Consider the following 114,535-nt stretch of genomic DNA (forward strand, 5'->3'; position numbering starts at 1 on the left):
GCGACGCAGAATATGTCCCCGATTATTGGCGGCCAGCCGGACCGACGCGCCGCCGCACGGTGCGAAGCGCTATGCTGTCGAGCCCAGATTACGAACAGCAAGGAGATGACGAAGCATGGACAGAACGGTGACGGTGGCGGGCGTGATCGGCACGGGATTGATGGGTGTTGGCATTGCGACGCAATGCGCGCTGCACGGACTGCGCACGATCGTGCATGACGTCGATCCCGCACGGCTCGAGAGTGTGACCGCCAAGGCCCAGGCCGTGCTCGACGAACTGATCGACGCTGGCCGCATCGACGCAGCGGCGAGCGCGGCCGCGCTCACGCGTATCGAAACGAGTGCTGCGCTCGAAGCGATGACTGAAGCCCAGTTCGTCTTCGAGGCCGTGCCCGAAGTGCTCGAACTCAAGCACCGGCTCTACGCGCAACTCGGCGCCGTGCTGGCACCCGACGCGATTCTCGCGAGCAACACGAGCGGCTTCGAGCCCGATCTGCTAGCGGGACCGCTGGCTGCGCCCGAGCGCTTCGTGATCGCGCACTTCTGGAATCCGCCGCACATGATCCCGCTCGTCGAAGTCGTGCCGGGGAGCGCCACGACGGCCGACGTCACCGCGCGAACCGACGCGCTCATGCGCGCGATCGGCATGGAGCCGGTGGTGCTCGCCAAGGCGATTCCGGGCTTCGTGGGCAACCGGCTGCAATTCGCGGTGCTGCGCGAGGCGCTCAACATCGTGCGTTCGGGCGCGGCGAGCCCCGAGGTGGTGGACCGCGTGATGAAGGCGTCGCTCGGCCGCCGCTGGGGTATTGTCGGCCCGTTCGAAAGTGCGGACATGGGCGGCCTCGACACCTTCGTCGACATCTCCTCGCATCTGATGCCGGAACTCGCGAAGGATGAAGACGTGATCGATCTGTTGCGCGCGCAAGTCCACGCGGGGCGCGTAGGCGTGCGTAGCGGCGCGGGCTTTTACGACTGGGACGAAGCGCATTTCGCGCGCGTGAAGGCCGCGCGCAAAAAACTCATTGCGGGCGGGTGAGCGGCAGCGGGTGCCGGCACGACCTTGCGCATCATGTTGTGATCGAAACCCGATGTGCTCGTGAAATGATTCTCTGGCGCGATCGCACCGGTCAGCGCCGCGAAATAATCGCGATACCTGGCGAACACCTGATTCGACGCCCGGCGAAAATTCGGTTTGCCCGGGCTCACTACTACGTCAAACGTCGATACCAAGCGCAACGATCCGCCGGTACAGCGTCGCACGCGCCATACCGATCTGTGCGGCGGCTTTCGTCACTTGACCGCCTGCCGCACGCAACGCATCGGTCAGAAAGCGGCGTTCGAAATCGCGCATTGCTTCGTCATACTGATGATGCTGCACCACGCCCGCGCTCTCTTGCGTATCGCGCCGATCGCCGCCCTCCTCGCCCCGGCGCGGCCCGCGCCCATCGCCGATGAAGCGCGCGAGCGAGCGCGCATCGATGCGCTCGCTATCCGATAGCAGCACCGCGCGCTCGAGCATATTGCGCAATTCGCGCACGTTGCCCGGCCAGCTATAGGCACACAGCACCGCAAGCGCATCTTTGTCGAGTTCGAGGTGCCCCGCGCCGCTTTCCACCGCAAGCTTGTCGAGAATCGAATAGGCCATCGCCTCGATGTCCGCGAGGCGTTCGCGCAGCGGCGGCACGCGAATCATCAGCACGTTGAGCCGATAGTAGAGGTCCGCGCGAAACCGGCCCTGTGCCACGAGCGCGGGCAGATCCGCCGACGTCGCCGCGATGATGCGCACGTCGGTGCGCACGATGCGATTCGAGCCGAGCGGCTCGAACTCCTGCTCCTGCAACACCCGCAGCAATTTGCCCTGCAGCGCGAGCGGCATGTCGCCGATCTCGTCGAGAAAGAGCGTGCCGCCCTGCGCCAGTTCAAACTTGCCGATACGCCCCTTGCGCTCCGCGCCGGTATAGGCACCTGCTTCCGCGCCGAAGAATTCGAGTTCCAGCAGCGTGTCGGGAATCGCCGCGACGTTCACCGTGACGAGCGGGCCGTCCGCGCGCCCGGACGCGCCGTGTATGGCATGCGCGAGCAGTTCCTTGCCGGTGCCCGTTTCGCCGAGCAGCAGCACCGGCGACGCGAGACGCGCGGCCCGGCGCGCCTGACGCTTCACTTCGAGGCTTGCGGCGCTCGTGCCGATCAGGCTTGAAAAGCTGTACTTCGCGCGGCGCACCTGCGCGAGCGACTGGCGCGTGCTGATCAGTTCGGCACGCAGCCGCGCGTACTGGCTGAAAAGCGGCGACAGCCCCTTGAGTTCGTTGAACAGCACAAAGCCCACCGCGCCGATCGTTTCGCCGTTGTCGTCCTTGATCGGCAAACGCGTCACGACGATCGGATCGCGATCGGTTTCGAGAATGTCGAGCAGGATAGGCTCGCCGCCCTTCACGACGTCGCGCATCATGCTGTTGGGAATGACGCTTTCGCAATCGAGACCGATCACCGCCGCCGGATCGTCGAACCCGAAGCGCGCCGCGTAATGCCGGTTGATCCACACCACGCGCGCGTTGCGATCGACGATCACGGTGCCTTCGCTGAACTTGTCCAGCGACTGAAAGAGCGATTGCATCGCCAGCTTGCGCACGTGGTCGTAGTCGGCCAGCAGCGCGGTCGTTTCGATTTCCATTCGGTTCTATTCGTCGTTCGAGGCGAGGACTTGGTCTGCCACGGCCTGTGGATTCTCATTTTCGGGACGCATTATCTCAGAAATGAGATGGCCCCATGTCCTTTGATATTTCGGGACTTTACGCGTGGACATGCGAGCGGCGGCCTGCTTCTTCGCCAAAGCCGTCTCAGTCTTGAGACGCGTTGCCGCCACAACCAGCCCGGCACGCACCCCGCACGCCCCCTTCCCTTTACCGCACCGTCTCGCGCAAGGCGCGCCGGCCGCTGGCACATATCCTGCTCTATTGCGCGGTCGCGCCGGCTTCGGCGCGCGCAAACAACAAACAGACCTGCACGAATAAACCCACTGGAGACAAGATGTCCTTTGTAATTGTGATCGCCGCTTTGGCGTTCCTGATGTTCGTGGCCTACCGCGGCTACAGCGTCATTCTCTTTGCGCCCATCGCCGCACTAGGCGCCGTGCTGCTGATCGACCCTTCCGCCGTCGCACCCGTTTTTTCCGGCATCTTCATGGAAAAGATGGTCGGCTTCGTCAAGCTCTACTTCCCCGTGTTCCTGCTCGGCGCGGTATTCGGCAAGGTCATCGAACTATCCGGCTTTTCCGAGGCGATCGTTGCCGCCGCGATCCGCTACATTGGCCGCTCGCGCGCCAACGCCGTGATCGTCGCGGTGTGCGCGCTGCTCACGTATGGCGGCGTGTCGCTCTTCGTCGTGGTATTCGCGGTGTATCCGTTCGCCGCCGAACTCTATCGCCAGAGCAACATTCCCAAGCGCCTCATGCCCGGCGCGATTGCGCTCGGTGCGTTCACGTTCACGATGGATTCGCTGCCCGGCACGCCGCAAATCCAGAACATCATCCCCACCACGTTCTTCAAGACCACCGCGTGGGCCGCGCCCTGGCTCGGCGTGATCGGCTCGATCTTCATCATCGTGGTCGGTCTCACGTACCTCGAATGGCGCCGCCGCAGCGCGATGGCGAAGGGGGAAGGCTATGGCACGTCGCTCGTGAACGAACCCGAGCGCGTCGAGACCGGCAATCTGCCGCATCCGGCACTCGCCATTGCGCCGCTCGTGCTCGTTGGCGTCGCGAACTTCCTGCTGACGAAGTGGATTCCGCAGTGGTACGGCGAAAGCTTCACCGTCGCGCCCGACGTGCTGCCCGGCATGCATGCGCCCGTGACCGTCGCCGTGAAGAGCGTCGTGGCGATCTGGGCCGTGCAGGGCGCACTGCTGCTCGGCATTCTGCTCGTCATCGTCACGGCGTTCGGCCGCGTGAAGGAACGTTTCGCAACCGGCACGAAAACGGCGGTGAGCGGCGCGCTGCTCGCCACGCTCAACACGGCGTCCGAGTATGGCTTCGGCGGCGTGATCTCGGCGCTGCCCGGCTTCCTCGTGGTCGGCAATGCACTCAAGGCCATTCCGAATCCGCTCGTGAACGCCGCTGTTTCGGTTTCGGCGCTCGCGGGTATCACGGGGTCGGCTTCGGGCGGCATGAGCATCGCACTCGCCGCCATGTCGGACACCTTCATCAAGACCGCGCAGGCCATGCACATTCCGATGGAAGTGCTCCACCGCGTGGTGGCGATGGCGAGCGGCGGCATGGATACGCTGCCGCACAACGGCGCGGTCATCACGCTGCTCGCGGTCACGGGCCTCACGCACCGCGAGTCGTATCGCGACATTTTCGCGGTGACCATCATCAAGACGCTCGCGGTCTTCTTCGTCATCGCCGTGTTCTACCTGACCGGCATCGTCTAACCGGCATTCATTCCAGGCACTGACTCATGCATCTCCCCAACACGCTCTCCCTCTCCGGGAAAACCGCCGTCGTCACCGGTTCGACCAGCGGCATCGGTCTCGGCATTGCGACGGCGCTGGCCCGCGCCGGCGCCAATATCGTCCTGAACGGTTTCGGCGATCCAGCGCCCGCACTCGCGCAAATCGAAGCGGCCGGCGCGCGCGCCGCGCATCACAACGCGGACATGAGCCGTCCCGCCGAGATCGAAGCCCTCGTGGCTTTTGCGGCAAGCACGTTCGGCGGTCTCGACATTCTCGTCAACAACGCTGGCATTCAGTACGTCGAAACGATCGAGAATTTTCCGCCCGAGCGCTGGGATCAGATTATCGCGATCAATCTGAGCGCGACGTTTCACGCAACGCGCGCGGCGCTTCCCATCATGCGCGCGGCGGGCTGGGGGCGCGTGATCAATATCGCGTCGGTGCATGGGCTCGTGGGCTCGGTCGGCAAGTCTGCCTATGTCGCGGCCAAACACGGCGTGATCGGCCTCACCAAGGTCGCCGCGCTGGAGACCGCGCGCAGCGGCGTCACGGTCAATGCAATCTGTCCGGGCTGGGTGCTTACGCCGCTCGTGCAAAAGCAGATCGACGATCTGGCCCAGCGCGAGGCAATTTCAGTCGAAGACGCCACGCTGAAACTGCTCGGCGAAAAGCAACCGTCGGCAAGCTTTGCGACGGTCGAGCAGATTGGCGGCGTGGCGGCGTTTCTGTGCTCGGAAGCGGCGCGCGAGATGCGCGGCGCGGAGTTGAAGGTAGACGGAGGATGGCTCGCGCAGTAATGGCGGCTGCGGCGCGCGAGCGATGTGTGTTGGCATGTTGGCGCGTTGCCAAATACAACGCGTCAATCGCGTGCCATCCGCCGCAGCTTCAACGCGTGCAGCCGGTGGCTGAGCCCTTTGAATACACTGCTTTCATGCGGGTCGCCAAAGTGGAACAGCACCGTGCACCGGACGCTGGAGGGCGCGCAAGCCTGATTCGCATGCAGCGAGCGCAAGCCCCAGAAAAAATAAAGATTCCCCGGCTTCAGCGTGACGACCTTCGCCGAAAGCCACTTCTGAACACGCGGTAGGCGCCAGATCCTTGCGAGCAGTTTTTCCACTATCGCCTTCTCGACGATATTGACGATCGCAAACCGCCGCGCATTGCGTAGATTCGGAAACATCACAAGATGGCCTGCCAGTTCGCCCGGGTCGTTGGGAATCAGAACCGGCAGCAAGATCGACACGGCATACGAGTCGTAGTGGAAATTGTTCGAGTGACGGATTCCCTGCTCTCCCGAAAGCACGCGCATCACCGGATAAATCCGGTCGCTGGGCGGCAGTGTCCCCATCTTGCGCACATACAACTGGCGCAATAACGCGTGCAGCCCCGAGTCTTCGAAAAGCGGGGCAAGGCAGGTACCGCTGATCCATTGCGCCCCGTTGAAGCCGAAGTAGCGGGTGCCGTGCTGCTCGACGAGTTCGGCTACCCCGCTGCAGAGCTTCGTGAGAATTGCCGCTGGCACGCTGTCGTAAAGCACGCCCACTCCGTCGTCGTCCATCGACTCGGCGAGCGCCTGTGCACTTTCCACTCCCACCCGCGCGACTTCATCGAGCGGCCGTTCTTCGTTCAGCACGTTCATTGCGATCCCTCGCGCAGCCTGATTGTCGAATACAGGCACACGGTCAATGCAGACCGTAGACTGAGGGAAAAACCTTTCGTGTTCCGTACGTCTTCGTACAGAACACCTGAACGCGTCGATTTATATGCCGCCTGACTATTTTGATTCGAACGTTTCGCAACGAGTCGATACGATGCTAGCGCATCCATTCGTTAGTTATCGCTTCGCTCCTGCTCGCCAGCCGCGCCTTCTTCGACCAGCGGCCAGACCAGATTTTCGAACAACTCTGGCGCGATCGGCTTGGCGTACAAATAGCCCTGCGCGTAATCGCAGCCCATCGACTTGAGAAAATCGCGTTGCTCGACGGTCTCCACGCCTTCGGCGATAACCTTAATGCCGAGCTTGTGCGCAAGCACCACCATCGCCTCGCAAAGCACTTGATTGTTTTCGTCGACGCTCAGGTTCTGGACAAACGAGCGATCGATTTTCAGGTAGTCGATGTCGAAGCGTTTGAGATACGCGAGCGAAGAATAACCGGTGCCGAAGTCGTCGATTGAAATGCCAATGCCCGCGAGACGGAAATCCAGCAGCCTCTCGTCGATATTCGATTCAGCCTGTAGCAGCAGCCCCTCGGTGATTTCCACCACCACGCTTTGCCCCGGCATGCCCTCGCGATTGAGATAGTCGTGCCACCGCGCGCCAACCGTGCTGTCCTGGCGCACCTGCACCGGCGACATGTTGACGCTGATCTGGAACGACGGATCGTATTGCTCACGCCACAGCCGCGCCTGCTGCACGGCCTGCCTGAACACCCAGTCCCCAATCGGAATAATCAGTCCCGTATCTTCGGCGAGCGGAATGAATTCCAGCGGGTTGATCATGCCCCGCTCCGGATGCAGCCAGCGTATCAGCGCCTCCGCTTTGCGGACCTGGCCCGTTGCCAGGTCGACAACCGGCTGATAAACCAGCCGAAGCTGATCGCGAGGCAGCGCTGCACGCAGGTCGCTGGTCAGGCGCAAGCGCGTTTGCGCCTCCAGTTGCATGTCGGGCGTGAAGTAGCTAAAGCGATTGCGTCCGGCATTCTTCGCCGCATACATGGCCTGGTCGGCGTTCTTGAACAGCGCGTCGAGTTCGATGCTGTCGTCGGGGAAGACAGTCACGCCGATACTCGCCGAAATATAGACCTCGTCCGCACCGAGTTTGAATGGCTCGGTCAGTCTGCGATTGATATTGCGCACGGTCTGCTCGACCGCTTCCATGTCTTCGAGATCGGGCAGGATCACCGTGAACTCGTCGCCGCCCAGTCGCGCGACGGTGTCCAGATTGCGCACGCATGCGCTAATACGGCGCCCCGCCTCGATCAGCAGCACGTCGCCGCGGTCGTGCCCCAGCGAGTCGTTGACCTCCTTGAACCGGTCGAGGTCGATCAGCATCAGCGCCACTCGCTTTTCCGTCCGGCTCGCGAGCGCCGCCTCCTCGGTGAGACGATCGTGGAACAACTGCCGGTTCGGAAGACCCGTCAGCGCGTCGAAATTGGCCTGTTTCCAGATGGTGGCCTCGAACGCCATCCGGTCGGAGAGATCGCGACCCACTGCGAGCACGGAAGTGACATGACCGGACCGGTCGATTTCCGGCGTGATGCGAATGTGCGTGCATTGCTCCTGCCCATCTTTTCCCGCCCAGCGTAGTTCGAACTGCGCGCTCTTTCCCGTCGCGATGACCTCGCCAATCTTCCTTTCGTAGACCAGCGCATTGGGCCCGCCAGGAAGCTCCGAAGGCCGCTTGCCGAGCACACTGGCGAGATCGCATCCCGCCGACGTGCAGAAGGCCGGATTCGCGAACGTGCGGCGAAGCTCGCGGTCATATCGCGTGATCGTATCGGGCGAGTTCTCGATCAAGGTGCGCGATTCGCGTTCGCGGGCGACGAGTTCCGCCGTCCGGTCGACGACAGTCTGTTCGAGCGTTGCATTGATTTCGTTGATCTTGTGAATCTTCTGCCTGATCGCCGTACGCATGCGCTCAAAACGGTGCGCGAGCCGCGCCAGCTCGTCCGGCCCGCCAATCGAGCCGTCCCCTTCGTTGCCGTCCTCCTCGACCGCGCCGGCATCTTCGCCGGTATCGTGCATTCGGCCCACCAGATCCTGGAGCGGCGCCGAAATGCTGTACGAAATAAAGTAGGCAAGGAAAATGGAAAGCAGGAACCCCGAAATGCCGACCACCACGATCTGGTTGCGTACGGCCTGTGCCTCCGCGGTCAGACTCTGTTCGGCGATCGTGCTGACCACGAACCAGCTCGTGCCGGGAATGCGCGCGTAGGCGGCAACATAATGCCCGCCGCGTTTCGCGGCGAAATTGACGAACCGGCTCGACTCACCCGACACGCGGTGGCGGGCGATATCCTCGATCAGGCCAGGCTCGGGCGTCGCACCCGGGTTGGGCAACGACGCATTATTTGGGACTACGATGATTTTGTTGTCGCTCGCGTCGAATACGTAAATCTCGGTTCCGCTGCCTGTAGCGACGTCGTTGAAAATCGTCGAAAAGTATTCAGGGCGAACGACCAGAACCAGACTGCCGATCTTCGTGTTGTCGCTCTTGTTGTAAATGGCGCGCACCATCCCCAGGTTCTGCTGACCGACCCCATCGTCGTAGCTGCCCCAGTAAGTGCGTTCACGCGATTCTTGCGCGATGCCGACGAGCGCCGTCACCCCCGAAGTCAACTGCGCAAATGCCTGCGTATCCAGAATCTGGTCTTTCTGGTCGAGCAGATATTTCTGATTGATGAAATCGACCGACCCGTAGTGCTCGAGCAGCAAACGGGTCATGTCCTCGCGCGCCTCGCTCTGCTCGCGGGCGTTGCCGCTTGCCGCTCTCGCCAGCGCCCCCTGGACCCGGTCAGAGAGTACGAGCAGATTGCTTTCCGTTTCGATCTGCTGCATGCGCAGCTCGACGTTTCTCGATACCTGCCTCACCACCTCTTTCGAAAAAATCTCCGCATTTTCCTTGATCGCCGCGATCGACTTCACATAGGAAATGCAGCCCGAAATGATAATGGGCAGCAGCGCCAGCAGAATGAAGGCGCCAATCAGTCGATATCGAATCTCGACGCGTCGAAGCAAATCCTGGCAAAGGTAGTCGAAGGCGCGTCGCAGCAGCGCGGAGATTGCATTCATTTGTAGTGCATCTTCGCTTCAGTCTTGACCGAGATGTCCAGGCGCTCCGCAGCCTGCCTGGGCGTGATTTTCCTGAGCAGCACATCCTGCATCAATCGATGCACCAGCTCAATCGTATTGGAAGGAAGCGACGAATAATAGGGGCTTGCCGTGACCGGATAGTGGCTGACCGCGTTCGTGTAGTCGACGATTTCCACGTCGCTCACCACGCTTCCCATGCCTTGCTGAAACGGCGAGACGTTATGGCGTTTCCTCTGAAGAATGGGAAATCCCTTGCCGGTGATGAATTCCAGAAAGCGCATGGCCGCCGCCTTATTGGGCGTCTCGCAAACAGCAAAGCCCGTTTCGCTGCCGAACACCGGCACGACGCGTTCGCCGCGCGCGTTCCATGGCGGCACGAACACGCCTACCGAGAAGTCGTTTCCATGCAGCATGAGGCCCGCGGCCCAGCTACCCTGAAACGCCATCGCCACCTTCCCCTCCTTGAAGAGGCGAATGCCCTCGTCGTAGCCCGTCGTCATGAACGATGGCTGCGCGTACCCACGCTCGGGTATCAGCGCGATCCTGGCGAAAATATCGGCGACCTCCGGCGTATCGAGGTTCAGTGTGCCGTCCGCCATTTTCTCTTTCCAGTGCGGCTCGTGCGCGACCACATTATTGGCGAAACCGGAAGCGAACGGCCCGTTGCCGAGCATGTTCGGAAAGCCGCCGCTCCACATCACCGGAATCATTCCCGCCTGCTTGAGCTTGGCGCATACCGCGAGGAATTCGTCGAAATTCGTCGGCAGCGTATCGATGCCGGCCTGCGCGAACATGGCCCGGTTGTAATAGATCATCGTCGTCGCCACGCCGCCCGAAATGCCGAATCCCTTGCCGCCGCGACTGGTCCAGTCGGCCTTGAGCGGATCCAGCATGTTCTTCCATGCGGCGCTCTGGCGGACATCCGCGAGCACGCCCTGGTCGGCCAGCTCGGCGGCATAGGCGTTTGGATTGATGCTGACGAGGTCCGGCAGCGTGCCGGCCGCAACGCGCGGTTTGACGTTCTCCTCGATCGAGTTGCCGACCATGAACTGAACGTTCACGTGCACATCAGGATTGAGCTTGCCGAATTCGGCGGCGATCTCGAGCATCTCCTGCGGCCAGTCCGGCGCCCAGATCAACGCGGTGATGGTGGTCGGCGCCGGCGCGGCCTTGCTGCTCCCGGCATGGTTCTGCTGGTCGCAACCCAGCAGCAACAGCATGCCGATCAGACCGGATAGCAGCCAGGCAAACTTGATTCCGTGCACGTAACGCTCGCTTTCAGTTCGGGAGTAGCAGTCCAGGCACACCGCAGGGGAGCCAGATTGCATATCGGCCGAAACCGGGCATCACTTGAGGGGTCCTGCGCGCGAGCCTGCCGCGCCGCAACCGGCGAGCTTTCGCGCACGTACGTTCATGTCCGTTCGCAAACGTTAGCGCAGTGCAATGCGCTAACGCGATGCAATGCGATCGGGTATTTTTGCGTAGACGCTAAACGCGCGCGCGTTTAGCGCATCGTGGTGCGACGAGTTCGATGGCTCGCCGACCTCCACCGCTCACGTGTCAATCGAGCGACGGGCTGCACTCGCAATCGAGCGCCGCGACCCGCGCGGGCCGCTCCATTGCCGCAAGCCGCTGCAACGTCACGAGTCCGAACACCGCGAGCACGCAGCCGAGCACCAGATCGGCGCGTACGCCCGCGCGGTCCACGATCGTGCCGCCCACCGAAGAACCCAGCGCAATCGCCACCTGAATCACGCTCACGAACATCGCCGAGCCCGCTTCGGCCTGATCGGCCGTGCCGCGCTGAATCCACACGGAGAAGCACAGCGGAATCGCGCCGAACGCCACGCCCCACATGAGCATCGCCGCGATCTCGCCGATGCGTACGTGGTCGAGGAGAATCATCGCCGAGAGCGCGCACAACAGCAGCGCCGTCATTGTCGCCACGGCGGACTTGAGGCGCGTCGCGACGAACGCCGAAGTCAGCGCGTTCGAGAAAAAGCCAATCACGCCGAATGCGAGCAGCAGCAGCGTGATCGCGCTCATCGAGAAGTCCTGCTGAAGCAGCGGTGCGATGAACGTGTACGTCGAGAAATGCGCGCCGAACACGAGCGCAACCATCAGCATGCTCAGGCGCACATGCGGACGGCGCAGTAGCGTGGCGAAATCGCGCAGCCGCAATGCGGCGGCGGAAGGCAGCGACGGCACGAGCAACGCCTGCGCGACGAGCGCAAGCGCGACAAGGCCGCCCGTCACGAAAAACGACATGCGCCACGACGCGAGCCCGGCGATAAACGTGCCGAGCGGCACACCGATCACCGTCGCGAAAGTCACACCGGTCAGAATGATGGCCGTTGCGCGCGCAGCGTCGCTCGTGTGCACGAGGCGGCCCGCCGCTGCGGTCGCGAGCGTCCAGAAACCGCCGAGCGCCGCGCCGAGCATGGCGCGGCCCACCAGCATGAGCGCGAAATTCGTCGAAAGCGCGGAGACGATATTCGATGCGAGCAGCATGGCCGTGAGCAAGAGAAACACCTGCCGCCGGTCCATGCGTCCTGCAAACATCATCAGGCCGGGCGCGAAGATCGCCGCCATGACGCCCGGCGTGGTCACCATGAGCCCGGCGGTACCCGGCGTCACGCCGAGGTCGCGTGCGATCTCGGTGAGCAATCCGACTGGCAGGAACTCGGACGTCACGAACGCGAATGCGCTGATCGCCACGGCAAAAACGGACAACCACTGACGCAGTGTCGTTTCTTCGAGTGGCGCGGGCGCGAGATTGGGAGAACGGTCGTTCATGTTTCGATGACTGTTTTGTGTGCGGCGAATAATAAAAGCCATTGTTCGGCAATTTCGCACCAAAAAATGGGGAAAATCGCCGTTTAAATGGCCAATCGGGAATGACGTTTAAATTAACATCAAAAAAAGAATCGCGTGCGACGCCGCAATTAGCCGGGGTCGACAAAAGGGTTATGAACCGGATGTGACGTGCGCCGCCCCGCGCAAGCCGGCGGGGCAGAGATTATGTCATTTGAGCGCTGGAAAAATGAACGATATTTTAGCGGGGACAAATAAGCATCGAATCGATGCATATGCTTGCCGCTGCATAGCGGGGCTGAGTGCGCCAATTGCCCTGTCCGTACGGATGCCTTAGCAATTGGAATAGACTTCGAACTTCGTAAAAGGGTAATGGCGCGCCAGCGCGCGCGGTGCGGCTTCGATCAGCAACATCGAAACGAAGCTGTCGCAGATCAGTCCGCCCAGCGTGAATTTGCAGCGAGAATCACGCGGGCCGTTCCACCGCCGGGACATGCTCGCCCGGCGACTTCTCGCGCTTGACTGCATACATCGCGAGATCGGCACGGCGCAAGACCCCATCGACGTCCAGGTCGTCCGCCGCGACCGTCGTGAAACCGACGCTCGCCCCGACGCTCACCAGCAGCCCCGGCGCAAGCTCGAACGGCCGCTCGATCGCTTCCGTCACGAGGCTGGCCCATTCGCGCGGCGCCCGGTCCACGTGAGGATCGACGATCACGAATTCGTCGCCGCCCATGCGGGCCACCCACGCGCCCGCGCTGGCAAGCATGCGCAAGCGGCTCGCGACCTGCACGAGCAGCATGTCGCCGGCCTTGTGGCCATGCGCGTCGTTGACCGACTTGAAGCCGTCGAGATCGACGAAAAATACCGTCATGCCCGCCTTGATGGGCGAAGCGCTCGCCGGCCCGGCGGCGCTGAACAGGCCGTCGCGGTTCAGGAGCCCCGTGAGGGCGTCATGGCGCGCGCGATGGCTGTTTTCCCGTTCGGCCTTCATCGTCGAGATGAGCATGGCGTTCAGGTGGCGCGCCGCGATGCTCATGGCAAATACGTAGAAGGGAATTTGCAGGAGCGTGAGCAGCAGAACGGGCTCGCCGCCCAGCAGCGCGCCAATGCAGCACGGACCGAGCGAGAGGCAGATCATGACCGCCACCAGCCGTGGCGCTGCGAAGTTGCGAAAGCAGATGCCGCCCACCATGGCCGCGGCAGAAAGGAACGCGAGCGTGGCGGATACCCAGTCCCGGCTCATGGCGCTGACGAGCGCGCCATAGCCGACCGTCGCGCCCCACAGCGGGGCCAACAGAATATAGAAGTCCGTGGGCGTGCTCTTGCCCTCCGCGGCGCGGCGGCGCGAAAGCGTGAGCGTGGCGAGGCGCACCGCGCAAACCACGATTTCGGCAATGAGCCACAGCTTGAACGGCAGCGTGCCGTGCCGGCGAGCCAGCAACCACGCTACGGCCACGGTATTGGACACGCCGCCGAAGAAAATCGGCAGGGTGCCGAACAGGGTGCCGACCAGGGCGACGCGTATTTCGTGCGGCGTGTCCTGTCCAGGTTCAGTCAACCAGCGGGCCAGCTTGCCGCGCGGCAAAGAGTAGATTTCGTTGCGGGAGCTCACTTGCGTCACCGTCGGTCGTACCGTGCGCGAGACGTTTCGCCTCTCGCGCCCTGTCAAGTCCGGGTCGTACGGCCGTGCGAAAACAACAGGCGCCGACACCCTACCGCGATAACGGCAAGCTGTAAGGAAAACTTTAGGAATCCGGCGGGGAAGTCATTGGTTGAGCTAGCAACCAATGGACGATTCTTGTACGCGCCTTATGCGTTTTACATCAGACGAAGCACGATTCGTTGAAGAAGCGCTTGCAGGTCGCGTCGCGTGTCGATCACGAGGTGAATAAAAACGGTGTCGTCGCGAACCTGACAAATAATCCGGTTCTTGCCCGAAAGGACCTGTCGAAAAGTGTCGTCGACAAAGCCTTCAAGTTCGGCAGGCAAGTGGCCGCTCTCAGGGAACTGGCGGATCTGCGCAATGCTGTCCTGGAGTTGAGCCGACGTCTGACGCCACGTCTCCCATCCGAATGCGCGGACGATATAGCTTCTCAGCTCATCGATACCGATCCGCGCGGTCGGCAGAACGCGGTAATTCAGCAGCGGGGCCTGCATTAGCGAAGCGTTTTCTGGCGGTCGAGTTCGTTGAGCTCTGCGAAGAATTCGTCGCCATCTACGTGTTCCGCGCGCTCGATCTGCTTTTGGCCGATGGCCAGAATCTTCAGCAATGCGAGCGTCTGCTGAGTCGATTCATAGGTTCGCACGTCCTGAACAACGAGTTTCGCTTCGCCGTTCTGCGTGATGATGAGCGGCTCCCCTGAGTCGGTCAGGTCCTTGACGATTTGCGCAGCTTCGCTCTTCAGATAGCTGATGGGTTTCACGTGATCAGCGAGATGCATAGGGTACTCCTGTCGCCAGTCGAACAGGACTAAATATAGACCATTATCGGTCCGATCGCAACGCACAGCTTTTTTAGGGCCGGGTTAGACCGCGCAGCTCCGCCCCATCGAGCACGTACCGCGCAAAAAGAAAGTCCCGAATGCCGGTCACCGCGTCGCCGACAAAATCGAGCGCGACAAAATACGCCGGCCCGCCAGCCGGATCGTTTCGGTCGAACACCACCATCACGGGCCGCCCATCCATGCGTGCCGCCTCGAAGCGCCACTGTTCGGCAAGCGCATAACGGTGCAGGTATTTGCCAACCTTGTCGCGCCCTTTCACGCGCAGCCGGTTCACGAGGTCGAGTTGCACGTCGCCCGCCAGCATCGTGCGCAGCGTGTCGAAGTCCCGCGCGTTGAAGCACGCCACATACCGCACGAGCCGGCTGCGGTCTGGCTCGGCGAGCGCCGTCGGCCCGACGCCCTGCGGCTCGACAGCGGCGAGTCCCTCGCCATCTCGCGCCAGAGCGGTCACGTTCGCTTGCCTGCGAAGCAACGCCTCCACCATGGCAAGCCCCAGCCCCCGGCTTCCTCCGGTAATCAGCACGGTTTGATTCTGAATCGTCTCCATCCTGCCCTCCTGCTCCGGACGATGCCGGCGCACTCTGCGGCCGGCATGCTAAAGACGGATGGGCAAACGAAAACGGATCGGTCCGCTCAAAAAATAGCTGAGCGTCCGCTAACGGGCGACGATGATGGTCATCTCGGATTCGTACGTGATCTTCACGTGGCTATGGTGCTTGAGGGTCTGCATCACCTCGATCAGGTCCGGGCGGCTCACCCGAACGGAGCGCGCCGTGCCCGACTTGTCCACGACGGTCAGAAGATTGAGCTTGCGGTCGACGCCGGTGACTTGCGCCACGCCGGTGAAGACCCGGAGCACCTGGAAGTTTTCGTTGTCGGCGCCGGAGGAATGCTGGGTAATCTTCGCCGTGTGAGTCAGGCGCGTGACTGCCGCGCTCCCGGCAGGCGTCAGTCCGGTGACGTAGGGCTCAAGATAATGGGTTGTAAATTTGTCGCCGACCTTGACGACATTGAGCACGTCGGGATGGTCTTTCACGCTGAAGCTCAGGTCGTCGTGGCCCGGCACGGTCACGACGATGAGCGCATTCTTCTGGTCGATCAAACTGATCGTGCCGTTTTCCGTGTCGACGAATGCGCCGGTTGGAACGGCTTCCGAGGCGGCTGAGGCCTCGGTGTCGGCCGCGTGGCACAGGGCTACCGGGCCCGCGAAGAAGCCAACGGCCGCGACGCTGAGCGCAAGGCGGCGAGCGAACGACAGGCACGTATTCGATCGATAGAGCATGGTAGTCCCCTTGAAACGATCAGGTGCCACGCTTGTTGCGCCGGTCAGGGACCATGGCGTGTGCTCTGGGAGCCTAGCACTGCGGGATGCCCCGACCATCGGACTTTAGTCCTATACGGTCGATACGACTTGACGTGGCCTGGCGCGCCTTAGCGCTCAAAAGCCGCCGGGCAGCGTGCCTGAGCCTGTCCCGGCACCGGCGAGCGGAACGAGAACAAACCGCCGGCTTGCGGCTGCTTCTCGCGCTCGGCTGCCGTGAGCCCCTTCCACGCGGTCGAAACGTAAACGGTTCGCAGATCGTCCCCGCCGAATGCGAGCTTCGTGATGTTCGCGCAGGGAAACGCGACCTGACCGACCCGTTCGCCCTCGGGCGAATAGCGGTCGATGCACCAGCCGCCGAACAGCGCGACCCACACGTAGCCCTCGGCGTCCACCGCCATGCCGTCCGGGTGGCCGTCGCCGGAAATCGCGGTGAAGACGCGCTTGCGCGACAGCGTGCCGTCAGTGGCGACATCGAACGCATACACGACGCGGCGCATCGTGTCGTTGTGATAGAGCGTGCGGCCGTCCGGGCTCATGGCCGGGCCGTTGGTGATCACGTAGCCGCTGTCCTGTGTGCTCAACTGCCCGCCTTCGTCCACGCGATACAGCGTGCCGCTCGGCGTTTCCTCGGCGTCGTCCATCGAGCCGAACCACAGGCGTCCGCTCGCATCGGCGAAACCGTCATTGAGACGATTGCCAGGCAAATGCGGTTCGACATCCAGCAGCTTGTCGAACTCTCCGCTCACCGCATCGAAGCGATACAGCCCGTCGGGCATGCCACATACGAAAACCCGGTCCCCTAGCGGCGCGATAAAACCGACCTGGTCGGGCGCGTACCACGTCGTGCGCTCCCCGGTCGTGACCACGAGGCGATGAATCTGCCGGCCCTTGATATCGACGAAATAGATCGCGTTTTCCGCGGCCTGCCATAGCGGCCCTTCGGCAAGCTCCGCACCGATCGGCCAAACGCACACAGGAGCGGGCATCGTCATTCTCCGTACCATCCCGCGTCGACGAAGTAGTCGCGGCCCGAGCAGCGCGAGGCATCGTCGGAAGCGAGGAACAGCGCCATGCGGGCGACATGCTCGGGCTCGATGCGCAGTTGCAGACATTGCCCCGCCACGACCTTCGCCTCGCTCTCCGGCGTTTGCCAGAGGTTCATCTGCCGCGGCGTCTTCACCGCGCCCGGAATGATGCAGTTCACGCGAATGCCCGCGCCGCCCAGATCGCGTGCCAAGCCGCGCGTGAGGCCTTCAATGCCGGCCTTCGCGGTCAGGTAGATCGGCAGGTTCGGCAAGGCGACGTGCCACGACACCGAACCGAAGTTCAGGATCACGCCGCGCCCCGCCTGCCGCATGCCCCTGGCGGCGGCCTGCGCGCAGAAGAACTGGTGGCGCAGGTTCACGGCGATACGCTGGTCCCAGTAGCTCGCGGTCAGCTCGCCGATGTCATGGCGGTCGTCGTTGCCCGCGTTGTTCACCAGCACGTCGATCGGGCCCGCGGCCTCCACGATGGAAGCGAATACGCTTTCGATCGCCTCGACGTTGCACAGGTCGCAGTACCTGAACAACGGCGGATGCTTCGCATGACGAAGCGTCTCTTGAAGCGCGAGCGAATCGTGCTCGGCCACGTCGAGGAAAAACACGCGCGCGCCCTGCTGCGCGAATGCTTCGACGACCGCAGCGCCAATACCGCTGCCACCGCCGGTGATAACGACGGTTTTATCCGCCAGACTCGGATAGATTGCGTACGACATCAGAAATTCCAGTGTTGACTTGTCAGACCCCAAACAGGGCGGCGAGCCTTGCATGGCTCGCCGCCTGGCCTCTTCTTACGATACGACTTCGACCGCGCTCAGCATGCGCCAGTCACGCGGGAGCGTTCGCACCGCGCTGCCCGCAACCGTGACCGTTCCGCGCAGATGGATGTCGCGGCTCGAACTGCCGACCATCAGATCGAAGTCGCCCGGCTCGACGACGCGCTCGCCTCGCGCGTCGGTGAAATTGAGCATGTCGACGGGCAGTTTCACGCACACGCGCGCCGACGAACCTGCCGCGAGCGGCACGCGGGCAAACGCCTTCAATTCGCGCACGGGCCGGGCGACCGACGCGTGCTGGTCGCGCACGTAAATCTGCACGATCTCCGTGCCGTCGCGCTCGCCGATGTTTTCGACCGTGAAGCTGAGTTCGACGGTGCCGTCTTCGAGCGGGACTTCGCGTTGCGCCACCGCGAGATCGCCGTAACGGAACTGCGTATAGCCAAGACCGGAACCAAACGGATAGCGGCTTCCAAAGTGGTAGGCGACGGGCGTGCCCGCGCTCTTGAGGCGATGGTTATACACATACGGCACGGCCCCTGCGCTCTTCGGCACCGAAAGCGGCAGGCGGCCGCTGAAATTCGCGCGACCCACGAGCAGATCGGCAAGCGCCTCGGCCCCGCGCTCGCCTGGCGCGAACGCCATGATCTGCGCGGCGATGCGATCTTCGAGACCGCCCAGGTTGTACGGGCGGCCGCCCGTCATCACGACGACGGTGGGCGTACCGCTCTCGACCACGGCCGTGAGCAATTGCAGTTGCACGCCCGGCAGTTCCAGGCTGTCCGTATCGGAGCCCTCGCCCACCGTGCCGGACTGGAACAGCCCCGCCAGATCACCGACGAATACGACAGCCACGCCCGCTTTGCGTGCGGCTTCGACCGCCCCCTCAATACCTTCGGTATCCTTACTGATCAATTCGTCGCGGTTGGCGTCATTGGTCAAGTCGAGCGACACGTCGCCCGGGAAAACCGGTGCACCCGCACGACGCTCCTTGATGATGTCGCAACCCTTGGCATGCAACACGCGCGCCTCGCCCAGCAGCGCGCGCAGCGCGCCCAGTGGCGTGGCGATCGAAGCGACCGACTGTTCGCCCGAGTTGATGAGGTGCACCGGGAAGCTATAGCCTGCGAGCAGCGCGAGCGGGTCGTCGGCCGTCGGGCCGATCACCGCAATCTTTTCCGTGCCATTGGCGTTCAAGGGCAGCACACCGCCTTCGTTGCGCAGCAGAACAGCCGATTCGAGCGCGACCTGATACGCCGCATCGGCCGCCGCCGTGCCCTTTACGTCCACGCGCTCGGGGTCCACGTACGGATTCTCGAACAGGCCGAGGCGGAACTTCGTGCCCAGCACACGCGAAACGGCGGTGTCGATCGTCGCTTCGGTAATCTCGCCGCGCTCAAGCGCTTCTTTCAGATGGACCGCGCACTCGTGGCCCGGCAACTCGACGTCGAGGCCCGAATTGAACGCAAGTGCCGCTGCCGACGCGCTGTCGTGCGCGACCGCATGATGGCTGTAGAGCAGGTCCACGGCAGCATAATCCGCGACGACGAGACCTTCGAAGCCCCACTTCTCGCGCAGCGTGTCGTGCAGCAGCGTACGGTCGCCATGGCAAGGCACGCCGTCGATATCGTGGTAAGCAGGCATGATCGAGCCCGCGTGCGCGAGCTTGACCGCCATTTCGAACGGCAGGAGAAACACGTCGTTCAATTCACGCGGGCCCACATGCACGGGCGCATGATTACGCGCGCCTTCGCTCGCCGAATGGCCGACGAAGTGCTTGAGCGTGGCGAGCACGTCGCGCCGCTCGCCTTGCAGACCGTTCACATAGTGGCACGCCAGCACGCCAACCAGATACGGGTCTTCGCCGAGCGTTTCCTCGGTGCGGCCCCAGCGCGGATCGCGCGACACGTCGAGCACGGGCGCGAGGCCCTGGTGGCAGCCGATCGAGCGCGCCTGCGCGCCAATGATGCGCCCCACTTCCCCCACGAGGTTCGGGTTCCACGTCGCGGCGTAGTTCAGCGGCGAGGGAAAAAGCGTGGCGTCCTTGATCATCAGGCCCACGAGGCATTCCTCGTGCGACATGACGGGAATGCCCAGGCGCGTGTCTTCGACCATCTTGCGCTGCAACTCGTTGAGCGCGCGCACGCCTTCCTTCGGATCGACCGTGTGCGTGCCGAGCGGGCGCGTGATCTGGCCAAGACCGTGCTGCAGAATCTGGTCCACCGTGAGGCTGTTGGCGCTTTGCGCGAAATCGATACTCCGCGCCTTGTGCTCGCCGTCGGCGGAGAGCTTGAGCCACGCGGCGTGAAGCTGGGCGATTTTTTCGTCGAGCGTCATGCGCGCGAGCAGATCGGCCACACGCTGTTCGGTCGGCGCGTCGGCGCGGCGATAAAGCGGAACCTCAGTGGTGTGTTCAAGCGACATCGATTCACTCCCTGGTATTGCACGAGCCGGATTCTTTACAGGCTGTTTAGTTGTGCTTTTGAAATAGGCGTTACGCAAGCGCGCGGCGTGAGCCGCGCTCGGCTCAGGTCAGACGTCGCAGCGCCATATCGTGATCGTCGAATACGTGGCACGCCTCAGGTGGCAGCGCAAGGTTGACCAGTTCGTCGTGCTTCAACGCGCTGTCACCGGGCACCTTGGCGATCACGGTTGCCGCGGCCGGGCCCGTCTGTGCCGCGTGGATATAGCTGTGCTCGCCCATGTGCTCGACGAGCTTCACGCGGCTCGCCAGGATCTGTTCAGCGCGCGGATCGACGGCTACGCGCAGATGCTCCGGACGCACGCCGAGCGTCACCTTCATGCCAGCGCGCGCACGCGATCCGTCCACACGCGCGCGCACGCGCTCGCCGCTTTCGAGGTCGATGTCCACGCCGCCATCGTCGCCGCCCACCACTGTGCCCGCGAAGAAGTTCATCTTCGGCGAGCCGATGAAGCCCGCGACAAACCGGCTCTTCGGATGGTGATACAGATCGAGCGGCGCGCCCACCTGCGCGACGCTGCCGTGCCGCTCCATATGCGCGCCGGCCTGCATGAGCACGATGCGATCGGCCAGCGCCATCGCTTCGACCTGATCGTGCGTCACATACACAGCGCTCGCCTCGCTGAACTCGCGATGCAGACGCGCGATTTCAGTGCGCGTCTGCACGCGCAGCGCGGCATCGAGATTCGACAGCGGCTCGTCGAACAGGAACACGCCAGGCTCGCGCACGATTGCGCGCCCGATCGCCACGCGCTGGCGCTGGCCGCCGGACAGCGCTGCGGGGCGGCGTTCGAGATAGGTCTCGAGTTGCAGTGCGGCAGCGGCGCTGCGCACCTTCTTGTCGATCACGGCCTTGTCGACTTTCGCCTGACGCAGACCGAATGCCATGTTCTCGTACACGCTCATGTGCGGATAGAGCGCGTAGTTCTGGAACACCATCGCAACCTTGCGTTTCGCGGGCTCGACCTCGTTCATCCGTTGGCCGTCGATGCGCAGTTCGCCATCGGTGATCGATTCGAGACCGGCGATCATGCGCAGCAGCGTGGACTTGCCGCAGCCCGAAGGCCCGAGGAACACGCAGAACTCGTTCTTGCCCACTTCGAGATTGGCGTCACGGATCACCGCGTTGCCGCTCGCGTAGGCCTTCTGTACGTTATTGAGGGAAATGCTTGCCATATCGATTTATGCGAAGTTCGGTTTGCGAATCAGATCAACCCGGATCAGCCCTTGAGCGAGCCGGCCATCATCCCCTTGATCACGCGCTCCTGACCGAACGCGTAGGCGACGATCAGCGGCAGCGACGTGAGCACGAGAACAGACAGCATCGAGGGTATGTTCGACGCGTATTGCCCCATGAAGTCCCAGATCGCGAGCGGCAGCGTGCGGTGCTCGGACGTCGACGTGAGCATGTACGCGAAGATGAACTCGTTCCAGAGACCAATGCCGTTGAAGATCGCCACCGTGGCGAGCCCAGGCCCCGAAAGCGGGAAGAAAATGCGCCAGAAAATGCGGAATGGACTGCAGCCGTCGAGTTGCGCGGCTTCTTCGAGCTCGCGCGGAATCTGGCGCATGAACTCGGTCAGGATGAAGATCGACACCGGCAGGCTGAGCGCCACGTAGGGGCCGAGCAGCGCGAACGGCGTGTCGTAAAGACCGAGGTTGCGCGTGAGCAGGTAGATCGGCACCAGCGTGGCATGCAGCGGCACGATCATGCCGGCGACCACGAGACCGAAGAGCGCCTTGTTCAGCGAGAAGCGCATGCGCGCGAATACATAGGCCGCCATTGCGCTGATGATGACGATCAGCGCCACCGAAACGCCCACCGTGAACACGCTGTTACGGAAATACGTGAAAAACGGCCCTTTGAGCACCGCTGCGTAATTGCCCCAATACAGGTGGCCCGGCGGCGCCCACACGTTCGTCGAAAAGGTTTCTTCCTGACTCTTGAAGCTCGACACGACCATGAAGAGGAACGGGATCGTCGTGACGGCCAGCCAGATCAAAGCGAGGAGCGGAATCCCCACGCGCGGGAAGCGAAATGTCTTCTTCATGGTTCAGACCTCGGTTGCATAACGACGGGTGAGATACATCGACACCGCCGCCACCGCGATAACGATAAGGAACATCGCCGAGCCGATGGTGCTGCCGTAGCCGAGCTGGAACGAACTGAACACCGTGCGATACATGTAGGTTGCCATCACCTCGGACGAGCCTTCGGGGCCGCCGCCCGTCATGACGAAGACGAGATCGAAGTAACGCAGCGAGCCGAGCACGGACAGAATCACCGCCGTGCGCACCGTGCCTTGCAGGTGCGGCAGCTTGATACGCCAGAAAATGGTCCACTCGGAAGCGCCGTCGAGCAGCGCGGCTTCGTTGACCTCGGCCGGCATCGACGAAAGGCCCGCGAGGAACAGAATCATGTAGAAAGGCGCGTTCTGCCAGATGATCACGGCGATCGTCGCGCCCAGCGAAAAATGCGGGTCGCCCAGCCAGTCCTTCGCGAGGCCATCCAGCCCGAACGCCTGCAGCGCGACGTTCAGGGGTCCGAAATTCGGATCGTAGATCTGCTTGAACAGCACGCCGATCGCCACGCTCGACATGAGCAGCGGCAGGAAATAGAGCACCTTGAGCACGCGCGAGCCACGGCCGGCTTTTTCCAGCAGCACGGCGAGCGCGAGCGCGACAGGAAGCTGAATGACGATCGAGGCGAGCGCGAGAATCACATTGTTCTTGAGCGATTGCCAGAACACCGTGTCGTGGGCGAGCCGCGCCCAGTTCGCGAGCCCGGTATAACGGGCGGTATTGCCGAGACCGTTCCAGTCGAGCAGCGACAGCCGCAGGCTGGAAACGAGCGGATAAAGCAGGAACACGGCCAGCAGCAGCAGCGACGGCGCCAGAAACACGACCGTGACGAGCGTTTGCGACGAGAGCTTCAGCCGGCGTTCAGGTGTAGCGGAAAGTGCGATATTCACGAGCTTTTCTGCCGGCCGGCGCCTCGCGGCGCCAGCCGGACTTTTCTTGAGTGCTGGAGATCAACCGCCCTTCTTCGAAGCGGCTTCCATTTGCTGCGCGGCCGCCTCAGGCGTGACCGACAGACCGAACAGCGCCTGCGTCGTGTCCTTGTGCAGCTCGCCCAGCGCCGGCGGCAGAGCCTGGTCGTACCAGAGCTGCACGCTCGGAGCCGCGGCAAGCAGTTGCTGCAGGCGCTGCGTGAACGGATCGTCGATCTTCACGTTGTTGACCGGCGGAAGCTTGTGGTCGTCCGAGGCGCGTGCCTGCATCGCCTGGTCGTCGGTCAGCGCCTGGATCAGCTTGAAGGCGGCTTCCGGCGTCTTGCACTCGGTCGAGATGCTCAGGAAGCCATCGCCCACCGTGCCGATCAGGTCGCGCGGGTCGCCCTTGCCACCCGGCACGCTCGGGAACGGGAAGAAGTCGAGATCCTTCGAGAAGCCCGGATTTTCGTTCGCGATCGTCGAAGCTTCCCAGGCGCCCATCAGTTCCATCGCAGCCTTGCCCGAGTACAGCAGGCGGCGCGATGCCCCCGAGTCATAGTCGAGACCGTTGATGCCCGGCGCGAACGCGCCAGCCTTCACGAGTTCCTGAATGCGCTTGCCGGCTTCGACGAACGCCGGATCTTCGAAGCCCTTGCCCTTGCCTGCGATCGCGTCCTTCACGACCTGCGGACCGCCGATACGGTCGACGAGGTACATGTAGTACATCGAGCCCGTCCACTTGTTCTTGTTCGCGAGCGAGAACGCGGCCACGTTGTGCTGCTTGAGCACGTCCACGACGTGCATCAGCTCATCCCACGTCTTGGGCGGCGCGATGCCGTACTTCTTGAACACTTCCTTGTTATAGAAGATGACCGCGGCCGCGGCATTTTCGGCAGCGACACCGTAGGTCTTGCCGCCGAACGTCGTCACGTCCCACGACGACTGCATGAAGCGGCTGCGATAGGCCGGATCCTTGTTCAGGTACGGCGTGAGGTCGACGATCTGGCCGGATTTCACGTATTCGTGCAGGCCGCCGCCGCCCCAGTTCTCGAACACGCACGGCGGCTGGTTCGCACCGAATGCGACCTTCAGCTTCGTCTTGTAGGCCTCGTTCAGCACATGCGAATTCTCGACCTTATAGCCTGGGTCCGACTTTTCGAACCGGTCCGACGCGTCGCGGATAATCTTGCTCGAAGACGCATTGGTCTGCTGATCCCATGAGGTGATCGTTTTGGTTTCCGCTGCAACAGCGTTCGAAACGACTGCAGACAGTGAAAACAGCAGTGCCGTGGCGCCGACAATCGCCCGCGCCTTGGAGAAACCTGGGTACGCCATGTTTGTGTCCCCTCTTATGGAATTTTGAGAGCTACCTGAGTTATCTGCACGATTAACGTTAGCCTTAACGTTAATGGATGTTAAGCCGAGACGTGAACTACGGCTATGCGGGATTTTCCTGGTGCGCCCCCATCGGAGCTTGCGCCCCGCGCAAGGTTGGTGCGCTCGGCAGCGCTTGAATTTACGCGCATCTGATAGAATAGCCAGCACACAAACGGTATCGCTAACGTACCTGGCGAGTCTTCGCAGACATGACCTCTCGTAAGCCCACACCACGCATGGCAAGGCAAACTCCCACGCTTGAGCACGTCGCCAAGCTGGCCGGGGTGTCGCAGATGACCGCGTCGCGCGCGCTCAACGGACGCCCTGGCGTGTCGCGCGAAACGCGCGACGAAGTGCTGAGAATCGCATCGGATATCGGCTACGTCGTGAACCGCACCGCGCAGAAGCTCTCGGGCGGGCGCAACGGCATCATCGGCATCATCACGCCCACGCTCGACACGCAGTTCTCCAGCGAACTGGTGCTCGGCGCGGGCCGCGCGGCACGCGGCGCGGGCATGGAAATGCTCGTGTACACCGTGTTCGACGAAGACCGCCATACGCATCACGACCTGCTCGGTTTGATTCAACAGTTCTCGGACGGCATTCTCGCCATCCTGCCGCGCGAATCGCTCTGCCTCGAAGCACTCGCCACGGCCAAAGTGCCGGTGGTGGTGGTCGATCAGCGCGGCACGCTTACGGGTTTTCCTTCGGTATCGGTCGACAATTACGGCGGCGCCTGTCTCGCGGTCGAACATCTCGCGGAACTCGGCCACAAGCGCATTGCGTTTCTCGCCGGCGACGAAAGGATCGAAGGCGTGCGCGACCGCCAACGCGGCTATCGCGACACGCTCGCCAAGCTTGGCCTGCCGCGCGACGACGCGCTGGTCGCCGCGGGCGATCTCTCGCAAATGATGGCTTTCGACGTCACGTTCGATCTGCTCAACCTCGCCGATCCGCCCACCGCGATCTTCACGGCCAACGACCAGAGCGCGTTCGGCGTGATCGCCGCGGTCAGGGAAGCGGGCCTGCGCGTGCCCGACGACATTTCCGTGATCGGGTTCGACGACATTCCCATGTCCGAGCAGTTTCATCCCGCCCTCACTACGATTCGCCAGCCGTTCCAGCAAATGGCGCGCTCGGCGGTCAACACGCTGCTCGCGCAGATCGCCGGCATCGACGCCGCTTCGCAGCGCATCACGCTGCCCGCGGAGCTGGTGGTGCGCGACTCGACCGGACCGGTCAAGACGCGGCACCGCCGCTCGCGTCACCAGATCGTTTCGACGTAAGTCGAGGCCCGCACCTTCGCATCGGAGGTCACGAGCGCGCCGCCGTGCGTGCGCGCGGTCGCAACGATCAGCCTCTGATGCGAGGTGAGCGCGGGCGACAAGGTCGCCGCACGGAACGCAATTTCGGAATCGACCGGAATCAGGCGCACGCCATCCAGCTTCAAAAACGTGGACAGCCAGCTGCGCGCGTCCATGGAAAGCCCGAGGCTGCCGGCCTTCACGAACTCTGCGATTTCGAGCGCGCTGATTGCCGAGATAAGAATCTCGCCGCCGTCGAGTTCCCGGTCGATCGCATCGTGCGCGGCCTGGCTCAACGCTTTCTGCCTGCCCAGCCAGCACACGAGCGCAAGCGTGTCGAGCGTGATCATTACTCTTCCTGCTCGGCGGCGACCGGTGCAAGCGCGTGCTTGAGATTGAAATGCGTGATCGACGCACGCAGCAACTCGAGCGGATTCTCGGTCTTGCTGCGATACGGCCGGATTTCAATGGTGGGTTGTCCCCGGTCCGTCACGACGACGGTTTCGCCCAGCGTTTCGACCTGGCGAAACAGCTCGCAGGCCCGGGACTTGAAAATGGCTTTGGATACTCGCTTTTCCATGACGCTCTCCACCCATCAATATTCAATCGGATTGTTATTGCATCGGGTCGTTGCGCGCTCAACCGAATCTCTGCGCTTCACGGCCCAATGACTCTTTATCGGCCTGACACTTCGGTTTGCTGCCTGAAATACACCCCGGCGCCTCCCGCGCAAACGGACTGCGGGTTTTTACCGGTAACATCTTTCGCCCGAATACGCCCCGGCGGCCCTTGCGCTTTCATATAATCGATATGTCTGGTGAATGCCCGTCAGGCAACCCGGATTGTGACCGGGTGATCCGCGAGGCACGGCAACAGGGTGTGTTGCTTGCCGTTACGGATGCTGCCGCAGGGAAGCGGAGCGTTGGGGGAGATGATTGCCATTGCCGCAGACCGTCGATTAAGCAGAAACATAATAAACGTTACCCTTAACGTTAATTGATGTTAAATGTACCGTTCGAGCGTCGCCATGCGTGGTTTACCTGGGCTCGGCGAAATGTCGCAGAATGCGCGTAAACCCCGCCAGAACCCGGCCCAGCAAGGAGGAAGCGCTTGCTGGGCTGAAAACAGGGTACTGCAAAAAAGTACCGTTCCGGCTAACGTTAAATGAGCGGTAAGAAAATTCGTAACGCCCATTCGCGACACTCGTAATCGTCCCTGCCCCTACATCGTCACATCGCTAGTCCGGATAATCCGGGGGCAGCGGCTTCGACGAAGGCTCCGCGTCGAAATGGACGATGAACGCATGCAGCGGCGCGCGCCGTTTCTCCTGACGGTTGCGTTGCGGCTCGCGTTCCCTGTCCGTCACGTCAGGCGTTTCACGAGGCATTCCACCCGGCGACGCAGCCTGCCCGGACTGCGCAATTGCCACGGACTCGAAATCGTCCTTCGACCCTTTGTTCGCCATCGCACTCTTCCCTTTCGCAAACCGGCATGTCAAACGACGGCTTGAACGCTCTCTCCCACTTGAGGACGTTCGAACGCCACCGCCGCCCCCTTCGCGTCGAACAGGGTGACAGCGGACGAAGCCACCTTGATGCCCACGCGGGCGCCCGGCTCGTACTGCGCGTCCTTCTTGTCGAGCTTGAGCGCGATGGCGTTCGCCATGCCGTCGAGGCGCGCGTGCAGGATCGACACGTCGCCCAGATGTTCGACCAGCTCCACGCGGGCGGCGATGCCTTCGTCGGCCAGGCCGATGCTCAGATGTTCGGCGCGCACGCCCAGCGTCAATTCACCGTTGAGCGCACGATCCGGACGTCCCGACAGCGCGATGCGGTGGCTCGCACCCGCGAGCGCGAGCACGGTTTGCACGCCGTTTTGCGACACGACCGTAGCGCCGAGCATGTTCATCTGCGGCGAGCCGATAAAGCCGCCGACAAAGCGGTTCGCGGGGCGGTCGTAGAGATCGAGCGGCGCGCCGGTCTGTTCGATGTTCCCCTTGTTGAACACCACGATCTGCTCGCCGAGCGTCATCGCTTCGACCTGATCGTGCGTCACGTAAATCATCGTCGTACCGAGCTCGCGGTGCAGTTTCGCGAGTTCGATGCGCATTTGCACACGCAGCGCCGCATCGAGATTCGACAGCGGTTCGTCGAACAGAAACACACGCGGCTTGCGCACAATCGCGCGGCCAATCGCAACGCGCTGCCGCTGGCCGCCCGAGAGCGCCTTGGGTTTGCGATCGAGCAGGTGCGTGATCTGCAGGATTTCGGCGGCACGGCCCACCACCTCGCGCACTTCGCGCTTCGACTTGCCCGAGAGCTTGAGCGAAAAGCCCATGTTCTCCGCAACCGTCATGTGCGGATAGAGCGCATAGCTCTGGAACACCATCGATACGCCGCGGTCCACCGGCTGCAGATCGTTCACGCGCACGCCGTCGATCAGAATGTCGCCGCCGCTCACTTCCTCGAGCCCGGCGATCATGCGCAGCATGGTCGACTTCCCGCAGCCCGACGGACCGACGAATACCGTGAACTGGCCGTCCGGAATATGAAGATCGATGCCCTGAATGATCTGCGGACCTTCGCCATACGTCTTCACGACGTTGCGCAATACGAGTTCGCCCATTGTTACGTCCTCCTTAGTGCTCTTGCTTGCAGTCCCGCGCGAAATTGGCTGATTGCCGGACTCGCGCGGGTTACGTTGCTCTCTGCGTGCCCGCGTTAGCGCGCTGCCTCGGCGGCGGCATGTTCCGCGATGACCTCGCTATACCAGTGCGCGCTGTCCTTCAGCGTGCGCTTCTGGGTCTCGTAGTCGACGTACACCATGCCGAAACGCTTGTCGTAGCCCGACGCCCATTCGAAGTTGTCCAGCATGCTCCACGCGAAATAGCCGGCAATGTCCACGCCCTTTTGTGCCGCTTCGGAAAGTGCGGCCAGGTGCAGATCGAGGAACTCGATGCGGTCGGTGTCCTGCACGCGGCCGCTTTCGAGCACGTCTTTCGCGGCACAGCCGTTCTCGGTGATAAAGATCGGCGGCAGCTTGTACTCGGCATTGAGATTCGTGAGTAGTTCGGTCAGACCTTCCGGGTAGACTTCCCAATCCATGTCCGTGAAGCCGTGGACGCCCGGCGGACGCTTTTCGCCCGAAGCGCTCGCGAAAATGCGCGTGTAGTAGTTGATGCCGAGGAAGTCGAGCGGCGTGCCGATGATGTCGAAATCGCCTTCGCGAATCACTTCTTGCGGACCATTCGCGCCATACCATTGCAACGCTTCGGCCGGATATTCGCCCTTGAAGATCGGGTCCATGTACCAGCGCACGAACTTCGCATATTCGAGCGATGCGGCGGCCAGATCTTCAGGCGCGTCGGTCGCGCCGTGTGCCGGCGACTGGTTGAGCACGATGCCAAGCGGCGCCTTCACGCCATCGGCGCGCATGGCCTGAACGGCCAGACCGTGCGAAAGCAGCAGATGATGCGCCACGTGCGCCGCTTTCTTCAGGTCGGCGTTGCCCGGTGCGAAGTAGCCCGTTGCGTTGCCGAGCCACGCGGTACACCAGGGCTCGTTGTGCGTGGCGATCGACGCGACGCGGTCGCCCAGCACGCTGCCGATCTTGCGTGCGTAGTCGGCGAAACGATAGGCCGTATCGCGGCTTTCCCAGCCGTTTTGCTCAGTTTGCAGCGCTTGCGGCAAGTCCCAGTGATAGAGCGTAGCGAACGGCTGAATGCCGCGCTTAAGCAAGCCGTCAACCAGACGCTCGTAAAAAGCGAGGCCCTTTTCGTTGTACGCGCCACGGCCATCCGGCTGCACACGCGGCCATGCAATCGAAAAACGGTAGGCATTGACGCCCATTTGTGCCATCAGATCGAGATCTTGCTCGAAGCGATGGTAGTGATCGCAGGCCACATCGCCGCTCTCGCCTTTTACGACCTTGCCGGGCACACGGCAGAACGTGTCCCAGATCGACTCGCCACGACCGTCCTCACGTGCTGCGCCTTCGATCTGATACGAGCTGGTGGCCACGCCCCAGACGAAGTCTTCCTTGAATCGAAACGTCGACATAACTATAGGTATCCTGATTAGTCGTGTCCGCTTTTGCGCGAACGGGCATGAAATGAATGAAGTGAGACTCAGGCCTTGACCGCGCCGGTCGTCAAACCGTCGATCAAGCGTCGCGAAGTGAATGCGAACAACACCAGCAACGGCACCACCGCGACCGCGGAACCCGCCATCACCGCACCCCAGTCCGAATTGGTCGGGCTTTGCAAAATGCGCAGCGCGAGGGGCAGCGTGTACATCGAAGGCGAACGCAGCACCACGAGCGCCGAAAGGAAATTGTTCCAGGCCTGAATGAAGCTGATGAGCCCGAGCGTGCCCAGTGCGGGTCCCAACAGCGGCAGCACGATGCTCCAGTAAATGCGGAACTCGCCGCAGCCGTCGATGCGCGCCGCCTCGATCAGATCGGACGGAATGGCCGACGAGATGTACTGACGCATGAGGAACACGCCGAGCGCGGCGGCCGCGCCTGGCACATACAGTGCGCGCGGCTGATTGATCCAGCCGAGCAGGTTCATCGTCATGAAGGTCGGAATCATGCTGAGGAACGGCGGCACCAGCATGGCCGTGAGCGCCACGGCAAAGAGCGTCTTCTTGAAGCGGAACTCGTACATCGCGAACGCGTAACCGGCCATCGAGGTGACGAGCAGCGTCAGCACGGTCTGAATCGTGGCCGTGTAGAAGCTCCAGCCCAGATTGCGCCAGAACGGAATGTGACGCATGAGCGACGCCATGTTGTCGAGAAACGCGTTGCCGAACCAGAGCGGCGGCGGCATCGAGAAGATCTCGGAGCTCGTGTGCGTGGCGAAGACGAACATGAACCAGAACGGCGAGAACATCAGCACCGCGCCCGCAAGCACGACGGCATAACCCGTATAACGTGCCTTGTTTTTGGACAGTTTCATCGCTGCGTCTCCTCTTTCATGCCGCTGCGGTGGAAAATGCGCGTGTTGAGCCACATCAGCGCGGAAATCGTGATAAAGAGCAGCCACGCAATCGAACTGGCCGTACCGAAGTCGCCGTCGTGGAATGCCGTGCGATACATATAGACTGCCGTCGTCAAGCCGGACTGACTCGTCCCCATACCTTCGTTCGGGAGCAGGATGAAAGGCTCTTCGAACAGTTGCAGCCCGCCGATAATCGAAAGCGTGACCGCGAAGAAGATCATCGGCTTGAGAAGCGGAATCGTGATGCGCGTGAACTGTTGCCAGCCGTTTGCGCCATCAATACGCGCCGCTTCGTAAATGTCCTTCGGAATGGTCTGCAGCGCAGACAGATAAAGCACCGTATTCCAGCCTACGTAGCGCCAGAAGACGACAACAGAAACCGCTGGTTTCACGTTGGCCGGGTTGTACAGCCACTCGATCGGTTTCGAAGGCACGATCCAGTGCAGCCCGGGAATCTTGCCGATTTCGGCGATGGCGAGATTGATCATGCCGAAGTCGGTCGAATACAGCGACGAGAAGATCAGCGCAATCGCCACGCTCGACGTGATGAAGGGCAGAAAATACAGCCCGACCACGAAATTACGCCAGCGCCGGAACGCGGTCTGCAGAAAGAACGCGAGCGGCAGCGCAATGAGGTGCTGCGGCACGCCCGACATGACCGCCATCGAAGCCGTGTTGTAGAGCGATTTCCAGTACCACGGGTCAGTCAGCGTGAACGTGAAGTTCGACAGGCCCACCCACTTCATGCTCGCCAGTCCCGCTGTCGCGTCCCAGCTCTGGAACGAGAGATACAGCGAAAACAACAGCGGAAAAGCCAGGAACACCGCGAACAGCACAAAAAAAGGCGCGAGAAACAGGTATGGCGCGATCTTGACCGGATCGATCCGCCGTTTTCCGCGAGCGTGGGCGAGCGGCGCAAGCGCATCGCGCATGAGGCCTTCGCGGGAGACCTGTTCAGTTGTGGGCAGAGGAGAGTTCATCAATAGTTCCGTCCATTCGGGCGTGGCCGGCCAGGGTGACCGGCCACGCTGTTGCAGCGGGCTTCAGCGCGCGGCGGAGCATGCCGCGCCGTTTCATCAAAACCGCTTAACGGCGGATGCGATGCGTGATTTCAGCCTGTGCTTCCTGCAGCGCCGTGTGGATGTCCTCGTTGCTGTCGACCACCTTGTCGAGCGCCGAGTGGACCGCCTCTTCTGCGACCTGGTCATACTTGCTGCGCTGGATCGCCGGAATATGCGAGGCCGCATCACGCCAGATCAAGCGAGCCTTCTCGTTGCCGAGGAAGCTCACAGGCTGCGCGAAGAAGTCGTCGTGCTGCGCGGAAAGCAGCGCCGGGAAGGCGTCGATCGAGCGGAACGATGCGAGCTGCGTGTCCGGGCGCGTCGTCAGGAACTTGATGAATTCCCACGACAACTGCTTTTGCGTGGCCTTCACCGGAATCGACCAGAACGTGCCGCCGAACGATGCATACGCGCCGTCAGGCAGATTGGTCGCGCGCCAGAGACCCTTCGTGTCCGGTGCGATCCACGACGAGAGGTGGCCGCCGAGCCATGCACCCATCATTTGGGTGGCGACCGTGCCGCGCTTGAAGCTCTCGGCCCATTCGTTCGACCACGGCGTGATCTTCGCGTCGAGGCCGAGATCGCGCGCCTTCTTCGCCAGCTCGAATGCCTTCACGAAGCGCGGCGACGTCACGACCGGATTGCCGGCCTTGTCGAAGTACACACCGTCGCCTTCCTTCAGGTCGGCGCGAATATAGATGTCTTCGATATCGCGCGACGAGGCCATCAGGTAAGCGCCCGTCGCCTTCTTGATCTTCTGGCCGGCCGCGAGGTACGAGTCCCACGACTTGGTCAGGTCGGCTTCGGTCACGCCCGCCTTGTCGAGAATGTCTTTGCGATAAAACAGCGTGCCCGGACCGATATCGCCCGGCATACCGACAATCTGGCCGTCCTGCGTGGTGGCCTGCGCGAACGTGTAGTTGATGAACTGGTTCTTGTACTGACCTGCGCTATAAGGCGGCTTGGCGAGATCTTCGAGACCGCCGCCCGCGGCGAAGCGGCCGATGAAGCCGACTTCCACCGCCATCACGTCGGGCAGGTCCGAACTCGTTGCGAGCGCGGTGGTCATGGCGTTATGGTGATCGGCGATCGCGAGCGAGGACACCTTGATGTCGACGTCCGGGTGCAGCTTCTTCCAGGCGGGAATCGCGTCCTTAATTTCCTGGTCCAGCTTCGGAAACACTGCGACCGTCAGCGTGGTGTTGGCGTGCGCAGCCACTGTAGCCAGGCTGAGCAAAACTGCAGCGGCAGTGCCTGAAAAACGGAATTTCATTACTTGTCTCCTGGTGAAACGTTTGTGAGTGACGTCCAAATGCTCCCCTGCTGCTACGAACTACTTCCCCTGTTGTATTGCTTCGTATTGCTTATCGATATGTTTGCTGCGCGCTATGGTTTGAAAGCGCTTTCAGCGAAAAGCAAAAAAAACGTCCCAACGCGCTGAACGCATTACGTGGGCGCCTCTCCCTTGCTCAGCGACGGCCCGATTCGACGTGTGGTTTCGCGCGTCACCAGCGTGAGCGGAATGGGGCTCAGCGAAACAGGCTGCTTGCGGATCATCTGCACGATGCCTTGCGCGGCGAGGCGGCCGATTTCATAGGTAGGCTGGCGCACCGTCGTCAACGGCGGCGTCATATACGACGAGGTCGGCAGATCGTCGAAACCGACCAGCGACACGTCCTCGGGCACGCGCACCCCGCGGCGGAACATTGCAAGACGCGCGCCGTACGCGGTCTGGTCGTTCGCACAGAACACCGCGGTCAGCGTCGGGCGGCGCGCGAGCAGCCGCTCCATCGCCGCGACGCCGCCTGTTTCGAGGTAATCGCCCTGCTCGACCAGATCGGCGTCGAAGCCGATGCCCGCTTCCTTCAGTGCAATGCAGTAGCCATCGAGACGCTCGATCGCGTCTTCGTGACTGCTTGGACCGGCAATGAACGCGATCTCGCGGTGGCCCTGCTCGATCAGATGGCGCGTGGCGTCGCGTGCGCCCTGCAGGTTGTCGATCGGCAGGCCTGCCAATGCGGTGCCGTTTTGCACCGAGCGCCCCAGAACGAGCATGGGTGCGTAGCGCGAGTAATCGGCAAGCGTAGGTTCGTCGAGTTGGGCATGCAGCAAAATGATGCCGTCCACGCGGCGCGCGATGAACTCTTCGAGGCGCGCTTTTTCGTCGACGACATTCCAGCGGCTACTCACGAAAATCGGCGTGAAGCCAGGCTCTGAAAGCGCCTCTTCGATACCGCGCAGCCACTCCGCGTAAAACGGGCTCGACACGGCCTGGGTCAGTACGCCGATGGTTTCGGTCCGGCCGCTCGCAAGACTGCGCGCCAGCACGTTGGGCCGATAATTGAAGCGCGCGATCGCCTCTTCCACCGCACGCTGCTTTTCGGGAAGAACACGCGCGGTGCCGTTCAGGATGCGCGACACCGTGCTCGGAGACACACCGGCCGCGCGCGCAATTTCTTCCAGCGTCACGTTCGGCCCTGAGTTCGGACCATTCGGGACACTGGGCGCGCCGGGTGCTTCGTTGGTGCCATCGGTCATGAGTTCCGCCTGAACATTTCCTTGAAAGCGCTTTCAAAAATGGAAAAAACGCTTTCAGATACGAATTCGAAGTGCCCGAATGAACACTGCGTGAATACTGCGTAAAACCCGCAGAAAAAGCAGCCGGTGCGACCAGGGTGGAGGAGAGATCGCACCGGCCTCTCTATGAAAGAGAATTAAGCAGTACCTAACACAAAGAGATCACAACAACTACAGGTCAAACAAAGTCAGATCAGAACATGTGCATGATGCCCGCGAACACACCGGTCTGGCTGTGACCGTAGTTCGGGTTGTCGTTCGACGACGTGCCCGTCGTCGCGTCGAAGTTGTTGTTGCCGTACGAACCGTTGCCGAGGTTGATGTTCGACGTCGAGCTGTTGTGCACGTAACCGGCTTCCGCGTACAGGAACGTACGCTTCGAGAGGTTGTACGTCGTGCCGAGCGTGAACAGCGTGGCGTTGCCGTTGCCGTTGTTCGCGTTCGCATGGAACACGGCGGCGGTGATCGCCGAAGCGTCGTTCACCTGCCAGCCGGCGCCGATCCATTCGTGGTCCACCGTCGTCGGTGCGCGCACGCCAGCCGGCTGCGACGCGTCGGTCACACCCATGCTTGCGTTGGTGGCGCTCGGTGCGCTCAAGTGCTGGTAACCCGCATAAATCTTCACCGGACCGATCACGTACGTGCCGCCGGCGAGAATCGAGCGTGACGCCGAATACACGTTGTTGAACGAACCGTCTGCGCCGCGCACTTCGTCATAGATCACGCGGAAATCGCCGCTACCCCACGTATAGATGCCTTCGATCGCGTTCGTACGGCCCTGACCCGTCGGCACGCCCGCCGCGTTGACCGGCGCAGAGTTCCAGCTCGTGTTGTTGGTCAGCGAATACTGGCCCTTGAACACGAGACCGCCGAACAGCGTAGGCGAATCGTATTCCGCGCCGTTGGTCGTGCTCGTCCAGTTACGGCCGCGCACCAGCGTCGAGATAGCGTAACGCTGCATCAACTGCGGGTCCGCGCCCCAGCTGTCCTGCGCGAGTTCGCCGGCGCCGAGGTTACCCATCTTGAACAGACCGAAGCGGTCGTTGGTGAAGCCAACCGTAGCGTGACGGCCAAACAGGTTGCCCGCCGAAGCGCCCGTCATCGTGTTGAGCTGGCCTTCCAACTGGAACACCGCCTTCGTGCCGCCGCCGAGATCTTCCGAACCCAGCAAGCCGAACCAGGAGCAACCCCAGTCGCCGCTCTGTGCCGAGAACTTGCTACCGCCCGGCAGACCGGTTTCGTACTGCACACCGTTGTCGATACGGCCATACAGCGTGACGCTGCTTTGCGCGTGCGCCATCGTCGTCGCAGCTGCCATCACCGACAAAGCAATAAGCTTCTTTTTCATTAGCTATCCTATATATATTTTGGCGTCTCCAAACCGCGCAGGTCGCGTGCGCTCTACACGTTACCTACCAGGCTGCCTCACTGAAATGTCCCGAATCACATTTCGAGGCGATTATAGGGACGCCCCTGCTCCGTGTATCTAACGAGCGGGCTAGGGAAAACTCTGTTACCGATAACAGTTGCACGCCGCCGGAACCCGGAGTAGGCCCCTGCTTTGTGACCATCGCGTTATGGTCACGAGCTTCGCAAATCCGTTTGCGGTCGTGAGGGAAAATATGCGCGGCGTGAGAAATGTGCCGAACACCCGTGCTACTTCGGCCAAAGTACGCTTGACAGCGCTTTCAAACGCCGCGCTCCGATGTTGTGAAGTTGCAACGAGGACACAAAAAATTTTTGCCCGTTGCGTCTGCAGCTTCCCAGAGCGGCTGATAGCGCTGTCACCAGCAGGCGCGGGCAATAGCGACTATGATCAAGGTATACCCTGCCGGGCAACGAGTTGAGATTCTCCGGCAAGCACACTCAGCGCGGGACAGTCAATCAATCCCGCGGGCTTGCCGGCATCAGACCATCGCGCCACGCAAAACCTTGCGCCTCGACTCCCCGCTGTTCCCCGCCACGTCGCGCGCGACGTCCCGTCCGAACGCAATGCACCAGCACGCACCAGCGCACTCTTCGCCGGGCGACGGCGCTGCCGTTCCACGCCCGGCCGGCAATCCGCTCGACGCGCCATTGCGGTGACCACTACGCCGCGCAGGTCGCGCGGTGACTTGCCTCTGACTTCCGCGGCCCTGCTTTGAAGAGGACCGGAAGACTTGCTGCCGGAATTGACCGGCGCTTCTGCCACACTGCAAGGAGGTATCGTGAAAGCCATCATCACTTCCACGTTCGCATTACTGATAGCCAGCGCGATGGTGCCGGGCGCGCAGGCTCAAACCGGCTCCGGGGCAAGCGACTCGCAACTCGCCCATGACGTGCGCGTCAGTTTTGCGCGCAACGGCGTCAGCACGTCTCATGTATTCGTGTTTGCGCGGGGCGGCACGGTCACGCTGCTCGGATTTGTCCCTGAGCACGAACAGGTCGCGCTGGCCGAACGCACTGCGGCCGCCGTCCCAGGTGTGCAATCGGTGGACAGTTGGCTTGCGCGTGGGCGCTGAAGGAGTGAGGTCGAATGAAATGCCGCGCGCGGACGGTGCCCGTATCGTCCGCGCGCGGTTCTTTATTTATTGATCGTGTCGCTTGAGAAACCGTTTGATCCAGCCGCCGCGCCCGTAGTCGGTCTGCTGCAAAAATACGGCAATCACAATGATCAAGCCTTTGAGCACGAGCTGGGTATTGCTGTCGATATCGTTGAGCAACAGAATATTGCCCAGGAAGCCGAATATGAGCACGCCCGCCACCGTGCCCGAGATACGCCCAACGCCGCCGGCAAGGCTCGTCCCGCCGATCACCACGGCGGCAATCGCATCGAGTTCCCAGCCGGTCCCGGCATCGGCCTTGCCCTGGCGGTACTGCGCCGCATAGAGCACGCCGACCAGCGCCGAGAGCATGCCGGAAATGGCATAGGCCATCATCTTGTAGCGCTTCACGTCGAGCCCTGAAACCACGGCGCATTTCTCGTTGCCGCCTATCGCGTAGAGATATTTTCCGAATACCGTGCGGTTCATCACGAAGCTGAAAACAAGCGCGATTACGAGAAAGAAAAGCGCGGGAACGGGAATCAGATTAAAGAGCAGCGCGCGCAGATTCTCGATATCGGCGGTAGCGTTCGTGCCGCTGTAAATCGAATAGACGGCGGTGTCCTGCCCGGCGATCAGCCGCGCAGCGCCGAGTACGCCGACCATTGCCGCGAGCGTGACGATGAACGGCTGCATGCGCCCGCGCGTGATGATCCATCCGTTGATGCTGCCCACCGTGAAGCCCGCGAGCGGCACGATCCAGAGCACGCCTGCGAGCGGCATGCGGTGCGCCGCGTGCAATGCGATATACAGGCAGGCCAGCGCCGCGCACAGCAGCGCAACGCCGCCGCGCACCGCTCGCGCGGCCACCGCATTCGTGCCGAACGACCGAAGCGGCCTGCGCCACGCACCCAGCACGATGAATACAATCGAGAAGACCGCAATCGCGTTGAGCACGAGCGACGCATAGGTCGCGCGGCCCCATCCCTCGGTGGTGAGCAGCATGGCGGTCAGCACGCTGCCCAACCCCATAATCGCCCCGACGGAAAGATCGATCCCCGCGGTGATGATCACGAGCGTCATGCCGATCGACATCACGCCGACGTTGGCGACTTCGCGAAACACGTCGGAGATATTGGCGCTGGAGAGAAATATGTTGCTGCCATCCGTCGAATGAGGCGAGGTGATCGCCCCCACCACGAGCAGCAGGATCAGCCCGAGGTAATACTTCAGGTGCGTCATGAGCGTATTGAGTTGACGCCTGCGCGTTGGCGCATCCGGCTCGGCGACATGGTCCTGCACATGCAGCATGGTCAGTCTCCAGTCAGTGTCGATTCAAGGCGAAGCGAGATTGATCAGCAGGTCGCCGGAAAAATCGCTGCGCGGCACGATCTGTTTGGCGCGCCCTTCGCACAGCACGAGAATGCGGTCGCACAGCAAGGTCAATTCGTCGATTTCGGAGCTTGCGATCAGCACGGTCACGCCCGAGCGCGCCGCATCGAGTATCTGGCGGTAGATCTCCGCCTTGGCGGCGACGTCCACGCCACGTGTGGGTTCGTCGAGCAGCAGGATGCGCGGTTTCGTCATCAGCCATTTGCCGATGATGAGCTTTTGCTGATTGCCGCCCGACAGACTATTGGCGCTCTGCGCGAGGCTACGATGCTTGACCCGCGAGGCGCGCGCCTGTTCGGCGGCCCAGCCGCACAATTTGCGCCGCCTGTAGAACGGAAAGCCTGGCACGCGCGGCAACGAAGGCAACAGAAAATTCGCTTCCAGCGACTGATCGAGCACGAGACCATCCTTCTTGCGGTCTTCGGTCACGAAAGCGAGGCCGGATTCGGCCGCTTCGTTCGGATACCTGAATGCATGACTGCGCCCGGCGACAGTAATGTCGCCCTCCTGCCGGTAGGCCGAGATCCCGTAGATGGCTTCGAGCACTTCAGTCTTGCCCGCGCCGAGCAGCCCCGATAGACCGAACACTTCGCCCTCCCGCACCGAGAACGACACGTCGCGCACCATCGCGCGCGCCGGCCCCCAGAGCGAGAGATTGCGCACCTCCACACTCGTGCTGCGGGCGCGCGGCGCCTCGTCCGCGCCGCGTTCGGGCGGCGCGAAGTCCTTGCCGATCATCATCGAGACGAGCGCGTTCGAGGACTCCACCTGCGCGACCGGCAGCGTCGAGATGCGCCGGCCGTCGCGCAACACGGTCACGCGATCGGCCACGGCAAAGACTTCGCCCAGCCGGTGACTGATCAGCACGATGCCCATGCCGCGTTCGCGCAGTTGCCGCGTGAGCGTGAGAAGCGCGTGGGTCTCCGCGTCGGAGAGCGCCGAGGTCGGCTCGTCCATGATCAGCACCCGCGCTTCGGCCACCAGCGACTTGGCGATTTCCACCAGTTGCTTTTCGCCCACCCGCAGGGCGCCGACCAGCGTGTCGGGACTCGCGCGAAAACCCAATTGGCCGAGTACGCTGCGCGCAGCCGTACGCATGGCGCGCCGGTCCGGAAAGCCCCAGCGTGTGCGCGGTTCCTTGCCAAGGAATATGTTATCGACCGCGGAAAGCGTATCGACGAGGTTCAGTTCCTGATGAATGACCGCGATCCCGGCGTCGATGGCGTCATTCACGCTCGCAAGGCGCGTGGGCACGCCCCGCACGCGTATCGTGCCGCTATCCGGCGTATAGAGCCCGCCCAGCATCTTCATGAGGCTCGATTTGCCCGCGCCGTTCTCGCCCACGAGCGCATGCACCTCGCCCGCCACGACATCGAAGTCGACGCTCGATAACACGGCGCTGCCATTGAACGAAATCGACAGGCCCGCCGCCTCGATGAGCGGCGCGGTAGCGGTAGCATTCATTCAGGAGTGGCTAGCAATATATGCCTTGGCGTTGTCGGCAAAAATGCCCTGGGTCGGCAACGTGACCTTCTTCGGGATCTTTTCGCCGTGAAGCAGTTTGATCGCCTGGCGTATGCCTTCGGCGCCGGGCGTGGGGTACATGAACGTACCGGCAAGCAAGCCTTGGGACACCCAGGTGGCGCCCTCCTGCGGCAAGCCGTCGATGCCCACGAACTTTATGCTCTTGTCGCGCCCTGCGTCCTTGGCCGCAAGATAGGCGCCGTAGGCCATAGGATCGTTGTGCCCATAGACGACATCGATTTTCGGATTCACGCGCAACACCGTCTTCATGTACTCGTAGGCCTTGTCCTGCTTCCAGTCGCAGTCCACGCGTTCGCCCACGAGCTTGATGCCCGACTCCTTGCCGACCACGCTCGCCGCGCCGTCGTGGCGGTCGTGCGCCGGCTGCGCGCCGAAGCCGCCCCACACTTCCACGAGATTGCCCTGTGCGTGCCCCGGTCCACCCATCAGCTTGACGATGAATGCGCCGGCTTCGCGGCCGATCTGCACGTTGTCGCCGCCAATGAACTGCGTATACGATTCGCCGTTCACCTCGCGGTCGAGCACGAACACGGGAATGCCTGCCTTATAGGCCTTTTCCACCACGCCGGTGAGCCCCGCCGACTCCTTGGGCGAAATGAAGATCGCATCCATCTTCTGGGCAATGAAATTCTCCATGTCGGCATTCTGCTTGTCGGTGCGGTCACCGGCGTCGGCAATGATCAGATCGACCTCGGGATGCTTTGCGGCCTCGGCTTTCATGTCCTTGTTGAATTGCACGCGCCAGGGCTCGACCGTGGTCACCTGCGAGAAGCCGAAGCGGTACTTCTTCTGCTGCCCGAACGCCGGCGCGCTGAGCGTGCCGAGAAGACCCGCTGCACCGGCGAGCGGCACGGCGACCAGACCCGCAATCAGAATGCGTCGTTGACTGTCCATTGCCCTGTCTCCTTTCTTGTGTGAACCGGGCGGCGCGTGCGGCCGGCCTCGGGTGCTGAAAAAAATAAAACGTTATAGCGGCGGCGCAGCGGACGCGCGCGCCGCTTCGCCCCATTCGTCATACCGGACCGGCCCCGTGCTGTCGCGCACGCGCAAGTCGGCACGCATGCGCAAGTGCACGATCTCCGAGGTCTCGCCCTGCAACTGCTTGTGCAGGAGATGCCAGATGCCGCGTGCAATCGCCTCGGCGGGCTGATGAATCGAACTGATGCCGGGACGCAGCACCGACATCCACGGCGCGTCGTCGAAAGAAAGCAGCGAGATGTCGTCGGGCAGTTGCAAACCCGCGTCGCGGATCGCTCGCAGCGCGCCGAGCGTCGCGACGTTCGCGCCGGTGAAAAGCGCCGTGGGGCGCTCACGCGCGGCGAGCACGCCGAGCGTCGTCGCGTGGCTTTCGGTGTCGCTCATGCCGCACACCACGACATTAGCGTATTGCGCGAGCCCCGCGCGTTGCATCGCGTCCTGGTAGCCCTGGGCCCGCTCGCGGCTGTTCACGAGGTCGAGCGCATTGACGATGAACGTAATACGGCGGTGCCCGAGCGCGATGAGGTGTGCGGTGCCGTCCATCGCCGCGCGGTGGCTGTCCGTCGTGACGGTGTTGGCGGGAAAGCTGTTGTCCACGCGATCGGCCATGACGAGCGGCACGTCGCATTCGCGCAGTTCGCTGATCGCGTGCTCGTAACCGTGGCACGGAATGATGATCATGCCCGCCACCTGGCGCGAGAGAACGAAGCGGATGCGCTCCGCTTCGCGTTCCGGGTCCTCCTGGGCGTGCGCGAGGATGAGCCGGTAGCCGGATTCGAGTGCGTGGTCTTCAAGCGCACAGACCAGTTCGATAAAGAACGAATTGGTCAGGTCGGGCACGACAAAGCCTATGGACGTGGAGCGGCAACTGCGCAGTTCGGCGGCCAGGCTGTTGCGCCGGTAGCCGAGCTTGCGCGCCGCTTCCCAGACCTGCCGCTGCCGCGCTTCACTCACGTTCGCGGCGCCCGCAAGCACCTTCGACGCCGTGCCCAGCGAAACCCCCGCCGCGTTCGCGACGTCCTTGAGCGTACTGGCACTTTTCTTGCGGTCGTCCATGCTGGTCTGCCCGCCCGAGGTTATCCGCCTGGTGTTATCCGTCCGAACTGAAACGTTTCATAGAGTAGGAAATGGATTTTCAGGCTTCAAGGGAGGGTTTTTCCGGGGCGTCGCAGAAGGAGAGAAAACTAGCGGTAGTTCACGAAGTTGATGATGTCGTTGAGGAACCACGGAAGAATCAGCTGCGTGTCGGGATCGCTGACACCCACGGTGAGCCGCGGCGGCTTCGAGGCAGGTGCACCGGACTTCGCGCCATCGGGCGAGTGCAGCATGTAGGTGGACGTGTCGGCAGCGGGCGGCGGCGATGAAGCACAACCGGCAACAAGCAAGGCGAGCAACGCTGCGCAGCACAAGCACTTCATGATAGGCAGTCTCCAGCCACGTGATCTTGAGAAGCCCAAGCGTACCATTGGCCCCGCCGTTTTCACGCGGATATGTGCACACAACTTGCCCGCCTGGTAGCAAATCAATAATCGCATTTTGGTCAGAACACGCATGACTATCGCATGCCATTCTTTTGCTTTATGCAAAAGTCAATAAATCAAATGCGGCTTCGGCCAGCGGTCTCCCGGTTCGTTTCAACTTCAATTGACACGTATCAACGGGAACGAAGCGCTTCATGCCCCACCCATCTACGCTATTGATTCATCGCGAGATATTCTCTGCCGGCTTATCCACGCCTCTATGAGAAGAGTTCCATGAAAATCAATCGCATCGCATTTATTCCTGTCGCTATTCTGATCGCCGGAACGGCACTTCCCGTTCTTGCGCAGCAAACCGTCGTGTATCCGTCGAAAGGTCAAAGCGCCCAGCAGCAAAGTTCCGATGAAGGTGCTTGCTATGCGTGGGCAAAACAGAGAACGGGCATTGACCCGGCGGTAGTGGCAAACGCCGCGCCGCAAGCGCAAGCGCAGAACGGCCAACGCGTCAGGGGCGCCGCCGAAGGCGCGGCCGTGGGCGCAGCCGCCGGAGCGATCGGAGGCAACGCCGGCCACGGCGCGGCGATTGGCGCTGTCGCCGGCACGGTTGCGGGGGGCGTAGCGCACCGCCGCCAGGAGCGTGCCGCAGAGGCGCAGAACGCACAGACGGAAGCGGCGCAACAGCAGGCGCTCGCAAGCTATCACCAGGCGTGGAATGCTTGCATGCAAGGCCGGGGCTACTCGGTACGCTAAGCGCTGACGATATCGAAGGGAGAGGGATGGAAGGGCCAGGATGCACGAAACGATCAGCGCAACGTGACCCTTGCAAAAGCGAAAGACGCGCTTAGCGGAAGCCGTATATGAGGACCTTCTTCCCTTCGAATTGTTCTTGCACACCTTGATCGCAATTCGGCGGGCACGTTGTGCCGTCGGCGGTGGGAGCGGCCGACGGCGAGTACGCATGGTAGACAACGGATTCGATCAGCGTGCCGTCGTCGGAGACCACGATCTGCAGATCAGTCTCGACGCCGGCCGGCACTGGGCCGCCGCTGGTATAAGTCAGCTTCATGTAGCCCGTGCAATCGGAATTCACCGTGTAGGTGCCGCCCTGGTAAGGATTGAATGCAGTCTGCCCCCCTTTCGGCAAGCCATTGATCATTCCGTAGTCGGTGCGTGTGAATTTACCTGAGCCGTCGAACGTCACGATGGCGACGTCATCGAGCGTTGACGGTGAGGAAAACGGGTGCAGCTTGTTGTTGCTATCGAGCAAGCCAAGAATTTCCCCGTGGCCGTGAAATCCGTAAGCTCCCCTTAACGTTGCGTCCGAACAAAGGCCGCCGGCTTGCGCGGCACTACTGAGCGAGAGAAGCGCAAAGGCTGTTGCCGACAACATTCTTGAATGCTTGATCTTCATGTTCATCTCCTTGTCACCGTATCAGGCGCCTGAATTCACAACGCGCCGCGGGCCGAAGCAGTCTCCGCGGAGGTGCGGCTTGTGCCGTTGAGCGCTCCGCTTCCTAAGCCTATGGAACCGCGCACGCTCGCGCCTCCATCATTTGATGGAGAGAGTGAGTCAGTGGGAGATTTCGTGTGCAGACAAACTTGTTGAGAAAGGTGCTGGCAGCGGCTTACGGCTTCACCGAGTAATGCACGAGTTCGATTGCGTTGGTCGAGGGTGCGCCCCTTCCGGCCAGACGGCCTTGAAACTCTTCACGCACCACGCGCTTGACGCTCGGCGCATACCAGAGTGTTTCCTCCATCGGGCCGCCGCCCACACCGTACTGCGGTTGCCATACGCCGCTCATCGTGATCTTGATCGCGGAGAAAGCACCTGCCTTTGTCCGAACCGTTTCCACGCCGTTCACTTCACATTGCGCCCGGCGCTGCACTCTCATGCCTGAAGGAGCGGTCGCCATGCAATCCGCCTCGTAGCGCTCGCCCGCTCGCAGCGGAAAATGCAATGCAATCCCGCAGGCGCGTGCGTCGGCGCCATTGGGGATCACATTGGCTTCGGAGGTGAGTTCGAGTCGGGCGCCGCCCGGACCGATCAGCAGCGACGCGCTGCCGTCGGCATGAACGGACGTCACGGTTTGCGTGAAGGTTCGGCTCTTGCCGGACAGCGGGTCGGACCGCTCGAAGGTCCAGTTGTCCCCCACCTTGTAGTGCGGCGCGTCCTGAGGCAGCGCGATGGACGCGGCGTCGAGCGCGAAACTGGACGGGGCGCCTGGCCCCGCCGCCAGTGCACTCACGACGCCGATCGCTGCGACGCGGCGCATGAGTGGCCTCATTGGCCCTGCTTCTGCAGATATTGCTGCACATCGCTCATCGACACACGGCCTGTATGCGCCGTATCGATCTGATCGAAATGCTGTGCGATATACCCTAGCCCGCTGCTTTGGGCCTGGGCTTTGGTGATCGAAGCACCGTTGCTCAACGCGGAGTTCGCACCCAGGCGAGCCGCCACTCGCTGCTGCGCCTGCTGCTGCAATTGCGTGCCGGTGGTGGGCGTGAGCGGCGCGGGCCGGTTCGACGGGAAAAACGGACCATCGACACCGTGGCCGCCCTTAGGAAGTTGAACGGGCGCCACGGCCTGGGTTGCGGCCTGTGCGTTCGCCTGAGTGAGCGCGGCAACCGCGCAGACCATGAACGGCGCAATGCACCACAGTTTCTTGAATGTAGACATGATCGCTCGCCTTCAATGAGTGAGGAGCAGGCCTCCAGTCGATTGTCGATTATCGATGATCGACGAAAGGCCCCGACCTGTGACGTTACTGGCCCGTTGCCGCGACTGCCGTGGAAGTCGGCGTGCCTGCGGGACTCTCGTCGGGCCACGGCTGCGGAAGCGTCCAGAGCGAAAGCGCCAGTGGTATGGGTTGACCGCTATAGTAGTTCACGAGATCGGCTTTCATCTTCGGGCGCGCCACGTCGTCCAGATAAATCATATGGCCGCCCTGGAAGAAGTTGACCTGCAGGTTCGGGCTCAAACCGGCCACCGTTTGCAGGCGCGCCAGTTGCTTTTCCGTATTGAAGAACGGCGTCGCGAGATCGTGATAGCCGTTCTCCGCGAGCACCTTGAGCTGCGGATTGAGCTGGATCGCGCCGAGCAGGTCGGGCAGCGTATCGGGCAATGGCTGGCCGTCGTGCGAGAAGTCCCAGACCTGAATGATGTTGTCGTTCAGCGGCATGTACGTCGCGTTCGGTGCGGTGTAGCCGAGATAATCCGGCATCTGCGTAGCGAGCGCTGTCGTGAACGGCTGCGAGATCAGGATGTCCGACGGGTCGCCATCGTTCTGCAAGCGCGGATCCGAATTCGGCAACGACACGCGCCCGTCGTAACGACCGATCGTAGTGCCAGGGATCAGTTCGTTACTGAAAGGATTCACGTTGAAGTAGCCATTGAGCGCCTGCAACGTGAGGCTCGAAGGCCAGCGCCACGAATCCAGCGTTTTCTCGGGCGGAAAGACCGGCTTGCCGAGCGCGTCGGGAATGCCGAGTTGGCTCAACACCCACGATTGCGCGTATTTCCGGAAATGCTGGTACTGGCCCGTTGCGAAGATTTCCGACTGCAACGCAAAGAGCCCTTGATCGATCAACGGCGGCGAAACCAGATTGAAGTAGGCGGCCACCTCGGCATAGCCGGGGTAATAGCCCGCGAGGGTGTCGGTGTCGAGCTGCAAGCCGGCCGTGGAATCGGTGATGGCCGTCGCCTCGATCGCATCCGCAAAGTAGTTCAGGATGGACGACTGAAGCACGATGCCGGTCAGTTGCACACCCGCCGCTTCGAGCGCGAGCGCAAGCATGTCGGTGCGCGGCGTGCCATACGATTCGCCATAGAGATAGATCGGCGAGCTGCCGCGGTTATTGGCCGCCAGGTAGCGCTTGATGAAATCGCGCATCACATCCACGTCCTGATCGCAGCCCCAGAACTTCTGGTTCGTGTTCGGCAGAATGGCCTCTGAAAGCCCGGTGCCCGGCGGGTCGATGAACACCATGTCCGTCGTATCGATCAGGCTCTCCGCATTGTTGACGAGCGGAAAGTTCGGCCAGTTGGTGAGCAGCGGATCGGGAGTGGCGACGCGTGTCGGCGCAAACGAGCCAAGACGCAACCAGATCGACGACGAACCCGGACCGCCGTTATAGATGAACGTCACTGGCCGCGGTGAACCGTTCGTGCTCGGCGCCGTATAAGCGACATACGACATCGTCGCTTCGGGGTTGCCGCTCGCATCCGAAGCGGTCAAATGGCCGGTGGTCGTCGTGTACTTGATGGTCGTTTTTCCCGAGGACCATTGGTAATGCATGACCGCGGCTTTTTCGGCGACCTGCGACGCAGCAAGACCATCGGTGGCGTTCGGCGAGTATGCGATCGGGTCTGTATAGGGCTGATTGGCGTTGGGCGAGTTTGCCGATTGCGCGGCCGCCTTCGCACTTGCCGAAACCTGATTCAGCGCGCTCGCGGCAGACGATGACGGGCTGCTATCGCCGCCGCCGCAACCTGCAAGCATCAGCACTGCTATCGCCATTGCGCCTGCGTGGCGCAAACGGAAACCCACGCTGGGTCTACTGTCCGGATGCATTGTTATACCCCTTCGAATGATGAAATCACACTACGTGGGGGCCGCCTTCACCGGAAATAATTTCTTGAAAAAGGCATCGAAATTCAAATGCAATTACCGGCATACAGCGGCTGACATTTAACTTTCCACTCCTGACAAAATCGATTCAATTCAAACGCTATCTATTTACTATGGATAACTAAATAATCCATAGCGCATGGGGCGAAGACGGTAAGTTTCGCCGACACGACTTCACAGGAAATATTTGGTAAGGAAAGATGGCAGAGGAAAAATAGGAGGCGCCGCCGTACTTTGTCAAGGGATAGTTTCTGAACCTATGCGTGGTGATTCGTTGCGCGCGCAGCAATCGCTTCACACGTCATTTGCCCTAAGCGCACACGCGCCGGCGATGCGAGATCTCGTTGCAGCGCGACTGCTAGCGGTCGGCAAACTGGCTGCGTGACAGCGCTTCGCAGCGCCATCCAGATGATTGCAATCCGAGGCTTACGGCGGTCGGCCACGGCACCCTATTGGGGACATACTCCACGCTAAAGAAACACACTCGGCCATTTAGCTATTCGTATAAATAAAAGCAACACGCACGCGTCATGTGTCCGTCCGGTAAAAAATTCCGCCACTCGATCTTTCGCCAGAACGCACTCATCACGCATATGTGTGCTGGGCAACAACGGAGATTGACGCGCTGTGCGAAATCAACCATATTTTCCTTAGGCGGTTGCGCTCGGTCGGCCCCGCCGCTTTCCTGCGCATGCAGATCGTGAGTTCCGCGAGGCCTCGCCCTTCGCTTCAACGACGATTCTGAGCATGCCGAAATGGCATCGCCATAACGGTGGGACGACATCATGTCCGCTCAGATTGGTCGCGACCAGAACTTCCCAGCAGCGTGCAAGCGTTGCGGCGGGCTGCTGTACGAGAACTTCGAGATCTGCCCTTACTGCGGCACGGATTGCCCGCTCGACAAAGTTTCGCTGGGCACCCATCCGAAAGCCACGATGGCCCCACTTGACACCACAGCGGCGGCGCCCCCCTCACCCGCGGCCGCGAAGATGGCGCCGGCGGGCGCACCCGCGCCCGAAGGGCCGTCGCTGAATACCGGCTACCCGCATGCCGGGCAGCACACCTTGGCGTTCGCACACGGATTGCGGTCTCCGCACATACCGCAATGGATCTTTCCGAGAGGCGTATTCGTTGTCGCTTTGATTCTTGTGTTCGCGTACGGCACGTATATGCTGCTCGGCACGAACCACCAGCGGGACGGCACGGCAAGCGAAGAGACCCTGCACTCTTCGGGCGGTTCGGTCTCGGCCAGTGCGCCTGCGCAACAGGCCGATGAAACACCCCCTGCTGCCGACACCGGGACAAGCGCTCAAACCAGCCCGCCGACCGGCACTCAGCACTCGCCCCCGCCGGATGCGCACGCCGCGCCGCAGTTCGCGGATGTGGCCGATGGCCTGCGTGTCGCGCGTGCCAGTCTTGCGCAAAACAACCTGTTCGACGCAAAGGCCGCGGCCAATGCCGTGCTCGCGCGCGACGCGAACAACGAGGAGGCGCACGCGATACAAAGCGATATCGCGGCGCGCGAGCAACGCCGCGATAACGCGCTGCAGGCCGCGGACCACTGTGTCGGGCAGGGTGCCTGGGCTTGTGTGCAGCAACAGGCTTCGGAAGCGCTCGCGATCGATTCGAGCAGTCAAGCCGCGCAGTCGTTTATGCAGCGCGCCATCGTATCGACAGCCTGGAAGCCGCTCAACTCTCCCAATGCCGCCCCTCATGCGAACGCGGCAACGCCGACGCAGCACGGCGCGAATGCCGTGCGGCTGCCATCGTCGCAGGACTGGAGCACGAGCGCATCGCCGCCCCCGCTGCCAAGCGCAATGAATCCGACGAATACGACGAATGCGGCGAATCCGACGAATACAGCGAATGCGGCGAATGCGGCGAACGTCGCCACGCCCGCCAGCAACGACAACAGCGCCGAAGCACAGGAGCGCGCGATCGTGCAAAACGGCTGGAAGCACACCGCGCCGCCCGGCGCCGCGCATTGAGAAGGATTCCATAACATATTGAAGTCGGCCGCATATCGCAAACAAGGCGGGAGAGAGACCATGCTGAAAACGACCCTGGCGGGACTGGCGGCACTGATCGCCCTGCTTTTCTCGACGCTCGCCGTCGCCGCGGCGCCAGACGCGCACTACCGGATCGTGACTGGCCCCGAGCGCGGCACGTACATTCAGATTGGCCAGGACCTGGCGAAATGGGTGGCGCCGCAGGCGGGCATCGACCTCGAAGTGATTCCCTCGAAAGGCTCGGCGGAAAACGTGCAGCGCATGCGTTTCGAGCCCGGCGTGAAGCTCGCGCTCGTGCAGTCCGACGTCTACCAGGCCTATGTCGACATGGCCAATTCCGGCAACGAAGAGGCTGGCACGCTGATCCGGCCGCTGCGGCTCATCATGCCGCTCTACGACGAAGAGATTTACTTCGTCGTACGTAACGACTCGCCTATGAAGACGATCAACGAGATCAAGGACAAGGTGATGAGCGTCGGACTGATCGGCAGCGGCACCGCGCAGTCGGCAACGACGTTGTACCGCCTCATGTTCGGCCAGCCGATTCCCGACCAGAACGCGCAGCATCTGAGCAACGAAGATGCGCTGGCCGCGCTCATCGTCAAGAAGATCGACGTGGCGATCATCGTCGCCGGGCAGCCGGCCAAGCTCTTTACCGACATGAACCCCGACCTGCTGCAGCAGATCCGCTTTCTGCGCGTCGATCCGAACGCGCCGGAAACGGCGCGCGCAAAGCAAACCTACTATCCCGCGACGATCCACGTATCGAGCTACCCGAACTGGCTCAAGGAAGACGTGCCGACGTGGACCGTCAAGGCCTTTCTCGTCACCTATGACTACAACCTGCGCGATACGGTCGGCAACCTGAAGCGCTTTGCCGATTCGCTGTGCGAGAACTTCGACAGCCTGCAGGAGCACGGCCATCCGAAGTGGAAGCAGGTGAAGCTCGAACTGCCCGGCCTCGGCAAAGGCTGGCAATACTATCAGCCCGTTGAGCGACGCCTGAAGGCGTGTTTCGCGCATCGCGCCGCGATGCAGTCACAAAAAGGCCCGGCCACGGCACAAGGCGCCGATGTCACGCCAAAAGCCGATGGGCGGCCATGCTCGGATCAGGAGCGCCTGCTCCTGCTTTGCAAATAGTCCGGCACGTCATTCCACAACCTGGCCGGCAGCGGCGCGCGAATCCCAGAGCGCGTGAACAGCAAACCAGTACACCCTTCCAACGCCTGCGCGGCGTGGAAGGGCATCCCCTTGCGTCCGCATGCAATCTCTCCTGGTATCTGCATTCAGGATGTCCTAATGTCCTTGGGTGCCGCGATGCCGGCATCCCAGGACGGTCTTCCCGATGCAGTGCGTCCTACCCTAACAACAATCAAGGAAACGCCCATGAGAGACACCCCGTTCGCAGTCCGGCGTAAAACGGCGCGCGTGAGCGCCGCGATCGCCATAGCAGGCGCGGCGCTTATGTCCGGTGCGCACGCCGCCGACAACAACGCCAATCACGCGGCATTCAACAGACTACCGTCGTTCGTGGTGGCGAGCAGTCTGCAAACCACGAGCTACGACGGCGTCAGCGACGACCTGCTGACCGCCGGTCTCGGCAAAACCGGGCTTGCGCTCGCGCAGCCGGCGATTGCGAATCCCGCGGCGCCGACAGCAGCGGAACTGCGCAGGCTCGCGATCTGGGCGAACTATCGCGCGCTCGTCGACATCAGCGCGAACGGCGGCTATGGCCGCTTCTGGGGGCCCAATGTCGATCTCTACGGCAACGACACACTGGGTGAAGGAAAAATCGCCGGCACCGAATATCTCGCGTTCGCCGACGACGGCAGCGGCCGCCAGAACGTCAGCCTGCTCGTGCAGGTGCCAACCAGCTTCGATCCGGCGAACCCGTGCATCGTGACCGCCACGTCGTCGGGCTCGCGCGGCGTGTACGGTGCGATCTCGGCGGCCGGCGAGTGGGGACTCAAGCGCGGCTGCGCGGTCGCCTATACCGACAAGGGCACGGGCAACGGCGCACAGGAACTGATGAGCGGCCTCGTCACGCTGATCGATGGCCGCACCGCCGAGTCCGCAACGGCCGGGCGCACGAGCATTTTCACCGCGAACGTGCCTGCGGGCGCGCTCGCCGCCTATAACCAGAAGTTTCCGAACCGCTATGCGTTCAAGCACGCGCATTCGCAGTTGAACCCCGAAGCGAACTGGGGCAAGGACACGCTCGAAGCGGTCCAGTTCGCGTATTGGGTGCTCAACCAGCAGTTCGCGCCGCGCGTCGACGCGTCGAATCACGGCGTGCGCTACGCGCCCGGCGACATCACGACGATCGCGGCTTCGGTGAGCAACGGCGGCGGCGCGGCGCTCGCGGCCGCCGAAGAAGATCCTGGCAAGTGGATCACGGCAGTCGTGGTCGGCGAGCCGCAGATCAATGTGCGCATGCCCGGCGACGCCCAGGTCAGGGAAGGCGGTCAGCGCATTGCGGCGGCCGGCAAACCGCTGGCCGACTACATGACGCTCGCCAACCTGCTGCAACCCTGCGCCGCGCTCGCGGACGCCGCCGCCGGCGCGCCTTACCTCACGGCGCTGCCCATTGCGACCACCACCGCCATCCGCCAGGCGCGCTGCACCTCGCTCGCGGCGGCAGGCTACATCCACGGCGCCGACACGCAGGCGCAGGCGAACGATGCGCTCGCACGCCTGCACGAGGCCGGCTATGAAGCGGACTCGGATTTACTGCAGGCGCCGATGTGGGATTCGCAAGCCGTGCCGGCTGTTGCAGTGACTTACGCCGATGCCTACACGCGCTCGAGCGTGCTCGACAACCTCTGCGGCTTCAGCTTCGGCACGACGAACGCCGCGACGGGCGCGGCGGGTGTTGCGCCCGCTGTCTCGCCCATGCTCACGGTCTTCGGCGTGGGCAACGGCGTGCCGCCGACCAATGGCGTCAACCTCGTCTACAACGTCACGCCGCCGGGCGGCGCCGACCATCGGTTCGCCACGCCGGACGCCAGCTTCGCGGGCGCGGCCTGTCTGCGCACGTTGTGGACGAAGGGCGATTCACGCATGCGCCAAAGCGTTCAGGCGATCAGCGTGAATGCGAACCTGCACGGCAAGCCCGCGATCATCGTGCAAGGCCGCAGCGACGCGCTCGTGCCGATCAATCATGCTTCGCGCGCGTATCTCGCGGCAAACAGCGAACGGGAAGGCTCGCGCAGCCACTTGTCGCTCTACGAGGTGATGAACGGGCAGCACTTCGATGCGTTCCTCGCCGTGGCGGGCTTCGATACGCACTTCGTGCCGGTTCACTACTACAACATCGCAGCGCTCAATCTGATGTGGAGTCACCTGAAGAACGGCACGCCGCTGCCGCCCTCCCAGGTGATCCGCACGATCCCGCGCGGCGGTAGTCCGGGCGCCGCGCCGCCGCTGGGCGTGGCGAACCTGCCGGCCATCGTGGAGAACCCTGGCAGCAATGCAATTCGCGCGAATGATGGCGTCGTGAACGTGCCGCATTGAGGCACGAAAGACGCTGGCGCGGCCTGCATCACACCAGCAGTTGCCGCGCCAGCACTTCCCTCGCTTGTGTCACGGTGTCCCCTTCGCCGGGATGCGGCGGCATGAGCGAGAACACGGCGTCGGGCAGCGCCGGCAGCCGATACTTCGGGCCAAGACGCATGAGCCCCTCGCCGATTGCGGACGCGCACAGGCATCCCACGCCCAGGCCGGCTGCGAGCATGGACTGCAGCCCGGCCACGCCCGACGCGCTGTGCACGAGCACGTAGGGAATGTCGTTTTCTTCGAGCGAGCGCACCGCGACCTGGTGCATCATGCAGTCGCCCGGCAGCAGCACGAGCGGCAGCGCTTGCGGCAACTGCTCGGCGAGCGTTGGCGACGCAACCCAGTAGAGCGGCTCGCGCAGCAGCTCCCAGCGCGTATCCGCGTCGGTGGCGGCGGGCCGGAACGGGCCGCTCGACAGATGCATGACCACGCCGAGATCGATCTGCCGCTTCGCATACGCGAGCTCGATGTCGGCGCTCTTCATCGCGCTCACGTGCAAGCTCAACTGCGGATAGCAGTCGCGCAGCCTCACGAGCAAACCGGCCACCTCGTTGGTGCGGAAGTACTCGGTAATCGCGACGCGCAGTTCCCCCTTGATGGCCTGGCCGCGCACCTCGTCGAATGCGGCTTCGTTGAGCGCCACGAGCCGCCGCGCGTGCTCGAGCAGCCGCGTGCCCGCGGGTGTGAGCTCGACGCCGCGCTTGCTGCGCAAGAACAGCGGCACGCCCGCGCGCACTTCGAGCTTGCGCACCTGTTCGCTAATCGTGGATTGCGAAAGATGCAGCAGCGGCGCCGCCGCCGAAAGGCTGCCCACGTTCGCCACCGCCGCGAACGTCTTCAACTGGTCGAATTCGAAGCCACGCATGACATTCCCTACCCATCGAATAACTCGATGGATAGTACCATCTATTCCCGCTTTTCCGTGAGATCGAGGTTGAGCAAAATGTCGACTGGACGCTCACGCTGCGCGTCCACTGGGTAGCGCAGCCTGACGCGACGAAAATCCGGCCCTTTTTCGCTGAGCACTCTCATGTCTGACAATACGTACGCCGCCTGCGCCGTGGCGCCTCGCGCGGCCGCCGAAGCCGCCCACGGTCATCACGGCTGGGCGCTGGTCGTTTTGCTGGTGGGCGCAATCCTGCCGCCGATCGACTACTTCATCGTCAACCTGGCGCTGCCCGCCATCCGCGACGGACTCGGCGCGAACGCATCCGAACTCCAGCTGGTCGTCTCGGCCTACGCGTGCGCGAATGCCGTCATGCTGATCACCGGCGGGCGCCTCGGCGACCTGTACGGCCGCAAGCGCATCTTCATGATCGGCATGGCGGGGTTCGTCGTCGCCTCCACGTTCTGCGGCCTCGCCACCAGCGGGACGGGGCTCGTGGCCGGGCGCATCCTCCAAGGCCTGTTCGCCGCGACCCTGGCTCCCCAGGTGCTCGCCACGATCCGCAGCGTATTCACGCCGCACGAGCAGGTGCGCGTGATGGGCCTTTATGCCTTCGTGTTCGGCGTTGCCGCGGTGATCGGCCAGCTCGGCGGCGGTGCGCTCATCAGCCTGCACCCGTTCGGTCTGGGCTGGCGCGCGATCTTTCTCGTCAACCTGCCCATCGGCGTGTTTGCGCTCATTGGTAGCTGGCGCTTCATTCCGGAAAGCCGGCCGCCGCGCGGCAAGCGCATCGACGTGCCCGGCACCCTGCTGCTTTCGCTGTTTCTGCTGATGCTCGTTTATCCGCTCACGCGCGGGCGCGAGTCGGGCTGGCCGTTGTGGATGCTCGCCTGCCTAGTCGGCTCGGTGCCCATGCTGGGCGTTTTGCTGCGCGTGGAGTGGCGCAGCCTCGTCAACGGCAAGGATCCCTTGCTCGACGTGCGCCTCTTCCGCAATCCGGTCATCGCGCTCGGCCTCGTGCTGGGGTTTCTCTTCTATACGCTGAGCGCGTTTTTCCTGACCTACGGCATCTATCTGCAAGGCGGCCTGCACTGGACGCCGCTCGCTTCGGGACTCGCGATCCTGCCATTCGGCCTCGGGTTTCTTTCCAGCCCGCTGTTGATGCCGCGCCTCGTGCACCGGTTTGGCGGCTATCGCACGCTGACGCTGGGTTTCGTGCTGCTGGCCAGTGGTGTGGCCGTTGCGGGCACGCTCGCGGGCGCGGCGCAACCCGGCGCGGGGTTCTATCTCGGCCTTGCAGCAATCGGCATCGGCCAGGGGCTCGTTCTGCCCTCCGTCGTGCGCATCGTGCTTGCTGAAGTGGAGCCCGAGCGAGCGGGCACCACCTCGGGCATGATCACGGCGACGCTGCAGATCGGCGCCGCCGTCGGCGCGGCCACGCTAGGCGGCCTGTTCTTCTCGAAGCTCGGCGCAGCGCCCGGCGTGATCGACTACGCGCATGCATTCAGGACGACGATGTTCGCGCTCGTCGCGATCCTGCTGCCCTGCGCGCTGCTTTCGGCCGCGCTCGGACCGCTGCATCGACGCACGCATGCAAACGCTCCGGGCAACGAAGATTTGCTACGGACTCCTCGCGATCAGAAGTCGATCTGCGCGGAGAGCAGCACGGTGCGCGGCGCGGAGGTCGTCAGGTAAGTGCCCTGCTGGACCCAATATCGGCTGCCGAACAGGTTTTCCAGGTTCGCGCGGAACACCACGTTCTTCTGGGCGATCCGCGTGCTGTATCGCGCGCCGATATCGTAGCGCGTCCACGCAGGCAGGCGCAGCGTATTGGCGGCGTCGTAATACTGCGCACCCGTGTGGATGATGCGGCCGTTGACGCTCAGGCCCTGCACCCACGGCAAGTCGTAGTCCGCGCCGAGATTGAACGCGAAGTTCGGCACGCCCACCGGATGGTTGCCGTCGGTCGCGCCGCCTGCCGTGTCGAGCAGCTTCGCGTCGTAGAACGTTGCGCTCGCCATCAAGCGCAGATGGCGAAACGCCTCGCCGTACGCGGCGAGTTCGAGACCGCGCACGCGCGTCGTGCCGTCGTAGCCATAGACGTTCGTCACCGGGTTCGTCACGCCATTGGGCTGCGAAAGCTGGAACACCGACACCGTGGTCATCACGCGGCCCCAGTCGGCTTTCACGCCCGCCTCGTACTGGTTCGACTTGTACGGCGCGAAGGCCTGGCCCGCGTTCACTGTGCCGATCGGCGCGGTGCTGCCGTTCGTGAGACCCGACGTGAAGTTGCCGTAGACGGAAATATTCGACCACGGCTTGAAGACGATGCCCGCGAGCGGCGTGATCGCCTGCTTCACATACGAATCCGTGCGCTCGCCTGTTGTCGTGTCGTAGTCGTCCACGCCGATCACCTGGCGCCGGAAGCCGCCCGTCAGCAGCAGACGGTCGTTCCAGAACGACATCGTGTCGATCAGTTGCTGGCTGTCGAGGCGCGTGTGGTTCGAGCGCTGGGCGTCGCCGCGCGGGGTCGTCATGGCCGGAAGCGGCGTGGGGTTGTAGAGATTCGAAGCTACGGACGAATCGGAGAGCGCATAGAAGTAGCCCTGCTCCTCGTTCAATGACGTTGCGCCCGCAACCAGTGTGTGCTTCACGCCGAACGTCTCGAAGTGGACGCGCACGCCCGCGTCGACGGTGCGCGTGCGGTTGTACGCGTCGTAATACCCGTTCATCACATTGAAGTCGCCCGCGGCGGTCATGCCGCTCGCCCACGGGAAATTCTGCTGCGAGGTGCCGTAATGCTCGCCCGCCGCGCCGTAGACGGTCAGGTACTGGTTCACGTCGTATTCGAGCCGCGTGGTGACCGCCGAATCGCGCAGTCTCAGCTTCGAACCGGGATAGAAGTTGGTCCACGACGACGGCGCCGCCGGCACTGCCGTAGCCGTGCCGAGGCCGATCTGCGGGCGAAATTCGTCGGTATTCTCGGAGATGTTGTACGCGTCGAGCGACCAGCGCAGCTTCTCGCCACGGTAGTCGAGCGCAACGGCGCCGTTGCCCTGGTTCTGGTTGCCGTGCGCGATGCCCGTCTGCCCGTCCTTGTACTGCCCGTTCACGCGGATGCCCCACTGGCCATCGCTGCCGAAGCGGCGGCCCACATCGGCCTCGACGCCGAACTGCCCCTTCGACTGGTACAGGGCCGTGAGGCGCGTGAGCGGATCGTCGTCGGCGCGTTTGGTGACGATATTGATCGCGCCGCCAATGCTGCCCGAAGGCCCCATGCCGTACATGAGCGAGCCCGGCCCCTGCAGCACCTCGACGCGCTCCATGAGGTTCACGGGCATACGGCTCGCGGACACCATGCCGTAGAGTCCGTTGAGCGCCACGTCGGTCGCCTGAACGTCGAAGCCGCGAATCTGGAACACGTCGCCGAAGCCGCCGCTGCTCTGCTCGGCGCGCACCGAGGCGTTGTTCACCACGACGTCGGCAAGCGTGCGTGCCTGCGTGTCCTGCATCATCTGCTCGGTGTAGTTCGTGGTGTTGAACGGCTGATCCATCACGTTCGCCGTACCGAGCACGCCGATGCTGCCGCCCCGCGCGACCTGGCCGCCCGCATAGGCAGCCGGCAGCTCGCCCGGCATAGCCGTGGCCTTGACGGACACCGCAGGCAGCACGCTGCCTTGCTGCTGTGCGTCGGTGCTGGTATCGGCGGCTGTGGCTGACGCGCTGTTCTGGTCAGGCGTCGCGCTCTGTGCGCATGCAACCGATGGCGCGATGGCCGTGGCCATCAAGCCCATCAGCAGGCGTTCGACCGTCCAGGATACGGCGGTGCGCCGGAATTGCCCTTGTGTGTTTTCCCGTTCAAGCATATGGCTGTCGTTGTTGTTCGAAGAGGTGGCGCGCCTGCGGCGTCATTGAATGATTTTGATAATCATTATCAATTGTAATGTAAACTCTTCCTTAAGCAACAGGGGAACGGGAATTTTTCTGAGGAAGTTGCGTGGACAACGGCTCGCGTGCCGCCTTAAATCGACGGGCAAAAAGCCATCGAGGCTGCGTCCCGGGGGAGGCGGCCTCGATCGATTGGCGCAAAGGAACGCCCGTTTTTGAGGATTTGGACGTCTACGACGTGCAAAGGCGGGAGCACCCGCTCACCTCGGCGGCCTCGCGCTCCCTCGCGTGCGTCGAGGAAGCGGCTGTATAGGGAAGCGATTGCAGTTACATCGGATGCCTGATTATATTTTTCGCATTACAACGTTTCTTCACCCATGGGAGGAAACACATTCCAGTAACCGTCGTCGTGCTGAAAGAAGAACAGCGCGTGAAATCCCGTTTCCTGGTGCGTCTCCACACATACATACCGCGCCTTGCCCGAGCGCGTATGACCAAACGCGCTGACACGCACCGGCGAGGTCGGCGCAAGCCATTTTTCCACCTGGTAACGCAATGACTGTGTCTTCGTGCGTCTCATCTGGTCCTCCCAGACATCGGTTAGTTTTGCAGCCTTATCGCCAGAAACCGCGAAAGAACCGTGCGCGAACCGGGTGCACTTGGTGCACGGCGCAATTTTTACCGCGCCGCATCAAGTGTTTGAGAAAGCACTTTAACTATAGACACAAAAGCCTTTTGCAAGGACGTTTTCAGCAAGATAGCAACAAAACAACAAAAAGCTGGAAACACATGCAAGGCAGCGTGGGGCGACGCGGGCTGATGCGCCGCACCAGGCGGGCGAATGAATGAAAACGTCTGTGATGTGGGTAGACGCGTATCCTGATCGATGACCGCGAGAAACTCGAATTTTTTGACTGGCAATCGAATGATGAGAAACGTGTACGTTGCGATTTACATCTTGTTGTTAATAGCCGTAATCGTCGGCGTGGATGTTATTTTCCTCAAGAACCTGTTCTGGCTACGGCTGGCCGTGAATATCGGCATTGTCCTGGTGTTTGCCGCCGTCTACTTCGCGTTATTTAAAAATCTTTGAGCCAGGCATCGCGAGTGAAGGACGCAGCCCCTGCACGGCGCCCCAGGCCCCTGCGGCACACACAACTGCCCCGACGAAAATAACGAGCCACAGATACACCCCGCGAGGCCGATACCGTTGAGGCAACGCCGTGAGGCTCAGTGCAACGAGCAATCCCAACACGAGCGGCAACATCAAGGTGTTGACCACCTGCGCCGCCACGTTCAGCGAAACGAGGTCGGGCGCGAGCCAGACAGCCCAGGCACTGCCCGCCACGGCCAGCACATACGCACCATAGAACCAGGGCGCGCGGCCGGGACGTTCCTCGAGCGACGCCCTGTAGCCGAACACATCGCCGAGTCCCCATGCGAGCGCCAGAGAACTCACGATGGCCGCCACGAGCGCCGCACCGAGCACGCCCGCGCCAAATAGGAGGCGGCCTGCAAACGGGCCCGTTACGGCAACGAGTGCATTGCTGATTTCGCCAATGCTGTCGAGAGCGCGCGGCTCGCCATGCGCCGACAACGTCGCTGCAGCGGCGACGAGCACCGCTGCCGTGAGCAATTGCGTGAGGACCGCGCCGACCGCCGTCTCGACTCTCGCCGACGTGAAGTCCTTTGCCGTGAGGCTATCGGCAACCGCCGCCTGTTGATAGAACACCATCCACGGATTGAACGTCGCCCCAATGAGCGCCGCCGCCAGATAACCGGCTTCGCGTCCGCCCGCTGCCAGGTGAGTCATCTGCGGAACCATGACCTGAAGCTTGTGACGCGCACTCCATGCGACGGCGAAAAACGTCAGGTCGAATGCACCGATGGCAATGGCGATGCGGTCTACGCGTTTGTGCGAGCCGGTAAGCACGATACCGGTCAACAGGATGACGGCGAGCGGCAGCGTGACGGAACGCGATACGCCATACATTTCCCCCACGCCGGCGACACCGGTGAACTCGGTCACGAGCGACCCTAGCACAGCGACGACGAGTCCGGCCGCGGCCAGCGCCGCCCACACCGGTCCGAAGCGCGAACGGATGAGCTCGCCATAACCGCGCCCCGTGAAGATGCCAAGGCGCACGGTCAGTTCCTGAACCATGTAGAGCAGCGGGACGAGTGCGAGCAGCACGGGCAAGAGGCGCAGCCCCGTTTGCGCGCCGGCCTGCGCGGCGGTCACGACGTTTCCGGCATCGCAGTCGGCAAGCATCACGAGGAGCCCGGGGCCCCATAGGGCGAGCCGGCGCAGGCCTCGCGAAACGGATTCCTTGAGCGTCGAGAGACGGGTCATGCGTTCTGAAAGGATGCGCCTGTAGTATCTGTCGAGCGATTGTAGCGTGCGGGTGCAGACGCGCTCTCCCGCCGCGCATTCGACCACACATTGGGAATACGACATGACGATGACCTGGCTCCTCCTGGGTTGCGGCTTTGGCGGGGCCCTTCTGATTGCAGTCTGGGGGATATGGAATCTCACGCGACCGCCCGCCGGCAAAAATCCAGCGGACGTAGCAGACGAAACGCCGGTCTCCCGATCGCAATCTTCGTGACGCCGCGTTACCTGCCCCCGTCGCAACACCAGGCCTGACGTTTGCACTCCACGCCCCGTCCCAAGGGACGTCGAATTTCATTTTCCTTATCTATGGCCTTTATCTCCGCGCGTACATCCAGTCAAACTGCAGACGTTCCCCCCGCCCTCATTCTGGGCGCCATAGGCGTGGTTTTCGGCGACATCGGAACCAGCCCGCTCTACACGTTGCGCGAATGCCTGAAAGCCGCCGGCGGAATCAGCCAGACCAATGTCTTCGGGATCGTGTCGCTGATCCTCTGGTCGATCATCATTGTCGTAACGCTCAAGTACGTGAGCTTCGTCATGCGTGCGGACAATGACGGCGAAGGCGGCATTCTGGCGCTCACGGCGTTGGCTGCTCGCGTGGCGCCCGTGCGGCTGCGCACCGTGCTCCTGACGCTCGGCGTTTTCGGCGCCGCGATGTTCTACGGCGACTCGATGATCACACCGGCCATTTCGGTCATCTCGGCAGTGGAAGGCGTCGAACTCGTGGATCCTCATCTAGCCACGTGGGTCGTGCCCATCGCACTCGTTATCCTGACCGGCCTGTTCAAGCTTCAAAAGCGCGGCACCGCCACGGTCGGAAAAGTTTTCGGCCCGGTCATGATCGTATGGTTCCTGACGCTGGCCGTGCTCGGCGTCTCACATATCGCACGCAACCCCGGCATATTGCGGGGCGCATCGCCGTCGTATGCTTTGAGCTTCGTTGCGCACGCACCCGGTACAGCGTTCGTCGTGCTCGGCTCGGTGTTCCTCGCCTTGACGGGGGGCGAAGCGCTCTACGCGGACATGGGACACTTCGGCAAGACGCCCATCCGGCTCGCGTGGCTGCTGCTCGTCCTGCCAAGCCTTATCCTCAACTACTTTGGCCAGGCCGCGCTCGTGCTCTCGACGCCTTCGGCGCTCACGCAGCCGTTCTTCTCCCAGGCGCCGGGCTGGGCGCTGCTGCCTTTGGTGCTGCTGGCAACGCTCGCGACGATCATCGCATCGCAGGCCGTCATTTCCGGCGCGTTTTCCATGACGAAGCAGGCAGTCCAGTTGGGCTTACTGCCCCGCATCCCCGTCATTCACACTTCGACGCACGAAGTGGGACAGGTCTACGTGCCGTTCATCAACATCTCGCTCTATGCCGCGGTCGTATTCCTTGTCGTGTTCTTCCGGTCTTCCGATAACCTCGCCGCCGCTTACGGCATTGCCGTCGCCTCGACGATGCTGTTGACGACGCTGCTCATGTACTTCATCACCCATTGTCTGTGGAACTGGAAACCGCTCGCAACGGTGGCCGTAATCGGGCCGCTGGCCGTTGTCGATGCGATATTCGTTGCGAGCAATGCGGGCAAGGTCCTCGATGGCGGCTGGTTTCCACTGCTGGCAGGCGGCGTGCTGTTCACCGTCATGACGACATGGCATCGCGGGCGCGAAATGGTCGTCGAGCGCGTGAAAAGCGATAACCTGCCGCTGCCGGCATTCATTCACTCGCTGTGTGACGGATCGCACCCGCCTCCCCGCGTGGGAGGAACGGCGGTGTTTCCGGGCGGCGTGCCCGACATGACGCCGAGCGCGTTCATGCACAATCTCAAGCATAACGGCGTGATGCACGAGACCAATATCTTTCTGGCCGGCACGACAGAGAACGTTCCGCACGTGCCTGAAAACGAGAAGGTCTCGGTTAGCGATCTTGGGCACGGATGCTACGCGGTCGCCGCGCGTCACGGCTTCATGGAAATACCCAACGTGCCTGCATTGCTTGTGCTCGTGCAGAAACAGATACCCGCCTGGCAATACGAGCCCGCGGCAACGTCATTCTTCCTGGCCCGCGACACGATCCTCGCAACGGCACAGAGCAAAGGGATGGCGTTATGGCGCGAGAAGCTTTTTGCGTTCATGGCGCGCAACGCGGCGCAGGCGGCCGAGTATTACAGCCTGCCCGCGAACCGGGTTGTCGAAATGGGTGGGCAAATCAACCTCTAAGGCGCACCAACCGGCGTATGACTGGAGAACAACAACGCATGCAAAACGATGATCGCACCACGATCGTTCTCAGGAGAACGCCGGAATCCGCGGCCATGACCGAGAACCTCAAACGCGCGATGGCGATCACCGCCAGGATCAACCGCTTGACCTTCAACGATGCCGATGAAGTCCGAGCCTTGTTCAGTGAACTCATCGGCAAACCGGTCGACGAGAGCGTTTTGCTGATCCCGCCGTTCTACACGACTGGCGGGACGGATATTCGCGTCGGCCGCAATGTTTTCGTCAACCAGAATTGCACGTTCTATGACTTGGGCGGCCTCGACATTGCCGACGATGTATTGATCGGCCCGAACGTCAGCCTCATCACGTCCGGGCATCCCATCGATCCTTCGCGCCGCCGCGACGGCGTCACCGCCAGGCCCATCGCGATCGGGAGAAACGTCTGGATCGCGGCGGGCGCGACCGTAATCGGCGGCGTAACGATCGGCGAGAACTCGGTGGTGGCCGCCGGCTCGGTGGTCACCAGGGACGTTGCGCCGAATACGCTTGTTGGCGGGAATCCGGCACGCGTCATTCGTTCGATTGAGGAATAAGCGCGCGCCTGGCGCGCCTGAAAATCTGCTGTAGCAGTGGAATCGTCGCGATAGACATTCAAGGCCGCGCAGCAAGGGAGATATTCACTCCCGACTCCATGCGGCCAAGCAAGCATTTCTGGAATGCTTAGACGCGCGAACGCACGCGCGCAACTATGAATAGCTCAATTGCTTGTTTGTGGTGAGAAAACCGATCGGCAAGAATGGCCGTGCCCAACTTTGGTCAGGACCACGATATGTCGAACGCGCCCAGCCTTCAACTCGACTCCGCCAGGCTCGTCGAAGAATACGACCGGCTCGGCATTCGCCAGTTTCATCACGGTCTGCAACTGCTCGACGTGCTCGGCTTGCGCGAAGGCGAACGCGTGCTCGACGTGGGTTGCGGCACGGGCCGCCTGACCGAATCCGCGGCCCAGCGCGTGGGCGCGCACGGTGAAGTGCTTGGGCTCGATCCGCTGCCGCTACGCGTGCAACGCGCGCTCGAGCGCGCGCAGGGCCGCTTCGCCGCGCGCGTTGGCCGCGCCGAAGCGCTGGAAACGGTGCCCGACGCGCACTACGACGTGGCGTATCTCAACAGCGTGATTCACTGGATTCCCGATCAGGCGCAGGCGCTGCGCGAAGCGTGGCGCGTGCTCAAGCCTGGTGGGCGCATCGGCTTCACGACCATGCCGGAAGAGGCGCCGCACGATCTGCAAGTCGTTCTGCGCGCGATCTTCGCAGGAGAACCCGAATGGCAGCGCGCTGGAATCGGCGCGCCGAACAAGCTCACGCGCGAGCGCTCGGCAGCCCTGCTCCAGAACGCAGGCTTCGAGGTGACGCACAACGAAATTCGCGCATTCGCCGATACCTTCGACAACGTCGACGACGTGCTCGCTTTCAGCCAGTCGAGTTCATTCGGCAATTTTCTTTCCTCGCTCGCGCCCGAGGACATCGCGCGCGTGCGAGCACGCCTCGCGAGCGCGCTCGAACCGCATCGCAGCGCGCGCGGCTATGCGCTCACGCGGCGCATGATCATCGCCACGGCGCACAAGCCACTCACGCATTGAATCCTTGCACGCCATTGCGTAGCGAATGCCAATCACGATTCGAGGAGCACACATGAGCGCAGCACCACGACGCCCTGGCCAATTGAGTCTCGGCGCCTTCCTGATGGAGACCGGCCACCATATCGCCGCGTGGCGTCACCCCGACGCGCACGCAGCCGCCGGCCTCGATTTCGCACATTACACGGAGCTGGCGCAAACGGCCGAGCGCGCCAAATTCGACGCCATCTTTTTCGCCGATAGCGTGAGCGTGCGCGACACGCACCTGCCTTCGCTCTCGCGCACCGCGCGCGCCGATCATTTCGAGCCGATCACGCTGCTCTCCGCGCTATCGGTGGTCACGAAACACATCGGGCTCATCGCTACGGTGTCGACGTCATTCAACGAACCCTATAACGTGGCCCGCAAATTCGCCTCGCTCGACTATCTGAGCGGCGGGCGTTCGGGCTGGAATCTCGTGACTTCGAGCACCGAAACCGAAGCGCACAACTTCAGCTTCGACAAGCATCTCGATCACGCCGTGCGCTACGAGCGCGCGAAAGAGTTCTACGACGTGGTCTCCGGCCTTTGGGACAGCTGGGAAGATGACGCTTTCATCCGCGACAAGGCGAGCGGCATCTACTTTGACCCCGAGAAACTGCACACGCTGGACTATCGCGGCAAGCACTTCAAGGTGCGTGGACCGCTGAACGTCGCGCGTTCCCCGCAAGGCTGGCCCGTCGTGGTGCAGGCGGGCGCGTCGGAAGCTGGCAGGGAGCTCGCGGCGCAAACCGCCGAAGTGATTTTCGTCGCGCATCAAACGCTCGATGAAGCAAAGCAGTTCTATCGCGACGTTAAGGGGCGGCTCGCGCGTTACGGCCGCCGCCCCGAGCATCTCAAGATCATGCCGGGCATTTTCCCCGTGATCGGGCGCACACAGGAAGAAGCGCAGGAGAAGTTCGACGCATTGCAGTCGTTGATCCATCCAAGCGTGGGACTTCAACTGCTCTCGAACATGTCGGGCGGCCTCGACCGCTCGCAGTATCCCGTGGATGGCCCCGTACCCGACCTGCCGGAAACCAATGGCGGGAAAAGCCGCCAGCGCTTGCTGCTCGATCTCGCGCGGCGCGACAATCTCACGATACGCGATCTCTATCTGCGCATTGCGGGCGCGCGCGGGCATCAGCAGGTAATCGGCACGCCCCAAAGCATTGCCGACCAGCTACAGCAATGGTACGAGGAAGAAGGCGCCGACGGCTTCAATATCATGTCGCCATGGCTGCCGGGCGGTCTCAACGAATTCGTGCAGTACGTGGTGCCCGAATTGCAGCGCCGTGGGCTTTTTCGCACGGAATATACCGGGCGTACTTTGCGCGAGCATCTTGGCCTGCCCCGACCCGAGAACCGCTTCGCCTCGCAAAAGGAAGACGCATTGCGCGTCGCCTCCTGATGCGGTTCGTCGACACGCACCGAGACTGCGCAACCCTATTTGCGCGTGCCAATCGGCGTGGCGACGGGCATTGCGTTCCTGCGCGAATCGCTCTCGACTTCGGCGTGGCTGGAACTCGGGTGCGGAGTCGCCAGGCTCGGCGCGATGGCGTTGCCATCGGTCAGCCAATGCAGCGCGACGGGCCACAGGCTGCGCTCGAACCGCGAGTGAAAGAATGCGAAGTGTCCGATGCTCCGCTCGCCCACCAAGGCCGGCGCGATGCGCACGTGAATCGAGTCGCTATGTGTGAAGTATCGCAGCGTGCGTTCGATTGCCCGGATCGTGCCGAATGGATCATCTGAAAAGCTGACGGCGAGGATCGGCGCATGCATTTTGCCAAAGCGAGCGACAATCTGCGCGCACTGTGCTGGCGTGCGCGCGAGCGGCCCTGTGCGTAGCGTATCTTCAAAGCGGGCGCGGCTGCGGCTCCAGTTGTTCACGACGCCGCGCGGCGTGTCCTCCATCCATCCAAACCACGATGCGGGGAAATAGCCCTTCAGGCAGGTCAAAACGGGCATGACGACATGCCATTTCCAGAGCATGAGCGGCATGCTGCGCGGCGCGTAATCGCGCCAATATGCGTACTGTGTGCCGACGGTGAATACGCGGCGAACGAGATGATTCGACGGCGCAAGCCCGATCAGGAAACCGCCAATGCTATGCCCCACCACGTCGATCGACTGCCCGGGGAACGTGCTTCGCGCGTAGCGCAGCACGGCTTCGAAATCACGCTCGCCCCACTCCAGCCAGCTCGCATCGAGCGTTGCGAGTTCGACGGACTGCGAACCGCCGATGCCACGGTAGTCGTAGACCAGCACGTCGAAACCCTGCTGATGCAGCCACGCCCCAAAGCGGAAATAGTAATGGCAGCGCACGGACGTGGCCGGATTGACGATGACGACCGGACGCGCCTCGTCCGCGTCAAACCTCGCGTGGTGGCGCCACACATAAGCGCGGAGCGTAAAGCCATCGGCGGCGGTGACAGCGACGGCAAGAGGACGCGCCTCGCGTGAATCGGCTGATTGCATGAACGGGCTCCACGAGGAAACTGGAGCCTCGATTTCACTTGACCTCGCCCGCCGCATCAATCAATCTTTGCGCAGTCTTCGCATGAGGAACGCGCATGTCAGTGCCGCTCGTGAAACTCCCTTCCCTCGACCTCATTCGCGGTTTCGTTGCCGTGGGCCGGCGCATGAGCATCACGCTCGCCGCCGACGACCTGTGCGTGACGCAATCCGCCGTGAGCCGCCAGATCGCCGCGCTCGAAGAGGCGCTGGGCGTGCGCCTTTTCAACCGTGGCTATCGTTCGATCACGCTCACGCCGGAGGGCGAGCGCCTGCTGCGCGTTTCGGACAGCGCGGTGCAGCAGATGCAGGAAATCGTCGGCGCGCTGGCCACGCCCCAAACTCGCCAGCCCGTGACGATCACCGCCAGCATCGGCATTGCCGGCCTGTGGCTGCTGCCGCGTATCGGCGAGCTGCAGCGCCTGCTTCCCGAAATCGATCTGCGCCTCGCGACGTCCGAGAAGGTGCTCGACTTGCGCGCCGAGAGCATCGATCTCGCGTTGCGCTACGCGCCCGCGCGCATCGCTGCGCAAACAGCGGATCGCGCGGTGCACCTGTATGACGAATACGTATTGCCGGTGGCGCATCCTTCGCTGAACGTGAAGAAGCTCGACGCCGCCACGCTCGCGCGCCACGTGCTGCTCGAATTCGACGGCGTGCGCCGCCCGATGCTGCGCTGGGCAGATCATCTGGGCGCGCGCGGCCTCGACAGCGCGCCTCAACGCGGCGTGCTGCGTTTCAACCAGTACGATCAGGTCATCCAGGCCGCCATTGCCGGCCGCGGCATCGCACTCGGTCGCCTCGCGCTCGTTCAGCCACTGCTTGCCGACGGCAGGCTCGCCGCCATCGGCAAGGCGCGCGCCGTGGGCCCGACTGGCTACGCTTACTGGCTGCATCGGGCCGACGAAACCCCGCGCGATGACGTGCGCGCCGTCATCGACTGGATCGTCGAACAGGCTCGCCAAAGCCCGATCGCATGATCATTACTCATGCGAAGCGTGCCAAAAACTCGCTTGAGCCGAATCGCCTCTGCGCGCTCTACTAGGCGCAACGCTGCGCAACAGCGAAGCGCCCAGTGCGAGGAGGCGAACGATGACCGGAATGGACGATGCATGGCGCCGCCGCTGGCTGCTCGTGATTGCGGGCGGCGTAGTGATGGGCGCGGCCCTCGGCGTGCGCAACGTGCAAGGGCTTTTTCTGCTGCCCGTCACGCTGGACCGCGGCTGGCCGCGCGAGACGTTCGGCCTTGCGCTCGCGCTGCAAAACCTGCTGTGGGGCGTTGCACAGCCGCTCACGGGCATGATCTCCGACCGCTTCGGCTCTGCGCGTGTGATCTTCGCGGGCGCCCTGCTCTATGCGCTTGGCCTCGCGATGATGGCGCTGAGCGCGACGCCCGGTGTCTACACGTTCGGCGTGGGCGTGGTGCTCGGCGTTGCGCTGTCCGGGACGGCGTTCGGCGCGGTCTATGGCGCGCTCTCGCGGCTCTTTCCCGCCGATCAGCGTAGCTGGGCGCTGAGCGTGGCGGGCATGTTCGGCGGCCTTGGCCAGTTCTGCGTAGTGCCGCTCACGCAAGGAATGATCGGCAGATTCGGCTGGGTCACGGCCATTCTCGTGCTCGCGGCCGTCATGCTCGCAAGCGCCCCGCTCGCGGCATGGCTGCACGATCGGCCGGTGGCGCGCAGCGGCGCGATGGATTCGCACGAGACATTGCGCCGCGCGATGGGGGAAGCGTTTGCGCATCGTGGGTTCTGGCTGCTCAATCTGGGCTTTTTGTCGTGCGGCTTCCAGCTCGCGTTCATCGGTGCGCACCTGCCCGCTTATTTGCTCGACAAAGGCATGAGCGCGCGCGAAGCGAGTCTCGCGCTCGCGCTGATCGCGCTGGCCAACACCGCGGGCACGTTTCTATGCGGTTACGCGGGAGGCTTCCTGCGGCGCAAGTATCTGCTCTCGGGTATCTACTTCGCACGGGCCGGCGTGATGGCGCTGTTCGTCACGCTGCCTCTCTCGCCCCTCACGCTTTATGTGTTCGCATTCGCGATGGGATTCATGTGGCTCGGCACCGTGCCCCTGACAAGCGGGATCGTTTCGCAAATGTTCGGCGTGCGTTATATCTCGACGCTCTTCGGCTTTGTGTTTCTTGGGCATCAGATCGGGAGCTTCTTTGGCGTGTGGCTCGGCGGCATGGTGTTCGATGCAACGCATAGCTACAGCCTGCTCTGGCAAGGATCGATTGCGCTCGGCATCATCGCAGGCGTGATGCACTTGCCGATCGACGACGAGCGGGTGGCGCCGCGCGTCATGATCGCAGGCCAGCCTTCGTGAGCGAGGCGTCGACCATGCGCATCGTGCATGTGACGCTGACCGCTTCATTCGTCGTGCTTATTGCATGGACGCTCGTCGAGTATCTCTCGCCGTCTACGATGCTTGCCTTGCTCACTGGCGCCGCATTTTGCCGATGATCGAGCAAGGTCTCGCCGGTTATTTGATCAATTGCAGTATGTCGCGGAACCGCGGGTGCTCGCTGGAACGCAACCATTCGAACGCGACCATCTCGAGAACGCGACCATCTCGACCGTCGCCACATCGGCGCCCGCTTTGTTGAGCCGCGAAATCGCCGCTTCTCTGTCGACGATTTTGCGCGAACCGACTGCATCGACAACGAGAGTGACCGATAGCCCGCGATCCAGCAATCCGCTCACCGTTTGCAGTACGCAGACATGCGCCTCGCATCCCGCGACAATAACTCGGGTTCTCCCGCGAGGCAGTGCGTCGATCAAACCATCGGCAGTAGCGTCGAAATGGTGCTTTGCAACAGTGATCGAGCACAGGGCTTTTATCTCCCTCACGCTCTCGCCGAGTGCGCCTGGATTTTGCTCTGTCCCGATAACGGGAACATCAAGTCCCCGAGCGATGCGCCCGAGCCGAACGGCCTGAGCGACAACAGAGGCCCCTTCGTAAATCGCAGGCATCAGTCTCGTTTGCAAGTCGATCAGAACTACGATCGATTCGGAAGGGCTCTGTAGCATCGCGAATCCTTGTGAGAAATTGCGCTGCGCAAAATAACACCTGTCAGGGATATTACTAAGTATGCGACAAATGGTCGCCGTGCGACTCTATATCCCAATGCCATTCCCTATGGAGCCAGGCATGCAAGCAGAGACGCTAAAGAAAGCAAGAGCCGCCACTTTTCTCACCCGGTCGGCGTTGTGTCTGATGCTGTTGCCAGTTGCCTGTCTTGTCTGGGCACTCCAGGCGTATCCGCCACAAGACGCCTTGTGGCTTTGCTTCTCGCTGGCCATCTACATCTGGCCTTTCGCCGGAGTCCTCTTCGTGATCTCAGCAGGATTTCACGTCGGCAGCCACGGTCGCCGACTCGAAAAGGACGCCGGATTCCGCGAGGCGCATGGGCACTAACTAGCCCGCGCGTTGTTCTGCCGAACAGTCCGCAGTCGATGCTCGAATAGAAGCCTGCTGGAAACAGCAGGCTTCTGAGGTACGGCTGGCCGTTTGGCAGGACTGTCGACCTGGTTGGTTAGCAAACCTTATCGATTCCTCGATTCCGCTATGGCGGAGCGGGTTGACGTATGCGTCGTCCATCGCCACTGCTGCTCCAGCACAATGGCCTGCGCGACGAGCGCGGTTTCGGCTAGTAGCCGAGGGCTGTGCGATTCTCTTTCCCTCCATGATCGTTCACGAGGAACTGCGCGCGTGAGATCGAGCAGATCCGTCATCGCGACAATTAGATCCTTCGTTATCCAAACGAATGAGGTAAAACTCCGCGCCACTCGTGTTCCCTATCGTCAGACATGACGGCAATCGGCGGCGTCAGGCGCGCAATATGCTCCGACGCAATGTGCCCTGAGACGGGCCTGCTGATCGCGCTTTCGTCGATGGCGCGCTGTGCACTCCGCCATCGACGAAATGACAAGGAGACGAACGATGACCCTGCTCATCTACCTGGTCGGATGGATCATTTTTATTGGCGGCGTGGCGTGGGCATTGGTGGCGCTGCATGTTCCGCAGCACACCATCGAGATCGTGGCGGTGATCCTGCTCGGCGTCGCGGTGATCACGGGCGCCACGCGCGCGCGTAATCGCGATCGGTCATCGTAGCTGTAGAGCGGCGGCTCGATCACCACTCGGCAGACTGCTTCACGTGATCGAGCGAGTCTGCATCTCACACGGCCATACCTAGATCGGCAAAAGACGTGACTTTTGCCTCGCAAGCTCGCGCGAGCTGCAAATCGTGACTCGAAAAGAACACTGCGCTGTCTTTGGCCAGATTCTTGAATAGATCGACGAGAACAGCGCGCGCAGCCGCGTCGAGCCCGTTGCCCGGCTCGTCCGCGATCACGACGGCGGGCTCGCCCAACAGGGTCGCCGTCAGGAAGATTTTCTTGCGGGTGCCGAGCGACATCTGCTCGAAGCGCTTCTCCAGATGCGGTGCGAGGCCGAAGCGGTGCGCGAGATCGAGCGTGCGGGCGTCGACGCCGACCTTCTTTGTCGACGCCACGAGTTCGAGAAACGCCTGGCCCGTTTGGAACGGATACGCCATGCAGTCGTCGGGCACGTAGGCCAAGGCCGATTTCGCCTCGATCGGGGCCATACGCAGCGAATGTCCGTCGAGCCACACCTCCCCTTCGTCGGCGTCGATCGCGCCGGCAAGGATGCCGAGCAACGTGGATTTGCCGCTGCCGTTTTCATCGCATAGGGCGACGCATCCCGCGCCGCATGCGTAATTCAGCGCCTGGAAGATAACGCGTTCGCCAAAGCGTTTGGTGAGGTTTTCGAATCGAAGCATGGTGGAAAGAATCAAACAAATAGTTGCCAGGCGGCAGCGACCCAGATCGCGGCCAGCAGCGTGCCAAGCAAAACGGATTGTCGGGGCGCGTAACGTTGCGGCAGATACAGCCCCGCAAGCAGCGGCGCGCCCGCTCCCAGCAGAGCCGCAGCCGACCACAGCGACAAAACACCGTGCGCGACCAGCAGCAGCGGCGCGAGGCATGCAAACGGCAGCGTCAGCGCGACGACGGTCAGGATATCGGCACGCGGCTGCGCCACCGCCGCAACCGGCAGCGATCGCATGAAGGGCGCGGCACGCAGGTGAGCCGCGCGCAAATCGCGATAGGTCGTAGCGGCGATCAGCGCAATCGCGGCCTGCGCAATCAACGTCAGAGGCACTGCGCGCGCGTCGAAATTCCAGAGGCCGAACAGAAAGCATGTCGAGGCTGTGACGGAGCCCATGACCAGGTAACGCGCGAAGACGCCTGCGCCCCGATCCCGCACGATGCCGATCTGCAGCCTGGCCACAGGCGAAAGTCTGGGCGCCCCATTGACGCGCACGCAACCCATGAAGCGCTGTGTGAGCGCGCCAGGCCATCCTGAGCGTGAAGGCGACGCCGCCGGTGTGCGGGCGATCGCGAACGCTGCGAGCAGTAATGGCATGACCAGCAGCGCCAGCCTGATCGCGTCACCCGATTCTAATGCGCCGACGAGGACGACATTCGCCGCGATCAACGGAATCGCGTTGCGCGCGCTGCGCGACAGCGCTGTCAATTGCCAACCAAGCACAATCAGCAGCAGATCGAGAACGAACAGATAGTTCGCGGTCTTCTGTGGCAGAAAAGCGAGCGCGACCGCGGCGGCGCCCACAGGCAGAAGCAGCGGCGTACTTGCGACGAGCACGACCGCAATATCGACTACGCGGCGGCGGCCAATGGGGGCAGGCAACGACGCGAGGAAAGTCGCGAACGGACCACCGGTAATGGCGGTACGTTGCGCGAGTACCCACACCATGGCGACGGCTTCGAGCATGTGCACCCAGACGAACCGCCATTCGACGCCATGCGAGGGCGCGAGCCCAGCGAGTACCGGCGCACCCAGAACCTGGGCCTGGGCAAATACGGGCATCGCTGGCAGCAACAGCGGCACCGAGAGCAACAGCGACTGCCAATGTCTGCGCAACGTGCGCGACGTCGCGAGGGCATACCACCGCAGTCGGCAAGACAGCATCATTTATCCGGCTTCCCTCTTTATGCAGTCGCGAAAACGTTCAGTGAACAGACCCGATATCGTGCCACGTCGGCTGCGACGCAACAACCGCGAGAGCCTTTCGTCGGCACTCGCACATCGAATATTTAAAATAACCGACGCTCAACTTTCATATTTATGATAAACGGAGCTTTCAGGACCGGCCGATGAATTGCCCTTCGGCGCCGGCTCGCCTGTCAGCCCTTCCGTGGTTTCCGGCGACACCATCGCGCGTGCGGTCATCCAGCCGTTACCCGTGCTTCCCGACGATTTGCGCGAGTATGCGTATCAGGCAATCGCGCTAGCCCGCTTCACCATTCATCCGGACGGTTCGGTCGACGTCGCGCTGCGAACGCAGTGAAGCGCTGGATGATTCGCATTGCATTAGCAGTATTGGGATTCGTTGTTCTCGCAACTTAATTTGGCAGCGGCTACGAAGCGTTGCAACGGCACCAGACCGAAATGAATTTCCCCGCGCCTGGTGAAACGTAATGCGGAAAAACCGGTAGCCCGCCCACTCCCCAGAAATGCCAACCACACTGTGCGCTGACTTATACTCGTTTTCCACACCAGAAAAGGCCTTAGCGCTCCAGTCTGGTGCGGCCCCTTAACCTTGGCGCAAAAGCGACTGCGTGATTTGAAATGAGCGATGGCGTGGAGTACAAACGGCTCGCCGACCTTCCGGGACTGGTGCTTGGCGTTGGGCGTTTCAAGGAGTTCAGTTTCGAGCGGCATTACCATCTCGACTATCACGTCGGAATCGTGACTGAAGGCATTCAGCGCCAATGCGTGAACGGCGACGTCATATTGCTCGGGCCCGGCCGCATTTCCTTGATGCCGCCCGGCGAGATCCATGACGGAGCCGGGGAAAGCGGCAATGCCTATACGCTGAAGACATTCAGGCTCTCCCGCGACCTGCTGCAAGACGTCGCGATCGAGCTCACGGACTCCGCTCGCGAACCCGAGTTGAAAGGCGCGACGATCGACGACCCAACGCAAGCCGCGCAATTGGCACGGCTTCACGAAGCGATGCGAGCGTCGCCGGACGCTTGCGCGCTGTCCGTGCAGTCGGAATGGCTGTCCCTGCTGTATTTCCTGTTTCACCGGTCCGGAGCCACCGAGCCGATGGCCGTTAAAGGGACGCTCTCTCCAATGCATCGGCAACGGCTCAAAGACTATTGCCTGTTCCATTTGTCCGAGAAAATCACGCTCGACGAGTTGGCGACCTTGTGCGGTCTGGGGCGTTTTCATTTCCTGCGTCGATTCAAGCAGACCGTCGGCATGACGCCTCATGCGTGGCTGCTTCGCCTGCGCCTGGAGCACGCTTGCGCCTTGCTGGCGCGCGGCAAGCAAACCATTGCCGAAGTCGCCCAGGGCGTCGGATTTTACGACCAAAGCCATTTCAACCGGGCGTTCCGTCACGCGTTCGGCGTGGCCCCGTCCGCCTACTGAGCGCATGGGCGCATGCTCGCCCGGCGCGTCAATTTTTTACAAGCCAGCCTTGCCCTTCCCCATTAGGATCGACAGACGTTCCGCAACTGCTGTTCCGATCGCAAACCTGGAAGCCCATCGCAATGAATCTGCACTTTGAAACCCCGTTGATGGAATCGCGCGCCTTGAGCGACCTCAGCGAACAGTCCGTGTGGCTCAAGCTCGACGCCTTGCAGCCATGTGGATCGTTCAAGATCCGGGGCATTGGCCATGCTTGCGCCGTCCATCAGAGCCGGGGCGCGCAGCGTTTCGTTTCCTCCTCCGGAGGGAATGCGGGTCTTGCCGTTGCCTATGCGGGTCGGCGCCTGGGCATTCCTGTTGTCGTGGTGGTGCCGGAAACGACGACGGAGCGCGCCAAAGAACTGCTCCGCCTGGAACGTGCGGAGGTCGTGGTGCATGGCAGTTCCTGGCAAGAGGCGAACCAGTTCGCGCAGACACTGCTGGGGCCGACGGATGCCTTTCTGCATCCCTTCGACGATCCACTGCTGTGGCACGGACATGCGTCGATGATCGACGAGGTTGCCAAAGCCGGGTTCAAGCCGGATGCCGTCTTGCTCTCCGTCGGCGGTGGTGGGCTGCTTTGCGGCGTGGTGGAAGGCCTGCAGCGCAATCATTGGCACGATGTGCCGGTGCTGGCTGTCGAAACCGAGGGCGCCGCTTCCCTCCATGCCGCGATCGAGGCGGGTCATACGGTGGAGTTGCCGCGCATCGCCAGCGTCGCCACATCACTCGGCGCCAAGCGGGTATGCGAGCAGGCACTGCGCTGCGTACGCGAACACCCTGTACACAGCCTTGTCGTGCCGGACTCCAGCGCACTCGCGGCGTGCGAGCGTTTTCTCGCGGATCACCGCATTCTGGTCGAGCCGGCTTGCGGCGCGGCGCTGTCTGTCGTGTACGAGAAGAATCCGATGTTGGCCAGTTACAGGAAGATATTGGTTGTCGTATGCGGCGGCGCAACGGCTACCATCGACCAGATCCGCGCGTGGGCAGACCAGCCAGATTGCCGGTGACCTTGTGCGCGTCATGGCGGAAACGATAAAATCCTTTCCGCCGAAAATAGAGTGGCAGGTTGGTATCTCCTGCGCCCACCGGGTTCCAGATGCGGTTGGGTTCTAGTTTTGCCGCGGCGTCAACCTTACTTTCACCAAGTTGAGGGGACGCGCTGTGGACAGGACGCTGCGCGCCCCTCCAGATGAGGAGTCTGTCCAGATGCGCAGCAACACACAAGAGCCGTCAAACACAGAAGGCGCGCGGTTCAGCGGATTGACCTGCGAGCGCGAAGCGCTAACCCGCCTGCTTCGAGAATGCGGCGACGAACCGACGTTCGAACATTGCGATTTCAGCGGTGAAGATCTTTCCCATCTCGATCTCCGGGCGGCCCGATTCACGCAGTGCAACTTCGAGCACACGCTCCTCGCGCACTGCGAACTCGCCAGGACCCGCTGGTTGGCGTGCAAGTGCGCGGCTGCAAAATTTCGCTACGCCAACGCGAGCGACGCGCGTTTCTGCCGAAGCGATCTGAACAATACCGATTGGACCGGCTCGAAACTCGCCTCCGCGGCGTTCACCGAAGTCAAGCTCACGGGGGCCCGCTTTGTCGACGCCCGCACGCTCGGGCTCAGCTTTCACGATTCACTGCTCGTTGGCGCAGACCTGAAGGGACTCTCGTTTCGCAAACAAACCCTTGAGGCGCTGAATTTCTCCGACGCGGATCTGTCCGACTGCGACTTTCGTGACGCCGTATTCGAAGGCGGCAGTCTTCGTAACGCACAGTTACGAAATAGTCGCTTCGACGGCGCGGACCTACGTTCTGTAGACCTAAGCGGCTTGCGGCTCTCGGACGTGATGCAGCATCTCAAAGGCACGATACTCTCCGTCGATCAGGCCGTGATGCTGGTGGGAGACTGCGGAGTGCGCGTAATGTAATACCGCGGTGGCCGGCACGAGCTGGCCTTTGCTCGCGGCGCCACGGCAACACCGGGCAGGAACTCCCATTGCGCCACGAGGAAACGCAACCGACCAGGAGTCCCCATGCATTGGCGTCATCTAGCGCTTGGCTCGCTCGCCGCTGCGGTTTTCGCATTCCCTGTTGCATGGGGTGCGAGTGACGATCCGCACGCGAACCGCCCGAACGATCTTCGTACCGCCACGCCGATCAAGCATCTGGTCGTGATCTACGGCGAGAATGTGTCGTTCGATCACTACTTCGCGACCTATCCGCATGCGGAAAATCCTGCCGGCGAACCGGCGTTCAACGCACTGCCCGGCACGCCCAGGGTAAACGGCCTCTCAGGCGCCCTCCTCTCGAGAAATCCGAATGCCACGAATCCGGCCAATGGCGCGGGCGCGTCGAATCCGTTCCGTATCGACCGCACACGGGCCGCGACCGCCGACCAGGATCACGCGTACGCAGCTGAACAGCAAGCGTACGACAAAGGCGCAGCCGATCTCTTCCCGAAGTATACGGGGCAGGGGAAGAGCAACGAGGCCGGAGAATCCGCGAATAGCGGCGACGTGATGGGCTATTTCGACGGCAACACGGTCACCGCGCTATGGAACTACGCGCAGCGATTCGCGATGAGCGACAACGCCTGGACGTCGACCTACGGCCCCTCGACGCCCGGCGCACTGGAAGTGGTCTCGGGGCAAACCAACGGCGTGAGGACGGTGCTGACGACGAAGCAGCCTTCGGTCCCGGGTTCGTATTACGTGAACGATGGGCAGGGCGGCTTCACGCTGATCGACGATGTCGATCCTGCCTTCGACACATGCTCGAGCAAGCGCGATACGGTAATGATGACCGGCAGGAATATCGGCGATCTACTCAACGCGCGCAACATTACGTGGGGCGGCTTCATGGGCGGCTTCAACCTGGAGACGGTGAACAGCAATGGCACGACCGCGTGCAGGCGCAGCACGCTATCGGCGGTCGTCGGCGCGGCGCCGGCGGACTATGTTCCACACCACAACTGGTTCCAGTACTACGCGTCGACATCGAACCCGAAGCATTTGCGCCCGAGTTCAATGGAAGCGATCGGACATTCCGTGGGAAGAGATGGCCGGACCCCGGACCCTGCCAATCATCAGTACGATTCCGACGATTTCTTTAACGCAGTGAACGCCGGCAACTTTCCTTCAGTGAGTTTCATCAAGGCCCCCGCCTTTCAGGATGGTCACGCAGGCTATTCAGATCCGCTCGACGAGCAGGCCTTCGTCGCGCAGGTCGTCAATTTCCTGCAGCGCCAGCCTGACTGGACCCGCACCGCCGTTATCGTGACGTGGGACGACTCCGATGGCTGGTACGACCACGCTTACGCGCTACCAACAAGCGCCTCATACGATTCGGTTGCCGACCGCCTCAATGGTCAGGGTAAATGCGGTACGGGCTCCGCGCAGGAAGGTGTCAACGGCAAGCCCGTGAACGGCCGCTGCGGCCCTGGCGCACGCATTCCGTTTCTCCTTATCTCGCCTTGGGCGAAGGAGAATTTTGTGGATCATACGTTGATCGACCAGTCGTCGGTCATTCGCTTCATCGAAGACAACTGGCTCGACTCAGAGCGTATTGGCGGCGGGTCGTTCGACAGCAAGGCAGGCAGCATCATGGGCATGTTCGATTTCAGCCAGCGTGATGAAGACCTCGCTCAACGCAAGCTGTTCCTCGATCCTCCGACAGGGCTGCGAGTCGACAGACCTCCGAAGGCCTAGCGCAAGGCAGTGCGGCATTATAGAGATCGTTATTACCGTTTTGATTTCGATTCAAGGTCAGGGTTTACGATGCAATGAGCACCATTTCTACACTCTATGCTTGTAGATATGTCAACGCATCTTTCTTCAGAACATCCATTTGTAAAGGCGTTTGATAGGACAATATCGTTGATTTGGAATCCAAATCTATCTCACCTTCATTTTCCGAACCACTCGTTTATTGCCCAGAAGCACCGCAGAGCGATATAAGACCGTGAATGCGGTTACGTCCACAGAAATCACGGCGCTATGTATCAAATTAATAACGCCCTCGTCTTTACAGAACCCCTTGCAGAATCTGTTGGCGCCCGAGAGGGTACAACGTTTGCATAACAAGCAACGCGCGTTGACGTGAACGCCGATAGCCAGATGACCGCCAGAAACCCAGACGGCTTCAGGCGTCGCGCAACGCGATGTCGGACATTTGTATGAGCGGGGGCTCTTCTATGTCGAACAGACACGAGACCTCTCCTGCGGATACAGGAGAAGTCCTGGTATTGGTGGGCGCTGCCTTCGCTGTGCTTGGCGGCTGGCTCGTCGCAATGGGTTCTACTCCCTACTACGTCGTCACCGGCCTCGCACTGATCGGCTCAGGCACCCTCATGGTACGAAGCCGCTCGGCAGGCGTCTGGAGCGTCTTCCTTACGCTCGTAGCGGCACTCGTATGGTCGATATCCGAAGTCGGGCGCGACGGCTGGAAGCCCATGCCGCGCCTGCTTTTGCTCGCCTTGCTGGGCATCTGGTTCTACCTCAACATCGGCGTCGGCAATTCGGCAATCGCCAAGCCGCTGCGCATCGTGGCTAGCGTCGCGGCGATCGTCTATGCGCTCACCATCGTCGGCATGTTCTCGCCCAAAGTGCCCATGTCGGTGGCGCAACACCTTCGCTACATGCCGCTATCGCCTGCACACAACGGCAGCGCGTCGGCAGATCAAGGCAATTAACGCCCCGAGGCTGTTCCTGAGAACGATTTGAGAATTGATTTCGTTTCAATGCTTCGCCGTAGTCGGACGAGTGAGGAACAGCGGTTGCTCAAACGCAGGCTCGCAGGTCACAGAGGTCAGCCATCGTGCTCATACAATTTCCAGATGAAGATGCCTTTTACTACTCAAGCGGCACGATCCGGTATCACGCGGTCGTCGACGGCAAATTGGTCACATGCGAGATTTCTCCGGAGGCCCTTGAGGAATATTTTCGCGCGCGCGCTGGGCGCACCGGCCTGTTGGCTGCCTTCGCAACACATAGGCAGGAGATCGAATCAATCACAAGACAAATTCTGCCGTACCGCCTGGCTGCCGGACGCTGCCAGCTCTTCTTGCGCGACTGCGTGTGCAAGCCTGGCAAGACCGAAGCGGACATCAGACAAAACCGGGCAATTGAGGGCGTTGCGCAACGTGACGAGACGCCAATAACTAGTGCGCACATGCCCGCTCTCGGGTACATACTAGAGCCTGGAAGTGCGTTGACGTGAGGACGCAATTTTCGATGAAAGGCCTGCGCATGCGGGAGCCAATGAGTCCTTGACGCACCGCAGTGCGATCGAAGGCACGCCATATGCGCAGGTTCTGGATTGCATCGCAGCAGCTCACCGCTGCAGACTGCTTTTACCGTACGCGCCGGCTCAATTAAATACGACGAAAAACGCCTTGCGTACGTGGCACGGAGGCGGTTGAGGATTCTGCTCCAGACTGCCCTTCTCACGAATTCATCAGCGGGATGGCCACAATAATGAACAGCTTCGATACCGTCATTCTGGGAGCCCTCACCCAACTCCAGCTTCCGCCCCAGGTCAATCACGCAATTGGCGTGATCGCCGATCTCTACACGTTCAAGGGTTATCTGCTGATCCCGCTGTTGTGGTGGATCTGGGTTCAGCCGCACGAGCGGCGCGGCTGGCGCCGCGAGATCGTGCTCGCCACGTTGGCGAGCGGTCTGATTGCACTAGCGGTGGGACGACTCCTCGCGCGCTGTCTGCCGTTCAGGGAACGGCCGCTATTCACACCGGATCTTCATCTGCATTTCGCCTCGTCGCCCGTGGAACTCGCCGGGCTGATGCACTGGAGTTCCTTCCCAAGCGATCACGCCATGCTGTGGATGGCGGTGGCGACCGGGATCTTTATTGTGTGGCGCGGCATAGGCGTGCTTGCGTATTTGTCTGTTGTGGCATTTGTCTGCTTTCCCCGCGCGTATCTGGGTTATCACTACCCGACGGACCTGCTCGTCGGCGCCCTGATCGGCATTGTGATTACGTGGATCATGACGCGCAGAGCCGTGAGGCGGCGCACTGTCAAACCCGCCATGCGCTACATCATGCGCTATCCCGGTCCGGCTGTAGCGCTCGGTTTTCTGCTTTGTTTCGAGCTGGTCACGCAATTCGACGACCTTCTTCGGCTCGCCCATTCGGTAATGCATACGGCGAGTTGAAGGATTTCGCGTACGCGATATTAATTCGGATACCTACTCTAATTATCCAGATCGATTGAAGGAGAATGACGGACCCAGGAATCAATCGCTGCGGGCATGCGTCGTGATCTGCACGAAGTCGGCAACGATATGCCCGGCGCCATAACGCGCTTCCATTTTCTTCAACTGTTGCGCAACTGCCGCCAGGTACGCGGAGCGAGACTCGGACGCCGGACGCAAACCATCGAACAACGGTGCGGGCGTAATCAGCAGGACGATCATCTCGGTGCCGAACGGCTTGTCCACGAGCCAGTATCCCGAGCCGCCGACCGTCGCCGCGAAGCCGGGCGGCGCCTGGTTGTCGCGCTCGACATTGCTGGGAACCAGATGCACTACGCTGCCGTCGAGCGAGAAATAATCCACATTGACGTATGAGTCGTAATGCGGCGTGGTGATATCGACGATGAGCGGCATGCCCTGCGTGAGGTGCGCGTCGAGCGGCTGGGTATGGATCGTTGCGCCGCCCCCCGCCAGATGATTGGCGCGCCAATACGGCGCGAATGCGCTCACGACTTCGCAGTTGTGATTTTCCACCGCAGTCAGATCGAGTTTCGCGGCCTGCCCTCCGGGCGTTTGCGCGAGCGCGTCGTGTACGTGCGCCATGTTCTCGCCGGCATTGGCAAAGCCGCGCACCTGGACCACCTGCTCGAGGAGCGACGCCGCGAGTGCCGAGCACGGAATACGCGCCAGCGTCGCGTTCAACGCCGCGACCGACGCAGCATCCGCCGCCGGGGCGCTCGATGCAGGCGCCGCTGCAACCGCGCTCGCGGCCGGCACGTTAGCGACGACAACTGCGGGGCTTGCAGGAAGCACAGGCGAAGCCGGCGCCTCCACAGCCGCCTTCGTCGCGCTAGCGGGAGCGATGGTGGCGACAGCGGTCATGGACGGCTTTGCACCCGTTTGCCCATGCCCCGAAAGCACGCGATATCCCGCCCACAACCCCGCAGCGACGACGATGGCCCCCACGCCAACGGCGCCCACTCGCGCGCCAGGGAATGCCGATGCATGCGTGAGCACGCCCATGCCCTCGAGAAACTGACTGACGCTCGCGGTGCGCGAGGCGCGGTCGAAAGAAAGCGCCGCGCTCAAGGTGCGCCATTGGGCACGATCGAGTCCCAGCGGCCGCTCGGCGCGCATCCTCTCGCTGCGTGCCTGCGTGGCCGATTTCCGGTTGAAGGGATGCTTGCCCGTCAACAGTTCGTAGCTCACACAGGCGAGCGCGTAGACATCGTCGCGCGGGTCCGGCTCCCGATGCTCGAACATCTCCGGGCTCGCATAGGCGGGCGTGATGCCGCCGAGCGTCGCGGGATCGAACACGGTGACGTCGGGATCTTCTTCGGGCCGCTGGAACACGCGCGCAATGCCGAAGTCGATCACTTTCACGTCGCCGCCATCGGTGAGGAACACGTTGGCGGGCTTGAAATCGCAATGCACGAAGCCGCGCTCGTGCGCATAGGCCAGCGCCTGCCCCATGCCGGCAATGATGGGCCGCGCCTTCTCGAATGGCATGCCCGCGAAACCCGGCGCGCGCAGCAGCTTGCTGAGCGGCTTGCCGGAGAGATATTCCATCGTGAGATAAACGAGCGGCCCGTCGCGGTCGAAGTCGTACACCGTGACGATATTGCGGTGCGCGAGCGTCTGCGCCTTGCGGGCCTCGCGCTGCAGTGCGATCAGCGAAGTGGGCTGGCCGCGGAACTGCACGTTCAGCACCTTGATCGCGATATAGGGTTTGCGGTCCGAAGCTTCCAGCTTGCGCAAGTCGAGCGCCTTGTAGACGGTGCCCATGCCGCCCACGCCCAGGCACTCTTCGAGCACGAAGCGCCCGTTGAGCGTGTCGCCGATGCCCTTCACGTGCTCCGCGTCGTCGCCCGTGGTGGCGGTACGCGCAGCAGCAAGGGCTTCGTGGATGCGCGTGGAGTCGTCCACGGCCGCCGTGCTGTCCTGGCGATGTTCGATGCGGCGCAGGAGCTCGGCATACACGGCATCGGGCAGCGGATGGACAGTCTGCGTCGCGTCCACCGCTTCGCGCAGGCGGGCGCAATTGGCCGCGTCGACCGCGAGCACGTGGTCGATCTCGGCGAAGAACGCCTCGCGTGAGAGCGCCCCGCTCTGGAATGTCTGGATCAGCTGCGCAAGGCTCATCATTCGTATGCCTTCAACTCAGCTTCAGGATGGCCGAGGCGCTTTGCGTGACATGTTCCCGGCGCACGACCGCAGCGCATGATCGCGTCACACGCTAGCGCCGCAGTGGCTGCATGCCGCGATCCCCGTCGAGTCCGCTGCAACGTGGTCTCGTCATCCTTAAAGCATACAGAGTCGCCGCCGAATCTGCGCGTACCGTGATCTCAGCCGGCGCGCGCACTTGCCACCATGCAACAAGGTCCGATGAAAGAGTAGTCTGCGGCAACGCGCAGTGCAATCGGTGCCTGAACCAGGCCTCTGGCTCGCGCGTGTTGCAGCGAACCCAACGGCTTTGTCATGCGCTGTTGGGCGCGCACCATCAGCGTTTTCGCGTGCAAGCGACCCGGCCTGCCCCTCGCGCGCACGGCGGCTTGCCGCAAAGTCCCGCCAGACAAGGCGCTCAGCGATTCATGACGCGGGCGAGAAGCTCCTGGCACACCCTGTGCATTAAGAGGAGCGAGCCCGCAAGATACTGCAGCTCAATCGCCAACTACCCTGTACTGCCCTTCTGGAGAACTGTCATGAGCAAGCTGATGATCGCCGACCTGAGCGTCGCGCAAGAACTCGACCGCAACGAAATGAGCGCCGTGCGCGGCGGTGGCGGACTGAGCCTCTGGCCCGGCTACTATCCGGCCCCGACCTTCAAGTACGACTCGACGAGCTTTAGCGCCCAGCAGCTGATCGGCCAGACGAACACCATCGAGGCCAACGTGGGCAACGACGTCGCACTCGCGCAGAACATCCACGCGACGATCAACCCGGTGCAGACGGCCCACAACACGATCAACTTCTGATCGTGCCGGCGGCGGCGCGGCGCACCCTGCGTTTATTCGCGTGCCGCGCCCGCCTGCCCCCGCACCCTTTATCAGCAACTGGAGGCTCATCATGACTTCCCTCGTTATCCGCGAGCTGGCTCCGGGTACGGCACTCGACCGCCGCGCCATGACAGCCGTACGCGGCGGCGGCAACAACTTGCTCGGTGGCTATGGCCCGATTGCCAACATCACCGTCGCGCCGAGCATCGTGCAGAACATCTCACAGATTCAGGTTGTCAACGTCGCCGCGCTCAACAACATCGGTTATATCGGCGCCGGCTTCGGGCCGCTGAATCTCAAGGTCAATCCCTCGCAATACGCGAACACCGGCGTGACGTTTTAGCCCCGCCGCGAAGGGAAAATGCAGACGGCGCCGCGAGGCGCCGCCTGTTTGTTTACGTGCGCCGCGCGCCACCGCCCGCGCCACCGCCTATACTCAAACGAACCCCGTCAAGCCAGGCTCTCGTGGAGCAGACCATGAGCATTATCGTCATCAAGGACCTACCGGAAAGCGTTGAACTGGACAGGCAGGCAATGGCCGCGATCGCAGGCGGCGCGCGCGCCGCCTCGCAGCGCACGCTGCTCGTGCCGCGCCCGTTCATCGGCGTACGGGTGGAGATCGAAGGCTCGCCCGCGCAGCGAGGGCCGGCAGCCATCCCCACGGCGCGGCCCCGCCCCACGCTGCTACGTTGAATTCGACCGCTGAATTTATGCAGCGCGCGCGGTCATGGCCGGGCGCGCGCTGGCAGGCGGAAATACGCACCACGTGCCGTCGTCGTGACGAAAGAAGAAGATTGCAATCGTGCGTGCGGGATGCACCGCCTCGACGCAGACATAACGCAGCCGTTGCTCCTGCGTGCGGCTAAAGCGCACCACACGGGCGGGCACACGCGCGCTGGGCGCGAGCCACTTGTCGACGAGGGTGCGCAGCGAGTTTTCGGCGGAATTCATGATGGTCTCCGAAGCAAGTGGCGAGGCGTGCGCGATCGGCGTCGACGGGAAATGGCGCTTACACCGCCTGCGCTGCACGCGAGTCGTGGCCGGCGTGCACGCGGCGCGCGTGAACCAGTGCGCGCACCACGCGCAAGCCAGCAAGCGGATGGGCAATGCAGGTGCGGACCTGTTCGCTGCGGCCCTTGCCGTCCACGCACCACGTGCAGAGGTGTTCGCAGTTGTTGCTGAGCAGGCGGTAACGGTCTTCGCCCAGACGCGAGCGCGCACGCGCGACGGCTTCGCGGCCCGAGAAGGCCGCACACGGATGCGCGACGATGGCGACTTCGTAGCCGGCGGCGAAACGCTCGAGCGTGACCTCTTCGATCGGGCCGCGATGCAGCGATACGCACAACCCGGCGTAGTGGACAACGCGCCCACCACCGACATAGATACCGTGATGGCTGTAGCCCGCGCGACGCGACACGAGATGCGCGCCGAGCGGCGGTTCGTCTGCGTGCGAGGTCGGTTGAAGATCGGGGCTCATGGCTGCTTCCGTCTGGCTGGTTCGGCTCCCCGTGCTGTTCAACGGTTTGCCGGTTGCCAACTACCCTGCATCAGACATGCCAGGCGGCCGATCACGGTTGTACAAGGCTCAGCGGGAGAACGTGCATGCTAATGGCGCCCGTGTGTCGGCGGCGAGCCAACTCGAACACTTCCTTTGTGTCGGCGTCGAACCATCAGTTAGCCGGCAGATCGGCTAGAGCAGCGGATTTGACATGTGTCGGAGTCCTGATAACGACTGTCGATCCATGTGTTGGCGCGCGCACGACCCTGGCACTGCGGACCCATGAGGCACGGGCATGCACAAAGTGCGCGGCGCGAGCGCGGCGTCATATGCTGCAAGCCTCGCGGGGATATGGCGCGCTAGCGCCGCGTTTCGCCAAAAAATGGCATGCTGCTTGCAAGATATGGCCGGAACGCCGCGCGCCCGCGGCCATCATCTTGACGGAGATGTGTCATGACCTCGCTCGCCATTACCGACCTTCACCTGCAATGCGATCTCGACCGCAAGGCCATGTCGTTCATCCGGGGGGCAGGCGCGCCGTGGGTATTCGGCTGGATACAGCCCTACGAGCCTGCGCAGCCTTCTCCGCTCGGAACCATCATCAATCTCTATCAGACCAACAACACGTTCTACGCGAATCAGGTCGTCAATCAGTATCAGTCGCTCGACGTGACGAATTCCGCGCCCAATTCGAACGTGACGGTAGGCGTGGGCCAGAACGGCAAGAATAACGGACTCGTCGCGTAGCCTATGGAGGCTCGATCGTGGCAGGCGCATGGTTATGGAGCTCGGCATCGCGCACGGACGTAGGCCGTGTGCGGGCGCTCAACGAAGATGCATGTCTCGATCTGCCCCAGCGGGGACTGTGGGCCGTCGCCGACGGCATGGGCGGCCACACGGCGGGCGATTTCGCCAGCGGGATGATCGTGCGCTCGCTTGGAGCGCTTGCGGTGCCCAACGCGCTCACCAGCTTTTCGGCTACCGCGCGCGGCACGCTGCAGACAGTGAATCACCAGTTGCGCGAAGAAGCGACGCGGCGCGGGGTCCGCATGATCGGCAGCACGGTTGCCGTGCTGATGGCGAAGGGACGCGAGTTTGGCTGGCTATGGGCGGGCGACAGCCGCATCTATCTGTATCGCGATGCGCAGCTCGAACCGCTCACGACTGACCATAGCTACGTGGCGGAGCTTCAGGCGCAGGGGCACCTGAGCGCCGAAGCGGCACGCCACCATCCCTCGCAGCATTTGATAACACGGGCCGTCGGTGCGGCAGACTGGCTTGATCTCGACGAAGGCCGCATCGTCGTGCGCGACGGAGACCTCTTTTTGCTATGCAGCGACGGCCTGAGCAATGAAGTGCAGGCACCCGAGATGGTGCGTGCGCTCGAGGGCGGCGACTGCCAGCATGCGACTGATGCGCTCGTGGAGATGGCCTTGCAGGCGGGCGGGCGCGATAACATCACGGCGGTGGTTGTGAGGGTGGATGATCCGGGGGCGTCGGATCGGACGCTGGTTAATCCTGCTGTGGGGCGCTGAGCGTGTGGGCTGGTTTTTTGTCGCCATCCGTCGCTTTGGCCTTTCCTTGATTTCGCGTCGGTGTGCATGCGTTGCCCCTGTGCGGGGCGGCACCTACTTTCTTTGCGGCGGCAAAGAAAGTAGGCAAAGAAAGCCGCTCACACCGCCAATGCCTGCCACCGTTCACCTCGCGCCATACCAGGTTAATGGCTCCGGAGCGTCTGTCGCCTCGCACCATTCTCCTTAGTGACAAAGCCGTCATTCATCCCGCTGCTCGCTACGCGCGCTGCGGTCGGGTCTACACGGGAAACCAGTCTGTTTGCCAGGGCATTCGGGTCTCGGTTATGCCCTTCGGCGCGCGCAGCGCCGCCGGAGGTATGAGCGCCTTGTCACTCCGCCTGGGGGCGAGTGGTGACAGACGCTCCGGAGCCATTAACCTGGTATGGCGCGAGGTGAACGGTGGCTGGCGCTCGCGGTTTGAGCGGCTTTCTTTTGCCTACTTTTCTTTGCCGCTGCAAAGAAAAGTAGGTGCCGCCCCGCACAGGGGCAACCCTGGCACACCGACGCGAACACAAGGAAAGGCCAAAGCAGCAAGCAGCACAAAAAAAACAACGCACCTGAGCGTTCACTCAGGATTCCTTCTCATGATTCACCTTATCGGCATGCCGAAAATCCTTCGAATGAATGCCGTGCTTCTTGAGCAGCATCTGCAAATGCGACCGGTTCATATCGCAGCGCCGCGCGAGCTCAGCCACCGTGCCCCCAGTCTCCTGCAACCCGCGCTCGAGAAACGCCCGCTCGGCCTCATCGCTCGCGGCACGCTTGGTGTCGCTAAGCGAAAGAGGCGCACCAGCCGCTTCCGCCTCAATCACGCGTAAAGCCACAGCCGCAGGCTTAGGCCGAATATCATCGGGCAAATGCTCGATATCGGCCGTATCGCCAGCAAGGCACGACAGCCGGTACACGAGATTGCGCAACTCGCGAATATTCCCCGGATAAGCATAGGTCAGCAGGAAATCGCGCAGCTTCGGCGTAAGCTTCACAGGCCGCCGCTTGAGCTGCCCGGCAGCCTCGTCGCCAAAATAGGCAATGAGCAGCGGAATCTCGTCATTGCGCTCGCGCAGCGCAGGCAGCGTGACATGAATCACACTCAGCCGATAAAAAAGGTCCTCACGAAACAGCCCTTGCGCAGCGAGTTCGCGCAAGTTCCGATTGGTCGCGGCAACGATGCGCGTGTCGACCCCAATGGGTTCATCGGAGCCCACCCGCTGAATCTCGTGCGATTCGAGCACACGCAGCAGTTTCACCTGCCCCTGCAGCGGCAACTCGCCGATCTCATCCAGAAAGATCGTCCCCGTATGCGCGCTTTCGAACTTCCCCTTGCGATCGCTCGACGCGCCCGTAAACGCCCCACGGCGATGCCCGAACAATTCCGATTCGAGCAGGTTCTCGGGAATCGCCCCGCAGTTGACCGAGATGTACGGCCGGTCAGCGCGCGCACCGTTGGCGTGAATCACCTTCGCCATCAACTCCTTGCCCGTGCCGCTTTCGCCGTCGATCAGCACGGGCAGGTCGGTTGGCGCCGCCTTCTCCGCGATCTCCAGCGCTGCCAGCAGCTTCGGGTTGTCGCCGAATATGCCTTCGAATATGAAGCTGCGCTCGATGAGCGCTTCGCGCCGCCGGTGCGCGGAAGGCGCCTGGGCATCGGGTCTTTCCAGGGCATCGAGCGCTTCGGGCGCCTCGGCCGCTGCTTCGACGAAGCGCTCCTTGCGCGAGAGCTGCATGACTTCGTCGCGCAGCGCGTTCGACTGGTTCAAAAGCTTCTCGATGTCGGTGCGCTCGAGCCGCGGCGCCCAGCGCAATGTGGAGCGCAAAATCTCTATCTTCTCGAGCAGCCCCGCGTAAGACACAACGGAGCTGCCGAATCCATGCGGGTCGAAGAGTTTCATGATGCCCCCAGCTGCTTTTGAACGAGCTGGTAATACATGCCTTTTCGCTCGACGAGTTCTTCGTGCCGCCCCTGCTCCACGATCGCGCCTTCGTAAAGCACGAGGATCTTGTCTGCCCGCATGATGGTGCTCAGGCGGTGCGCGATGATGAGCGCCGTGCGGCCCTCGAGTATGTCGTGCATGTTCGAGAGGATGTTGCTTTCCGACTGCGTGTCGAGCGACGAAGTCGCTTCGTCGAACACGAGCAGGCGCGGATCGTGATAAAGCGCGCGCGCAATGCAAAGGCGCTGTACCTGCCCGCCCGAAAGGCCCATGCCGCGCTCGCCCACCACCTGCTCGTAGCCGAGCGGCATCTTGCTGATGAACGCATGCGCGTCGGCCATGCGCGCCACTTCCTCCATGCGCCGCCAGTCCGGGGTGGCATCGCCGCACGCGATGTTCTCGGCGATCGTGCCGGAGAACACGAGGTTCGACTGCATCACGTAGCCCACCTGAGCGCGAAAGTACGCGTGGTCGATCGCGCTCATGTCGTAGCCATCCACGTTGATCTTGCCTTCGGTCGGGGCATAGAAGCCCACCAGCAGTTTGGCGAGCGTCGTCTTGCCGGAGCCGCTGCGCCCGACGATCGCCACCATCTGGCCGCGCGCCACCGTAAAGCTGATATTTTCCAGCACGTAAGGCGTTTCATTGCCGCCATAGCGGAAATACACGCCGTCGAATTCGATATCGCCCTGCAGGTCGGGAAGCAGCACGCGCGAACCCAGGTCGGCGGGCTTCTGCTCGGGCTCGATGTCGAGCACGTCGCCTAGCCGCTCCATCGCGACTGCCGCGTCGTTCATGAGACTCCATAGGCCGACGAGGCCCATGAGCGGCGCGAGCACGCTGCCCATGAACGCATTGAACGCAATGAGCTGCCCGATGCTCAGCTCCTGATTGAGCACGAGCGTGGCACCCGCCCAGAGAATCACGATCGTGGTCGCGGCGTTGAGCAACTGGCTGCCGAGACCCACCAGAATGTTGAATGCCTGCGCGCGATACTGGACTTCAAGCGACTTCGCGTACTTGCGCTCCCACTTCAGGCGCACCGCTCTTTCTATGCCCATCCCCTTCACGGTTTCGACGCCGCCCAGCGTCTCCATCAACATGGAGCGCGCGTCCGTCGATACTGAAAAAACTTCGCGTGCATAGCGCTTGATACGTGGCGTCGCAATGGCGGTGAGCGCCATGATGGGAATGACGAACGCGATGAGCAGCAGCGTCAGCTTCACGTTGTAGAGAAACATGATCGTGAAGTAGATGAAGATCATCAGCAGGTTCAGCGCGGTGGTCACCGTCGATTCAGTCAGAAACGCGCGTATGGTCTGATTCTCCTGAAAGCGCGCGAAGATATCGCCCGTTTTGCGGCGCGCGAAGAACGAGAACGGCAACGACATGGTGTGCTTGAAGAACTGCGACATCATCGCGAAGTCGAGGCTGCGCACCATGAAATTCGACAGGTGCGCGCGTATCGTCGCCATGAGCTGCGTAAACACGTGCGAAATGATGAGCCCGACGATCAGGAGATGCAGCAGGCTCACGTTCTGGTGAACGATCACGCTATCGAGAATATTCTGGATGATGAGCGGCGGCACCACGCCGAGCATCTGGATCACGAAGGTCGCGAGAAACAGGTGCGCGAGTATTTTCCGGTACGGCAGCAAGTAACCGATGAAGCGCACCCACGGCGAGCGCGTCGCCGCCTGCGCACCCGTGGTCTCGCCCGCGGTGAACAACAGGCATGTGCCGTTCCACCCGCGCTCGAACGCTTCGACGCTCAGCTTGCGAAAGCCGAGCGCCGGGTCGGCCACCCTCACCCACTGCTTCGACACGCCGTACACGACGATATAGTGGTAGCCCTCCCAGTGCGCGATAAAGGGCAGCTCGAAGCCTTGCAGCGCCTCGTACGTGCACTGCACGCCGCGCGTGGTGAAACCGAGCGCCTCGCCGGTGCGCGCGAGACTCTCCAGCGTCGCGCCCTGCGTCGTCACGTTTGCAAGGTCGCGCAGCTTGCCGAGCGTCATGGGAATGCCGTAGTGCCGGCAGATCATCGCGAGGCACGCCGCGCCGCAATCCATCTCCTCGGCCTGCTCGACCAGCACGAAACGCTTGACCACGCGTTCGCTGAACGTCGCATCGGCGCCGCTGTCCACCGCAACCGGCCGGCTGCGGCGCTCGGCAAGCTTCTTCTGCCGCTGCAATTCGCGCTCGTTGAAACGCACGCGCTCTTCCAGCACTTCGCGCAGCTTCGGGTTGCGCTCCAGCATGAAATGCACGGTCTTTTCGGGTATCACCAGGAGCCGTACGTCGGTGAGCGCCGTGACGCTCGCGGGCTGATCCTGGCGAAGCAGGCACGCGCGTTCGCCAAAAATCTCGCCCGCGCCGAGCTTCGCGATCTGATAGACGTTGCCGTCTTCCTCGCGCGCAATGTTGACCTCGCCCTGACGCACGACATACAGGCGCATGTCGCCGCCCGCGCCTTGACGGATGATCTCCTTGCCGGCGCTCACGCGCTTGACGCCCACGCTCGACACATACTCTTCCAGCTCGGCGCGCGAAAGCTTGCCGCGCAAGTCGAACAGCCGCGTGACGAAACCGCCCGCGGAGCTGATCGCCACATAACTCGTCACGAACGACTGCGCGGCCGGATTCGTGGCGAGCAGCGGTTCGAGCGCCGCGCGCGGGATGCACAGCACCTCGGTCTTGGCCGAAGCGCGCACTGCCACTTCGTGCCAGTAGTCGCGCAGCATGGCGATCTCGCCGAATACTTCGCGTTCCTTGCGCACGCCAAGGCTCATTTCCTTGCCGCGCTCCTCGGCAATCAGGCGCACGGAGCCCGAGCGGATCACATAGAGTCCGGCGGCGGGCTCGCCGCGCTTGCACAGCGTGTCGCCGAATGCGTAGGTATGCGTTTCGACCTGCGCGGCGAGACGGTCGAGTTCCTCGCGCGAAAAGAGCGAGAGCGGTTCGACCGATGCGAGGAAATCCGCCAGCGACGGTGCGCTGGCAGGTAGGGGCGCCTGGGTGTCCATCTGCGTCGCTCTGCGCGCTCAGTGCGCGTCGATGATGTGTTCTTGCGCGCGCTCCGCGAGCCACTCTTCGCGCAACAGCCGCCGCACCTCGGAAGACACGTCCGCCTCGAGTGACGCCGGGTGCTTCGCCGTCACGCAGAAGATCTCGAAGAACGAACCGTCCGGCGCCGGAAACGGGCCGAGCAAGTCGCCAACCTGCGCGTTGAACACCTTCGCCTCGATGTCCGTTTTCAACGAGCCGCGCAGCACCTTGCCGATCACGCCGCCGCGCTCGCTCGTGTCCGCGATCGAATGCTCGCGCGCCATTTCGCCGAACGCCTGCGGTTCGTCCTCGAGAATCGACATGACCTCGCGCGCCTTGCCTTCCGAGTCCACCACGATGTGGCTCACTTCGATGCTGTCGAATTTCGGCGAATTGAGCTTGAAATAGCTCTCCACCGCCTCTTCGTTGCAGATCAGATTGAACGTCTTCTCCTGATAGAGCGTGTCGGTAATGAAGCGCTCGAATTCGTCGAGACTGATGCCGAACACGTCGAGATACCGGTTCATGTCCGCCGCGCGGTGTAGACCCCGCACGCGTCGAAACTGGTCGGCGCGCTGCTGGATTTCGTCGGGCTCCACCTTCACGCCCATTTTCTTCGCGGCGATGACCGTGAGCCGGTCGCGCACCTGCTGTTCGACCAGGCTCTCGAACTGCCCCGTGAGTTTCAGCGTGCGGATGAAATCTTCCGTGCCGATCGCTTCATCGTCGATCCGTACGATTGTCGTCATTTCGTTCCCCTGATTTCTGATTCCCGAATTCTGAACTGGTTGATTTCCTCAGCCAGCGACCTGCCGGAACGGGTCCAGCGCGAAATCGATCAGGCGCCGTTCGCGCACCACGATTTCGGCGGTTGCCGTCATGCCGTAGCGCAATGGATACGATGCGCCACCAATCGAAAAATGATCGCGCACGAGACGCACGCGCCCTTCGTATACCGGCTCCTTCGTCTGCGCCTGCGGCTTCGTGGTCGGCGAAATATATTCCAGCGTGCCGTCCACCACGCCATAGCGCTGATACGGAAAGGCGTTGAATTTGAGCTTGACGGGCAGGCCCTCGCGCAGGAACGCGCGGTCCTGCTCCGCAATCGCCACCTTCACGACCGGGCGCGCGTTGGCCGGCGCAATGCCGCCGAGCGGCGTGTTCGCCTGGATCTTGTCGCCGGGCTGCGTCGTCGTCACGTCCGTAATCACGCCCGAAACCGGCGCGAGCACGAGCAGGAAGTTGTCCTTGTCGATGTTCTCGAAGCGGATACGCGCCGCGGCATCGGCGGCAAGGCGCGCGGTTTGCACCTGAAGACGGAGCTTGTCCTCGGTATTGGCGATTTCGCGCTCGGTCGCGTCGTATTCGATGCGCAGCGACGTGAGCTGCTCCGCGCTGCCTTCGAGCTGTGCCTTCGCCTGCGCGAACTCGTGGCTCGTTTGCGCCTGCAATTCGGTGAGACGCGCCTGGGCGATCCGGTAATTATTGTCTGCCTGCAAAAACGCGCTGCGCTTTTCGTCGACCTGACTTTGCGACACCCCGCCGCCGCCGGGCAGCGCGATCAGGCGCTCGTACTTGTCCTGATCCGCCTTCGCGAGATCGCGCACGTGGCGCGCGTTGTCGATATTGCCGCGCGCTTCGTCGAGCTGGGCGTTCTCGGCCTGCTGGAGCTTGCTGGTGCCTTCCGAGACGCGCGTTTCATGCATATGCGATTCCACGTCCATCTGCGCCTTGAGCGCCTCGGCCTTGCGCTCCATGAGCGCCTTCTTCTCGGGGAACTCCTTCCAGTCGCGCTCGGCGTCGTCGAGCTTCAGGCGCGCGTCGAGCGCGTTGGTTGCCGCCTGAATCGCGCCGCGCGCGTTGATGCGGCCAATCACGTCGTCCTTCTCCACGGGCTGACCTTCGGCGATATAGATATCCACGAGTTCTCCATCCACCGGCGCGTAGATGCGGCGCACTTCGGACTCGGGAGCCAACGCCCCCTGCGCGCTCACGATCACATCGGCGCGGCCGACGAACGACCACAAGAGCGCGCACACCACGAGCGCGACCATCGTGATGATCGTCGCTTCGATGAGCCGCCACGGGCGCGCGGTGAGGATCGCCACGCCTTCCTCGCTGTGGTCGCCCAGCGCTTCGCCAAGGGGCCGCGGCGGTTCGGGCGCTGCACGCAGCCCATACGTGCCGAACGCCTTGCGCAAGCGCTCAATGAGCCGGGGCGGCATCGCCGTGCCCTCCCGCTAGCGCAAGCTTTTCGAGCGCGCCCGCATGGGCTGCGAACGGCGGCGTGGTGAAATGAGCGGCGGCCAGGCGGTCGTGTACGGCCTGCACATGGCCCGCATGCGCCTCGCTGTCGATCTGCTGATACTGCTCGACGTCGGCGCGCACGGCATCGAGCCCGGCGAGGCGCGGATAGCGTTGCGCATAGTCGCTCAGCATCGCCGTGAGCGCGTCGAAGCGGTCGCTCGCCAGCGCGGTATCGATGGCCTGCTGGATGCGGTCGAGCGCAGCCACATACACGGAGTCGTCGCTCTGCAGCTTGCGCAAGTGGCTGAGCGAATCCGCATAGACAGTGGCAAACGCCGGCACGTACGCCGAGATCCGGTCGAATGCGCGCTGATGCTCGCCGGGGTCGTCGTTCCAGCGGCTCGTCAATGTGTGGATCGGCGCTTCGTCGTGATAGATGCGAATCGGCGCTTGCGGACCGCCCCGTCCCTGCACGAACGATTGCAGCGCGCCGATCCAGTCGATGTTTTCCACGAGCGGCGCGGCGTCCGGATTGTGGCGAGCGAGCGTGCGCATGTCTTCGACGATGCCGCGGGCGCGATCGAACGCGCCCGCGTTGATCGCGGCCACCCAGTCGGGTACGTTCGCCTTGATGAGCGCTTCTGTCCCCATCGCGCGCCACGTGGTGTCGTTCGGGTGACGCGTGAGATATTGATCGGCCACGCGCGCCGCGCTTTCGAACTGCCCGCTCGTGAGCAGCGCCTGCATGTCGCGCTGGGGCGCGCCCTGGAAATACGTGAGCGCAACGAGCGCGACGATCACGGCAATCCCGCCGCCGCCCCACCGCGCGAACGCGCCCATGTTGATCTTGCCGCTGCCGCCCAGCGCTTCGCTCAACTCGCTAAGGAAGCGCTCAAGCCTGCCGCGCCGGCGTCGCGCGTCCTGGAGGGGTTCTGGCGCTTGTTGAGGCGCATCAGGATTGATCTCGTCGTCCTGCGCAGGCGCGGGGGGCGTGCAGAAAATGTCGAGAAACGAATGCGCGCTGCCAATGAAGGTCGTGCGGTCCGCGTCTTCCGCGAGCACCGCAGCGCGCTGCCCGCGCGTCGCGGTCACGGTGGCATCGCTTCCACTCGTGCTATCCAGGCCAACGCGGTAAACGAAGTGCTCGCCGCCAAATGCGATCCGCTGGCCGTCTTCGAGCTTGACTGCGTGATCGTCCAGACGCTGTCCGTCGAGGAACGTGCCGTTGGTGCTGCCGAGGTCTTCGACATACATCGCGTCGTCTTCGGCATAGATATGCGCATGACGCCGCGACAAATAATTCACCTGGTGCGGATACGCGTCGTGATACTGCGCGAACGTCTCGTCGGCCTTGCTGACCAGGAAGGGAAAACTCGTAACGACGATCTGCTGCAAACCGAGATCGGTGCGCTCCGGCGTGAGCGTCACCACCGTCGCACGCACGGCCGCGCGCGCCGCACGCGGTGCAAAGCTCACTCGAAACGCGAGCGCACCGGCAAAGCTGAGTTCGTCGCCATCGTTGAGGACGTGAGGCTTCTGGGTGACTTCGACACCGTTGACCGCGGTGCCGTTCTTGCTGCCGAGGTCCGCCACGTAGGCCGAGGCGCCTTCGCGGAAAATGCGCGCGTGACGGCGCGAGACATCGACGACGACCTCGGGCCGCGCCGCGGCAAAAGGCGGCTGTGTGCGCCCCACTGCGAACAGATCCTTGTCGATGCGTACTTCGCCCAGCTCCGCATGCGAAATCGGCCGCAGCACGATATCGAACGTCCGGTCGAGCGATGTCTGGCTCTCGGCAATGGGAGCGGCGTCAGGCACCATGATTCCGCCAGCGATCAGGATTAGTCAGCCACACCGAGCGTCGCGCAAGCGCCGCGTGCGCACTGACGCTCCGTGAGAAGCCGCGCGCCTTGCAGATGGCGGTCGGGGTGTTAGAAAAGTGTAGGCGACTGTTGGCTGGAGTCAAACATCTGACGCGCCCTGGAGCAGCGAGCGCGCTCACTTGACGGGCGCTGCCGACACAGCGGAACTCGAGGCCACGTTGGCCACATCGACGTTCGGCCAGCCGCCGCCGATCGCCTTGTAGAGGGTCACAGTGTCGCTCAGAATCAACTCATGGTTGGCGAGAAGCGACTGTTCCGCATTAGCGAGCGAACGTTCGGACTCCAATACTTCGAGTTGCGATACGAGCCCTTCCTTCAACTGCGCCTCGACCTGCGCCGCGACGGTGCGCAACCGTTCGTTCTGTTGCAGCAGCTCGATGCGCTGCTTTTTATGGGCGTCGAGATTCACGAGCGCGTTCTCGACTTCTTCGAACGCCGTGAACACTACCTGGCGATACTGCTCCTCGGCAACCTTGCTCTGTGCTTCCGTCGTCTTGATATGGGCGTGTACGCTCGGGTCGAACATCGGAAAGTTGATGCTCGGCATGAAGCTCAGCGTGAACACCTTGAAAAGATCGGAGAGCGAGAACGCCGCGGTGCCGGCGCGCCCCGTGAGACTGAGGGTCGGCAACTGCGCAAGCCGCGCGGAACCGACTTCGTCGTACGATTCGAGAATGCGATACTGCGCGGCCACCACGTCGGGGCGGCGCCCCAGCAACTGCGCGGGCAGGCCCATGGGCACGTCCGGCAGCTTCACGCGCTTGCGCAACTGGCCCGCCGGCATTTTGAACTCGCCCGCGGGCACGCCGACCAGCGTGCACAGCGCGTTTTCGGCGGTATCGCGCTCGCGGTGCAGTTCGAGCAGGTCGTTCGTCACGCCATTGACCTCGGCCGCCTGGCGCAGCACCTCGGTTTTGGGCGCAACACCGTTTGCGTACATCTGCTGGTAAATGGTGAGAATCTGCTTGTTCCGTTTGAGCGTGTCTTCCTCGTCGCGGATCTGGTCGTCGAACTGGAGGATCTGGAAATAAGTGCTCGCCACATTCGCAACGAGCGTCAAATAGCCAGCACGCCAATCCGCTTCGCTAGCGTGATACTCGGCCTTTTGGGCCTGCACGCTTTTTTCGACTTTGCCCCAGATATCGATGTCCCAGTTCACCTGAGTGGCGACGTTATAGGTCTTCGAGAGCGCCAGCCCCGTGCTCTTCTCATAGTCGATACCCGCGCCCGCGTCGACCGTGGGAAGTGCACCGGCCTGCACTTCCCCGATCTGCGCGCCGGCCACGCCAATGCGCGCCGCCAGCACCCGGATATCGACGTTGCCCGCAATCGCCTTTTGGATAAGCGTATTCAGGTAGGGATCGTCGAACTCTTGCCACCACTGCGGATTGACCGTATCGGCCGCGGAAAACGCGCGGCTGGTATGCGCCCAGGCATCCTTCGCAGGCATGTCGGGGCGCCGGTACGCAGGCGTGCTCAGATCCGTGCAGCCGCACAGCGCCGCGGCACACAACCCAGCCGTTCCGACGAAGCGGGTCAGCCAGCGCGACGCGCCACGGCTTACGTGTGCGGCGGTCGGCGAGAGCAGTGTGTTCACGATCGACTCCTTGAGCGGAATACGATAGAAGCGGTGTGCAACGGATGCGGTGGAAGGCGGTGCCGTGAAGGCCGGTAGGCCTCCACGGCTGGCAACACGATCAGAAGTGGATCGTGTTGTTAGCCGTTTGCACGGGGTTTACCGCCGAGTGGATGTTGTTCACCAACGCGACGTCGTTGCCCGTGTTGTTCAGGATGGTGTTGGTCTGGCCGATCAACTGCTCTGCGGTGAAGTTGGTGTTGTCGACCTTCACGCTCGGCGTCGGGTAGTAGACGGGCCAGAGGCCCAGGCCGCCGCGCACGGCGCTCATTTCACGGCGGTCGAGTTCTTGTGCGACGCTCAGGTCGGCAATCATCAGCTTGCTCATGGCAGTTCTCCAGATAAGGAATGCAACACTGTTGGGGTTTTGAGCTGCACGAATGCGGGCTCGGATCCAACAAGGCATGAGGCGTGCCAGGTGCACGAGCGTGCGAGCGCATGGCGGCAAATCGCCTGCTGAATAAGGCCTGTTCTGGAATTCAGAGGGACTCACGCGCGAAGTGTGGCGCTCGCGAGCCATGCGTTGTGATGGGTGCGCGCCAACGCGTCGAGCGACTTATGTTGGCGTGGTGCAAACACTGGTGGACGGCGTGACGTGAAAGCGTCGCAAACGTTCGTGCGTCACTGCGGCATGCATGATTGATTCGTATGGATCACTTAACGTATATGGTGATCTTCTTCGAGTACACAGGCGGGTTGTGCGGCACGTGGTGAGCGTCGCCCATCAGCAGCTGCAGCGTGTGTTTGCCCGGCGGCAACTGCAGCATGGTTTCCGTCTGGCCGGCGCCGAAATGCAGGTGGTTGCGATCAGAGGGAATGGGCTGATCCATCGGCGGCAAGTCGGTATCGACGAGCAGATGGTGGTGGCCCGTGTTGGGAAACTCGACTTCCGCAGGCGCCACGCCCATGTTGCGCAGGCCGAACCACACGCGAAACGGCCGTCCGGCCGGCATGACCTGGCCGTCGTTGGGCCAGCCGATATACACGTGCGCGTTCGGGTCGGCCGGCGTCGTGCCTGCATGCGCCGCACCGCCCGCGAGCAGCACGAGGCTGGCAGCAAAAACGAGGAACCTGTTCATGGCATGCACTCCCGCTTCTTTTGCGCTGCGGCTAAAAGCCGACGTCCTTCACTACTTGACCGTGACCGTGATCTTCTTCGAGTACACCGGCGGATCGTGCGGCACGTGCTTGTAGTCGCCCATCAGCAACTGCAGCGTGTGCTTGCCTGGCGGCAGCTCGATCCGGGCTTCCGTTTCGCCCGCGCCGAAATGAAGATGATTGCGATCCGAAGGGATCGGCTGATCGAGCGGCGGAAGGTCCGTGTCGATGAGCAAGTGATGATGGCCCGTGTTTGCCTTGTTGATCCCCTTGGGGCACACGCCCATGTTGCGCAGGCCCATGCGCACCCAGAACTTGCCGGTGGGAATCGTCGCGCCATCCGGCGGCCAGATGATGTAGGCCTCCGCGCCAGGCGGCGACGGGGTGCGCTCGGCAAACGCGAGGCGCGGCATCAGAACGGCCGCTGCCAGGGCCAACAGGGTTGCTCTTCGTTGCATCTTCGTGCTCCTGGTTCGGCGGACTGCGCGGCAGACAGCAGGCGGCTTTGGAGTTCGGTGCGTGTTCTACAGCTTAGGACGGATTCAAGCCGATGGAGATAAATCGGCGCGGCGCATGCGGGTGCCACCGAGTTACTGCATCGCCCGGCGTGCGTGCTATTTTGTAGTTGTGCGCAGGCAGTGTTCGTGCCGGCGGCGTCCCGCGATGCACGCGAGCACGGCCGGCGACTGCAACGGGGTAGCGCACCGTCGGCATTGAAAGGCGATGATGCCTGGGTTTGCACCAGGCTTTGCACCCTGGCTGGCACCTGATAGGGAGAACGAACATGTGGCGGCTCGTGTTGCCTGTGTGCCTGTTGATCTCGCTAGGCCTGAACTCGACGCTATGCTCAGCCGCGCCGGCTGCGCAGGAGCCGGGCGCGGTGTCCAGTGCAGCGCGGCAACGCTATGGCGTCGCGATCATGCGCGTTGGCTTGATGCCGAAAGACACCTCCCAGGAATACGAAATCACGTTCTGGAATTCGATCAAGGACAGTCAATACCCCAGCGACTACGAGGCCTATCTCAAGGCCTATCCGAATGGACGCTTCGCGCCGCTCGCGCAGGCCCGCCTTACGCGTATGCGTGCGGAAGCATCGAAACCGCCGGCCGCGTCCGCGGCGCCCTCCGCACCCGCTACGTCCACGCAGCACCCGGCCAGCAGCCCTGCTGCCGCCACGCCCGCACCAGCGCCCGCACCGGCTCCAGCACCCCAGACAAAGACACCGCCTCCCCCGGCCGCCCCGCCAGCTGCGCAGACCAAGGCTGCGCCCGCCTCCGCGCCTGCAGCCGCAGCCACAGCAGCAGCCACGGCCGCCGCGGCTGCCGTTGCAGCGAAGGGCAACCCGGCTATTTCGAAGCCGGGTCCGCACGACATTCAGGACTGCCCATCTTGCCCGGTGCTGGTCGCGGTGACGCCCGGCAACTTCACGATGGGCATCGACACCGACGACGCATCCGAGCGGCCCGCACACCACGTCACGATCAGCCATAGCTATGCGCTCGCAAAATATGCGGTGACGGTGGCGCAGTGGAACGCGTGCGTGGCGGCCGGCGCCTGCCCGCGCCTGTCGAACGAGAACAATGCCTCGCCGAACGCACCCGTGCGCGACCTGAGCTGGGACGACGCGCAGCAATACGTGAAATGGCTTTCGAAGGTGAGCGGCAAGCCCTACCGCCTGCCGACGGAGGCGGAATGGGAATATGCCGCGCGCGCCGGCACCGAAACGCGCTACTGGTGGGGCAACGACATGCGCAAGGGCACGGCCAACTGCAAGGACTGCGGCCCGCCCTGGCACGTGGAGGCGCCCAACGACGTCGGCTCTTTTCCGGCCAATGCGTTTGGCTTCTACGACATGGCCGGCGGCGTTTGGGAATGGGTCAGCGACTGCTGGCACAACTCGTACAAGAACGCTCCGGGCGACGGCCGCTCGTGGGACGAGCCCAACTGCCAGACGCGCGTGATCCGCGGCGGATCGTGGCGTGACGGCGCGGGCTATATGCTCGCCGCCACGCGCTTCAAATACGACAGCAGCGTGCGCTACGAGGCCAACGGATTTCGCGTAGCGCGCGACATGAAATAACGCAGAAGACGCTGCGGGTATCGCCTGGAAGCGCATAACCCGTACGTGGAGGCGCAACATGGCTTGCGATGTTCCGTTCACTCGCCGGACATTTCTCAAGGCCATGGGGAGTGGCGCGTTCACGATCTCGGTCAGTCCCATCGCCGCCTTCACAGCCACCTGCGCCAGCCCGGCAGCGAACGCCGCGACAGATACCCACGCCGCGCCGCAAGCGCCAAGTGGCGCCCCTGACTGGGCACCGGAGCCTGGCAAGGCGCGCTGGCGCATCGACGGCGTGCGCAAGGTCACAGGTGCGAAGATCTACGCGCGCGATCACAAGGCGCGCGACTTCGACGGCTGGCCAAAAGAAGAAAACTGGTTATATGCCCTGAGATGCAATCGCGTCGACAAGAATTTCGAAGGTATCGACCTGAGCGTCTTGCCGCATCGTCTTCGCCCGATTGCCGTGGTATCCAACCAGACGCTGAATGACAATCACATCGCTCTCGCCTCCGAGGCGGATCCGGTCGGTCACCAGGATATCTATCTGTTCGCGCAGGAAGGCAGCCCCGCCAATTGCTATGGCCAACCCGCCGCCTTATTGATCTTCGAGGATTTCGATACCTACCGGCAAGCCAGGAAACTGCTCGATTTCAACAAGTCGGTGATCCGATACGGCGCGACGGTGCCGCAAAGCGCCATCACCACGTTGTATGCGTCCGCATCCAAGGTTTATGTGCGCGACGACGCAAAGTCGTTTTCGAACCTCAAGAGCAGCGGCCTAACCTATAAGGCATTCGTCGACGCACGCAACAGCGCAAGTAAAGACATTTACGATCGGCTCAGCGCCAAGGTCGACAAGCCATGGCACCGGTTCGATGGCGCCTTCAAAACGCCTGCAATGGATCCCGTCTTCATGGAGCCGGAGTCGGGACTTGCGTGGTTTCAGGCGGATTCCGGCTGTCTGAATCTGGTGCTCGGCACGCAATCGCCGCGCGGCGACTGCATTGCCGCCGGCAAAGTGTTTAACGGCAGCAATATCGACATCAAGCATGTTCACGTGATCAGCTGCTACCCAGGCGGCGGATTCGGCGGCCGCGACGAATCGTATTTTCCCGTTTATCTCGCCCTCGCCGCGCCCTTCGCAAAAGGCGCGTTGCGCTGGCAACAGTCGCGCTATGAGCAGTTTCAGGTCGGCTTGAAACGCGCGGAGACGGATTTCACGGAGTCTATCTGGCTCGACGATCACGGCAGGCTCCAGGCGCTCGTCAGTTGCTTCAGCTTCAATGGCGGCGGCAAGGAAAATCTCACGGGCCCGGTTGGCGACCTCGCCGCCATGAGCGCCATGAGTTGCTACGACATTCCGCGCGCCATTGCGCAAAGCTACGTGAGTTATACGCCCGCGTTGTTCGGCGGCTCGCAGCGCGGCTTCGGTGGTCCACAGGCTTACCTCGCCATCGAAACGCTCATGGACGAGGCCGCCCAGGCACTGCACAAAAGTCCATTCGAAATCCGGCACACCAACCTGCTGCGCAAGGGCCACGGCAATACGCTCACTGGCGCGCCCATCCTGTTCCATCTCCAGCTCGCAGACCTCCTGAACCAGCTTGAAGCGCACGAGTTATGGCGAAACAGGGAAAGCGTGCGTGCGCAACGGCGTGCGCACGGGTTGCGCTATGGCGTTGGGCTCGCCATGGCGAATCAGGCGTACGGTACCGGCAAAGACGCTGTATTCGCGATGGTGGAGATTCAGCCGAACGCAGGCCTGCATGTGCTTACGCATTACACCGACATGGGCAATGGCGCGGCGACCACGTTGGCCCTCGCGCCTGCCGCAAACCTCGGGCAGAACGCGCAGGCCATCACCATGAACGAAGTCGAGGCCTTTCAGATCCCGGGTTTCGAATACACAAAGCTGGGCATCCTGGACGATCCCGGAAGCAGACCGATCTCGAGCCCCTTTGGTTCTTCGAGCGCCTGCCTCGGTGCGTTCCATCACTTTCAGGCTGTCGACCGCGCCGCGATGGTGTTGATGTTGCAAAGCGTGCTGCCTGCCGCACGCGCACTATGGCGCAACCCGCACATCGAGCGGCAAGCGCTCAAGTGGACAAATGGAAAGCTGACCGCTGCGGGTCACGAGGCAATCGGCTGGCCTGCGTTGCTCGACGAGATCAACCGCTTGCAGTTGCCTACCGTGGCCGCCGCCCACGTCACCTATGGTGGCGGATTCTGGAAAAGCACGTACACGTTCGCGTCGGGCTCCTTCGAGATGGACTGCGACTTCATTGCCGTTGGCACCGATACGCACACTCTCAAGAGCTTGCCTCAAGGCAAGTTGGTGCCGCCACGCGATACGTTCAATTTCGGGCGCACGAACTACGCGCCCTCGGCCGCGCTTGTCGCGGTGTCGGTGAGCCCCGAAAGCGGCCACGTGAAAGTCGAACATGTCGTCACGACGCTCAGCGCCGGCCGCCTCATTTGTCCTGAAATCGTGCAAGGCCAGTCGCAAGGCGCGGTGGCCATGGCGATGAGCAACGTGCTGAGCGAATCGTGTCCGCTGGGCAATCATGGCCCCGGCAACGGCGAGTGGAATCTGGACCGCTACCTCATCACGCGTATGACCGATGTGCCGCGGCAGGAACTGATCGCACTGCCGCCGCCAGAAGGCGACCCTCACAGCGCGCGCGGCATCGGCGAGGCCGTGATGTGCCCCATCGCACCTGCACTGCTGAACGCGCTGGCCATGGCGACCGGGCATCGCTTCAGGGAGACGCCCGTCACGCCCGAGAAGATACGTGAGGCCCTGAAGTGAGCGAAGCCAACATCAAGATTCACGTGAACGGACACGCCGTCACGGTGCCGGCCGCCGATACCGACATGAGCCTCGCCGAATATCTTCACGAGCGCCTCGACCTCACGGGGACCAAGGTGTGCTGCGGCATTGGCGCGTGCCGTGCGTGCACCGTGGGCCTGCGCAGCAACAAAGACGCGCTGATGGAAAAGACCCTGGCGTGCATCACGCCCGTGAGCGCGGTGGCGAATCAATATGTCTATACCGTAGAAAGTCTCGCGGACGGCGACCGGCTTTCGCCGCTACAGCAGACGTTCCTCGAATCTTTCGCGTTTCAGTGCGGCTACTGCACGCCTGGTTTTCTGATGGCGGCCACCGCCATGCTCGAACATCAGCAGGCGTACCGGATCAGCGCCGACCAGCTTGAAACGGAGATCGACGACTGGGTGGGGGGGAACCTGTGCCGATGCACAGGCTACGTGAAGTATCGCGAAGCGATTCGCAAAGTCGCGCAAATGCAGATGAAAAGCGGAGGATGACCATGTTTGTCCGAATCCGCTGGTTCGCTTTGAGCTTCTTGTTCGCCGTGCCATTATCTGCCTTCACGCATGAGCAGACATTGCTCGAATACGCCAATCAATGCGTGAGGGAAATTGGCGAAATTCCGCCGTTCAACTGCAATGACGGAACGGATATTCCCATTACGATCGACGGGAAACCGCCAGGGCCACACGAGTCTCCCCTGCAATGCGATAAGCCCTCATTGCTGAACCCGATATCGGCAGCACCAGGTCAATGCATTCCGTTTTCGAAGATCCTGAATCTGTCGCGCGGCAATACGCAAATTTCCGCGTACTGCCGCCGCGACGTGCTGCGCGACGACAAGGACCCGCGCTATGACGGCGTAGTCGTCGTGATGCATCACTCGGGCAACGGCAAGACCTGCTGGTTCGCTTCGAAGCCGCTGCCGCCACCGCCGAAAACGCAAGCCAGCGTGCCCGCGAGCAGCGGATTCATTGCGACACGTGTGCCGCCGCCAAACGAGAGAAAGCCGCCTGCGGGAGAAATATCCGCCGTCGAATTCTGGGCAACACCTGCGATGGTTGCGGCCGGCATTGGGGGCGCCCCCACCTGCCTCAAATGTCACGACGCGGGTCCGTTCATCTTCAGCCCGTATATCGGGCAAGTGTGGGACAAGGTGCCCACGGACCCATGGGGGAAGTATTCGAGCATTGGGCAGGCCTTCTCGTCATTTCATCTCATGACGATGAGCACACCCGGCAACACCTGCATCGGCTGCCATCGCATCGGCAGCGAGCAGAGTTGCACCGCCTTTCTCAAGCTCTCGGCGGGCAAGCTGAACGCGCCTGGAAACGACCGGCTCGCCAACAGCTATCCACTGGACCACTGGATGCCGACCGACAACGCCATGAGCCATGAGCAATGGGACAAGGCAAACGTCGCGTCGGTCGATGCATTGCTCTCGTGCTGCAAAGACCCTGCGCACAAGGACCCGAATTGCACATTCACACCGATGCCATCGAGTTCAAATAACCGATAAGCGCGATCGCGCGGCCGCGTCAGGTAGGCATGCCGGCCCAGTAAGACACGGCGTCCTGCCGATCGAACACGAACGTCTTGAGGGCGACCTGGCTCTCGGGAGCAATCGCGTCGAATTCGAGGCCATGCAGGGTCAGCCCTTCCTGCGGGGTATCGGCGCGCAGATTGCGTATCACCGCGACGGCCTGGAATGTCGCCCCCACGTTCCCCGCCTCGATCGGAAACACCACGCAAATGCGCTCGCCCACCTCGCCGATCTTGCGCCCGGCGGCGAGCGACATGCCCAGCACGCTGATATCGCAGCCTATGCCGAGCCGGTCCAGTTCCGAGCCCGTCAAATCCACGCCATAGCGCACCGCGAGTTGCGTGCGCACGCGCACGGCGCGGCGTTCGCGCAGCCGGCGTATCGTGCCCGGCTCCGAAAGCACGAGGTAGCGGAACGGATGCGTGCAAACCGCCTCGACGGTGCAAACGAGCCAGAACACCGCTTGTGTTGCGATCGCAACGATCTCGACCTGTTCGCCCTGGAACGGCTCCCAAGCCGGCTTGGCCGCGGCAGGCGGTGTGACGAACATCGCGCCGCCCGGCCGGAAACCGATCAGCCGGCACGGCAGCATCTCGCGCCCCGTGCCCGCCTGGCTGCGTATGCCTAAAAGCGCGCCGATGGCGAGGTTCATGTCGTCCAGCGTCAACGACCCTTTTGTACGATCGGCGCGGCCTTCTTGCGCGCTCACGAGACTCGCGTCGTCTGCCGTGTTGCGATAAGGCTGAAAATGCGCGAAGAGGAAGTCGCGCTGCTCGCTGTTCAGCACCCCGCCTTGCGGCAGCAGCATCGTTCCATCATGGTGAAACACCGCCAAAGGCAGGGGTGTTTCCAGGGGCAGCTGCCCGGGGTCCGCGAGGCGTTCTAGAGTTTTTGACGCAGTACCGCTGCCAGGCTCGTGAATGTGCATGACCGATAGCGTATGGATTTGTTGGTTTTGTTCGGTGCCAACATTGTGACCGAAATATAGTGACTGATGTCAATAAAAATACGGACTATCTCCGGCCTTGTTTAACGAAATATTCATGCCACATAAGAGCGCAAACTACGCGCCACAATATTTCTCATTCTGAATCGTCTACACGGGTATGGAACCACCGAGCCCGCCCACCACGCAGGACCGCGAGATCGCCGACGCCGTCGCCCGCGAGCGCCCGAGGCTGCGCAATTTCATCCGCCGCCGCGTGATCGACCAGGACGAAGCCGACGACATTCTTCAGGACGTATTCGAGGAACTGGTTCAGGCGTGGCGGCTGCCGGACCCCATCGAGCAGGTGGGCGCATGGCTCTTTCGCGTGGCGCGCAACCGCATCGTCGACCGGTTTCGCAAGCGCAAGGAAGCGCCGCTTATTGAAACGCAGGAGGACGAGAGCGAGTACCGGCTCGACCTCGCGCTGCCCTCGCCCGACGCCGGCCCCGAAGCCGCTTACGAGCGCGCCGCGATGCTCGAGGCGCTGCGCGCGGCGCTCGACGAATTGCCGGCGAGCCAGCGCGAGGTATTCATCGCGCACGAGCTGGACGGGCGCAGCTTCAAGGAGATGGCGGCTGCAAGCGGGGTTGGCGTGAACACGCTGCTGGCGCGCAAACGTTATGCGGTGCTGCATCTGCGCGAACGTTTGCGCGCGTCATGGGACGACTTCGAAATTTGAACCGAAGGAGAAGGGAATGAAGTTTCGCCGCAAAATATTTGCCAAGGCGCTGCTGATGGTGGCCGTCATCGCGCTGCTGGGCGCAATCGTCATGGGCCTGTGGAACTGGATCGCGCCGGCGATCGTGGCCGGCGCGCATGCCATCGACTATCCACGCGCGATCGGCCTCCTGGTGCTCTGCAGGATTCTGTTCGGCGGATTCCGCGGGCATGGCGGCTGCCGCAGGCGCATGCAGTGGCACCAGTGGCAACAATGGCAGCACATGACGCCGCAAGAGCGCGAGCAATTTCGCAATGGCGCCGCCTCGGGAGCGACGCCGCCTTCAACGTAATCTCGCCGTAACGCCGCCATAATCCACCCCGTGGCCAGCCTCTCGTGGCCACGGAGTGGCACAATTAAACTCGTCGCCGATCCGCCAGGACGTTCCATGCCAGATGTCGCCGCCCGACCGTCACGCGTCGCGCCTCTCTTCGCTCTTCTGCCCTTTCTGCGCCCCTATGCGGGGCGCTGGGCGCTCGCCTTCCTCGCACTTCTGACCTCGGCGGGCGCGACGCTCGCACTGCCGGTGGCGTTCAGGTATCTGATCGACCGTGGCTTCTCCAGCGGGAATCGCGCGCATATCGACCGCTATTTCATTGCGCTCTTCGTGGTTTCGCTGATTCTCGCCGCCGCCACGGCACTGCGCTTCTACTGGGTCTCGTGGCTGGGCGAGCGGGTGACGGCCGACATGCGCCGCGCCGTGTACGACCACGTGATCCGCATGAGCCCGCAGTTCTTCGAGACCACGCAAACGGGCGAAGTGCTCTCTCGTCTCACCACCGACACGACACTGATCCAGACCGTGGTGGGCACCAGCCTGTCGCTCGGCCTGCGCAATTTGCTCCTCACGGTGGGCGGCGTGGCGATGCTCGTCACGACGAGCCCCGTGCTGTCTGGCTACATCATCGCGACACTGGTCGTTGTGGTCGCACCGATCGTCATCTTCGGGCGGCGCGTGCGCAAGCTCTCGCGCGCGAGCCAGGACAAGGTTGCGAACGCAAGCGCTTTGGCGGGCGAAGTGCTCAACGCCATGCCCACCGTGCAGTCGTATGCGCAAGAGGCGTTCGAGGCGAAGCGCTTTGGCGGCGCCGTGGAAGCGGCCTTCGAAACGGCGCTCAGGCGCATTCGGGCGCGCGCCGGATTGACGGCCGTGGTGATCGTGTTCGTGTTCGCCGCCGTCGTGTTCGTGCTGTGGCTCGGCGCGCAGGCGGTATTGGCCGGGCAGATGAGCGCGGGCCAGCTCTCCCAGTTCATTCTCTACGCCGTGTTCACGGCCGGCGCCGTGGGCGCCGTCGCCGAAGTGTGGGGCGATCTGCAACGGGCCGCGGGCGCCACCGAACGGCTGCTGCAACTGCTCGCCGCGCGCTCGCCCGTGGCACAGACAGCGGCAACCGTGCCGCTGCCCGCACACGGCACGGGCATCCGGTTCGACAACGTTGGCTTCTCCTACCCTTCGCGCCCCGGCATCGCCGCGCTCGACGCCTTCTCGCTCGACGTGCGCCCGGGAGAACATGTCGCGCTGGTCGGGCCGTCCGGCGCGGGCAAGACCACGCTGTTCCAGTTGCTGCTGCGCTTTTACGATCCGCAGTCGGGAAGCCTCAGCATCAACGGCGTCCCGACGCAACAGGTGTCGCTCGCGGCGTTGCGCCAGGCGATCGGCGTCGTGCTGCAGGAGTCGGTGATCTTTTCGGGCAGCGTGCTCGACAACATTCGCTATGGCTCGCCCGACGCCACGCTCGAAGCCGTCCAGCACGCCGCCGAAATGGCCGCTGCGGCTGGCTTTATCGAGCAACTGCCGCAAGGCTACGACACCTTTCTCGGCGAACGTGGCGTGCGGCTTTCAGGCGGTCAGCGTCAGCGCATTGCCATCGCGCGCGCGATCCTCAAGAATCCGCCCATTCTGCTGCTCGACGAGGCCACCAGCGCGCTCGACGCCGCGAGCGAACGCCTCGTGCAAACGGCGCTCGACAACGCCGCGCAAAACCGCACCACGCTCGTCATCGCGCATCGTCTCGCCACCGTGCAGCAAGCAGATCGCATCGTCGTCATGGATCAAGGCCGCATCGTCGCGCAAGGTCGTCACGCCGACCTGCTGCAAAGCTCGCCGCTCTATGCGCAACTCGCGGCGCTCCAGTTCGGCGCGCAGCACGCGAACATCGTCACGCAGTAATCGGCCGAACCGGTATCTGGCGACCCAAAGCCACTGCTAGCCACCGCTAGCCAGGGGAAGCCAGGCGCGCCACGCTGCGCGCCTGGCGCGGCAGCACGATATACATGCCCCAGGCCACAACCGGTATCGCACGCAGTGTGTCCAGGAGCGGGTGCGAAGAGACGATCGCCACATTGGCAATCGCGAGGCTGCCAGGCAAAGACCACGCATAGGTGGTCAAGCCGAGCAGCGTTGCGCGCCAGAAGCCGAATTGCCGGGGTGCGGGCATCGCATGCGCTGCCAACCCGCGCCGCACCATATACCCCGCGAGCGGCAGGCTGAGCAGCGCATAAGCCAGCAGCGGCGCGACGACGGGCGTGACGGCAATCGCAAGCGAAATGAACGGCGACGATTGCGCGATGCCGTGCGGAATCGCGGCGAACGCGAGGAACGGCGTGGCAGTCTTGTCGAGCACGAAATGCCACGCGCAGACACCCACCACGAAAAGCAGCGCGCTCGCGAGCCACTGTCGCCAGGCGCAGGACCACCAGACATAAAGACGCCGCCCGAACGACACGCCAGGCGTCAGCGCAAACAGCGCCCACTTGTCCCGGCGCGCGCCAATGCATGCGAGCACAACGAATAGCACGCCTGCGATCACGAATACGTGCCTGTTCCACACGACCAGTTGCAGTGGCTGGCCCGCAGTCGCCGAAGCTGGCGGCGACGAGGCGAAATGCTGCAAATGCCGCGCTATATATTCCGAAGGGCTGAGCGCCTGCGAGGATAGCCGAAGTGTCATCGCTCCTCCGTGTTGCGTGATGCACTGCCACATGGCGAGTCCATTTAAAACTCGCACACGTTGCATCACAACGTGATATACCATCGACTTGTATAACAACGTCTCAACCCATGCCGATCAGGATGGAGCGATAGCAAGGGACGCATCACTGCCACCCGATCCGGCGACGTCATCATCCCGGCGAATCGGGGCACGTTTTTTGCGCACCACCGGGAGCCCTGGCCATGCGTTTTGCATTGGCCCAATCGCGCTTGCCTTGGGGGTGCGAAATGAATGCCGATCAACCGGGAGCCACGCTCCTTTCGGAGGAAGACGCCCAACGTCAGTTGCGCCGCGCTGTGATTGCCAGCACCATCGGCACGACGATCGAATGGTACGACTTCTTTCTCTACAGTACAGTCACCGGGCTCATCTTCGCCAAGCTGTACTTTCCTGAATCCGACCCGCTCGTTGGCACCCTGCAGGCCTTTCTCATCTATGCCGTGGGCTTCATCGCCCGGCCGGTAGGCGCGGCCATATTCGGCCACTACGGCGATCGCGTCGGCCGCAAGGCCACGCTAATCGTCACGCTGCTGCTCATGGGGGTTGCCACCTTCGCCGTGGCCTTTGTTCCGACCTATGCATCCATCGGCATCTGGGGCGCCGTTTTACTCACGGTGCTGCGTTTCATCCAGGGCGTGGGTGTGGGCGGCGAATGGGGCGGCTCGGTCCTGATGTCCATGGAATGGGCGCGCACCAATTCGCACCGCGGCTTCGTCGCTTCGTGGCCGCAATTCGGTGTGCCGGCGGGGCTCTTCATCGCCAATCTCGTGGTGCTCGCCGTGAGCCAGTTCTCCGGCGACAGCTTCATGACCTGGGGATGGCGCGTGCCGTTCCTGCTGAGCATCGTGCTCGTCGCGATCGGCCTCTATATCCGCCTGAGCATTCTTGAAACGCCGATCTTCGCGAAGCTGCTTGCCGAGAACAAGATCGAAAAGACGCCGATGCTCGAGGTGATTCGCCGCCAGCCCAAGGACATTCTCCTTTCGGCGTTGGCGCGCATGGCCGAACAGGCGCCTTTCTACATCTACACGGCTTTCGTCTTTACGTATGGCGTGAAAACGCTGCACGTTTCGCGGGACCTCATGCTCACCGCGGTTTTGACGGCTGCCATGCTGCAGTTCGTGACCATTCCGTTCTTTGGGCACTTGTCCGACCGGATCGGACGCAAGCGCATGTACATGATCGGCGCGGTGGCCGCAGGCCTTTTCGGCTTTGTTTACTTCGGGATGGTGGATACAAGAAACACGGCGTGGATTTTCGCGGCCGTGGTGCTTTCGCTCGTGCCGCACGCCATGCTGTACGGTCCGCAAGCCGCGTTCATCGCCGAGTCGTTCACGGGGCGCCTGCGTTATAGCGGCGCCTCGCTCGGGTATCAGCTGGCTTCCGTGATTGCGGGCGGCCCGGCGCCCTTGATCGCCACTGCGCTCTACGCGTACTACCGCACGGGTTATTCGATTGCGATCTATATCGCCGTGTGCGGAGTCATCAGTCTGCTCGCCGCCTGGCGCATGGGCGATTATACGAACAAGGATATTTCGCGCGAATACGACGACGCGCGCGGAGCGGGCGATCACGGGCACGCTTCGCACCCCGCCTGATTAAACGCTGTCAATGCCTGCAAACGCAGCGCGCCCCTGCTCGACGAATCTTGCAGGGGCGCGCTCTTCCTGTCATGCCTTAACGATCAGACGTCCTAAGCTGTCAAACCTTCGGTGCCTTGTCGAGCACCACGCCCGTCGCCGGGTCGAGGAACAGCGTGCGGTCTTCGTGGCCGCGGCCGCGGCGGTCGAAGTCGAACATGCCCATGATGTTGCCTGCCGTCGCGTCGAACGAACCGCCGCCGATGCGCTGACCATCAAGCCAGTTGTCTTCGATGAAACGCACCACGGAGGACTGGTCGATCAGCGTGTGGTCGACGTAGTTCTCTCTCGCCCACGGCGAGATCACGACGAACGGAATGCGCGTGCCCGGACCGCAGCGGCCGTTCACGGGCTTGCCGTTCAGGCCGGCCGGCGCCGAACCCGTGCCGCAGATGCCGGCCGCCGTCAACTGGTCGGCCACGCTATCGTACGAAGCGCTCGTGGGCTGTGCATACGCATGGTCGTACCAGCCGTCCGAGTCATCCCACGCCACGATAACGGCCGTATCTTCCCAGCCGTGCTGCTGCTGCAGGAAGTTCACGACCTTCGTGACGAAAGCCTGCTCGTCGAGCGGGTCCGAGTAACCCGCGTGACCGTCCTGGAAGGCCGGGGCCTTGAGGAAGCTCACCGACGGGAAATTGCCCGCCTTCACAGCCGCGAAGAAGTCGTCGGTATCGTACTGGTGATTCGCCGGATCGGCCTTCCCGTTCTTGCCCACGCTGTGGCCAATTGCGTCGAGCGAGCCCGGACGCAGATGCTGCGGGTTCGACGTTGAAGCGTAGTACTGGAACCAGTTGTGGTGCGGAATATAGTCGTTCGTCGCCGCGCCGACCACCGGCGAAAGCGTGCTGCGCTTGCAGCCCGTCGTGCCGTTGCTGTTCGTCGTCGCGAGGTTGAAGCCGCCCATGAAACCGCCCCACGAAACACTGCGCGCGTTCAACAGGTCGCCGATATTCTTGCCCGTCATCTGCGCCTGGTCGGTCGCGCTCGAGCAGAGGTCGTAGGCCGGATCGACGTCGTTGATCATCGTGAAACCGTTCTGGCCGTCGTTCACATAGTACGAACCGGCGGCCGAAGGCTTCTTCGTTGTGAGCACAACCTTCATGCCGTTGGTCTGACCCGAGACCACTTCGAGCGCGCCGGGCGTCGAAGGACCGTAGGTCGACGTATAGGCGTTGTCGCTCATCGCGTAGTGCTGCGCGTAGTTCCACAGGGCCGTGACCGTGTTGCCGTCGTAATAGCCCATCACCTGGCCCTTCGTGCCGAATGCGCCAGCGCCGCCGCTCGTGCCATTACCCGTGTACAACGGGAAGAGGTCGGCACGGCCGTTGTCGTACGCTTGCTGCTCGGCGGTGTAGGCGTGGTTCTGGTCGGCCGTGGCCGCCTGCGTGCGATCAAGACGGAACGGATTGGCCGCGCCCGTGCCATTGCCCGCATTCGTGAAGTTCGGGTTGCTGGTCAGCAGCGTGCCCGTCAGACCGTTCACTTCGGGCGTGCCGGGCTGTGCCTTGAATGCAGGCTCGCCGGACGGGTTGGTCGCATGCGGATAAGTCGCGAAATAATGGTCGAACGAAACGTTCTCGCCGTAAATCACGACCAGGTGCTTGATCGGGGTGGCCGTGTGACCGTGTTCCGGATGATTCTTGTCGTGATCGTCACCAGCACTCCACGCAACTGTCGATGCGAATGCTGCGGCTGTGAGCGAACCAACTACGACGTGACGCCATTGCATTTTCGGCTCCTGGTTGGCTTCGTATTTTCGGGGGGTCACCGTGAAGCCGGGCAAAGGCGTTATGCAGCCCGCATCGTCGCGCTCATGCCAGCTGAATGCGGAGGCTACACGGCATGAGGATTAGAGCATCGGGGTATGAATGCTCAGCGTCAGACTCCTTACGAAATATTTTCGATTGGTAAGTTAGGCGCTGGTTTGAGCCGGCTTTGCACTCAATCGGCGAGAAAAATGCCTTGTTTTCAGGTATGAAGATTGCGCGGCGCTCACGCGCCGGTTAGCAAACAACGCGAGCCAATTGAAACGGGCCGCCTCGCGGCGGCCCGCAATGGAACACGCGGGAACAGGCGGAAACAGGTGGCCTAGATGAAACTGATGCCGCCGTTGACAGCAATGGTCTGCCCCGTGACGAAGGCATTGCCCACCACCATCAACACGACCTGCGCGACCTCGTCGGCTTCTCCCAGGCGGCCAACGGGCAGCCGCTCGGCGATGTTCGCGGCTTTCAGCGGCGCGGCCATTTCCGTGTCGATGGGCCCCGGCGCCACGGCGTTCACCGTCACGCCTTCGCGGGCCACACGCGAGGCGTAGCCGCGCGTCAAGCCTTCGAGGCCGGCTTTCGAAGCGTTGTAGTGAACACCGACGGCACCTGCGCCGCGCGCGGCGACCGACGACAGATTGACGATGCGCCCCCAGCGACGCGCGCGCATGCCGGGCAGCACCGCCTGCGTGCAGAGAAACGCCGACTTGAGATTGACGGCGAGCGTGTGGTCGAATTCGGCTTCCGTGATCGACTCGATGTCGCTGAACGTGCCCGTGCCCGCGTTGTTCACGAGCACGTCGACCGCGCCGAGGCTGCGCTCGATCTCGCCGATCATGCTGGTGACTTCGCTTGCCGCCGACACATCGGCGCGCACCGCGAGCGCGCGGCCGCCTGCGCTTTCGATCTGCGCGACGACCTGATGGGCTTCGTCAGCGCGCTGCCGGTAATTCACGGCAATCGCCGCGCCTGCCGAAGCGAGCGCAATGGCAATCGCGCGGCCGATGCCACGCGAGCCGCCGGTCACGAGCGCAACGCGATGATTCAGGTCGGGTAAAAGAGCGTAATCCTGAGTGGTCATGGCGCACGCTCACGGCGCGGTGCCAATGCCGCCGCCGGGCCCGGCCAGCTCGCCGTCTGTGCCAACCGGAACCGCCTGGCCATGAGCGTTCGCGCGGCCGCTACGGCGCGAAAACGGCGTGGTGCGCAACCGCGCGCGGCGCCGCGAGCCGGAAATCGGGTCCAGGTAGAACATGACGAGCGTGCCTGCCGCGGCCGCCGCTGCAAGATGGAACAGAGCCTTCATGGATGCCTCTCGATAGTTGCAACGCATGCAAAGCGCGGAGATTGGCGCGACCGGCACAAGCCGTCGCTCTCCAATCCGCGCACCCATTATGCCGCTGACAATCGCGCGTGAGGCGCGGGCGTGACTTCCACGCTCAGGAAAAGCCCTCGTCCCAGCGGGTATCGCGCACCTGCACCATGCCCGCCTCCACGCGCACCGCGAACACCGCGACGTCCTCATACGCGGGCGGCGCGAGGACCTTTCCCGTCTTGATGCAAAAGCGGGCGCCGTGCCGCGGGCAGATCACTTCGTCGCCCTCCACGTCACCGCCCGTGAGCACGCCGCCATCGTGCGGACAGGTGTCCTCGATTGCATAGCAGGTCCCTTCGAGATTGAATACCGCGACCTGTGTGCCGTCCACATCGACACTGCGTACGGAGCCCGCTTGAAACCCGGCGTATGGCGCCACGTCCACCCAATCGGCCATATCAGAGCATCCCCAGTTGGAGCAGCGCCGCTTCGGACATGCGCTCTCGCGTCCAGGGCGGGTCCCAGACCAGTTCCACGTTCGTCTCGCTCACGCCTTCCACCTCGTTCACGCATTCTTCGACCGTGCCTGGAAAGGTTTGCGCAACCGGGCAACCGGGCGCGGTCAGCGTCATGTGGATCGTCACGTGGCCCGTTTCGGCGTCCACGTCCAGTTGATAGACGAGCCCCAGATCGTAGATGTTCACCGGTATCTCCGGATCGAACACCGAGCGCAGCGCGTCGATCACACGTTCGCGCAGGTCGCTGGCCGCCGTTTGCGTATTCATCGTGATTTGCCTCCTGGCGTGCGCGGCCTCATTCCGTCGAAACGGTGCCGCGCTCGTCGCGCAACGCGGCGTGGAGCGTATGC

101 protein-coding genes and 2 pseudogenes (1 of these 103 only partly in view) are annotated in these 114,535 nt (G+C 62.6%); 39 read left to right on the forward strand and 64 right to left on the reverse strand.

Annotated features, from left to right (window positions below):
• The first annotated feature begins 115 nt into the window (after positions 1-115).
• Positions 116-1,036, forward strand: a complete 921-nt coding sequence (locus tag VSR72_RS25190) for a 3-hydroxyacyl-CoA dehydrogenase family protein (protein WP_342955068.1) — start codon at positions 116-118, stop codon at positions 1,034-1,036.
• A 177-nt stretch (positions 1,037-1,213) separates the two neighbouring features.
• On the opposite strand, the gene VSR72_RS25195 is transcribed toward VSR72_RS25190, so the two are convergent.
• Positions 1,214-2,671, reverse strand: coding sequence for a sigma 54-interacting transcriptional regulator (locus VSR72_RS25195; RefSeq protein ID WP_342955069.1), 1,458 nt, complete (start codon positions 2,669-2,671; stop codon positions 1,214-1,216).
• Between the two features lie 356 nt (positions 2,672-3,027).
• On the opposite strand from VSR72_RS25195, the gene VSR72_RS25200 reads away from it, so the two are divergent.
• Together VSR72_RS25200 and VSR72_RS25205 are read left to right on the forward strand one after the other, a co-directional pair.
• Entirely contained in the window at positions 3,028-4,428 is a 1,401-nt protein-coding gene (locus VSR72_RS25200) for a GntP family permease (protein ID WP_254318318.1), read from the forward strand.
• 26 nt (positions 4,429-4,454) lie between these two features.
• Complete coding sequence (locus VSR72_RS25205) at positions 4,455-5,246, forward strand: 3-hydroxybutyrate dehydrogenase (RefSeq protein WP_342955070.1); 792 nt, start codon at positions 4,455-4,457, stop codon at positions 5,244-5,246.
• A gap of 62 nt (positions 5,247-5,308) precedes the next feature.
• Here the strand turns inward: VSR72_RS25205 and VSR72_RS25210 are convergent, their stop codons facing one another.
• From VSR72_RS25210 to VSR72_RS25285, 16 genes are all read right to left on the reverse strand, one after another.
• Complete coding sequence (locus VSR72_RS25210) at positions 5,309-6,088, reverse strand: hypothetical protein (RefSeq protein ID WP_342955071.1); 780 nt, start codon at positions 6,086-6,088, stop codon at positions 5,309-5,311.
• A 191-nt stretch (positions 6,089-6,279) separates the two neighbouring features.
• The gene (locus VSR72_RS25215; RefSeq protein ID WP_342955072.1) at positions 6,280-9,240 is read right to left on the reverse strand and encodes an EAL domain-containing protein; all 2,961 of its coding nucleotides are present in this window, start codon (positions 9,238-9,240) and stop codon (positions 6,280-6,282) included.
• On the reverse strand, positions 9,237-10,481 hold the full coding sequence (locus VSR72_RS25220) for an extracellular solute-binding protein (protein WP_342955188.1): 1,245 nt from the start codon (positions 10,479-10,481) through the stop codon (positions 9,237-9,239). The genes VSR72_RS25215 and VSR72_RS25220 overlap by 4 nt, the downstream gene beginning before the upstream one ends.
• Positions 10,482-10,821: 340 nt before the next feature.
• Positions 10,822-12,057 carry an MFS transporter gene (locus tag VSR72_RS25225; protein WP_342955073.1) on the reverse strand — a complete coding sequence of 412 codons (1,236 nt, stop codon included), beginning with the start codon at positions 12,055-12,057 and terminating at the stop codon, positions 10,822-10,824.
• A gap of 484 nt (positions 12,058-12,541) precedes the next feature.
• Positions 12,542-13,690, reverse strand: a complete 1,149-nt coding sequence (locus VSR72_RS25230; RefSeq protein WP_342955074.1) for a diguanylate cyclase — start codon at positions 13,688-13,690, stop codon at positions 12,542-12,544.
• A gap of 206 nt (positions 13,691-13,896) precedes the next feature.
• Positions 13,897-14,235 (reverse strand): type II toxin-antitoxin system RelE/ParE family toxin, encoded by a 339-nt coding sequence (locus VSR72_RS25235; RefSeq protein ID WP_342955075.1) that lies wholly within the window; start codon positions 14,233-14,235, stop codon positions 13,897-13,899.
• A complete protein-coding gene (locus VSR72_RS25240; RefSeq protein WP_342955076.1) occupies positions 14,235-14,519 on the reverse strand; it encodes a type II toxin-antitoxin system Phd/YefM family antitoxin in 285 nt (94 codons plus the stop codon). Before VSR72_RS25240 ends, VSR72_RS25235 begins: the two co-directional genes overlap by 1 nt.
• 73 nt (positions 14,520-14,592) lie before the next feature.
• Positions 14,593-15,129: an SDR family NAD(P)-dependent oxidoreductase gene (locus VSR72_RS25245; protein ID WP_342955077.1), complete on the reverse strand. Its 537-nt coding sequence runs from the start codon at positions 15,127-15,129 to the stop codon at positions 14,593-14,595.
• 108 nt (positions 15,130-15,237) lie between these two features.
• Positions 15,238-15,864, reverse strand: coding sequence for a hypothetical protein (locus VSR72_RS25250; RefSeq protein ID WP_342955078.1), 627 nt, complete (start codon positions 15,862-15,864; stop codon positions 15,238-15,240).
• Between the two features lie 149 nt (positions 15,865-16,013).
• On the reverse strand, positions 16,014-16,898 hold the full coding sequence (locus VSR72_RS25255; protein ID WP_342955079.1) for an SMP-30/gluconolactonase/LRE family protein: 885 nt from the start codon (positions 16,896-16,898) through the stop codon (positions 16,014-16,016).
• A complete protein-coding gene (locus VSR72_RS25260; protein ID WP_342955080.1) occupies positions 16,895-17,662 on the reverse strand; it encodes an SDR family oxidoreductase in 768 nt (255 codons plus the stop codon). The genes VSR72_RS25255 and VSR72_RS25260 overlap by 4 nt, the downstream gene beginning before the upstream one ends.
• 75 nt (positions 17,663-17,737) lie before the next feature.
• Positions 17,738-20,146 (reverse strand): glycoside hydrolase family 3 N-terminal domain-containing protein, encoded by a 2,409-nt coding sequence (locus VSR72_RS25265; protein WP_342955081.1) that lies wholly within the window; start codon positions 20,144-20,146, stop codon positions 17,738-17,740.
• A 103-nt stretch (positions 20,147-20,249) separates the two neighbouring features.
• Entirely contained in the window at positions 20,250-21,380 is a 1,131-nt protein-coding gene (gene ugpC / locus VSR72_RS25270; protein ID WP_342955082.1) for a sn-glycerol-3-phosphate ABC transporter ATP-binding protein UgpC, read from the reverse strand.
• A 44-nt stretch (positions 21,381-21,424) separates the two neighbouring features.
• Positions 21,425-22,255: a carbohydrate ABC transporter permease gene (locus VSR72_RS25275; RefSeq protein WP_342955083.1), complete on the reverse strand. Its 831-nt coding sequence runs from the start codon at positions 22,253-22,255 to the stop codon at positions 21,425-21,427.
• A 3-nt stretch (positions 22,256-22,258) separates the two neighbouring features.
• Positions 22,259-23,176 (reverse strand): sugar ABC transporter permease, encoded by a 918-nt coding sequence (locus VSR72_RS25280; protein ID WP_342955084.1) that lies wholly within the window; start codon positions 23,174-23,176, stop codon positions 22,259-22,261.
• A gap of 60 nt (positions 23,177-23,236) precedes the next feature.
• Positions 23,237-24,532 (reverse strand): extracellular solute-binding protein, encoded by a 1,296-nt coding sequence (locus tag VSR72_RS25285; RefSeq protein WP_342955085.1) that lies wholly within the window; start codon positions 24,530-24,532, stop codon positions 23,237-23,239.
• Between the two features lie 278 nt (positions 24,533-24,810).
• Between VSR72_RS25285 and VSR72_RS25290 the strand changes: the two genes are divergently transcribed.
• Positions 24,811-25,860 (forward strand): LacI family DNA-binding transcriptional regulator, encoded by a 1,050-nt coding sequence (locus tag VSR72_RS25290; protein ID WP_342955086.1) that lies wholly within the window; start codon positions 24,811-24,813, stop codon positions 25,858-25,860.
• Here the strand turns inward: VSR72_RS25290 and VSR72_RS25295 are convergent.
• The 10 genes from VSR72_RS25295 to VSR72_RS25340 form a co-directional block, all read right to left on the reverse strand.
• Positions 25,839-26,228 carry a type II toxin-antitoxin system VapC family toxin gene (locus VSR72_RS25295; protein ID WP_342955087.1) on the reverse strand — a complete coding sequence of 130 codons (390 nt, stop codon included), beginning with the start codon at positions 26,226-26,228 and terminating at the stop codon, positions 25,839-25,841. The genes VSR72_RS25290 and VSR72_RS25295 overlap by 22 nt on opposite strands.
• On the reverse strand, positions 26,228-26,458 hold the full coding sequence (locus VSR72_RS25300; protein WP_342955088.1) for a type II toxin-antitoxin system Phd/YefM family antitoxin: 231 nt from the start codon (positions 26,456-26,458) through the stop codon (positions 26,228-26,230). The genes VSR72_RS25295 and VSR72_RS25300 overlap by 1 nt, the downstream gene beginning before the upstream one ends.
• A 657-nt stretch (positions 26,459-27,115) precedes the next feature.
• Entirely contained in the window at positions 27,116-27,343 is a 228-nt protein-coding gene (locus VSR72_RS25305) for a hypothetical protein (RefSeq protein WP_342955089.1), read from the reverse strand.
• 29 nt (positions 27,344-27,372) lie between these two features.
• Complete coding sequence (gene ugpC, locus VSR72_RS25310; RefSeq protein WP_342955090.1) at positions 27,373-28,503, reverse strand: sn-glycerol-3-phosphate ABC transporter ATP-binding protein UgpC; 1,131 nt, start codon at positions 28,501-28,503, stop codon at positions 27,373-27,375.
• Positions 28,504-28,598: 95 nt separating this feature from the next.
• Positions 28,599-29,936: a GH1 family beta-glucosidase gene (locus tag VSR72_RS25315; protein ID WP_342955091.1), complete on the reverse strand. Its 1,338-nt coding sequence runs from the start codon at positions 29,934-29,936 to the stop codon at positions 28,599-28,601.
• Positions 29,937-30,004: 68 nt separating this feature from the next.
• The gene (locus VSR72_RS25320) at positions 30,005-30,835 is read right to left on the reverse strand and encodes a carbohydrate ABC transporter permease (protein ID WP_133183959.1); all 831 of its coding nucleotides are present in this window, start codon (positions 30,833-30,835) and stop codon (positions 30,005-30,007) included.
• Positions 30,832-31,857, reverse strand: coding sequence for a sugar ABC transporter permease (locus tag VSR72_RS25325; protein WP_342955092.1), 1,026 nt, complete (start codon positions 31,855-31,857; stop codon positions 30,832-30,834). Before VSR72_RS25325 ends, VSR72_RS25320 begins: the two co-directional genes overlap by 4 nt.
• Positions 31,858-31,963: 106 nt before the next feature.
• Positions 31,964-33,211 carry an extracellular solute-binding protein gene (locus VSR72_RS25330; protein WP_342955093.1) on the reverse strand — a complete coding sequence of 416 codons (1,248 nt, stop codon included), beginning with the start codon at positions 33,209-33,211 and terminating at the stop codon, positions 31,964-31,966.
• A 173-nt stretch (positions 33,212-33,384) separates the two neighbouring features.
• A complete protein-coding gene (locus tag VSR72_RS25335; RefSeq protein ID WP_342955094.1) occupies positions 33,385-34,476 on the reverse strand; it encodes a LacI family DNA-binding transcriptional regulator in 1,092 nt (363 codons plus the stop codon).
• 232 nt (positions 34,477-34,708) lie between these two features.
• Positions 34,709-35,863, reverse strand: a complete 1,155-nt coding sequence (locus tag VSR72_RS25340) for a porin (protein WP_342955095.1) — start codon at positions 35,861-35,863, stop codon at positions 34,709-34,711.
• A gap of 859 nt (positions 35,864-36,722) precedes the next feature.
• Between VSR72_RS25340 and VSR72_RS25345 the strand changes: the two genes are divergently transcribed.
• Positions 36,723-37,016 (forward strand): BON domain-containing protein, encoded by a 294-nt coding sequence (locus VSR72_RS25345; protein WP_342955096.1) that lies wholly within the window; start codon positions 36,723-36,725, stop codon positions 37,014-37,016.
• Between the two features lie 66 nt (positions 37,017-37,082).
• On the opposite strand, the gene VSR72_RS25350 is transcribed toward VSR72_RS25345, so the two are convergent.
• The 5 genes from VSR72_RS25350 to VSR72_RS25370 form a co-directional block, all read right to left on the reverse strand.
• Positions 37,083-38,348 (reverse strand): ABC transporter permease, encoded by a 1,266-nt coding sequence (locus VSR72_RS25350; RefSeq protein WP_342955097.1) that lies wholly within the window; start codon positions 38,346-38,348, stop codon positions 37,083-37,085.
• A gap of 24 nt (positions 38,349-38,372) precedes the next feature.
• Positions 38,373-39,893 carry a sugar ABC transporter ATP-binding protein gene (locus tag VSR72_RS25355; protein ID WP_342955098.1) on the reverse strand — a complete coding sequence of 507 codons (1,521 nt, stop codon included), beginning with the start codon at positions 39,891-39,893 and terminating at the stop codon, positions 38,373-38,375.
• Positions 39,894-40,868 (reverse strand): substrate-binding domain-containing protein, encoded by a 975-nt coding sequence (locus VSR72_RS25360; RefSeq protein ID WP_342955099.1) that lies wholly within the window; start codon positions 40,866-40,868, stop codon positions 39,894-39,896.
• Positions 40,869-40,940: 72 nt separating this feature from the next.
• Entirely contained in the window at positions 40,941-42,008 is a 1,068-nt protein-coding gene (locus VSR72_RS25365; protein ID WP_342955100.1) for a LacI family DNA-binding transcriptional regulator, read from the reverse strand.
• Positions 42,009-42,136: 128 nt separating this feature from the next.
• Positions 42,137-42,370 carry a hypothetical protein gene (locus VSR72_RS25370; RefSeq protein ID WP_342955101.1) on the reverse strand — a complete coding sequence of 78 codons (234 nt, stop codon included), beginning with the start codon at positions 42,368-42,370 and terminating at the stop codon, positions 42,137-42,139.
• A gap of 336 nt (positions 42,371-42,706) precedes the next feature.
• Here VSR72_RS25370 and VSR72_RS25375 point away from each other — a divergent pair, with 336 nt between their 5' ends.
• Positions 42,707-43,180 (forward strand): YMGG-like glycine zipper-containing protein, encoded by a 474-nt coding sequence (locus VSR72_RS25375; RefSeq protein WP_342955102.1) that lies wholly within the window; start codon positions 42,707-42,709, stop codon positions 43,178-43,180.
• Positions 43,181-43,271: 91 nt separating this feature from the next.
• On the opposite strand, the gene VSR72_RS25380 is transcribed toward VSR72_RS25375, so the two are convergent.
• The 4 genes from VSR72_RS25380 to VSR72_RS25395 form a co-directional block, all read right to left on the reverse strand.
• Positions 43,272-43,841: a hypothetical protein gene (locus VSR72_RS25380; protein ID WP_342955103.1), complete on the reverse strand. Its 570-nt coding sequence runs from the start codon at positions 43,839-43,841 to the stop codon at positions 43,272-43,274.
• 214 nt (positions 43,842-44,055) lie between these two features.
• Complete coding sequence (locus tag VSR72_RS25385) at positions 44,056-44,703, reverse strand: hypothetical protein (RefSeq protein ID WP_342955104.1); 648 nt, start codon at positions 44,701-44,703, stop codon at positions 44,056-44,058.
• An 8-nt stretch (positions 44,704-44,711) separates the two neighbouring features.
• Positions 44,712-45,071, reverse strand: a complete 360-nt coding sequence (locus tag VSR72_RS25390; protein ID WP_342955189.1) for a 2-oxoglutarate dehydrogenase — start codon at positions 45,069-45,071, stop codon at positions 44,712-44,714.
• Between the two features lie 124 nt (positions 45,072-45,195).
• A complete protein-coding gene (locus tag VSR72_RS25395) occupies positions 45,196-46,950 on the reverse strand; it encodes a peptidase S10 (RefSeq protein ID WP_342955105.1) in 1,755 nt (584 codons plus the stop codon).
• A gap of 896 nt (positions 46,951-47,846) precedes the next feature.
• Here VSR72_RS25395 and VSR72_RS25400 point away from each other — a divergent pair.
• The 3 genes from VSR72_RS25400 (at position 47,847) to VSR72_RS25410 (ending at position 52,583) form a co-directional block, all read left to right on the forward strand.
• Positions 47,847-49,049 carry a hypothetical protein gene (locus VSR72_RS25400; RefSeq protein WP_342955106.1) on the forward strand — a complete coding sequence of 401 codons (1,203 nt, stop codon included), beginning with the start codon at positions 47,847-47,849 and terminating at the stop codon, positions 49,047-49,049.
• A 60-nt stretch (positions 49,050-49,109) separates the two neighbouring features.
• Positions 49,110-50,210 carry a TAXI family TRAP transporter solute-binding subunit gene (locus VSR72_RS25405; protein WP_342955107.1) on the forward strand — a complete coding sequence of 367 codons (1,101 nt, stop codon included), beginning with the start codon at positions 49,110-49,112 and terminating at the stop codon, positions 50,208-50,210.
• A 324-nt stretch (positions 50,211-50,534) separates the two neighbouring features.
• Entirely contained in the window at positions 50,535-52,583 is a 2,049-nt protein-coding gene (locus tag VSR72_RS25410) for a D-(-)-3-hydroxybutyrate oligomer hydrolase (RefSeq protein ID WP_342955190.1), read from the forward strand.
• Between the two features lie 28 nt (positions 52,584-52,611).
• On the opposite strand, the gene VSR72_RS25415 is transcribed toward VSR72_RS25410, so the two are convergent.
• Positions 52,612-53,490, reverse strand: a complete 879-nt coding sequence (locus VSR72_RS25415) for a LysR family transcriptional regulator (RefSeq protein WP_342955108.1) — start codon at positions 53,488-53,490, stop codon at positions 52,612-52,614.
• Between the two features lie 165 nt (positions 53,491-53,655).
• Between VSR72_RS25415 and VSR72_RS25420 the strand changes: the two genes are divergently transcribed.
• Positions 53,656-55,206, forward strand: coding sequence for an MFS transporter (locus VSR72_RS25420; protein WP_342955109.1), 1,551 nt, complete (start codon positions 53,656-53,658; stop codon positions 55,204-55,206).
• Here the strand turns inward: VSR72_RS25420 and VSR72_RS25425 are convergent.
• The 3 genes from VSR72_RS25425 to VSR72_RS25435 form a co-directional block, all read right to left on the reverse strand.
• On the reverse strand, positions 55,149-57,377 hold the full coding sequence (locus VSR72_RS25425; protein WP_342955110.1) for a TonB-dependent siderophore receptor: 2,229 nt from the start codon (positions 57,375-57,377) through the stop codon (positions 55,149-55,151). The two genes, VSR72_RS25420 and VSR72_RS25425, sit on opposite strands and share 58 nt — an antisense overlap.
• 380 nt (positions 57,378-57,757) lie before the next feature.
• On the reverse strand, positions 57,758-57,979 hold the full coding sequence (locus VSR72_RS25430; protein WP_342955111.1) for a hypothetical protein: 222 nt from the start codon (positions 57,977-57,979) through the stop codon (positions 57,758-57,760).
• A 495-nt stretch (positions 57,980-58,474) separates the two neighbouring features.
• Entirely contained in the window at positions 58,475-59,752 is a 1,278-nt protein-coding gene (locus VSR72_RS25435; RefSeq protein ID WP_342955112.1) for a divalent metal cation transporter, read from the reverse strand.
• Between the two features lie 348 nt (positions 59,753-60,100).
• On the opposite strand from VSR72_RS25435, the gene VSR72_RS25440 reads away from it, so the two are divergent.
• The 4 genes from VSR72_RS25440 to VSR72_RS25455 all read left to right on the forward strand — a co-directional run bounded on the left by VSR72_RS25440 (position 60,101) and on the right by VSR72_RS25455 (position 65,067).
• Entirely contained in the window at positions 60,101-61,999 is a 1,899-nt protein-coding gene (locus VSR72_RS25440; protein WP_342955113.1) for a potassium transporter Kup, read from the forward strand.
• Between the two features lie 38 nt (positions 62,000-62,037).
• The gene (locus VSR72_RS25445) at positions 62,038-62,595 is read left to right on the forward strand and encodes a sugar O-acetyltransferase (protein ID WP_342955114.1); all 558 of its coding nucleotides are present in this window, start codon (positions 62,038-62,040) and stop codon (positions 62,593-62,595) included.
• Positions 62,596-62,831: 236 nt separating this feature from the next.
• A complete protein-coding gene (locus tag VSR72_RS25450; protein ID WP_342955115.1) occupies positions 62,832-63,641 on the forward strand; it encodes a methyltransferase domain-containing protein in 810 nt (269 codons plus the stop codon).
• Between the two features lie 52 nt (positions 63,642-63,693).
• Positions 63,694-65,067 carry an LLM class flavin-dependent oxidoreductase gene (locus VSR72_RS25455; RefSeq protein WP_342955116.1) on the forward strand — a complete coding sequence of 458 codons (1,374 nt, stop codon included), beginning with the start codon at positions 63,694-63,696 and terminating at the stop codon, positions 65,065-65,067.
• A 35-nt stretch (positions 65,068-65,102) separates the two neighbouring features.
• On the opposite strand, the gene VSR72_RS25460 is transcribed toward VSR72_RS25455, so the two are convergent.
• The gene (locus tag VSR72_RS25460) at positions 65,103-66,134 is read right to left on the reverse strand and encodes an alpha/beta fold hydrolase (protein ID WP_342955117.1); all 1,032 of its coding nucleotides are present in this window, start codon (positions 66,132-66,134) and stop codon (positions 65,103-65,105) included.
• 95 nt (positions 66,135-66,229) lie between these two features.
• On the opposite strand from VSR72_RS25460, the gene VSR72_RS25465 reads away from it, so the two are divergent.
• From VSR72_RS25465 to VSR72_RS25475, 3 genes are all read left to right on the forward strand, one after another.
• A complete protein-coding gene (locus VSR72_RS25465) occupies positions 66,230-67,150 on the forward strand; it encodes a LysR substrate-binding domain-containing protein (protein WP_342955118.1) in 921 nt (306 codons plus the stop codon).
• 112 nt (positions 67,151-67,262) lie between these two features.
• Entirely contained in the window at positions 67,263-68,492 is a 1,230-nt protein-coding gene (locus VSR72_RS25470; RefSeq protein WP_342955119.1) for an MFS transporter, read from the forward strand.
• A gap of 14 nt (positions 68,493-68,506) precedes the next feature.
• The gene (locus VSR72_RS25475; RefSeq protein ID WP_342955120.1) at positions 68,507-68,629 is read left to right on the forward strand and encodes a hypothetical protein; all 123 of its coding nucleotides are present in this window, start codon (positions 68,507-68,509) and stop codon (positions 68,627-68,629) included.
• A 19-nt stretch (positions 68,630-68,648) separates the two neighbouring features.
• Here the strand turns inward: VSR72_RS25475 and VSR72_RS25480 are convergent.
• Positions 68,649-69,196: pseudogene (locus VSR72_RS25480) on the reverse strand (isochorismatase family protein).
• Positions 69,197-69,317: 121 nt separating this feature from the next.
• On the opposite strand from VSR72_RS25480, the gene VSR72_RS25485 reads away from it, so the two are divergent.
• Together VSR72_RS25485 and VSR72_RS25490 are read left to right on the forward strand one after the other, a co-directional pair.
• Positions 69,318-69,584, forward strand: coding sequence for a hypothetical protein (locus VSR72_RS25485; RefSeq protein WP_342955121.1), 267 nt, complete (start codon positions 69,318-69,320; stop codon positions 69,582-69,584).
• Positions 69,585-70,109: 525 nt separating this feature from the next.
• A complete protein-coding gene (locus VSR72_RS25490; protein ID WP_342955122.1) occupies positions 70,110-70,283 on the forward strand; it encodes a hypothetical protein in 174 nt (57 codons plus the stop codon).
• Between the two features lie 64 nt (positions 70,284-70,347).
• Here the strand turns inward: VSR72_RS25490 and VSR72_RS25495 are convergent, their stop codons facing one another.
• A complete protein-coding gene (locus VSR72_RS25495) occupies positions 70,348-70,971 on the reverse strand; it encodes an ABC transporter ATP-binding protein (protein ID WP_342955123.1) in 624 nt (207 codons plus the stop codon).
• 11 nt (positions 70,972-70,982) lie between these two features.
• Positions 70,983-72,185 carry a hypothetical protein gene (locus VSR72_RS25500; protein ID WP_342955124.1) on the reverse strand — a complete coding sequence of 401 codons (1,203 nt, stop codon included), beginning with the start codon at positions 72,183-72,185 and terminating at the stop codon, positions 70,983-70,985.
• Positions 72,186-72,372: 187 nt separating this feature from the next.
• Between VSR72_RS25500 and VSR72_RS25505 the strand changes: the two genes are divergently transcribed.
• From VSR72_RS25505 to VSR72_RS25535, 7 genes are all read left to right on the forward strand, one after another.
• Entirely contained in the window at positions 72,373-72,561 is a 189-nt protein-coding gene (locus VSR72_RS25505) for a hypothetical protein (protein ID WP_342955125.1), read from the forward strand.
• A 281-nt stretch (positions 72,562-72,842) separates the two neighbouring features.
• The gene (locus tag VSR72_RS25510; RefSeq protein ID WP_342955126.1) at positions 72,843-73,652 is read left to right on the forward strand and encodes an AraC family transcriptional regulator; all 810 of its coding nucleotides are present in this window, start codon (positions 72,843-72,845) and stop codon (positions 73,650-73,652) included.
• 122 nt (positions 73,653-73,774) lie between these two features.
• Positions 73,775-74,701: a pyridoxal-phosphate dependent enzyme gene (locus VSR72_RS25515; protein ID WP_342955127.1), complete on the forward strand. Its 927-nt coding sequence runs from the start codon at positions 73,775-73,777 to the stop codon at positions 74,699-74,701.
• Between the two features lie 199 nt (positions 74,702-74,900).
• Positions 74,901-75,617 carry a pentapeptide repeat-containing protein gene (locus tag VSR72_RS25520; RefSeq protein ID WP_342955128.1) on the forward strand — a complete coding sequence of 239 codons (717 nt, stop codon included), beginning with the start codon at positions 74,901-74,903 and terminating at the stop codon, positions 75,615-75,617.
• A gap of 105 nt (positions 75,618-75,722) precedes the next feature.
• Entirely contained in the window at positions 75,723-77,396 is a 1,674-nt protein-coding gene (locus tag VSR72_RS25525; protein ID WP_342955129.1) for an alkaline phosphatase family protein, read from the forward strand.
• 581 nt (positions 77,397-77,977) lie between these two features.
• On the forward strand, positions 77,978-78,379 hold the full coding sequence (locus VSR72_RS25530; protein ID WP_342955130.1) for a hypothetical protein: 402 nt from the start codon (positions 77,978-77,980) through the stop codon (positions 78,377-78,379).
• Between the two features lie 784 nt (positions 78,380-79,163).
• Positions 79,164-79,859 carry a phosphatase PAP2 family protein gene (locus VSR72_RS25535; RefSeq protein ID WP_342955131.1) on the forward strand — a complete coding sequence of 232 codons (696 nt, stop codon included), beginning with the start codon at positions 79,164-79,166 and terminating at the stop codon, positions 79,857-79,859.
• Between the two features lie 81 nt (positions 79,860-79,940).
• Here the strand turns inward: VSR72_RS25535 and VSR72_RS25540 are convergent, their stop codons facing one another.
• The gene (locus VSR72_RS25540; RefSeq protein WP_342955132.1) at positions 79,941-82,043 is read right to left on the reverse strand and encodes a protein kinase; all 2,103 of its coding nucleotides are present in this window, start codon (positions 82,041-82,043) and stop codon (positions 79,941-79,943) included.
• A 557-nt stretch (positions 82,044-82,600) separates the two neighbouring features.
• On the opposite strand from VSR72_RS25540, the gene VSR72_RS25545 reads away from it, so the two are divergent.
• The 3 genes from VSR72_RS25545 (at position 82,601) to VSR72_RS25555 (ending at position 83,587) form a co-directional block, all read left to right on the forward strand.
• Entirely contained in the window at positions 82,601-82,873 is a 273-nt protein-coding gene (locus VSR72_RS25545; protein ID WP_342955133.1) for a hypothetical protein, read from the forward strand.
• A gap of 91 nt (positions 82,874-82,964) precedes the next feature.
• Positions 82,965-83,237, forward strand: a complete 273-nt coding sequence (locus VSR72_RS25550; RefSeq protein WP_342955134.1) for a hypothetical protein — start codon at positions 82,965-82,967, stop codon at positions 83,235-83,237.
• Positions 83,238-83,371: 134 nt separating this feature from the next.
• Complete coding sequence (locus tag VSR72_RS25555; protein WP_342955135.1) at positions 83,372-83,587, forward strand: hypothetical protein; 216 nt, start codon at positions 83,372-83,374, stop codon at positions 83,585-83,587.
• Positions 83,588-83,602: 15 nt separating this feature from the next.
• On the opposite strand, the gene VSR72_RS25560 is transcribed toward VSR72_RS25555, so the two are convergent.
• Together VSR72_RS25560 and VSR72_RS25565 are read right to left on the reverse strand one after the other, a co-directional pair.
• The gene (locus tag VSR72_RS25560; protein ID WP_342955136.1) at positions 83,603-83,845 is read right to left on the reverse strand and encodes a hypothetical protein; all 243 of its coding nucleotides are present in this window, start codon (positions 83,843-83,845) and stop codon (positions 83,603-83,605) included.
• Between the two features lie 58 nt (positions 83,846-83,903).
• Positions 83,904-84,371, reverse strand: a complete 468-nt coding sequence (locus tag VSR72_RS25565) for a lecithin retinol acyltransferase family protein (protein ID WP_342955137.1) — start codon at positions 84,369-84,371, stop codon at positions 83,904-83,906.
• A 474-nt stretch (positions 84,372-84,845) separates the two neighbouring features.
• On the opposite strand from VSR72_RS25565, the gene VSR72_RS25570 reads away from it, so the two are divergent.
• Positions 84,846-85,139, forward strand: a complete 294-nt coding sequence (locus tag VSR72_RS25570; protein WP_342955138.1) for a hypothetical protein — start codon at positions 84,846-84,848, stop codon at positions 85,137-85,139.
• A 17-nt stretch (positions 85,140-85,156) separates the two neighbouring features.
• Positions 85,157-85,927 (forward strand): protein phosphatase 2C domain-containing protein, encoded by a 771-nt coding sequence (locus VSR72_RS25575; RefSeq protein WP_342955139.1) that lies wholly within the window; start codon positions 85,157-85,159, stop codon positions 85,925-85,927.
• A 608-nt stretch (positions 85,928-86,535) separates the two neighbouring features.
• On the opposite strand, the gene VSR72_RS25580 is transcribed toward VSR72_RS25575, so the two are convergent.
• The 9 genes from VSR72_RS25580 to VSR72_RS25620 form a co-directional block, all read right to left on the reverse strand.
• On the reverse strand, positions 86,536-87,855 hold the full coding sequence (locus VSR72_RS25580; protein WP_342955140.1) for a sigma-54 dependent transcriptional regulator: 1,320 nt from the start codon (positions 87,853-87,855) through the stop codon (positions 86,536-86,538).
• Positions 87,852-90,923, reverse strand: a complete 3,072-nt coding sequence (locus VSR72_RS25585) for a peptidase domain-containing ABC transporter (protein ID WP_342955141.1) — start codon at positions 90,921-90,923, stop codon at positions 87,852-87,854. Before VSR72_RS25585 ends, VSR72_RS25580 begins: the two co-directional genes overlap by 4 nt.
• Positions 90,924-90,941: 18 nt before the next feature.
• Positions 90,942-91,694 carry a peptidylprolyl isomerase gene (locus VSR72_RS25590; RefSeq protein ID WP_342955142.1) on the reverse strand — a complete coding sequence of 251 codons (753 nt, stop codon included), beginning with the start codon at positions 91,692-91,694 and terminating at the stop codon, positions 90,942-90,944.
• A gap of 48 nt (positions 91,695-91,742) precedes the next feature.
• Positions 91,743-93,170 carry an HlyD family efflux transporter periplasmic adaptor subunit gene (locus VSR72_RS25595; protein ID WP_342955143.1) on the reverse strand — a complete coding sequence of 476 codons (1,428 nt, stop codon included), beginning with the start codon at positions 93,168-93,170 and terminating at the stop codon, positions 91,743-91,745.
• Entirely contained in the window at positions 93,151-95,013 is a 1,863-nt protein-coding gene (locus VSR72_RS25600) for an FHA domain-containing protein (protein ID WP_342955144.1), read from the reverse strand. The genes VSR72_RS25595 and VSR72_RS25600 overlap by 20 nt, the downstream gene beginning before the upstream one ends.
• A gap of 177 nt (positions 95,014-95,190) precedes the next feature.
• Positions 95,191-96,615 (reverse strand): efflux transporter outer membrane subunit, encoded by a 1,425-nt coding sequence (locus tag VSR72_RS25605; RefSeq protein WP_342955191.1) that lies wholly within the window; start codon positions 96,613-96,615, stop codon positions 95,191-95,193.
• 157 nt (positions 96,616-96,772) lie between these two features.
• Positions 96,773-97,039, reverse strand: coding sequence for a hypothetical protein (locus VSR72_RS25610; protein ID WP_342955145.1), 267 nt, complete (start codon positions 97,037-97,039; stop codon positions 96,773-96,775).
• Between the two features lie 325 nt (positions 97,040-97,364).
• Positions 97,365-97,790, reverse strand: a complete 426-nt coding sequence (locus tag VSR72_RS25615) for a DUF4399 domain-containing protein (RefSeq protein ID WP_133187104.1) — start codon at positions 97,788-97,790, stop codon at positions 97,365-97,367.
• Between the two features lie 51 nt (positions 97,791-97,841).
• Positions 97,842-98,267 carry a DUF4399 domain-containing protein gene (locus tag VSR72_RS25620; RefSeq protein WP_342955146.1) on the reverse strand — a complete coding sequence of 142 codons (426 nt, stop codon included), beginning with the start codon at positions 98,265-98,267 and terminating at the stop codon, positions 97,842-97,844.
• A 470-nt stretch (positions 98,268-98,737) separates the two neighbouring features.
• Between VSR72_RS25620 and VSR72_RS25625 the strand changes: the two are divergent.
• From VSR72_RS25625 to VSR72_RS25640, 4 genes and pseudogenes are all read left to right on the forward strand, one after another.
• A pseudogene (locus VSR72_RS25625) lies at positions 98,738-99,889 on the forward strand (formylglycine-generating enzyme family protein); the annotation flags it as partial.
• A gap of 58 nt (positions 99,890-99,947) precedes the next feature.
• Positions 99,948-102,680, forward strand: a complete 2,733-nt coding sequence (locus VSR72_RS25630; RefSeq protein WP_342955147.1) for a molybdopterin cofactor-binding domain-containing protein — start codon at positions 99,948-99,950, stop codon at positions 102,678-102,680.
• Positions 102,677-103,198 carry a (2Fe-2S)-binding protein gene (locus VSR72_RS25635; RefSeq protein ID WP_342955148.1) on the forward strand — a complete coding sequence of 174 codons (522 nt, stop codon included), beginning with the start codon at positions 102,677-102,679 and terminating at the stop codon, positions 103,196-103,198. Before VSR72_RS25630 ends, VSR72_RS25635 begins: the two co-directional genes overlap by 4 nt.
• Positions 103,126-104,220, forward strand: coding sequence for a hypothetical protein (locus VSR72_RS25640; protein WP_342955192.1), 1,095 nt, complete (start codon positions 103,126-103,128; stop codon positions 104,218-104,220). The genes VSR72_RS25635 and VSR72_RS25640 overlap by 73 nt, the downstream gene beginning before the upstream one ends.
• A 19-nt stretch (positions 104,221-104,239) precedes the next feature.
• On the opposite strand, the gene VSR72_RS25645 is transcribed toward VSR72_RS25640, so the two are convergent.
• Positions 104,240-105,052 (reverse strand): flagellar brake domain-containing protein, encoded by an 813-nt coding sequence (locus VSR72_RS25645; RefSeq protein WP_342955149.1) that lies wholly within the window; start codon positions 105,050-105,052, stop codon positions 104,240-104,242.
• Between the two features lie 298 nt (positions 105,053-105,350).
• On the opposite strand from VSR72_RS25645, the gene VSR72_RS25650 reads away from it, so the two are divergent.
• The 3 genes from VSR72_RS25650 (at position 105,351) to VSR72_RS25660 (ending at position 108,120) form a co-directional block, all read left to right on the forward strand.
• Entirely contained in the window at positions 105,351-105,911 is a 561-nt protein-coding gene (locus tag VSR72_RS25650) for a sigma-70 family RNA polymerase sigma factor (protein WP_342955150.1), read from the forward strand.
• Between the two features lie 16 nt (positions 105,912-105,927).
• Positions 105,928-106,242: a hypothetical protein gene (locus VSR72_RS25655; RefSeq protein WP_342955151.1), complete on the forward strand. Its 315-nt coding sequence runs from the start codon at positions 105,928-105,930 to the stop codon at positions 106,240-106,242.
• A 96-nt stretch (positions 106,243-106,338) separates the two neighbouring features.
• A complete protein-coding gene (locus tag VSR72_RS25660) occupies positions 106,339-108,120 on the forward strand; it encodes an ABC transporter transmembrane domain-containing protein (RefSeq protein ID WP_342955152.1) in 1,782 nt (593 codons plus the stop codon).
• A gap of 46 nt (positions 108,121-108,166) precedes the next feature.
• Here VSR72_RS25660 and VSR72_RS25665 read toward each other — a convergent pair whose 3' ends face one another.
• On the reverse strand, positions 108,167-108,901 hold the full coding sequence (locus VSR72_RS25665) for a hypothetical protein (RefSeq protein WP_342955153.1): 735 nt from the start codon (positions 108,899-108,901) through the stop codon (positions 108,167-108,169).
• 269 nt (positions 108,902-109,170) lie between these two features.
• Between VSR72_RS25665 and VSR72_RS25670 the strand changes: the two genes are divergently transcribed.
• Positions 109,171-110,541 (forward strand): MFS transporter, encoded by a 1,371-nt coding sequence (locus VSR72_RS25670; protein WP_342955154.1) that lies wholly within the window; start codon positions 109,171-109,173, stop codon positions 110,539-110,541.
• 103 nt (positions 110,542-110,644) lie between these two features.
• On the opposite strand, the gene VSR72_RS25675 is transcribed toward VSR72_RS25670, so the two are convergent.
• From VSR72_RS25675 to sufU, 6 genes are all read right to left on the reverse strand, one after another.
• Positions 110,645-112,315, reverse strand: a complete 1,671-nt coding sequence (locus tag VSR72_RS25675) for an alkaline phosphatase family protein (RefSeq protein WP_342955155.1) — start codon at positions 112,313-112,315, stop codon at positions 110,645-110,647.
• Between the two features lie 359 nt (positions 112,316-112,674).
• Positions 112,675-113,433, reverse strand: coding sequence for an SDR family NAD(P)-dependent oxidoreductase (locus VSR72_RS25680; protein ID WP_342955156.1), 759 nt, complete (start codon positions 113,431-113,433; stop codon positions 112,675-112,677).
• A 9-nt stretch (positions 113,434-113,442) separates the two neighbouring features.
• Positions 113,443-113,658, reverse strand: a complete 216-nt coding sequence (locus VSR72_RS25685; RefSeq protein ID WP_342955157.1) for a hypothetical protein — start codon at positions 113,656-113,658, stop codon at positions 113,443-113,445.
• Positions 113,659-113,791: 133 nt separating this feature from the next.
• Entirely contained in the window at positions 113,792-114,124 is a 333-nt protein-coding gene (locus tag VSR72_RS25690) for a non-heme iron oxygenase ferredoxin subunit (RefSeq protein WP_342955158.1), read from the reverse strand.
• A gap of 1 nt (position 114,125) precedes the next feature.
• Positions 114,126-114,452 carry an SUF system Fe-S cluster assembly protein gene (locus tag VSR72_RS25695; RefSeq protein ID WP_342955159.1) on the reverse strand — a complete coding sequence of 109 codons (327 nt, stop codon included), beginning with the start codon at positions 114,450-114,452 and terminating at the stop codon, positions 114,126-114,128.
• Positions 114,453-114,480: 28 nt separating this feature from the next.
• A protein-coding gene (gene sufU, locus VSR72_RS25700; RefSeq protein WP_342955160.1) for a Fe-S cluster assembly sulfur transfer protein SufU crosses the window boundary here: on the reverse strand, positions 114,481-114,535 show its 3' end. Its footprint extends 398 nt past the window's final position; the window shows 55 of its 453 coding nt (coding positions 399-453); its start codon lies off the right edge, out of view; the stop codon is at positions 114,481-114,483.

The sequence above is a fragment of the Paraburkholderia sp. JHI869 genome, from assembly GCF_038900775.1.
In the GTDB taxonomy this organism is placed as follows: Bacteria; Pseudomonadota; Gammaproteobacteria; order Burkholderiales; family Burkholderiaceae; genus Paraburkholderia.

Coding starts and splice junctions, on each gene's coding strand:
- VSR72_RS25620 (WP_342955146.1), bottom strand. CDS start 98,267: ATGCAACGAAGAGCAACCCTGTTGGCCCTGGCAGCGGCCGTTCTGATG.
- VSR72_RS25515 (WP_342955127.1), top strand. CDS start 73,775: ATGAATCTGCACTTTGAAACCCCGTTGATGGAATCGCGCGCCTTGAGC.
- VSR72_RS25390 (WP_342955189.1), bottom strand. CDS start 45,071: ATGGTCTGCGCGGTTGCCGCGCTCACTCAGGCGAACGCACAGGCCGCA.
- VSR72_RS25465 (WP_342955118.1), top strand. CDS start 66,230: ATGTCAGTGCCGCTCGTGAAACTCCCTTCCCTCGACCTCATTCGCGGT.
- VSR72_RS25430 (WP_342955111.1), bottom strand. CDS start 57,979: ATGAGACGCACGAAGACACAGTCATTGCGTTACCAGGTGGAAAAATGG.
- VSR72_RS25490 (WP_342955122.1), top strand. CDS start 70,110: ATGACCCTGCTCATCTACCTGGTCGGATGGATCATTTTTATTGGCGGC.
- VSR72_RS25410 (WP_342955190.1), top strand. CDS start 50,535: ATGTCCGGTGCGCACGCCGCCGACAACAACGCCAATCACGCGGCATTC.
- VSR72_RS25205 (WP_342955070.1), top strand. CDS start 4,455: ATGCATCTCCCCAACACGCTCTCCCTCTCCGGGAAAACCGCCGTCGTC.
- VSR72_RS25330 (WP_342955093.1), bottom strand. CDS start 33,211: ATGAAATTCCGTTTTTCAGGCACTGCCGCTGCAGTTTTGCTCAGCCTG.
- VSR72_RS25405 (WP_342955107.1), top strand. CDS start 49,110: ATGCTGAAAACGACCCTGGCGGGACTGGCGGCACTGATCGCCCTGCTT.
- VSR72_RS25540 (WP_342955132.1), bottom strand. CDS start 82,043: ATGATGAGCCTTGCGCAGCTGATCCAGACATTCCAGAGCGGGGCGCTC.
- VSR72_RS25475 (WP_342955120.1), top strand. CDS start 68,507: ATGCGCATCGTGCATGTGACGCTGACCGCTTCATTCGTCGTGCTTATT.
- VSR72_RS25385 (WP_342955104.1), bottom strand. CDS start 44,703: ATGCGCCGCGTCGCAGCGATCGGCGTCGTGAGTGCACTGGCGGCGGGG.
- VSR72_RS25555 (WP_342955135.1), top strand. CDS start 83,372: ATGAGCATTATCGTCATCAAGGACCTACCGGAAAGCGTTGAACTGGAC.
- VSR72_RS25215 (WP_342955072.1), bottom strand. CDS start 9,240: ATGAATGCAATCTCCGCGCTGCTGCGACGCGCCTTCGACTACCTTTGC.
- VSR72_RS25525 (WP_342955129.1), top strand. CDS start 75,723: ATGCATTGGCGTCATCTAGCGCTTGGCTCGCTCGCCGCTGCGGTTTTC.
- VSR72_RS25285 (WP_342955085.1), bottom strand. CDS start 24,532: ATGGCGTACCCAGGTTTCTCCAAGGCGCGGGCGATTGTCGGCGCCACG.
- VSR72_RS25550 (WP_342955134.1), top strand. CDS start 82,965: ATGACTTCCCTCGTTATCCGCGAGCTGGCTCCGGGTACGGCACTCGAC.
- VSR72_RS25360 (WP_342955099.1), bottom strand. CDS start 40,868: ATGGACAGTCAACGACGCATTCTGATTGCGGGTCTGGTCGCCGTGCCG.
- VSR72_RS25425 (WP_342955110.1), bottom strand. CDS start 57,377: ATGCTTGAACGGGAAAACACACAAGGGCAATTCCGGCGCACCGCCGTA.
- VSR72_RS25400 (WP_342955106.1), top strand. CDS start 47,847: ATGTCCGCTCAGATTGGTCGCGACCAGAACTTCCCAGCAGCGTGCAAG.
- VSR72_RS25485 (WP_342955121.1), top strand. CDS start 69,318: ATGCAAGCAGAGACGCTAAAGAAAGCAAGAGCCGCCACTTTTCTCACC.
- VSR72_RS25395 (WP_342955105.1), bottom strand. CDS start 46,950: ATGGCGATAGCAGTGCTGATGCTTGCAGGTTGCGGCGGCGGCGATAGC.
- VSR72_RS25460 (WP_342955117.1), bottom strand. CDS start 66,134: ATGCAATCAGCCGATTCACGCGAGGCGCGTCCTCTTGCCGTCGCTGTC.
- VSR72_RS25370 (WP_342955101.1), bottom strand. CDS start 42,370: ATGAAGTGCTTGTGCTGCGCAGCGTTGCTCGCCTTGCTTGTTGCCGGT.
- VSR72_RS25250 (WP_342955078.1), bottom strand. CDS start 15,864: ATGCTCTATCGATCGAATACGTGCCTGTCGTTCGCTCGCCGCCTTGCG.
- VSR72_RS25305 (WP_342955089.1), bottom strand. CDS start 27,343: ATGGCGAACAAAGGGTCGAAGGACGATTTCGAGTCCGTGGCAATTGCG.
- VSR72_RS25375 (WP_342955102.1), top strand. CDS start 42,707: ATGAAAATCAATCGCATCGCATTTATTCCTGTCGCTATTCTGATCGCC.
- VSR72_RS25455 (WP_342955116.1), top strand. CDS start 63,694: ATGAGCGCAGCACCACGACGCCCTGGCCAATTGAGTCTCGGCGCCTTC.
- VSR72_RS25520 (WP_342955128.1), top strand. CDS start 74,901: ATGCGCAGCAACACACAAGAGCCGTCAAACACAGAAGGCGCGCGGTTC.
- VSR72_RS25320 (WP_133183959.1), bottom strand. CDS start 30,835: ATGAAACTGTCCAAAAACAAGGCACGTTATACGGGTTATGCCGTCGTG.
- VSR72_RS25675 (WP_342955155.1), bottom strand. CDS start 112,315: ATGCAATGGCGTCACGTCGTAGTTGGTTCGCTCACAGCCGCAGCATTC.
- VSR72_RS25545 (WP_342955133.1), top strand. CDS start 82,601: ATGAGCAAGCTGATGATCGCCGACCTGAGCGTCGCGCAAGAACTCGAC.
- VSR72_RS25685 (WP_342955157.1), bottom strand. CDS start 113,658: ATGAAGGCTCTGTTCCATCTTGCAGCGGCGGCCGCGGCAGGCACGCTC.
- VSR72_RS25415 (WP_342955108.1), bottom strand. CDS start 53,490: ATGCGTGGCTTCGAATTCGACCAGTTGAAGACGTTCGCGGCGGTGGCG.
- VSR72_RS25450 (WP_342955115.1), top strand. CDS start 62,832: ATGTCGAACGCGCCCAGCCTTCAACTCGACTCCGCCAGGCTCGTCGAA.
- VSR72_RS25275 (WP_342955083.1), bottom strand. CDS start 22,255: ATGAAGAAGACATTTCGCTTCCCGCGCGTGGGGATTCCGCTCCTCGCT.
- VSR72_RS25590 (WP_342955142.1), bottom strand. CDS start 91,694: ATGACGACAATCGTACGGATCGACGATGAAGCGATCGGCACGGAAGAT.
- VSR72_RS25195 (WP_342955069.1), bottom strand. CDS start 2,671: ATGGAAATCGAAACGACCGCGCTGCTGGCCGACTACGACCACGTGCGC.
- VSR72_RS25495 (WP_342955123.1), bottom strand. CDS start 70,971: ATGCTTCGATTCGAAAACCTCACCAAACGCTTTGGCGAACGCGTTATC.
- VSR72_RS25255 (WP_342955079.1), bottom strand. CDS start 16,898: ATGACGATGCCCGCTCCTGTGTGCGTTTGGCCGATCGGTGCGGAGCTT.
- ugpC (WP_342955090.1), bottom strand. CDS start 28,503: ATGGGCGAACTCGTATTGCGCAACGTCGTGAAGACGTATGGCGAAGGT.
- VSR72_RS25530 (WP_342955130.1), top strand. CDS start 77,978: ATGGGTTCTACTCCCTACTACGTCGTCACCGGCCTCGCACTGATCGGC.
- VSR72_RS25290 (WP_342955086.1), top strand. CDS start 24,811: ATGGCAAGGCAAACTCCCACGCTTGAGCACGTCGCCAAGCTGGCCGGG.
- VSR72_RS25640 (WP_342955192.1), top strand. CDS start 103,126: ATGCACAGGCTACGTGAAGTATCGCGAAGCGATTCGCAAAGTCGCGCA.
- ugpC (WP_342955082.1), bottom strand. CDS start 21,380: ATGGCAAGCATTTCCCTCAATAACGTACAGAAGGCCTACGCGAGCGGC.
- VSR72_RS25510 (WP_342955126.1), top strand. CDS start 72,843: ATGAGCGATGGCGTGGAGTACAAACGGCTCGCCGACCTTCCGGGACTG.
- VSR72_RS25325 (WP_342955092.1), bottom strand. CDS start 31,857: ATGAACTCTCCTCTGCCCACAACTGAACAGGTCTCCCGCGAAGGCCTC.
- VSR72_RS25470 (WP_342955119.1), top strand. CDS start 67,263: ATGACCGGAATGGACGATGCATGGCGCCGCCGCTGGCTGCTCGTGATT.
- VSR72_RS25445 (WP_342955114.1), top strand. CDS start 62,038: ATGCAAAACGATGATCGCACCACGATCGTTCTCAGGAGAACGCCGGAA.
- VSR72_RS25630 (WP_342955147.1), top strand. CDS start 99,948: ATGGCTTGCGATGTTCCGTTCACTCGCCGGACATTTCTCAAGGCCATG.
- VSR72_RS25695 (WP_342955159.1), bottom strand. CDS start 114,452: ATGAATACGCAAACGGCGGCCAGCGACCTGCGCGAACGTGTGATCGAC.
- VSR72_RS25600 (WP_342955144.1), bottom strand. CDS start 95,013: ATGGTGCCTGACGCCGCTCCCATTGCCGAGAGCCAGACATCGCTCGAC.
- VSR72_RS25610 (WP_342955145.1), bottom strand. CDS start 97,039: ATGAGCAAGCTGATGATTGCCGACCTGAGCGTCGCACAAGAACTCGAC.
- VSR72_RS25260 (WP_342955080.1), bottom strand. CDS start 17,662: ATGTCGTACGCAATCTATCCGAGTCTGGCGGATAAAACCGTCGTTATC.
- VSR72_RS25580 (WP_342955140.1), bottom strand. CDS start 87,855: ATGAAACTCTTCGACCCGCATGGATTCGGCAGCTCCGTTGTGTCTTAC.
- VSR72_RS25295 (WP_342955087.1), bottom strand. CDS start 26,228: ATGATCACGCTCGACACGCTTGCGCTCGTGTGCTGGCTGGGCAGGCAG.
- VSR72_RS25210 (WP_342955071.1), bottom strand. CDS start 6,088: ATGAACGTGCTGAACGAAGAACGGCCGCTCGATGAAGTCGCGCGGGTG.
- VSR72_RS25240 (WP_342955076.1), bottom strand. CDS start 14,519: ATGCATCTCGCTGATCACGTGAAACCCATCAGCTATCTGAAGAGCGAA.
- VSR72_RS25440 (WP_342955113.1), top strand. CDS start 60,101: ATGGCCTTTATCTCCGCGCGTACATCCAGTCAAACTGCAGACGTTCCC.
- VSR72_RS25380 (WP_342955103.1), bottom strand. CDS start 43,841: ATGAAGATCAAGCATTCAAGAATGTTGTCGGCAACAGCCTTTGCGCTT.
- VSR72_RS25535 (WP_342955131.1), top strand. CDS start 79,164: ATGAACAGCTTCGATACCGTCATTCTGGGAGCCCTCACCCAACTCCAG.
- VSR72_RS25665 (WP_342955153.1), bottom strand. CDS start 108,901: ATGACACTTCGGCTATCCTCGCAGGCGCTCAGCCCTTCGGAATATATA.
- VSR72_RS25660 (WP_342955152.1), top strand. CDS start 106,339: ATGCCAGATGTCGCCGCCCGACCGTCACGCGTCGCGCCTCTCTTCGCT.
- VSR72_RS25690 (WP_342955158.1), bottom strand. CDS start 114,124: ATGGCCGATTGGGTGGACGTGGCGCCATACGCCGGGTTTCAAGCGGGC.
- VSR72_RS25585 (WP_342955141.1), bottom strand. CDS start 90,923: ATGGACACCCAGGCGCCCCTACCTGCCAGCGCACCGTCGCTGGCGGAT.
- VSR72_RS25560 (WP_342955136.1), bottom strand. CDS start 83,845: ATGAATTCCGCCGAAAACTCGCTGCGCACCCTCGTCGACAAGTGGCTC.
- VSR72_RS25680 (WP_342955156.1), bottom strand. CDS start 113,433: ATGACCACTCAGGATTACGCTCTTTTACCCGACCTGAATCATCGCGTT.
- VSR72_RS25365 (WP_342955100.1), bottom strand. CDS start 42,008: ATGGACGACCGCAAGAAAAGTGCCAGTACGCTCAAGGACGTCGCGAAC.
- VSR72_RS25315 (WP_342955091.1), bottom strand. CDS start 29,936: ATGTCGACGTTTCGATTCAAGGAAGACTTCGTCTGGGGCGTGGCCACC.
- VSR72_RS25350 (WP_342955097.1), bottom strand. CDS start 38,348: ATGCTGCATGTGCAGGACCATGTCGCCGAGCCGGATGCGCCAACGCGC.
- VSR72_RS25190 (WP_342955068.1), top strand. CDS start 116: ATGGACAGAACGGTGACGGTGGCGGGCGTGATCGGCACGGGATTGATG.
- VSR72_RS25565 (WP_342955137.1), bottom strand. CDS start 84,371: ATGAGCCCCGATCTTCAACCGACCTCGCACGCAGACGAACCGCCGCTC.
- VSR72_RS25595 (WP_342955143.1), bottom strand. CDS start 93,170: ATGCCGCCCCGGCTCATTGAGCGCTTGCGCAAGGCGTTCGGCACGTAT.
- VSR72_RS25670 (WP_342955154.1), top strand. CDS start 109,171: ATGAATGCCGATCAACCGGGAGCCACGCTCCTTTCGGAGGAAGACGCC.
- VSR72_RS25200 (WP_254318318.1), top strand. CDS start 3,028: ATGTCCTTTGTAATTGTGATCGCCGCTTTGGCGTTCCTGATGTTCGTG.
- VSR72_RS25570 (WP_342955138.1), top strand. CDS start 84,846: ATGACCTCGCTCGCCATTACCGACCTTCACCTGCAATGCGATCTCGAC.
- VSR72_RS25615 (WP_133187104.1), bottom strand. CDS start 97,790: ATGAACAGGTTCCTCGTTTTTGCTGCCAGCCTCGTGCTGCTCGCGGGC.
- VSR72_RS25355 (WP_342955098.1), bottom strand. CDS start 39,893: ATGAATGCTACCGCTACCGCGCCGCTCATCGAGGCGGCGGGCCTGTCG.
- VSR72_RS25420 (WP_342955109.1), top strand. CDS start 53,656: ATGTCTGACAATACGTACGCCGCCTGCGCCGTGGCGCCTCGCGCGGCC.
- VSR72_RS25265 (WP_342955081.1), bottom strand. CDS start 20,146: ATGTCGCTTGAACACACCACTGAGGTTCCGCTTTATCGCCGCGCCGAC.
- VSR72_RS25335 (WP_342955094.1), bottom strand. CDS start 34,476: ATGACCGATGGCACCAACGAAGCACCCGGCGCGCCCAGTGTCCCGAAT.
- VSR72_RS25225 (WP_342955073.1), bottom strand. CDS start 12,057: ATGAACGACCGTTCTCCCAATCTCGCGCCCGCGCCACTCGAAGAAACG.
- VSR72_RS25655 (WP_342955151.1), top strand. CDS start 105,928: ATGAAGTTTCGCCGCAAAATATTTGCCAAGGCGCTGCTGATGGTGGCC.
- VSR72_RS25500 (WP_342955124.1), bottom strand. CDS start 72,185: ATGATGCTGTCTTGCCGACTGCGGTGGTATGCCCTCGCGACGTCGCGC.
- VSR72_RS25245 (WP_342955077.1), bottom strand. CDS start 15,129: ATGGAGACGATTCAGAATCAAACCGTGCTGATTACCGGAGGAAGCCGG.
- VSR72_RS25235 (WP_342955075.1), bottom strand. CDS start 14,235: ATGCAGGCCCCGCTGCTGAATTACCGCGTTCTGCCGACCGCGCGGATC.
- VSR72_RS25300 (WP_342955088.1), bottom strand. CDS start 26,458: ATGGAAAAGCGAGTATCCAAAGCCATTTTCAAGTCCCGGGCCTGCGAG.
- VSR72_RS25650 (WP_342955150.1), top strand. CDS start 105,351: ATGGAACCACCGAGCCCGCCCACCACGCAGGACCGCGAGATCGCCGAC.
- VSR72_RS25645 (WP_342955149.1), bottom strand. CDS start 105,052: ATGCTGCTGCCGCAAGGCGGGGTGCTGAACAGCGAGCAGCGCGACTTC.
- VSR72_RS25220 (WP_342955188.1), bottom strand. CDS start 10,481: ATGCTGTTGCTGCTGGGTTGCGACCAGCAGAACCATGCCGGGAGCAGC.
- VSR72_RS25435 (WP_342955112.1), bottom strand. CDS start 59,752: ATGACCCGTCTCTCGACGCTCAAGGAATCCGTTTCGCGAGGCCTGCGC.
- VSR72_RS25340 (WP_342955095.1), bottom strand. CDS start 35,863: ATGAAAAAGAAGCTTATTGCTTTGTCGGTGATGGCAGCTGCGACGACG.